This is a genomic window from Modestobacter sp. I12A-02662 (genome assembly GCF_041028325.1).
Lineage (GTDB): Bacteria > Actinomycetota > Actinomycetes > Mycobacteriales > Geodermatophilaceae > Modestobacter.
On sequence record NZ_JABGDE010000002.1, the window covers coordinates 397,422 to 489,139 of the forward strand.

Consider the following 91,718-nt stretch of genomic DNA (forward strand, 5'->3'; position numbering starts at 1 on the left):
TGCCGGAGGTGGGCACGTCGGCCGGGCGGGCCGCGGCCACCTGCGTGCGCCAGCGCTCCGGGCCGGGGAAGTAGTCGCTGGGCTGGTGGAACAGGATGTGCGGGATCATCCCGCTGGCCCACTGCCCGGTCAGCAGCGTGCGCAGCTCGGCCAGGGCACGGGGCACGGAGACGGTAGCGATGCCGAGCGCGACGAAGCCCGCGTCCCAGCTCCACATGTGCGGGTAGAGGGTCGGCGAGGCGACGGTGAACGCCCCGCGGTCGTTGGCCTTGAGCACGTAGCCGGCCCGGCCGGACATCAGCCCGATCTCCACCGCGCTGGGCTGGGACACGGTCATCCGGGTCTGCTCCTCTCGCCGCTGCCTCCGATCCTGCCCCCCGCGGACCGCCGCCGCTGCCAGTTCACCGGGATGTCACGCAGCGGTGGTGGACACCGCTCGGCCGGCCCGCCCCGCCGGCGGCCGCCGCGCCACCACGGCGCCTGCGCCAGCAGGTACAGCACGACGCCCACCACGAGCATCAGCCCGGCGCGCAGCCAGGTGCCGGCCTCCTGCTGCCACAGCAGCAGCAGGACGACGGTGTTCGCCAGGGTGCCCAGGTCACCGGTCAGGGTCAGGCCCATGGCAACGGCCGTGGTCACCACGATCGCCACCCACGGGGTGCGCCGACGGGGGAGCACCCGGCCCGGCCGTCAGGTGGTGCCGCCGGGCCCGCGGTGGGCCTTGACGACGACGAGCACGTCCTCGCTCTCCAGGGTGCCGATCAGCGGGTCGTCGAAACGCAGGGTCCGCCCGCCCCGGGTGACCGACAGGACGACGTCGCGCAGCTGCCGCGGGCTCAACCCCACCTCGGACTGGGTGACCGTGCGCTGCTGCAGGTCCAGCCCGCGGCCGGCGGTCAGCAGGTCCTCGACCGCGGCCACCACCCGCGGCTGGTCGGTCGACAGGCCGAGCAGCCGGCCGGAGGTCGCGGCGGTGGTGATCACCATGTCGGCCCCGGACTGCCGCAGCAGGCTGGCGTTCTCCTCCTCGCGGACGCTGGCCGTGATCGGCACCGTGGGGTTGAGCTGGCGGACGGTCAGGGTGATCAGCACCGAGGCGTCGTCCCGGTGGGCGGCCACGATCACCGCGCGGGCCTTCTCGACCGAGCTGCGGCGCAGCACGTCGGTGCGTCCGGCGTCCCCGACGATCCCGGTCAGCCCCGCCGCGGTCGCCTCGTCCACGGCCCGCTGGTCGGTGTCGACGACGACGATGTGCTCGGCGTCCGTCCCGGTGGTCAGCAGGGCGCGGATGGCGCTGCGCCCCTTGGTGCCGTAACCGCACACGATGACGTGCTGACGCAATCGGGACCTCCACCGTCGGACCCGGAACTCCTCCCGCGAGCGCTCGGTGAGCGCCTCCAGGGTCGTTCCGATGAGCACGATCAGGAACATGATCCGCAGCGGCGTGATCACGAAGATGTTGACGAGCCGGGCGCCGGGGGTCAGCGGCGTGATGTCCCCGTACCCGGTCGTGGAGAGGGTGACGGTCGAGTAGTAGACGGCGTCCAGGAAGGAGATGCCGATCTGGTCGCCGTCCCGGTAACCGTCCCGGTCCAGCCAGACGATGAACACGGTGCACGCCAGCACGACCGCCGCGATCACGACCCGCCGCCCCACCTGCCGGGCCGGCGAGGCCTCGATGTGGGGCAGCCGGACGCCGGTGTGGTCCTCGTTCAGCACGCCCGTCCCCCGCTGGTCACCGGCGCGACGATAGCCACCGCGGAGGGTCCCGGCTCGAATACGGGGCGTCACAGCGATTCCCCGGGGCGCACGACGGGCGTCCCGCCGTCGTCGTCCCGGAGCCCCTGCATGGGGCACACCGTAGGTCGTGCCCGGGAGGTCAGCTCCCGGAGCAGGACGGGGACCTCGGGCGCGGCGGCCCCGGGCACCGTCCCGACCGCGCCCGGTCGCCGGGGAGGGCACCGCCGGCTCCGCTCGGTGACCGACGCGCGCGCCGCCGCCACCTCGCGCAGCCGGATCGGGGCGGGAGCTGTGCGATCGGCGGGCGGGGCGGGCGGCGAGGGTCGCCGTCCGGGTCCGCGGGGGTCCTCGTGCGCACCGTCCTCCGGCTGCCCGCCGCCGCGGCCGTCGCCGTCCTCGTGGTCCTGCTCGCCGTGCTGGTCCCGCCGGCCGGGGGTGCCCCCGACCGGCAGGGGATGGAGCAGCTGCTGGTCATCGGCCACCGCGGCGCATCCGGCCACCGTCCGGAGCACACCCTGGCGTCCTACGAGCTGGCCGCCCGGATGGGCGCGGACTCCATCGAGTGCGACGTGGTCAGCACCTCCGACGGCGTCCTGGTGTGCCGCCACGAGAACGAGATCTCCGGCACCACCGATGTCGCCGACCACCCGGAGTTCGCCGACCGGTACACGACCAGGACCGTGGACGGCGTCGAGCTCTCCGGCTGGTTCACCGAGCACTTCACCCTCGCCGAGCTCCGGACCCTGCGCGCGGTCGAGCGGCTGCCCGGCGTGCGGCAGGAGAACACCCTCTACGACGGGCTCTTCGCCGTCCCCACGCTCGCCGAGTACCTCGAGCTGCGCGAGGAACTCAGCGGGGAGCTGGACCGCGAGGTCGGCGCCTACATCGAGACCAAGCACCCGACGTACTCCGACTCGCTCGGGCTCTCGCTGGAGGAGCCGCTGGTGGCCGACCTGCGCGCGGCGGGCCTGGCCGACGAGGGCGACCCGGTGTTCCTCCAGTCCTTCGAGACCACCAACCTGCGGGAGCTCGACGCCGAGGTCGACGTGCCGCTGGTCCAGCTGCTGTCGGCGACCGGCGCCCCGGCCGACCTGGTCGCGGCCGGTGACCCGCGCACCTACGCCGACCTGTCCACCGCCGCCGGGCTCGCCGGCATCGCGGAGTACGCCGACGGCGTGGGCCCGGCCAAGGAGCAGGTGATCCCGCCGGCCGCGGACGGCACGCCGGCGGAGCCGACGTCCCTCGTCGCCGACGCGCACGCGGCCGGGCTGCTGGTGCACCCCTACACCTTCCGGAACGAGAACTCGTTCCTGCCCGACGAGCTCGATCGCGGCACCGATCCGGCGGCCTACGGCGACGCCCTCGGGGAGCAGCTGCGCTTCTGGGCGGCCGGGGTCGACGGGCTCTTCACCGACCAGCCGGACACCGGTGTGCTGACCCGCGACCTGTTCCTGGAGGACGCTGCGGGCTGACCGCTCGCGCGCGGGGTCAGCGCTCGGCGAGGTGGCGCAGCACGGTCTCGCCGATGTCCCGCATCGCGGCGACCTGCTCGGGGGAGAGCTGGTCGAACAGGTGCGACCGGACGCCCTCGACGTGCACCGGGGCCGCCGCCTCCAGCGCGGCGAACCCCTCGTCGGTGAGGACGGCGAGCTGCCCCCGGCCGTCCTCGGCGCAGACCTGCCGGCGCACCCAGCCGCGTTCCTCGAGGCGCGAGACGGCGTGCGACAGCCGGCTGCGGGAGGACAGGCAGCGCTCGGCGAGCTCGCTCATCCGCAGCTGCCGGTCCGCGGCCTCGGACAGCTGCACGAGGATCTCGTAGTAGGCGTGCGAGATGCCCGTCTCCCGGGTCAGCTCGCGGTCCAGCCGGTCCTCCAGGAGCATCCAGCTGTACATGTACGCGCGCCACGCGCGCTGCTCCTCGGCGTCCAGCCACCGGGTCGATGCCGCCGCGGCCGGGCCGACGGCCGTCGTCCGGGTGGGGGACGACACGTCACTGCTCATGTCATGAGGGTAGTGGCGGAATACTCAAGCGCTCAACTACGCTGTGCTCAGCGAGACAGTCAAACGCTCAACCACTTTGGAGGACATCATGGCCAGCATCACCCAGATCCCGGGCTACGTCGTCGGCACGTGGGACATCGACGCCACCCACTCGACCGTCGGCTTCTCCGTCCGCCACATGATGGTCAGCAAGGTCCGCGGCTACTTCCGTGAGTTCTCCGGCGAGATCGTCACCGCCGAGAACCCGTCGGAGTCCTCGGTGACCGCGACCGTCGACATGGACTCGATCGACACCCGCCAGGAGCAGCGGGACGCGCACATCAAGTCCGCCGACTTCTTCGACACCGGCAACCACACCGTGATGAGCTTCCGGTCCACCGGTGTCCGCAACCACGGCGAGGACTGGGTCGTCGAGGGCGACCTGACCATCAAGGGCATCACCAAGCCGGTCACCCTGGCGCTCGAGCTCAACGGCTTCGGGCCGGACGCCTACGGCGGCACCCGCGCCGGCTTCTCCGGCAAGACGTCGATCTCGCGCAAGGAGTTCGGCGTGGACATCGACATGCCGATGGACGGCGGCGGCGTCGTCGTCGGCGACAAGATCGACGTCGAGCTCGAGATCGAGGCCGTGCTCCGCACCGTCTGAGTCGTGCCGGCCTCTCCGGGGGAGGCGCGTGCAGCAGGGCCCTGGCGCACGGCGCCGGGGCCCTGCTGCGTTCCCGGGCCGCGCGGGCGGAGGGGACACTGGGGGCATGTCGACCTCCACCCTTTCCCGCGTGCGCACCCGGTTCCCCTCCGCCCTCCTCGCCGCCGTCGGCCTGGCCGTCGGGTTCGGCATCGCGCAGGGCACCGGCGTCCGGGCGCTGGGCGGGCTGGTGCTCGCCGTCTGCGGCGCGGGCGCCGGGTGGCTCTGGTACCAGCGGCGCGGCCTGGCCGTCGCGGCCGGCCTGGCGGTCGCCTACCTGGCGCTGTTCGCGCTCGCCCACGTGCTCTCGCTGGGCCTGGGCTGGCCGGCGTGGCTGGCGGTGGGCCTGGTCACCGCGGCCGCTGCGGCGCTGTCCTGGGTCGTCGCGGACCGGCCGGCGTCCTCCGCCTGAGTGCGGGACCGGTCACAGCCGGTCGGAACAGGAGCGCCGGTCGCGTAAAATGGGAAGGTCTCGGCCCGCAGGGTCGTTTCCACCGACGTGCGCTGAAGCGCGCAGACCCCACGCGAACCCCTGAGGTGCCTCTCCGCATGCCCACCCGTAACGACCTGCGCAACGTGGCGATCATCGCCCACGTCGACCACGGCAAGACGACCCTGGTCGATGCGCTCCTCCGTCAGTCCGGCGCGCTGCACCGGGCCAAGGGCGAGGGCACCGACAACGACTCGACGCAGGACCGGGTCATGGACTCGATGGACCTCGAGCGTGAGCGTGGCATCACCATCCTCGCGAAGAACACCGCCATCCGGCTCGCCGACTCCGAGGGCAACCCGGTCGTCGTCAACATCGTCGACACCCCCGGTCACGCCGACTTCGGTGGCGAGGTCGAGCGCGGGCTGTCGATGGTGGACGGCGTCGTGCTGCTCGTCGACGCCTCCGAGGGCCCGCTGCCGCAGACCCGCTTCGTGCTGCGCAAGGCGCTGGGCAAGGGGATGCCGGTCATCCTCGCGGTGAACAAGACCGACCGCTCCGACGCCCGCATCGCCGAGGTCGTCGACGAGACCTACGAGCTGTTCATGGAGCTGCTCGAGGACTCCGGCATGGACGTCGACGCGCTGGAGTTCCCGATCGTCTACGTCCAGGGCAAGACCGGCCAGGCCTCGCTGAACCGGCCCGCCGACGGCACCAGCCCGGACAGCCCCGACCTGCAGCCGCTGGTCCAGACGCTGCTGGACACGATCCCGGCGCCGACCTACGACGCCGAGGAGCCCCTGCGCGCCCAGGTCACCAACCTCGACGCCTCGCCGTTCCTCGGCCGGCTGGCGCTGCTGCGCATCCACTCCGGTGAGATGAAGCGCGGCCAGCAGGTCGCCTGGTGCAAGACCGACGGCACCATCCAGCGGGTCAAGATCACCGAGCTGCTGATGACCGAGGGCCTCGACCGGACGTCCGCCGACAGCGCCGGGCCCGGCGACCTGGTCGCCATCGCCGGCATCGAGGACATCATGATCGGCGACACCCTCGCCGACCCGAACGACCCGCGTCCGCTGCCGCCGCTGACCGTCGACGAGCCGTCCATCTCGATCACCATCGGGATCAACACGTCGCCGATCTCGGGCAGGTCGGGCAAGAAGCTCACCGCCCGGCTGATCAAGAACCGGCTCGACCAGGAGCTGGTCGGCAACGTCTCGGTGCGCATGCTGCCCACCGAGCGCCCCGACACCTGGGAGATGCAGGGCCGCGGCGAGCTGGCGCTGGCCATCCTGGTGGAGCAGCTCCGCCGCGAGGAGTTCGAGCTGACCGTCGGCCGCCCGCAGGTGGTCACCAAGGAGATCGACGGCAAGCTGCACGAGCCGGTCGAGCGGGTCACCATCGACGTCCCCGGCGACTACGTCGGCACGCTGACCCAGGCGCTCGCCACCCGCCGTGGACGGCTGGAGAACCTCGTGCACCACGACACCGGCTGGGCGCGGATGGAGTACATCGTCCCCTCGCGCGGCCTGATCGGGTTCCGCACCGAGTTCCTCACCGAGACCCGGGGCACCGGCATCCTCAACCACAACCTCGAGGGCTACGAGCCGTGGCTGGGCGACATGCGCGCCCGGCCGACCGGGTCGCTGGTCGCCGACCGCTCGGGTGTGGCGACGACGTACTCGATGTTCTCCCTGCAGGAGCGCGGCCAGCTGATGGTGGAGCCGGGCACCGAGGTCTACGAGGGCATGATCGTCGGTGAGAACTCCCGTCCGGACGACATGGACGTGAACATCACCAAGGAGAAGAAGCTCACGAACATGCGCAAGTCCACCTCCGAGGAGCTGGAGCGGCTGATCCCGCCGCGCATCCTCAACCTCGAGCAGGCGCTGGAGTTCTGTGCCGAGGACGAGTGCGTCGAGGTCACCCCGGGCGCCGTCCGGGTGCGCAAGGTCGAGCTCGACCAGACCATCCGCGGGCGGGCGAAGAACCGGAAGCCCAAGCCCTGACGAAGGACCCCCTTCTCCCCACCCTCCGCGAGCTCAGGGCGGTGCCCTGAAGGGGGCCTGACGCCGTCGTCCCCGCGGGGACGGCGGCGTTCGTCGTCTCCCCCTCTCCCGTGCCGATGATCAACGGCGTGGAGCGCCGAAACGGGCGGTGCAGATGTGTCGGCTGTTGTCGTCCGCTCACGGACCGTGGTGACCGGCCGGGACGCCGGAGCAGATGCCGGCCGTTCCCTCGTGCCGCGTCGGGGTGTCGCGACCGTCGTCCTACGTTCCGGTCAGGAGTGGTGTGCGCGGCAGGGGAAGGCCGCGCACTGCCTGGGGGAACGGCACAGGAGGTCGGGCAGGCCATGGCGATGGAGCGGGCGGCGGGTTTCCGCAACGGGATCGACGTGCGGGTGCGGCTGCGCCGGGAGGGGGCCTCGGCGGACGTCGCCTTCGACGGTGCCTGGTGGCCGCGCAGCCGGCTGCTGACCGTCGAGCTGCCCGAGCTCGTGGCGGCGCTGGCGACGCTCGGTGTCCGGGTCGACCGGTTCACCTACGCGGTGGACGCCTGGGACGAGGCGCCGCCCCGCAAGGTGCCCGTCGCCGGGCGGACCGTGCGCACCGGCGGGTTCCGCAGCATGGACGCCCAGCTCGTCTCGCTGACCGTCGACGACGACCGCCGGCTGGACCTGCTCGTGGTGCCGCCGGAGGCCGACGCGCTGACCGGGGTGCGCGCCCTGCGCTTCGCCAGCCTGCGCGAGGTGTCGCCCAGCGCCAGCCCGCAGCGGGCGCTCGCGGTGGCCGGCTCCTCCCCGCGTCCCGAGGTCGCCCCGCTGGCCGGCGTCCGGGCCGGCTGAGCGCCCGTCACGCCGGCGGCCGGCGGGCGGCCTCGGCGAGGGGGCCGGCCACCCACCGGTCGACCGCGCGCCGGTCCGGCAACCGGACGACGACGAGCTCCGGCCGCTCCTCGCGGACCGCGGCCACCCGGGCCGCCGTGAGCGGGTGGTGGCTCCAGGCCCACCGCACGATGTGCTGCGGATCGGTGACGAAGGTCCACAGCGGCGGTTCGACGTTGCCGTTCCACAGGCGCTCCCGCCGCAGCCGCCGGCGCACGGTCCGGCTGGTCACCTGCCACGTCACCCGCGCGCGGCCGAGGTCCAGCCACACCAGCAGGTCCGCGCGCATCGCGAGCAGGTGCCGCACCCGCTCGTACTGCCACTCGGTCACCCAGGCGTCGGCGGCGCAGAACCGGCGGACGTCGTCCACGAACTCCCGGCGGGGGGTCCACCCCGGCCCGTGGAAGAGGGCGTCGATCTCCACGTGCGGGATGCCGAGCCGGTCACCGATCCGTGCGGCCAGCGTGGTCTTGCCCGCTCCGGACGCCCCGGCGACGAGCACCCGGGCCGGCCGGTGCGGGAGCCGGTCGTCGGGTCCGAGCAGCGTCACCCGCTCACCGTAGGCACCGGGGTGCCGCCGGCCGATCGCCCGGAGGGCCCGCCCCGGCCGGCCCGATCGCCGGCCGCACGACCCGCGGTGCCGGCTCGGTCGGTGGAGCAGCCCCCGCCAGGCCACCGACGTCAGCGGCGGCGGGCCCGCAGCACCTCGTCATCGGGGTGGTGGCCGTCCTCGCCCGCCGGACGCGGCCGGGACCCGGCCACGAGGACCTCCCACTCGCCGGGGTCCAGCACCGCGGCCACGTCAGCGGCGGCGACGAACCGGTCGGCGCCCCACCGGGCCGCGGCTTCCTCGTGGTAGCCGTGCCCGACCCACAGCAGCGTGCCACTCGGCGCGACCGCTGCTGCCAGCCGGGGCAGCAGCACCGCGCGCTGCTCCGCCGTCGGGTGCAGGAAGTGCGCGGTGACCAGGTCGTAGGCGGCGACCGGCGGCTGCCAGTCCTCGAAGGACCCGCGCACCCACTCCACCCGGTCGGTCAGCCCGGCGGCCGCCGCGTGCTCCGCGGCCCGGGCCAGGGCCACCTCCGACCAGTCCAGGCCGGTCACCCGCCAGCCGCGTCCGGCCAGCCAGAGCACGTCGGCGCCCTCGCCGCAGCCGACGTCCAGTGCGCGGCCCGGGGTCAGGTCGGCCGCCCCGGCTGCCAGCGGCGGGTTCACCCGACCGCTCCACAGCGCCGTCGCGGAGCCGTAGCGCTCCTCCCAGGACGCGTGGTCGTGGCCGGTCGACGGGTCGTGCTCGTGATCGTGCTGGTGTTGCTGCACCGGTCCTCCTCAGTTCCGCTGGGCCTGGTCGGCCAGCGCCAGCTCCGGCCGGGGCGGGGGAGCGACCGCCGGTCCCGCCGCCACCGCCCGCCGGACGTCCTCGAACAGCAGGTCGGCGTTGATCGCAGCGCCGGCCTGCAAGCCGGCGGCCGCGGCGGTGATCACCTGCGCCATCAGGTCGGTGACGTTCCCGGCCACCCACACGCCCGGGACGGCGGTCGCGCCGGTCGGTCCGGCGGGCACGGCGCTGCCGACCACGTGCCCGTCCGGCGCCGCCACGTCCTCCGCGGCCAGACCCAGCGACGCCAGCACCGCCGACCGCGCGGTGAACCGGGGTGCGATCACCAGGGCGTCGAGCGGGACCACCCGGCCGGACGCGAGCCGGACGCCGGTCAGCCGGTTGCCGTCGGCCTCCACCGCGGCCACCTGCCCGGTCACCACGGCGATGCCGCGGGCGGCCAGCTGAGTCCACTCCTCGGCGCTTGGCTCCGGGCCGGTGTGCAGGAAGAGGGTCACGTCGGCGCTCCACTGGTGCCACAGCAGCGCCTTGAGCACGCCACCCGGGCCGGTCGCCAGGACGCCGATCGACCGGTCCCGAACCTCCCAGCCGTGGCAGTAGGGGCAGTGCAGGACGTCGTGCCCCCACCGCTCGCGCAGCCCTGGCACGTCGGGCAGCTCGTCGACCAGGCCGGTGGTGACGAGCAGCCGGCGTGCCCGGACCGACCGCCCGTCGGCGAGGGTGGCGCGGAAGCCGCCGTCGTCCTCCCGGGTCGCGGACACCACCTCGCCGCGCACGACCTCCCCGCCGTAGCCGGCCACCTCGGCCCGGCCGGTCGCCAGCAGGTCGCCCGGCGCGGTGCCGTCCCGCCCCAGGTAGTTGTGCATCTCCTCGGCCGGGGCGTTGCGCGGTTCCCCGCCGTCCACCACCAGCACCGACCGGCGCGCCCGGGCGAGGGCCAGCGCCCCGCTCAGTCCCGCGGCCCCGCCGCCGACCACCACCACGTCGTACGTCTCGTCCATGTCCGCTCCTCCTCCGCCGGGTCCGGCCCGGCAGGACGACGGTGCACCCAGAGCCAACCGGTTGACAAGTTCCGTTGCTGGAACGGCAAAATGAGCGGATGGACGACGACCTGGACGGCGTGCTCGACGGGGTGGGGCCGCGGTTGCGTGCGCTGCGGCAGGAGCGGAGCGCCACCCTGGCCGACCTGTCGGCCACGACCGGCATCTCGGTGAGCACGCTGTCGCGGCTGGAGTCCGGGCAGCGCAAGCCGACCCTGGAGCTGCTGCTGCCCCTGGCGCGGGCGCACCGGGTGCCGCTGGACGAGCTGGTCGGGGCGCCGGTGCCGGACGACCCGAGGCTGCACCCGAAGCCGATCGAGCGGAACGGCATGACGATGTGGCCGCTGACCCGCCGGCCGGGCGGCCTGCAGGCGTACCGGGCGCTGATCCCGCCGGGTGACCGGGCCGAGCCGGAGCAGAAGTCGCACGAGGGCTACGAGTGGATGTACGTGCTCTCCGGCCGGCTGCGGCTGCTGCTGGGCGACCACGACCTGGTGCTCGCGCCGGGGGAGGTGGTGGAGTTCGACACCCACGTCCCGCACTGGTTCGGCAACACCGGGGACCAGCCGGCGGAGGTGCTCGTCCTGTTCGGCCCGCAGGGGGAGCGGATGCACGTCCGGGCGCGCCCGTCCCGCCGCTGACCCCGCCATTCCAGCTGGAAAGGCGAGGGCCCCGCCCGGCGATCGCCGGACGGAGCCCTCGGCCTCGATCAGTTCCCGGGCGCCTGCGGACGGCCGGCCGTGGGGGCGCCGGACTGCTCACCGACCGGCGCGACGGCGTCCGGGTCGGCCGGCCGCCCGGCCTCGGCGCGGTGCTCGGCCTCGAGGGCGAGCGCGTCGGCCGACTCCTGCGCGCGGTCCTTGCGGTACTGGCGGAAGGAGTGCACCACCGCGGCGGCCCAGATCAGGTAGATCGCGGCGTAGGCGGCGTAGCGCACCGGGTCCGCGGCGTCGATCCAGTCGCTGCGCAGCAGCGTCCGGGTGTTGGTCAGCACGATCATGCCGCCGACGAGCGAGCCGAGCAGTCGCGGCGGGACGTGCCGCACCAGCCAGGCGGCGATCGGCGCGGCCACCAGGCCACCGAGCAGCAGCGCCAGCACCCAGCCGGCGTCGATGCCCTGCGAACCGAGGGCGAGCAGGAACCCCACGCTCGCGGCGATGGCCACCAGGAACTCCGAGGTGTCGATCGAGCCGATCACCTTGCGGGGCTCCATCCGGCCGCTGGCCAGCAGCGCGGGCGTGCCCACCGGACCCCAGCCGCCACCGCCGGTCGCGTCGACGAAGCCGGCGACCAGGCCCAGTGGGCCGAGGAACCGCTTCCGGACCGGCTTGCCGAGGTTGCGCCGGTCGATGCCGCGCAGGGTGAAGCGGACCAGCAGGTAGATGCCGAGGGCGAGCAGGATCAGCGACATGACCGGGGCCGCGACCTCGGTCGAGAGCGTGGAGAGCACGGTGGCGCCGAGGAAGGACCCGACGGCGCCGGGGACGCCGACCTTGGCGACGACCTTCCAGTCGACGTTGCCGAAGCGCCAGTGGGACAGGCCCGAGGCGAGGGTGGTGCCGATCTCGGCGAGGTGCACGGTGGCCGAGGCGGCGGCGGGGTTGGTGCCGATGGCGAGCAGCAGGGTGGTGGAGGTGACGCCGTAGGCCATGCCCAGGCTGCCGTCCACCAGTTGCGCACCCAGGCCGACGAGGGCCAGCAGGACGAGGGTCTTCACAGATCTACTCCGGGATCGAGGGGACCGGCGCGCGGACGGGCGCCGTGGCCCGTGGAGGGGTGGCTGGGCGGTGCAGAGAACTCAGCAGCCGCGACAGGCCGCGGTGCTGACCCGGAGCAGATCGACGTGCAGTCGACCCACCAGCAGCTCACCCGGAAGTGGCGCCCGGGAGGCTGCGGTCGTCGACACGGCGGCATTTCTACCATCTTGGTGGGATTTGTGTACAACTCCCTCCCGTTCACTGGGACGGGGCCGCCAGCGCGTCGTCACGAACGGTCGCGTACGCGATCACGCCGCCCGCGGCCATCAGACCCGCGCAGACCCACATCGCCGCGCGATAGCCGTCGCTGAACGCAGCCGGGTCCGCGTAGTCGTCGCCGGACAGGCCGACCAGGACGGGCAGCCCGGCGACCGCCAGCAGGCCCGCGGCCCGGGCGACGGCGTTGTTCACCCCGCTCGCCACGCCCGCGAGGTGGTCCGGGGCGGCGCCCAGCACGGTGGCGGTCAGCGGTGCCACCAGCAGCGACATCCCCAGCCCGAACACCACCGACCCGGGCAGCACGTCGGTCCAGTACGAGCTGCGCGCCCCGACGACGGACAGCCACAGCAGCCCGGCGGCCGCGACCAGTGGCCCGACGCTCATCGGCCGGCGTGGCCCGATCCGCTGGGCTAGGGCGCCGGCCCGCGCCGACAGCACGGTGAGCAGCACGATCGAGGGCAGCGTCGCCGCGCCGGCCATGGTGGCCCCGTAGCCGAGCACGGTCTGCAGCTGGAGCGCCAGGAAGAAGGAGAAGCCGCCCATCGCCCCGTACACGGCGAGGGTGCTCAGGTTGGCCCCGGTGAACTGCCGGTCGGCGAAGACGGCGGGCGGCAGCATCGGCTCCCGGGCCCGCCGCTCCTGGACGACGAAGGCCACGGCGGCGGCGACCCCGAGCATTCCGGGCACCCAGACCTGCGGCCGGGCGGGCCCGTCCCCGGCCGCTATCAGCGCCTGGGTGACGCCGCCCAGGGCCAGCGCGCCCCACACCGCGCCCGGGACGTCGAAGCGCCCGCGCCGGGTGGGGTCCCGGCTCTCGGGCACGTGCCGGGTGGCGGCCAGGGTGAGGACGGCGAGGGGCACGTTGATCCCGAACACCCAGCGCCAGCTCACCGCGTCGACCAGGAAGCCGCCGACGAACGGGCCGACCAGTCCGGCCACTCCGCTGAGCGCCGACCACAGCCCGATCGCCCGGGCACGGTCCTGCGGCCGGAACGAGGCCTGGATGATCGCCAGGCTGCCCGGGGTGAGCAGTGCCCCGCCGACGCCCTGCAGCACCCGGGCGGCGATGAGCTGGCCGGTGCTCTGGGCCACGCCGCAGACGAGCGAGGCGAGGGCGAACCAGACCACGCCGACCACGAAGACCCGGCGCCGGCCGTACCGGTCGCCGAGCGCGCCGCCGAGCAGGATCAGCGACGCCAGCGCGAGGGTGTAGCCGGTCACCGTCCACTGCAGCCCCGACAGCGAGGCGCCGAGGTCGGTGCCGATCGCGGGCAGGGCGAGGGTGACCGCGGTGGCGTCGAGGAAGGCCATCGCCGAGGCCAGCACGGTCGACAGCAGCACCCAGCGGCCGGGCGCCGTCCCCAGCGCGACCGGCTCGCCGGCCACCGGGCCGGGCGCCGTGCTCGCGGACGGCGGCACGCCGTCCCTCCTAGCCGACGACCGCGTTGGTGGCGAAGAACGCCAGCGCGGCGACCAGGCCGGCGGCGGGCAGGGTGACGACCCAGGCGACGACGATGCTGCCCGCCACTCCCCAGCGGACCGCTGACAGCCGCCGGGTCGCGCCGACGCCCATGATCGAGGTCGTCGTGATGTGCGTGGTGGAGACCGGGACCGCGAACACGGTGGCCGTGGTGACCATGACGCTGGAGGCCACGGTCTGGGCGGCGAAGCCACCGGCCGGGGTGAGCTGGATGATCCGCCGGCCCAGCGTCCGCATGATCCGGAAGCCGCCGGCGTAGGTGCCGGCCGCGATTGCCAGGGCGGCCGCGAGGACCACCCACAGCGGCACCTCGAAGGTGTCGATCTCACCGGAGGTCACCAGCGCGAGGGTGATGATGCCCATCGTCTTCTGGGCGTCCTGCATGCCGTGGCCCAGCGCCATCGTCGCGGAGCTGACGATCTGCGCGTAGCGGAAGCCGCGGTGCGCCCGGTGCGCGTTGGCCCGCCGGAACGACCACAGGATCAGCAGCATGAACAGGTAGCCCAGGCCGAAGCCCACCAGCGGCGACAGGATCATCGGGATGATGACCTTGTCCAGGATCCCCATCCACTGCACCGAGTGCGCGGCGGCCAGGGCGGCGCCGACCAGCCCGCCGATCAGCGCGTGCGACGACGACGACGGCAGCCCGAAGTACCAGGTGATGAGGTTCCAGATGATCGCGCCGATGAGCGCGGCGAAGACCAGTTGCAGGCCCTCGCTGCCGGTGGGCGCGTCGATGATGCCCTCACCCACGGTCTTGGCGACCTCGGTGGACAGCAGGGCGCCCACCAGGTTCATCACCGCGGCCAGTGCGAGGGCCGCCCGGGGCGTGAGCGCCTTGGTGGAGACGGCGACGGCGATCGCGTTGGCCGCGTCGTGGAAGCCGTTGGTGTAGTCGAACGCCAGCGCGACGACGACGATCACGACCAGCGCGAGGAAGAACCCGTCCATCGGCGGGTCAGGACTCCTTGACCGCGATGGTCTCGACCACGTTGGCCACGTGCTCGAACGCGTCGGCCGCCTCCTCGAGCTGGTCGGCGACCTCCTTGAGCTTCAGGATCTCCAGCGCGTCGAACTCGCCGGAGTACAGCCGGGACAGCAGCCGGCGGTAGAGCTTGTCGGCCTCGTTCTCCAGCCGGTTGACCTCGATCCAGTAGTCGGAGAGGTCCTTCATCGACCGCAGCCGGGGCATCGCCTCGGCGGTGGTCTGGGCGCAGCGCTGCAGCAGTGCCACCTGCTGGCCCATCTCCGCCGGCAGGGTGCCCAGCCCGGTGAGCACGACCAGGTCCGCGGCGGCCTCGATGCAGTCCATGACGTCGTCGAGGTCGCTGGCGAGGTTGTAGATGTCCTCGCGGTCGAACGGCGTGACGAAGCTGGAGTTGACCTGCCGGAAGATGGCGTGGGTCGCCTGGTCGCCGGTGTGCTCCAGGTCCCGCAGCCGCCGGCCCAGCTCTTCGCGCTGGGTGTGCTCGTGCACGAACTCGCTGAGGACGTCGGTGGCCACGACCAGGTTCTCCGCCGACGCGGTGAACATGTCGTAGAAGCTCGAGTCCTTGGGGGTCAGGCGGAAGGCCACGTGGTGCTCCGGGGGTGACGGTGACGACGGTGGTCGTCCTCCGTTGCTCCGGGCGACCCTGGGGAGCATAGGGCTCCTGCCGTTCACCTGCTGTCCACCCCCGTGTCGTAGGACACCCCTTCGGGTCGGGCGTCGCGGGAACCGGAGGGGCTCGGTGGACGACCAGTACGTCGTGCAGTACGCCAGCAGCAGCCGTCGGTCCACGCCGGGGACGGCGGACCGGTGAGGCGGCTGTTCCCCGCCGTCCTGCTGCTGGTGGCCTTCCTCGCGACCGGCGTGGTCACCGCGGGCCCGGCGTCGGCGCACGCCACCGTGGTCTCCTCCTCCCCGTCGGACGGGGAGCGGTTGCAGGAGGCGCCGGCCGAGGTCGTCGTCGAGTTCGACGAGCCGGTCTCGCTCGGCGCCGGCTACGCGCGGGTGCTGGGGGCCGACGGCGAGCGGGTGGACGCCGGCGACGCCGACGTCCGCGGTCGCACCGTGCACGTCCCGCTGCGCGACGGGCTGCCCGACGCCGGCTACGTCGTCACCTACCGGGTGGTCTCCGCCGACTCGCACCCGATCTCGGGTGCCTTCTCGTTCGTGGTGGGCGACGGCGAGCTGCTGCCGGCCGGGACGGCGGAGGCCGGGGACGTCACCGACGCGGGGGTGGCCGCCGTGCTGCCCGCCGCCCGCTGGCTGGGCTTCCTCGGTCTGACGCTGGGGCTCGGGATCCCGCTCGTGCTGGCGGTCTGCTGGCCGGCCGGCTGGGCGCTGCCGCGGCTGCGCCGGCTGGTGTCCACCGGACTGGTGGCCGTCGCCGTCGGCGCGGTGCTGTCCTTCCTGCTACAGGGGCCGTACGCGGCGGGCAGCGGGCTCGGCTCGGTCGCCGACCCCCAGCTCCTCGGCGCGACGCTGGACTCGGCCTACGGCTTGACCCTGCTGGCCCGCGTGCCGCTGGCGGCGGCGCTGGTGGTCCTGCTCCGCGCTCCGCGCCGCGGCGGGGCGCCCGGTCCGGCGGTGCTGGGGACGGCGGCCGTGCTCGGGCTGGGCCTCGTCGTGTCCGTCGCCGCGGTCGGGCACCCGGTGGCCGGGCCGCTGCCGGGTCTCGCCGTCCCGGTGACCGCCGTGCACGTGGCCGCGATGAGCGCCTGGCTGGGCGGGCTGGTCGTGCTCGTGGCCGGGGTGCTGCACCGGGCGACACCGACCGGGGAGCTGGTCGCCGCGCTGCCCCGGTGGTCGCGGCTGGCCGGCGGGCTGATCGCCGCGCTCGTGGTCACCGGGGTGCTGCAGTCCGTGCGCGAGGTCGGGTCGGTCTCGGCGCTGGGGCAGACCGAGTACGGCCGGTTGCTGATGGCCAAGGTCGCGGTGGTGCTCGTCGTGCTGGTGGCCGCGCTGGTGAGCCGCGACTGGGTGCAGCAGCGGCTGGGTGAGGGGCGCCGTCCGCGCCGGCGGGTCGTGGCGCAGGCCTTCGCCGAGGGCGCCGACGAGGAGCCTCCTGACTCGGTGGACGTGCTGCGCCGTTCGGTGCTCGTCGAGCTCGCGGGTGCCGCGGTCGTCCTCATGGTGTCCGCCGCGCTGGTCGGCACACCGCCGGCGCGGGCGGCCGTCGCGACACCGGTCGAGGTGACCCTGCCCCTGCAGTCGGCCAGCAGCGAGGAGGGCAACGGCAACGTGCAGGTCTCGCTCGACCCGGCCCGGGTGGGGCCGACCTCCGTGACCCTCCACCTGCACGACGACGCCGGAACGCTCATCCAGCCCGAGCAGATCACGGCCTCGCTGACCGAGCCGGAGCAGGAGATCGGCCCGCTGGAGCTCGACCTGGCCCCCGCCGGCCCCGGCCAGTACGTCGCCTCCCCGTCCCTGCCGACCGCCGGTGACTGGACGCTGACCGTGACCGTCCGGCTGGACGAGTTCACCGCCGTGACCGCCCGCACCACCTTCCCGGTGCGCTGAGCGCACCCCCGAGACCGAGGAGTTCCGTTGTCCCCGACCCCGTTCCGCACCGCGCGCCGCCTCGGCGTCGTGCTGCTCGCCGCAATCACGGCACTGGCCGGCCTGCTCGCCGTCGGCGCGGGCGTCGCCTCCGCGCACGTGACGGTGTCCTCGGCCGACGCGGCGCCCGGGGGGTACGGGAAGCTCACCTTCCGCGTGCCCAACGAGAGCGACGCCGCCAGCACCGTCGGCCTGCGCATCCAGCTGCCCACGGACACGCCGCTGACCTCGGTGCGGGCGCAGCCGGTGCCCGGGTGGACGGTCACGCTGACCCGGGGCCAGCTCCCCGAGCCGGTCGAGATCTCCGGCGAGGAGGTCGACGAGGTCGTCTCGGTGGTCGAGTACCGGGCCGTGGACGGTGGCGGCGTCGCGCCCGGGCAGTTCCAGGAGTTCGCCCTGTCCGGCGGGCCGTTCCCGGACGCCGACAGCCTGACCTTCAACGTGGTGCAGAATTACAGCGACGGTAGCGAGGTGGCGTGGATCGAGCCCACCATCGAGGGCCAGGGCGAGCCCGAGCACCCGGCGGCGGTGCTGTCACTGACCTCGGCGGACGGCGGCACGACCGACGCGCACGGCGGCAGCACGGGCAGCGGCACCGCGGGGACCGGGGCCGCGTCCGACACGGACGACGCCGCTGACGGTGGGGACGGCCTGGCGGTGACCGCGCTGGTGGTCGCCGTCCTCGGGTTGGTGACCGGGCTCACCGGTCTCGTCCTCGGCCTGCGGGCGCGCCGACGTACCGTGTCCTCGTGACCTCCCGACGCGGCCTGCCCGCCCTCGTCGTGGCCGCCGGCCTCCTGCTGACCGGGTGCGGTGGTGGCGACGCCCCGGCCGCGGCCGCCACCGAGGGGCACGACCACTCCGGCGGCGAGGCCCCCGCGACGGTCGAGGACACCGGTGGCCCCTACGAGGGCCTGCACCTGCAGGACCCGTACCAGAAGCCGCAGTTCACCCTCACCGACACCGCGGGTGCCCCGTACGACTTCCGGGCGAGCACGGCGGCGGGGCCCACGCTACTGTTCTTCGGCTACACGAACTGCCCCGACGTCTGCCCGACCACGATGTCCGACGTCGCGGTCGCCCTGCGCAAGGTCGACCCGGCCGTCGCGGCGCAGACCACGGTCGTGTTCGTGACCACCGACCCCGCCCGGGACACCCCCGAGGTGCTGGCGGAGTACCTGGACCGGTTCGACAGCGACCTGCCCACCTCGTTCGTCGGACTCGTCGGCGACCAGGCGCAGATCGACCAGGCGCAACTGGCCGCCGGAGTGCCGCAGGCGGTGGACGGCGGGCAGACCCACTCGACGCTGCTGCTGCTCTACGGCACCGACGGGGAGGCCGACGTCGCCTTCGACGCGGAGAACACCGGCGCGGACATCGCCCACGATCTGGCCCTCGTCGCGTCCCGGTGACCCCTGGGGGCGGGAGTCGTCCCGCGAGGCACAGCTGCAGCGTGACGGACGCCTCACTCCGCGTGTTCTGACGGACACGCCGCGACGCAAATTACAAGTCTGCAACTCGGTGTTCGAATGGCTGCCAGACCGATCCGGGGTCGCGGGGCGCCGGACACGATCCGAGGGGCAGGCGTATGGGCTCGAGGCAGGCCGGGACCACCATCGGGACCCCTGTCTCCAGCACCCTCCACCGCCGCCGTCCGGTCGCCCTGCTCTGCGCGCTGGTCGTCGGCGGGGTGATCGCCCTCCTCGGCAGCCAGGCGCCGGCCACCACGCGCGCGGAGGAGCCCACCCTCGCCGCTGAGCTGGCCGCCCACAACGCCGCGCTGTCCGACGAGGAGCTGGTGACCCCGCAGGCAGCGATCAGCGAGGTCGAGGCCCGCGCCCGCCTCGAGCAGGTGGCCACCGCGCGGGCCGAGCGCCAGGCAGCCGAGGACGCCGCCGCGGCGGCCGCCGCCGCTGCCGCGGAGGCCGCCCGCCCCAAGGTCGTGGCGCCTGTCGACGGCGCCCGGCTGACCTCCTGCTTCTGCATGCGCTGGGGGACCATGCACTGGGGCATCGACCTGGCCGCTCCGATGCTCACCCCCGAGTACGCCGTCGAGGACGGCGTCGTGCTCCGCGCCGGGGCGGCCAGCGGCTACGGCCAGGCCGTCTACATCCTCGGTGTGAGCGGCGACGTCACCGTCTACGGCCACATGGAGGAGATCCAGGTCGACGCCGGCGACGTCGTCGAGGCCGGCGAGCAGATCGCGCTGCTCGGCAGCAGGGGCCAGTCCACCGGCCCGCACCTGCACTTCGAGGTGCACTCCGGCGGCATGAACGGCAAGCGGGTCGACCCGGTGAAGTGGCTGCGCGCCCAGGGCGCCGACATCTAGGACCACCCGGCTGCCATGCTGGGGTCGTGGGCCTGGCGGGCGGCCGGGCGACCGAGGACTCCAACCGGCGGATGCTGCGGGCGCGCGACGCGATGGACCGCCGCTACGCCGAGCCGCTCGACGTCCCGACGCTCGCCCGGGTCGCGCACGTCTCCGAGGCGCACTTCATCCGGACCTTCCGCGCCACCTTCGGCGAGACGCCCAACCGGTACCTGCAGCGCCGCCGGGTGGAGCGGGCGATGTGGCTGCTGCGGAGCACCGACCGCACGGTCACCGACGTCTGCATGAACGTCGGTTTCTCGAGCCTGGGCACGTTCAGCCGGGTGTTCCGCGAGATCGTCGGCGAGTCGCCGAGCGTGTACCGCCGGCGCGGGCCGCTGGCCCCGGTGCCCAGCTGCTTCGGGATGCGGTGGCTGCGGCCGAGCACCGCAGTTTCGGAGAAGCACGGGGACGGCGGCGGCCCCTAGCGTCCTGGCCATGTTGAACTCGATCTCGATCACCTCCCTGTACGTGCTGGACCAGGACGAGGCGCTGGACTTCTACGTCGGCAAGCTCGGCTTCCAGGTGCAGACCGACCAGCAGTTCGGGCCGATGCGCTTCCTCACCGTCGTGCTGCCGAGCGACCCGGGGCACGCGGTGCTGCTGGAGCTGCCCGCCCCGCCGTCGGTGAGCCCGGAGATCGCCGGCCAGGTGCGCGACCTGGTCAGCAAGGGCGCCGGCGGCGGGCACCTGTTCTTCGCCACCGACGACGCGCACAAGACCCACGCCGAGCTCGAGGAGCGGGGCGTGGAGCTGCCCGAGCAGCCGATAGTGCAGCCCTACGGCATCGACTTCGGGTTCCGCGACCCGTTCGGCAACTCCGTCCGGGTCGCCCAGCTCACCCCGCCGCCCTCCGCCGGCTGACCGCCGTCGCCGCATGGCCGCCTCCCTCGCGCTGTGCCGCGAGGGAGGCGGGAGCACGGCGCGGGAGCCCGCGACACCGCACCCGGTGGGGGACCCCCTCACCGGGCGCCGTCCGCCGGGCTGTATCGTTCTCCACGGCCCGGGCACACCAGACGGGCCGGCACCAAGGGGCTGTGGCGCAGCTGGTAGCGCACCACACTGGCAGTGTGGGGGTCAGGGGTTCGAGTCCCCTCAGCTCCACCCCGATGACCAGGCCGTTCTCCTTCTGGAGGGCGGCCTGAGTCGTCTCTGGTTGCAGTTGTGGTTGCAGTTTGCCTGCCCTTACCTGTCAGCAGCAGGGCGCCCATCCGGTCGGCGGCCTCGCGGGCGAGCGCAGGCATGACGTGGCTGTAGGTGTCCATGGTCGTGCGCATCTGGCTGTGGCCGAGCAGCTCCATGACCACGCGCGGGTGAACGTTCTCGCTCAGCAGCAGAGTGGCGGCGGTGTGCCGGCCGTCGTGCAGCCGGACGTGGCGGACGCCGGCCTGCTGCAGCAGCCGCGTCCAGTCGTCGTAGTCGGTCTTCTTGTCGATCGGCCGCCCGTTCGCCTGGGCGAAGACCAGGTCCTCGTCGTGCCATTCGGAGCCGGCCAGCATCCGCTCGCCGAGCTGGGCGGCCTTGTGCCGGTGTAGTTCGGCGACGAGCGGTAGCGGGAGCGCCAGGGTGCGCTGGCTGCGCTTGCTTTTGGGCTCCTCGTAGATCAGGCCGCCGCCGCGGACGCGGTAGATGCTGCGCCGGACCGTGAGGGTGTTGTTGAGCAGGTCGATGTCCTTCCACTGCAGCGCGAGGGCTTCGGACTGGCGCAGGCCCAGGGCCAGCGCGACGGTCCAGCGGGCGGAGTTGCGGACGGTGGCTGCGGCCTCCAGGACGGCCCGGGCCTCGTCGAGATCGAGGGCGGTCGCGAGGTCGCTCTGTCGCTGGGCCGGGGGGTCGACGAGGGCGGCGACGTTGCGTGGGACGTGCCCTCGCTGGACGGCGACGGTGAGCGCCCGGGACAGGATGCGGTGTTGCCGGAGCACGGTGGCGGGGGAGAACCCGTCGTCGAGTAGCGCCGTGTAGAGCTGGTCGAGGTGCTCGGGACGCAGCCGGTCGAGACGGTGCCGGCCGATGCCGGGGATCAGGTGCTTGCGGACGGCCGACTCGTAGCTCTCCAGGGTCCGCTGGCGCACCCGGCGCGGGGCGATGGTGGTCAGCCAATGCTCGAGCCACTCGGCGACGGTCGGGGTCGACGTCTCGCCGACCGTTCCGGACTCGCGCTTCCGCTCGAGCTCACGGACCTTCGCGACCACGACCCCGCGGCTCTTGCTGCTGACGTGCCGGCGGTCGAGTCTGCCGTCGAGCGTGAACCCGACCGAGACGTAGCCGTGCCAGCGCCCATCGGCGCCCTTGTAGATCGTCGACTCGCCGTTCGACGCGCGGCCCGCCATCGGCTACCCCTTGGCACTCACTCGAAGGCTCAGTGTCCCGGAGCGCTTCGCCGACGGGCAGGCGCGCTGTGGATTCACGCGGCGTCGGGCGAAGGCTGTGCAGGAGACGGGAGAGCCTGGAGCCGGCGCACGTAGCGCTCGACCTCTGCCTGGGCGATCCGGCAGCAGCGGCCGATGTGCACGGGACGCAGCTCCCCGCTCTTCATAAGGGCGTACACCGTCGTGCGACCGATGCGGAGGACCTGCGCGGCCTCTTCGGGAGTGAACAGCAGCCGATCGGCGGCCGTGACGTCCCGAAGCGGCTGTGGATCACCCATCTCGACATCTCCCGATCAGGCGCGTGTCGCGGCGTGAAGCTGGCCCTACGACGGTGGTGGAGCGGCCTGCCGAACATCTCCAGTCCGTCTCCAGTCGACGATTGCGGTCGTTGCCGCTGGGGACTGGAGACTCGAGCGGCGGCCCCCTGCCCACCGGAGAAGTCGTGAAGCCTGGGGTCAGCGCACATCGAGTGCGCCGGTCAGGTGAGCGCGTCTCCGGTAGGCCTCCAGTACGGGTTGTAGTGCCCGTGCCAGGGCTGGCAGGTCGCGGTCGTAGACACGCCCTTCGTTCAGTTGGCGGGCGAGCCCGTCGAGCAGTCGGGGCCAGTCGCGGCGGGTGGGCACGAGAGGAACCTGGACCTCGACGCGCCGCTCGATGACCGCTACCGCTGACAGGCCCGAGTCCGCGGCTCTGGACTGCTCCCAGGCGCGGTGCCGGCAGGTTGCCGAGCACCACTTCGGAATCGGTCCGCGGCTTCGCGGCATGATCGGCCCGCCGCACCATGCGCAGGCCGTCGCCGCGGTCCTCCGTTCGGGACCGTGCCCGTCCGCTGGAGCTGGGGCCGGGCGAGCGCTCGGGGTCGTCCGCTGGGCTTGCGGACGCCGTTGCCGCTCGCGCTGCCGCTGTCGGGCTCGGTGTTCGGGAGTGCCGCTGGTTCCCATGCCGTCCAGGTTCCGGACGAAGCTCCAGTAACCCGTCACCACGAATCGGCAGACCCCGGGTGCATGAGGTGTGATGCCTCGTGATCTTGGAGTCTCCAGTGCTGCTCGACCCGGGGCGGTGGCTCCGCGAAGCCCGGTCACGAGCGATCCCTGCTGGAAGCCGGACTTAGGCCTCGGGCTCCTCGCTGTCCCTGAAGGCGGCCTATGGGACACCGGCGCGGTGGCCGCTTGAGTAGGCACCTCCGCCCTAGTCTCCACCGACATGAGCGTCAGCCAGCGAAGCGGGCCCACATGTCGAATCCCAAGCTGATCGCCGCAGGCCTCCTGGTCCCCATCGGCATTGCCCTTACGGTGTGGCAAGTCAACATTCAGCCCGCAGGAGCAAGTGACCGAGGCGAAGCGCTGCTTATGGGGGACCGAATAGTTGCGCGCATTGACGGGAAGACTGTGAGGGAGAATCAGGCAATGTTTGCCCTCGACACCCCCCTGGAGGTCGTGCGAGAAAGGGGTTGCGAGACCCAAGTCACCCTCTCGGACGACCAGTACCCGTTGACTGACAATGTTCTCGCCCTGGAGGTAGACGGCGAAGCCGTCTGCGTGCCAGAACACCAGACCGTGGCCGTCGGAGACCTTCGCATCAAGGCGGAGAGTCTTATCGAACACCGCGAAGCCCAGGGTGAAATCTTGACGTATCCGAACGGTGTCCCGATCGACTTCCGACGGATTAGCTATTGGGTTGAGCCTAGCTGGATCGACAAGCTCCAGATCGCAGTTGGCGGTGTGCTTAGCGGTCTGGGCGCGGGGGTGGTGGGCACCTGGTTTTGGCAGGGTCGACGGCGGCCGACCCCGTAAGCCGACCGCATGCTGACGGCATCACACTGGTCCGGCAGACATGCCGGCCACGATCAGTGATCGGAGAATGGTGGCGTCAGGACATCGAGCGGGCGCCACATCTTCGCTAGTTGTGCGTAGCCGCGGCCATGCAGACCGGTGCGGGAGGGCGGAGACTCTAGCTAGTTGGCCATGCACGCCTTGTCATGCTCTTGGCATTGATGACCCGAACGGAACCCGTGACCCGCATGACCCAGGGGCAGTGGAATGCACAGGCTTCGGACATAGATCTCCGGTTCGGATTGCGAGACGTGGTCTCTCGCTATGGCGGCCTCGTGGAGCATTATCGCACTGGCCTCTATCCCAGCATGCGCCCCGAGAAGTACTCGCGGGCGTATCAAGAACGCGATTCTCTTGATGATGCCCTAGCGGACGAGTGGAGCAGTCAGCCACTCAGCTTGGCCTACGGCACCGCCGAAATGCACATGGGCTCCGCCCAGGATCATCTTGGCGCGGTTGCCATAGCGCTGGGTAGCAACCTACAAGACTCCATCATGACCTTGGCCCGAGGGGTGGTCGAGGGGTGCGCCAGGGCCGCATGGCTGCTGGAAACCAACATCGACGGCCGTGCTCGCATCGCTAGGTGCATAACCGAGCGACTGGATGCGCTGCGGGAGCAAGCCGGGCGGATCGAACGCCTGCAGATGCAAGGCGGGCCGGACACTTTCGAACGCATTGCAGCCATCGAGCGCTCAGCGATCAGGCAAGGCGTGGAGGTCATTCGCGACAAGAAGGGGAACGCTGTCGCTGTCGGTTGGGATCGGTTCCCGCGAGCCACGCAAGCAGTCGAACTGCTCTATGACCGCCTTGGGCCAAACTATGGCCGTGGGATCTACGCCGACCTGTCCGCCGTAGCACACGGCACTCTAGCCGCCTTCGCTTACAAGAAGCTGCCACTGCTTGACCCGAGAGAAGCTCCAATCCAAGCTCCACCCCCCGAGGATCGAATCCCTTTTGAGCGGGGCGTCGTAATGGCGCTGACGGCCTACGATGAAGCCGTTAGGCGGTACTTCACGCTGTTCGGCTGGGCTCTGGGCCCTTGGCACGACTTCCTCACGAGGGCCCATGCTCGACTGCGCGCACTGCTCGGCGTGGAGCCGAGCCGTCTCGATATCGTCCGAATTCGGGGTGACGACTGACGGCAGGGCAGGGCAGGGCAGGGCAGGCGAACATCTACCTCCGGGCTGGCCCGCCATAGTCGCGAACGACATCAGGCCGGTCCACGCTCGGTGTCCCTGAGTGGGCCGCTTAGGGCGACGCGAGACGGCGGCCGTCCCTCCCTTCGGTCGGGGACAACGCGGGACACCTCCGGGGGTGTCCTTTTCTCCCCCCCATCTCCGGGGGGGCGAACCATCGGCTTCCCCGGGTGGCAGTAGGTGCCTGGTTTGGCCTGGCCCGGCCGGTGCTCAGTGCGGGTGCCCCTTAGCAGGCCGCTACGCGACGCGCCCTTCAGTGCAGACGCTTCCGCGGAAGCGTCGGCCGGCAGGGCTGTTCGCTTCCGTTGAAGGGTCTCCCCACGAATCGTGTTCTTGAGTGAGCCACTCAGAGGCAGTTGCTCGACTCCCTTCGAGCCGGTAGCGCGGCGGCTTGCCCATCCGTCACAACGAGTCCCGACACCGTGGATGCAAGACGTGTGTGGCCTCGTGATCTTGCTGATCTCCAGTGTCGAGGGTCGGGTGGCTCTAGCGCGATGAGGCACCGCGAACCGGGCGTGGTGGCGAGTGCGGCGTGGTGTGGGCGAGGTGTCTCTGAAGGCGGCCTATGGGACAGCCATCATCGTGGCTCGCGAGACGCCGGCTAATTCGACACAGGTGACCCGGCGGGAGCGGGCGTGCCCGCGGACGTCGCCTCGTAGCCGGTCTCCTTTGTCTCACGAGCGCGGCGGGTGGTGGCGACGGCAGCGGCGTTGACGAGCACGACAACGGCGATGCCGGCCCACTCGTGTGCTGCCAGGCCCTGACTCAGCAGGACGGTGCCGACCAGCGCAGCGAGCACGGGGTGGGTAGTCATGAACATCCCGAAGAAGCGTGGCGGGACGAACCGCAGGGCGGTCAGGTCGGCGGCGTAAGGGACGACCGACGACAGCACCCCGGCGGCGAGGGCGTAGCCCAGCGGTGCGCCGGCGAGCCGGCCGTCCACGGCGAGCAGCACCAGGACGGGTGCGTAGGCCAGCGCACACAAGGTGGCGGCGACGGCCGGGGCTTGGAGTCCGGGCAGACGGGCGCCGGCGACGCGGTTGAGCAGGATGTAGGCCGCCCAGCAGGCGGCGGCCGCCAGACCCAGTCCGAGCCCGAGGTAGTCGCTGGAGGAACCGGGCAGGACCAGCACGTAGACGCCGGCCGCGGCTGCGCTTGCGAGCAGCAGGTCCCGGCGGGAGCGCGAGCCGGCGAGCGCGACCCCCAGGGGCCCGAGGAACTCCAGAGTGACGGCCAGGCCGAGTCCGATGCGGTCGATCGCCATGTACAGCGACAGGTTCATGCAGCCGAAGACCACGGCCAGCAGCAGCACTGGCCACCACTGGGACCACATCATCCGCCGCAGCGGCGGGCGGGCGACCGGCAGCAGCACCACCGCGGCGACGACCTGCCGCACCGCCACCACACCGGGGACGCCGACGCTGCCGAAGGCGTGGGCGCCGAGGGCGGCCCCGACCTGGTTGCTTAGAGCGCTGCTCAGCATCGTCGCGACGCCGCGGAGCGGCGACGGTCTCGCTTGATGGGTGTCCTCGCGGGGCTGGGCCTGCGCTGTGGTCACCTGTCTGAGTATCAGCACGTATCAGCCATGAGGGAAATGTCATCCGCGTACGCAGGAATACGCTGAGCGTATGGGCTTGGAGGTAAGGCATTTGCGCGCCTTACTGGCGGTCGTCGAGGCAGGCACGTTCACGGGCGCGGCCGAGGCGCTTGGCCTCTCGCAGGCGTCGGTGTCGCGGACGGTGGCCGCGCTTGAACGGGCACTGGGCGCCCGGGTGCTGCAGCGCACGACCCGCGAGGTGTCGCTCACCGCCATCGGGGCGCGTGTCGTCGGGCACGCCCGGCGGGTCCTGGAAGAGGTCGCCGCGATCGAGCGCGCCGCCGACGAGACCCGCGGCGACGTGCGGATCGGCTACACCTGGGCGGCGCTGGGGCGGCACACCACCGCGGTGCAGCGGCGCTGGTCGGAGAGCCATCCCGGTTCGGCGCTGGTCTTCGTCCAGTCCATCACTCCTACCGCGGGTCTGGCCGAGGGCGCCACCGACGTCAGCGTGCTGCGCCGCCCGGTCGACGACGCGCGCCTGCGAAGCGTTCTGCTCGGCGTCGAGCGGCGCTACGCCGCCGTCGCCGCCGACGACCCGCTGGCCCGCCGCCGCAGCGTGAGCCTCAATGACTTCGCCGGCCGCACCGTTGCCCTCGACAGCCTCACCGGCACCACCACCGAGGAGATGTGGACCCCGCCGGTCGCTCCCGCCGCCACGCGGTCCGTCCGCGGTGTCGATGAGTGGCTCACCGTCATCGCCGCCGGCCAGGCCCTCGGCATCACCGCCGAAGCCACCGCTAGCCAGCACCCGCGCCCGGGCGTCGTTTATCGGCCGGTCCGCGACGCACCACCTGTCCCAGTGTGGCTCGCCTGGTGGGCCGACAGCCCGCCACCGAACGTCGAGGCGCTCCTGCAACTCATGTACGGGCAGTACGCCCGCAACACCCGCGACACCCCCAGGGGGCGCTGACCTCGCTCGCCCAGCAAGGGGCGTCGTCCTCGCCCAGCGACCCCCTGATGCAGAACTCGAGCGGGGTGACCTGCTTCGGGTCAGGCCAGCACCATCCGACCGAGGCGCCGGCGCACAGCCGCACTGACAGGTGTCCCAGACTGGGCCGCTCAGAGCGATGCGCGCGGGCTTGGTGGAACGGAGTGGGCCCGATCAGTCTCGGGACGGACCCTCACCATCGGGTGGCGCCGGCAACGAGTCGACGAACCGCTGAAGTGCCGCAGCGAACGGCCCCGCGACGGTTAGCGGTAGGTGCAGCGTCAGCTCGCGGTCCTGGGGGACACCTGCATCAGGGCCTCGACGCTGGGGCGGGTGCGCTGCGGCTTGGCGCCGAAGGACCGGTAGGCCTCCCGCCACGCGGCCAGGTGCGGCAGCTCCTCGGGCTTGAGCCCGTCGAGCCGCTCCCGCGCGTTGGCCTCAGCGGCGACGAGGACTCGCTCGCTCCCCCGTGCCTGTCAGCACAGCGTTCGCCATCGTGGACGCATTCATCACCCAACGACCGTTCTTCTCGGGCAACCCGGCAGGTGTGCTGCTCCTCGACGATTCCCCCAATCCCGGCTGGATACAGGGCGTTGCGAACGAGCTGGCACAAGCCGAGACGGCGTTCCTCGCTCCGGGCGAGGACGGCGAGTTCCGGCTGCGCTGGTTCACCCCGGTGGCCGAGGTTGCACTGTGCGGGCACGCCACCCTGGCCTGCGCCCACTGGCTCTGGGAGTCAGGCGTCCTCAAGGAGGCGGCCGCGCGGGCGGCCAGGTGGTTGCAGTTGTGGTTGTAGTTGGCGGCGTTGGCGCCCGGCCGCCAGTGTCCGCCGTCGTTTGAACACGCACGTCAGGCGGCTTACGGAACGATGGCGAACCGCCAAGAACGCGATCATGACGGCCTGGCAGTTTGGGCATCAGGGGTTCGAGTCCCCTCAGCTCCACCCCGACTCTGGTGCCGCTGTGGCCCTGTGACGCGCTAGGAAGCGGGCGTCAACCTGTGGAGTGGCGGAAGACCGCGCCGGGCAGCAAAGGCTTGGACCTGCTCCGCGCTGAGGCAGCATCCGCGGGGACAGTCGAAGTCGACAAGCCGTCCGTGCACCCAGCCGACAGCCGCCGCCCGTCGACACGTCGGACAGTCTTCCCAGGTGACCCGCTCACTCGGTTCCATCGTGGTGCCTCCCGATCCCGGCGAGCTGGCCGGGGGCGGGAGGGGTCCGGCCACGAGTTCGAGCCTGGGGACCCCTCGGATGAGCACCTAGTGCCCCGATGCGCTGTTCGGAAACGCGTGGCCCGCGAACAAGGGCGTCGGTGCAACCCTTGCGGTCGGGCTAACCCGACCCCAGCGCCGCGTCAGTGGCCCGGCGGATCGCCTCGTAGCAGTCGCAGGCGTATGCCTGTAGGCGTGGCCGGTCGGTGATGGTGATGCGGCCGCGGGAGTAGGTGATGCAGCCGTCCTCGGCCAGGGACTGGGCGACCTCGCTGACCGAGGTCCGGCGCACGGCCAGCATCTGGGCGAGGAAGTGCTGGGTGAGCTCGAAGCTGGGGCCGTCCATCCGGTCGGCGGTCATCAGCAGCCAGCGGGCGGCGCGCCGGCGGATCGTGTGCACCCGGTTGCAGGCGGCGTTGCGCGCCACCTGGGTGAACAGGACCTGCGCCGAGCGGCGGAGCATGGCCGTCAGCGGCCCGTCCACGTCGGTGATGTGCTCGCGGAGGTCCTCGGCGCTCATGCAGAACGCCCGGCCCGGCACCTGCACCAGGGCGCGTTCGGTGGGAGCGGTGGCGCCGAGGTAGACCGAAATGCCGACCACGCCCTCCCGGCCGATGGTCGCGGTCTCCACGATCTGGTCGTCCCCGAGGTCGGCGACGACGGAGACCACACCGAGCAGAGGGAAGTACACCTCGGTGATGTCGCGGCCAGGTTCGTGCAGCACTCGCCCGGCGGGCAGCGGGATGTCCGTCAGGTCGGGCAGCAGGGCGGCCAGGCTGGTCTCGTCCAGACCGCCGAGAACGGTGTTGCGACGAGCGAGGATGGCGTCGGTTGTCACGGGGATGCCTCGGGGGCCCTTCCGAGCGGTGTGCCGGACGCGACGGCGGGATGGTGATCCCTCGTCCGCGGTCGACGCGCTGGGGCGGAGGCTGCCCGCTTGGACAGCGGAGCATCACCATGATGGTGCACTTCCGTGCCGGGCGCCAGGGGACGCGTGCTCCGCACACTGGGCGCACAATGTCGAGTACCGTGCACAACGCTGCCTGAGCGTGCTCGTTCTGAGCAGGGCCGGCCGCGCACGGTAACGCGGAACGATGCAACGTCAGAGCTGAGGGGCAGGCCGCGCGGATTCCGCGGACGCCCGGGACGAGACGAGAGGACCAGGCGCATGACCGGTCCTTCGGACCCTTCGAGCCCCCCGCGGACGCGGGCGGCGCTGGATGACCTCGGCCAGTTGCTGCTGGGCGAGCACACCACCCCGTCGGTGCTGCAGCGGATCGTCGACTTGGTGCAGCGCTCGATGCCGGCCGGCGCGGAGGTGTCCATCACGCTGCTCCGCGACGAGCGCCCGACCACCGCGGCCTTCACCGGCCCGCTGGCCGATGTGCTCGACGAGAGCCAGTACGAGCGGGGCTACGGCCCGTGCTTGGAGGCCGCCCTCGGCGGTCTGCTCACCGAGATCGCCGATGCCCGTGACGAGCACCGCTGGCCGGACTACATCCCCGTCTTCCTCGACAACGACGCGCTGAGCGCACTCGCCGCGCCGGTGCCCGCAGCGCACCCCATTGCTGCATTGAACGTCTACGCGCGGAGCGCGCAGGTCTTCACCGACGACGACCGAGCCGTCCTGCTGGAGTTCGCCGCCTACGCAGGGGCAGCACTCACCAACATGGACGCCCTGCAGGACGCGCGGGACCGGGCGGACAACCTGCAGAAGGCGATGGTGTTCCGCTCGGTCATCGAGCAGGCCAAGGGCATCCTGATGGAGCGGCACAAGCTGACCGCCGATCGGGCCTTTCGGCTGCTGGCCGATGCCTCGATGCACACCAACCGCAAGGTGCGCGATGTCGCTGAGGATCTGGTACTGACCGGGGAGATGGCTGTTGCACCCCCGAGCCGCCCACCATCGCCGGCCCAGGGCGCCTGAACCAAGCCGTCGATGCAGCACCGGCCCGTGGCGAGCAGAGCCACCCGTCGTCGCCTGATCAGCACGACCCTGCAGGAGTGACGCATGAGCGATCCCGTCGCCGAGGGCTCCACACCGGCGCCTGACGAGCACCTGTCCGTGGCACCGCCGGTGGAGCTGGGCGCGGCGCTGAGCCAGATGGCCGGACTGGTGCTGTCCCGGGAGACAGTCGACACCGCGCTCGAGCTGGTCACCAGCCTCGCCGCAACCGCCACCCCCGGCACGCTCGGTGCCGGGGTCACCGTCGTCGACGAACACGGCAAGCGTTCCCGTGCGGCATCCAACTCCGCCACGGAGGAGGCCGACGCCCTGCAGTACGAGTACGACGAAGGACCGTGCCTGACCGCTTGGCGGCGCCGCGAGGTGGTGCGGATCGACGACACGACCACCGACGGCCGCTGGCCGCGGTGGAACGAGGCGGCCAGCGCAATGGGCGTGCGCTCGGTGCTGAGCGCACCCCTGCTGGCGGGCGAGGAGTCCATCGGGGCGATGAAGGTCTACTGCGAGCGGCCGATGAACTACGGCCCGCACGACGAGCACGTCATGCGCCTGCTCGCCGGGCAGGCCGCCATCCTGCTCGCCAACTCACAGAGCCTGCAGGAGGCCCGCCGGCTCAGCCGGCAGCTGACCGAGGCGCTGGCCAGCCGCGACGCGGTCGCCCAGGCAACCGGCGTGCTGCTCGCCCAGGGTGCCGCCGGCGAGCAGGAGGCGTTCGCCGAGCTCGCCGCCGTCGCGCGGCAGACCGACCACCCCGTGCAGGACGTGGCCCGCGCACTCGTGGCCGCGGTCACCGCCCGCAACAGCCGCCCGGCCGGCGGCTGACCAACTCCGACCATGACCAGCGATGAGCGCCACCGGAGCATGGACGCCGCCCGGGTCCACGCGGAGCTGACCGTCCAGGGCCTCTGGCTGCGCTACGTGGCCCTAGGCGGCACCGGCGACGCCTTCGACCTCGACGGCTACCTGCAGGGACTGGTGCCGTTGGAGACCTTCCAGCAGGACGTCCTCGCCCAAGCCCTCAACGAGGCGCTCGAGGACGGCTACCGCGCCCACCGCATCCCGCTGTCCGGTGCCACCGCTGTCGAGGGGGACGACCCGCGTCTCGAAGACCTGGTGCAGCAACTGCTCCGCGACCTCCCGAGCCCTGACTCGGGACCCGGGCCATGAGGGCCCGGGCGCTCCTGAGTCTCGAGCGGGGCGTCCGGCCGGGTGTGCCTCATGCTGTCGGTTGCAGGCGGTCCGGCGGCCACTGGTTCTGACCGTCGGACCTCAGTCTCCATCGTCGCCGGCGCGGTGAAGACCGTGTCGTCCGTCTGCACGTCGTGCGCCCGCCCTCCCGTCGCGGCGCTGTTCCGATGGGTGAAGACTCCGTAGGCAGGGTCGCCGCGCGGGGCATCAACTGACGAGGCGTGGGGACCTAGGCCCCGTTGGTCCAACAGTGGGCCACGGGGCCGCCTCGCGCGGGGCTGTCATCCCGCTCCCTCTAGAGTCTGCCCGGTGCCGTTGATCTTCCACTGGGGCGGGCCGCGTCACGGCCAGGTCGGTGACGTGCGGGACGACATGGTGACGTCGGGCGTGCTCGTCTACGACGGGCCGGAGTGGATCGGCGTTTACGAGCCGCTCGACCCCCCGCAGATCAGGAGCACACCCAAGGGCAGGGCCGAAGTGTGGGTCGTCCGCGAGTAGCTCCGCTGATGGCCGATGCGGCGTCGGTGTCCTGACCGCGAGTGCTGACGGCAGCTGCTGAGCCTGGCCTCAACGCCCTTCGTCTCTCCCGGCTGCAGCGTCGAAACACATTCCGTCCTGCGGTCGGTCCGCATGCCGCACCGTGGTGCCAGCCTGGTGGCCTAGGGCCGCCGTTCACCGCAGGTCGCGGCTGTCCGCGATGGTCCCTCCTCCGACGTGACCTGCGAAATGGCACGTTGCTGGACAACGGCGGACTGCCACCAGCCGCCCTGGCAGTGTGAAAGTTCCCGTGCTTGCTTCGGCGCGACGGACTGCACGGTGCCAAGCCTTACGCCCGTCAGCAGTTGCACGTGCCAATCGCCGTGAACTCATGTGGAACGGTTCTGGCACGCTGCCGCGTAGCCGCCCGTAGCGCGCGAGTCGCGTCGGCACTCCGCCGTGTCGGCGCCGTTCCGGCGGCTGAGAGAATCCTGTTCGACGTCAGCTCGACCCTGCCGAGGCCGAGCCCGCGGCTTGAGCTCGCTGACGAGCACGCCGGCGACGATGAGCGCGGCGCCGACGATGGCGAGACCGGGCAGTTGGTCGCCGGCGAGGCGACCGATGATGCCGCCCCACACCGGCTCGCCGGCGTAGATCACCGTCGCCTTAGTCGGTGACACCGACTGCTGCGCCCAGTTCATGGTGATCTGGATGAGGCAGCTGGCGGCCCCGAGACCGATCGCGGCGGCGAGCCAGAGCCAGGAGAAGGACGGGACTGCCTCGCCGACGACGGGCATCATCGCTACCGACAGGCCGCCGCCGACGAGCAGCTGCACGACCGTGACCCGGCCGAGGTCGACGGTGCCGGCGAACAGGCCGATGAGGACGATCTCCGCAGCGATGGCGACGGTGCTGATTAGCGTCAGGACCTCGCCGGTGCTCAGCGTCAGCCCGGCCGAGTCGGGGTCGGCCAGCAGGAGCAGCCCGGTGAAGGCGAGTGCCACCCCGCCCCAGGCGGCGGGCTTGGGAGCGCGGCGGAACGCCGCCCACTGCAGCAGCGGCACGAGCGGGACGTAGAGCGCGGTGAGGAACGCCGAGGTGCTGCTGGGGATCGTCTGCAGCCCGACGGTCTGCAGCGCGTAGCCGGCGAAGATCGTCACACCAATCGCCGCGCCGGTACCGAGTTCGCGCCGCGTGAGCCCCGTGAGCGTGCGTCGGAAGATGACCGCGCTGATCGCGCCGGCGGCGAGAAAGCGCAGGCCGACGAAGAGCAGCGGCCCGCCGTGCTGGACCGCGAGGTGGACGATGAGGAACGTCGTGCCCCAGACCGCGGTGACGGCGACCAGCGCCAGCTCCTGCCGGCTGAACCTGACACCCCAGCGGGGCCGGCGCCGTGTGTGCAGCATCCCGCTCACCCGCCGGCCGGCCCGGCGCGCCACGGGTCATCGTGGGCGTCGTCCCTGGGGCGGATCAGCACCGGCTACCTCCGTCGGCGCGGGTGAGCAGCCTGCGGTGGAAGGTGGCCTCCGGGCTGAGGGCGAGTAGGCCCTCGGTGAGCCCGTCGGCCGCGGCGAGCGCGTCGTCATCGGTCAGCGGGTCCAGCACGTCGAGGATGAAGACGGCGCTGGTGGTGGCGGTGGTGATGCCGGTGCGGGTGCACTGCCGCCAGTTCCAGCGGCGGCAGGTGACGCCGACGTCGTCGCGCCAGACGACCTCGCCGACCTCGGGGTGTTCGACGACCGCCTCGCCGCGGGCGGTGGTGTCGAAGGGCTCGGTGCCGTCGGCGCGGACGAGTCGCGGCGGGCTGGCGTAGGCGGCGCGGTCCTCCCCGCCGAAGGGCAGCGTGGAGGCGATGGAGACGGCGTTGTAGACGTCGGTGATCCGGTCGATGCGCGGCAGCCCGTCCGGGTCGAGCCGGCGCATCAGCGCCTCCACGCTGGGCCGGGTGCGCTGCGGCTTGGCACCGAAGGCCCGGTAGGCCTCACGCCACGCGGCGAGGTGCGGTAGCTCCTCGGGCCGGCGACCGTCGAGCCGCTCCCGCGCGGTGGCCTCGGCGGCGGCGAGGACCTGCTCGGTGATCTCGTCGCTGGGGCCGCCCCGCAGGCCGTCGGCGGTCAGCAGCAGCACCCGGTAGTCCGGCCGCAGCGCGAACACCGCGTCCTCGACGGTGGCGTCGGCGAGCCACTGCTGGGGGTCGGTCACGGACGGCTCCCGGTGACGTGGGGCTGGAACACGGTGAGGGCGAAGCGGGCGGGGCCGGCGGCGTCGGCGGGGGTGGCGTAGCCGTGCGCGACGTCGCCGGCGAACGCGGCGGAGTCGCCCACCTCGAGTCGCTCGGTGCGGTCGCCGACGCGCAGGTCGACAGCGCCCTCCAGAACGAGCAGCAGTTCCCGGGTGCCGGCGCTGTGCGCCTCGCTGGTGTTCGCATCGCCTGGCTGCAGCGTCCAGTCCCACAGCTCGACGACGTCGGGCGGCTGGGTGCCGGCGACGAGCAACGCCTGCCCGCCGTGGTCGCCGTGCCACAGCACCGGGGCCTGCCCGGCCGCGGTCACGGTGAGAGCGTGCGGGCGTTCGACGTCGACCAGCACCGGCAGCCCGACACCGAGGGCGTCGCTGATCCGCAGCAGGGTGGCGATGCTCGGGTTGCCCTCGCCGTGCTCGATGGTGATGACCATGCGGCGGCTGACCCCGGAGCGGTCGGCCAGCTCGTCCAGCGTCCAGCCGCGGGCGGTCCGGTGCTGCCGCACCCGCTGCCCGATCACCTCGTTGACCGCGACAGCTGTGTTCGTCATCTGCGGCCGCCTCCCTTGCGCCAAGTCGATCTGAAGCGTCTACGCTGCCCCACGTAGTGCAGCATAGTGCATCAAAGAGTAAGGGGATGACCGTGGCAGAGCACCGTTCGGACGACGCGGGCCTACGGATGGAGACGCGACTGGCGGTGGCGGGCCGCCCGTCCGGGCCAGGGCAGCCGCTCAACGTGCCGATCGTCCCGGCGTCGAACTTCCGCGCCGCGGCGGCCGGGGCAGTGGGGCGGGAGTACTCCCGCGACGACGGCACCCCGGGCTGGGAGGCGCTCGAGGGGCTGATCGGTGACCTGGAGGGAGGCGCGGCGGTGTCGTTCTCCTCGGGGATGGCTGCGATCGCCGCCGTCCTGGAGCTGCTGCCGGTCGGCGCCCGCGTGGTCGCGCCCCGGGACAGCTACACCGGACTGCGCGGCCTGCTGGCCGACGGCGCTGCGGCCGGTGACCGCTGGCGGTCGCGGATCGTGGACATGACCGACGCCGGTGACCTGCTGGCTGCGGTCGCCGACGCGGACCTGGTGTGGCTGGAGACCCCGAGCAACCCGCTGCTGGACGTCGTCGGCATCGCCGAGGTCGCGCAGGCGGCTGCGGCGGTCGGCGCGCTGGTGGCGGTGGACAACACCTTCGCCACCCCGCTGCTGCAGAACCCGCTGGGCATGGGCGCGGACTTCGTCGTGCACAGCGCGACCAAGTCCATCGGTGGGCACTCCGACCTGCTGCTGGGCCTGGTGGTGTGCCGCCGCGCCGAGGATCGGGCGCGGCTGAGCCGCCGTCGCGAGGTCGCCGGTGCCACCCCCGGCGCGCTGGAGGCGTTCCTCGCGCTGCGTGGCGCCCGCACCCTGGCCGTGCGGCTGCGGCAGGAGCAGGAGTCGGCCGGCGAGCTCGCCCGCCGGCTGGCGGCGCACCCCGCGGTCGGCCGGGTGCGCTACCCCGGCCTGCCCGACGACCTCAACCACGCCCGCGCCGCCGCCCAGATGCGCGGGTTCGGCACCGTGCTGGGCTTCGAGCTGGCAGACGCCGGCACCGCCGACAAGGTCTGTGCCGCCCTGCGGGTCATCTCCCACGCCACCAGCCTCGGCGGGGTGGAGTCCACCATCGAGCGGCGCGCGAAGCTCCCCGGCCAGGAACACGTGCCGGTCGGCCTGCTGCGCCTGAGCGTGGGTTGCGAGCACGTCGAGGACCTGTGGGCCGACCTGCACACCGCCCTGGAGACCCTCGCCGTGCAAGCGCCCGGCGAGTCCACCGTCCGTTCGACCGTTCCCGCCGGGAGTCACCCGTGATCGACACCGACCTGCCCACCGCCCCCTCGACCAGCCCGCTGGCCCGCGGGTTCGCCGCCTGCCTGGCCTCGGTCATCGAGGTGCCGGTGGCCGACCTGCCGCTGCCCGCCGGTGACCTGCCCCAGGCTCTGGGCGCTTGGCGGTCCTTGCTGGCCGCCCGGGGCTTCGGCTTGGTGTCCATCGCCGACCCCGCCAGCTTCCAATGGGCCGGCTGGTGGATCGCCGTAGTACAGACCGCGGGCGCCGACCCGTCCGGTGCAGCGCAGATGGACCCGCCCGGGGTCGCCACGCTGGCCTTCGGCACCCCGCCGGGCATCGTGCTCAGCCCCCAGAGCCCCGGCCTCCTCGGCCATGCGACGGCGGAGCTGCCGATCACCGCCGCCTACGCCGTCGCCTCCCTCGACCCTGTGCTCCGTGCGGCGACGGCGACGGCGGCGCCCGATCTGCACGGCACCGTCGAGGGTCTGGCGGTCGCCCCAGCGGCCGAGGCCGAGATGCGACTGATCGAGGTGGCTTCCGCCCGCGCCGGCCGCGGCCTCGACGGTGACCGGTACGCCGCCGGCGCCGGCACCTTCAGCCCCCGCGCCGGGCACCGGCCCGGCTACGATTTGACTCTGATGGCCGCCGAGGTCCTCGACGAGCTCGCCACCGCCGGGCACGCGATCGACTTCGCCGCCACCCGCCGCAACGTCCTCACCCGCGGCATCGACGTCAACGCCCTCGTCGCCGTCACCTTCCGCATCGGCGACGTGCTCTGCGCCGGCCGCCGGCTGTGCGAGCCCTGCGTCCACCTGGATCGGCTCAGCGGCCCCGGCCTGCTCCGACCACTCATCCACAAGGGCGGCCTGCGCGTCGACGTCCTCACCGACGGCGAGATCCGCCTCGGAGCACCGATCCAGCCCGCCTGACCCGCCTGGAGCCCTCCCGTGCCCGACAAGACCGCGTTCGCCCTCGTCGACGCGTTCACCACCGAGCACCCGTTCTCGGGCAACCCCGCCGGGGTGCTGCTGCTCGACGAGTTCCCCGATCGGCGCTGGATGCAGGGCGTGGCGAACGAGCTGGCACAAGCCGAGACGGCGTTCCTCGCCCCCGGCGAGGACGGCGCGTTCCGGCTGCGCTGGTTCACCCCGGCGGCCGAGGTCGCGCTGTGCGGGCACGCCACCCTGGCCAGCGCCCACTGGCTCTGGGAGTCCGGCGTCCTGCAGCAGGAGGTTCTCGCCTTCACGACCCGGAGTGGACGGCTCACCGCCGTGCGAGAGCACAACCGGATCGTGCTCGACTTCCCCGCCGCCCCCGCCACGCAGGTGGCGTCCTCCCCGGAACTCCTGGCCGCCCTCGCCGGCCCGGTCCCCGCCTGGACGGGAGTCACCGACCATCCCGAGGCCGGCGAGCGCAACATGCTCGCGGTCCTCGCGTCGGAGGACGCCGTGCGCGACCTCTCGCCCGATCTCCAGGCGGTGGCACGCCTGCCGGTCGGCGGCCTAATCGCCACCGCCAGGCGTCAGGCCGGCGGAGTCGTGTCGCGCTACTTCGCCCCCGCCTACGGGATCCCGGAAGACTCTGTGACCGGGTCAGCCCACTGCACGATCGGCCCCTACTGGCGCGCCGACCTCGGGACCACGCTGTCCGCCGAGCAGGCCTCCCCGCGCGGAGGAGACCTGACCGTCACCACCACAGACACGGGACGGATCCTCCTCGCGGGACAGGCACGCACGGCCGCCACCGGGTTTCTGCACTGACCTGGGTTGGGCTCACTGCTCGGCCGTAGGACCGAGTGAGCGTGCCGGCCTCGCGCTCAGCCGGCGTTGCGCTGTGGTGGCCCTGAGCCGCCACCGGAGACGCAGCGCGGGGCGGCCACGTGGTTGCAGTTGTGGTTGCAGTTGGCGGCGTTCGCGCCCGTCCGCCAGTGTCCACCGTCGTTTAAACACGCACGTCAGGCGGCTTATGGAACGACGGCGAACCGCCGCGAATGCGATCATGACGGCCTGGCAGTGTGGGGGTCAGGGGTTCGAGTCCCCTCAGCTCCACCCATCTGATCAGGCCGTCCTCCTCCCGGAGGGCGGCCTGAGTCCTCTCTGGTGCCAGGTGTGGTCGCAGTTCGCCCACCTTCGACTGGTACCGGCCGGGTGGCGGCGGTTGTGCCGGCCTGAGGAGGACGGGGCTGACCCGCTGCCTCAGGTCCGCCGGAGGGTCGCGACCTGCTCGGGCGTCAGCGGCCGCGTCCGCCGCCCGTGCAGCAGCAGGTGGATGCGAGCGGTCTCCTCGAGCTCCTCGACGGCGTCGGCGGCGGACGCGAGGTCGGTGGCAGACACGATCGGCCCGTGGTTGGCCAGCAACATGGCGTGCGACGTGCGGGCCGTTCCCTCTGCCACCTCCTCGAGCGAGGGGTCGCCCGGGGCGTGGTACGGCAACAGCGGCAGCCGCCCCACCCGCATGACGTAGTAGGCCGTCAGCGGCGGCAGCACGTCGTGCGGGTCCAGGTCGGCCAGGCAGGACACGGCGGCCGCGTGGGTGCTGTGCGTGTGCACCACCGCGGAGTCCTGCGGCCGGGCCCGGTAGACGGCTGCGTGCAGGAACGCCTCCTTGGAGGGCCGTGGGCCGTCGAGGTGGCGGCCCCGCAGGTCGACGAGGCTGAGCTGATCGGTCGACAGCTGCCCGAGGCTCGCCCCGGTCGGGGTCACCAGGAAGCCCCTCGGTACGCGCACGCTCAGGTTCCCGGTACGACCGGCGGTCAGGCCGCGGGCGAACAGCGACGCGCCCAGCGCGACCACCTGCCCGCGCAGCTCCGGATGGTCCGCCACGTCCCCGCCCCGTCGCCCGCTCAGGCCCGCGGGGGCTGTGTGCCGAGCAGCACGGCCAGCTCCTGCACCAGTTCGCGCACCCGTCCGAGCTCCTCGCCGCTGCCCGCGCCGGGCGGGCGGGGGCCGACGTGCGCGTCCACGTCGAACACGGTGTCCGGGCGGTGCCAGGCGGTGAACCACTCCAGCCCGCGCCCGTACTGGTCCCGGGTCACCCCCTGCAGCAGCAGGACCGGCACGCCGACGCGGAGGTCCAGGTGCGCCGCCACGGCCTCGTCCGCGGGCACCGCCTGCAACTGCCGTGGGCCACCCTGGGGCTCGACACCCCGCGCCCGCATCCAGTCGTGCAGGGAGCCGCCGTCGAGGTCCTCGGCCGACAGGTGCGGGAAGAGCTCCCTCGGCAGCCAGGTGCGCATGAAGACCAGCGGCTGCTCCTCCACCCGGCGGATCCGTTCGAGGCGCCAGGTGTCGGTCAGCCCGAGCGCGGTGGCGGCCGTGGACGGCGCCTCGTCGACCGCCAGCCCGACGATCTCGGTGCGGAGGTGGTGACCACTGGCCTCGACCTGCTGGCGGAGGCCGCCGGCCTGGTCCGCGCGCCGCCGGTGCTCGGGGCGTGGTGCCACCACGCTGCCGCGGCCGCGTTGGCGGACGATCAGTCCGAGGTCGGCGAGGTCGCCCAGGGCCTGCCGGACGACGCTCCGCGACACGCCGTACCGCGCCTGCAGTGCCTCCTCGGTCGGCAGCGGCGCCCCGGACGGCAGGGAGTGGCTGTCGATCTGCTGTCGGAGCGCGTCGCGGATCTGCGCGTACAGGGGGACCCCGGCGGCGCGGTCGAATCGCCTCTGCAGGGGGACGTCGTCCGTGGACGCCGACTCGTCGACGGTCATCTCGCGCTCCTCTCCGGGTGACGCCTGGCGACGAGCGGCCCGGCGACTCGTCGACCATCGTGCCCGCTCCAGATCGGGGCTTGACGGCGTGGCGGACGTCACCTTACCGTCATCCGTACAAATCGTACGGACATATTGTCCGGTCCCCACGGAGGTCAGGTTGGCCGAGATCCTGCGGACGAGCCCGTCCAGGTTCTCCATGTTCAGCTTCATGCGCCGCATCCCCGGCGGCCTCATGCTCATCCCGCTGGCGCTCGGCGTGCTGATGAACACCTTCGCGCCGGACGCACTCGGGATCGGCAGCTTCACCACCGCACTGTTCAAGGAGGGCGCCCTCGCGCTGATCGCGCTGCTGGTCCTGGCGACCGGGGCGTCGATCACCGGTACGCACAACGGCAAGGGCGCTGCCGGGACGACGCTGGTCGTCCTGCTGGCCAAGACGCTCATCCCCCTCACGCTGTGCGTGGTCCTCGGTCTCACGGTCGGCGTCGACGGGATCCTCGGTGTCTCGATCCTCGGCCTGCTCGCCATCTTCGGGAACAGCAACGGTGCCATGTGGCTCGCCTTCGCCGGCGAGTACGGGGACGAGCGGGACCGTGGCGCCTACGTCGCCAGCGCCTTCGACGACGGCCCCTTCCTGGTGCTGGTGTTCCTCGGCGCTTCGGGCCTGGCCGACATCCCCCTGCTCGCCCTGGTCGCCGCCCTGGTGCCCTTCGTCATCGGCCTGGGCATCGGTGCGGTCGACCGCAAGTGGACCAAGGCGTTGGACGCCGTGCCGAACATCGTCATCCCCTTCATGTCCTTCGCGGTGGGCACCGGCATCGACCTGCGGACCGTCCTCACCGGAGGCGCCGCCGGTGCCGTCCTGGGTGTCGGCGTCGTCGTCCTCACCGGCGGGCTGACCTACCTCGGCTACCGGTTCCTGCTCCGCCGCGGCAGCGAGAGCGGCATCGGCTTCGCGGCGGGCACCACGGCCGGCAACGCGGTGGCCGTTCCTGCCGCCGTCGCCGCCGCGGACCCCAACTTCGCGCCCTTCGTCGCCTCCGCGTCCGCTCAGGCGGCCACGGCCGTCCTCGTCACGGCCCTGCTGGCCCCCACCGTCGCGGCCTGGGTCATGAAGCGGGCGGGAGCGCTCGAACCCGTTCCCCTGCCCGTGGTCCCGCCGAAACCGCACCACGCGTGACCGCGCCTTCCCGCCCGCACCGACCGGAGGACCTCGACATGCGTGACCCCCGCCGTATCCGCTGCACCTACTACATCGAGGCCGTCGACGTGGCACGGGCTGCGGCCGCCCTCGCCGGCGAACAGTCCAGCGGGACGTTCATCGCCGTCCCCGGAGAGTCCGACCGGATCCGCGAGCGCCATGCGGCCGAGGTGGTGGCGGTCCGCGAGCTCGGCGAGTGCGCGCCCTCCCTGCCGTCGAGGCGCCGGCCGGAGCGGGTGACCGCGGCCGAGGTCGTCGTCGAGTTCCCGATGGAGAACATCGGTACCGACATCGCGACCTTGCTCACCGCGGTCGCCGGCAACCTGTTCGAGCTCGTCGAGCTGTACGCCTGCCGGCTGCAGTCGATCGCACTGCCCGACGAGTTCGTCGCGGCCCACCCCGGCCCCGCCTTCGGCGTGGCGGGCACCCGCAAGCTCATGGGCGTGCCGGACGGCGTGCTGATCGGCACGATCGTCAAGCCGAACGTCGGCCTCGTGGAGGAGGAGTTCCGCGGGGTGGTGCGCGAGCTGGCCCGCGCCTCGATCGACCTCATCAAGGACGACGAGCTGATGACCGACCCGGCGTACCTCCCCCTGGAGACCCGCGTCCGCGTCGCGCTGGAGGAGATCGACGACGCTCAGCAGGCCACAGGGCACCGGACGATGTACGCGTTCAACATCACCGGGGACCTCGCCGGCCTCCAGCGCCGGCACGACCTGGTGGTCGAGGCGGGCGGGAACTGCGTGATGCTCAACGTCCCGGTCATGGGCCTGCCGGCGCTCGCGTGGCTGCGCGGATTCGCCCAGGTGCCCGTCCACGGCCACCGGGCCGGGCTGGCCGCCTCGATGCGCTCCCCCGCCCTGGGGGTGGACTTCACGGTTTGGCAGCAACTGGCTCGCCTGGCCGGCGCCGACCACGTCCACGCCAGCGGGCTGGGCAGCAAGTTCTACGAGCGGGACGAGGAGGTCGCGGCCAACATCCGCAGCCTGCAGGCGCCGCTGGGGACCACGATCGCCCCCCTTCCGACGCTGTCGTCCGGTCAGAACGTGCTGACGCCGGGACCGACGTTCGCGGCGGTGGGGTCCACCGATCTGCTCATGCTGGCCGGCGGTGGCATCGCCGCCCACCCGGACGGCCCGGCCGCCGGTGTCCGCAGCCTGCGCCAGGCGTGGGCTGCGGCGGTGAGTGGGAAGCCGTTGGCGGCCGCGGCCGCGGCGCTGGCGGCTCGTGGCGACCACGGCCTCGCACACGCGCTGCAGACGTTCCCGGCAGGTGCCTGATGGCCGACATCGGGTTCCTCGCCGACGACCTGACGGGCGCCAGCGACGTCCTCGCGCAAGCGCACGCCTACGGGCTCGACGCCATGCTGGTCCTCGACCCCGAACGGTCGACGCCGGAGGACGCCGACGTCGTGGGCATCGCCGGACCGGCCCGCTCGCTGGCCGGCGACGCGCTCGACGAGGCGGTGCGGTCCGGCCTCGCCCCGCTGGCGTCCCTGGACCTGTCCGTGCTGCTCTACAAGGTCTGCTCCACGTTCGACTCCTCGCCCACCGTCGGCAGCATCGGGCGGGGGATCGAGCTCCTGCACGAGCGTTTCCCCGGGCACGGACCGGTGCCCGTCGTCCCGGCGCAGCCCGGCTTCGGTCGCTACACCGCCTTCAGCCAGCACTTCGGCGCCTATGCAGGCGAGGTGTACCGGCTGGACCGGCACCCCGTGATGGCTCGCCACCCGTCCACGCCGATGCACGAGGCCGACCTGCGGCTGGTCCTGACCGAACAGCTCGCGAGCCGGCGCCCCGTCCCGGGCCTGCAGCTGCCGGCCCACGCCGACGGCACCTTCGACGACCGGTGGGCGCAGCTGCGCGCGGCGGCCGACGCCGAGGCCTTCGTCGTGGACGCCGTCGACGAGGCGCAGATGGACACCGTCGCCAAGGCCCTGCTCCTGGACCCGCGTCCCGCCGGACCGGCGCTCGTCGTCGGTTCCGGGGGCATCATGGCCGCGCTGGCCCGCCTCCGCGGCGGCGCCCCCCGCAGGCCGCCGGCTCCCACCGCCTCCCGCGGCCCGACGCTCGTCGTGTCGGCGTCCGCGTCCACCACCACCGCCGGCCAGATCGCCGACGCGGTCGATCACGGGTGGGTCGACGTCCCGATCCCGGCCGGGGCCTTCGCCGGCGACGTCACCGCGACGCCGTGGTCGGCCGCCGTCGAGGCAGCACTCCGGGCCGGCCGGGACGTCGTCGCCCACACCACGCGGGGTCCCGACGACGCCCGGCTGAGCGCCGGCTCCGTCACCGCCGCCGAGGTGGGCGGGACCATCGGCCGGCTCGCCGGCGAATTCGCCCGCCGGGGACTGACCCGGGACGTCGTCGTCTGCGGCGGTGACACCTCCAGCCACGCCCTGCTGGCGATGGACGTCAGCGAGCTACGGGTCAGCGAGCAGTTCGTCACCGCCGGACCCATCTGCACCACCGATGACGCGGCGGCCGTCGCCGGCTGCCGCGTCCTGCTCAAGGGCGGGCAGGTCGGCCCCCCCGACCTGTTCCGCCGCTTCGCCGGCCTCGTCTGAGCCGCGTACCCCACCCCGCACGATCGATCAGGAGGACACCATGAAGGCCGTCGTCAAGCACGCAGCCGAGCGCGGCATCGATGTCCGTGAGGACTGGGCCGAGCCCGTCGCCGGCCCGGGGCAGGTGCTGCTCGAGGTGGCCGCCGCCTCGCTGTGCGGCACCGACCGGGAGCTCTACGAGTGGACGCCCTCGGCGCAGGCGTTCCGCCTCACACCGCCGGTGGTCCTCGGCCACGAGGGCTCCGGGACGGTGCTCGCGGTGGGCGCGGGCGTCGACAACGTCACCCCCGGCGACCAGGTGGCGCTGGAGAGCCACCTCATCTGCGGCCGGTGCTACCCGTGCCGGACCGGTAGCGCGCACACCTGCGAGCGGACCGGCATCCTCGGCATGCACATCGACGGCGTCTTCGCCGAACGCGTCGCCGTCCCGGCGGGCATCTGCGTGCCGCTGCCCGAGTCGGTGTCGCTGGAGACCGGCGCCCTGCTGGAGTCGGCCGGGGTGGCCATGCACGCCGTCCAGCGGTCCGGGTACGCCGTGGCCGGGCAGTACGTCCTGGTCAACGGCTGCGGGCCGGTGGGTCTGGTCACCGCGCAGATCGCCCTCGGACTCGGAGCCGCGGCCGTCGTCGCCGTGGAGCCCAACTCGTTCCGCCGGAAGCAGGCGGAGTCGATCGGCGTCCAGGTGCTCGACCCGTCGGACGACGTCGTCGGCGTCTGCCGCGACCTCGCCGGACGGCGCGGCGGCTTCGACGTCGCCTTCGAGGTCTCCGGTGTGCGCGGAGTGCTGCCGCCGCTGATGGAGGCGCTGCGGCGGGAGGCCACGCTCGTGACGGTGGGACACCCCGAGCGAGCCGGCGCCGATCGACATCGCGGCGTTCGTGAACAAGAAGGGCATCACGCTGCGCGGCATCTTCGGCCGCCGGCTCTGGGACACCTGGGAGCAGTTGCTCCTCCTGCTGCAGTCGGGTCGCATCGACCTCGACTGGCTGATCACCCACCGCCTGCCCCTCGACGAGGCGGACGCCGCGGTCGAACTGCTCACGGGCGATGCGGGGAAGGTCCTGCTCGTCCCGGGTGCGGACCGACGGTGATCCAGCGGGGTCGGGCCGGTACCCCGCCGGCCCGACCCCGTCCGCCTCGCTGTCGCGGCAACTGATCGCCTGCCCCGGCTGCTCGCTCGCACGCGACCAGGCCGTCGTCGTGACGCATCGGCGAGGTGGCGCGTCGCGTCCTCGACCCCACCCCGTGGACGTCCTCCGGCGCCGAGCTGTGCGGCGCTCGCCGGCCGGCGCGAGTCACCGGATCGAGATCGCCCGCGATTCGCCGATGTGCCGCAACCCGGGGATGCTGCCGCCGATGATCACGCAGCGAGGGGGTGACCGTGGATCCGCAGCGTCGTCCGTCGGCCCTGCCCGGTCCGGTGCGCCGACGAGCCGCCTACCGCCGCCGGCCACCTCCGCGCGGGCCGTGCCGCCGCTGCACCAGTCCCGAGCGCTGAGCCGGTCGCCCGTCGGCGGGTGGCCACCTCGACCGCCGATGGACCTCCCGCCCCCCGGTCGGAGACAACCGGGACGTCCACGCATCCTGCACACGAACAGGGGATGAGCCTTGTCCAGGTCTCACCAGGAAGCCGCCGTCCCGCCGGCGTCGAACACGTCCATCGTCAAGGTCGTCGGCGCCAGTCTCGTCGGGACCACCGTGGAGTGGTACGACTTCTTCCTCTACGGATCGGCCGCCGCGCTGGTCTTCAACAAGCTGTTCTTCCCTGACTTCGACCCGCTGGTCGGGACGCTGCTCGCGTTCGCCACCTACGCGGTGGGCTTCGCGGCCCGGCCGATCGGTGGGGTGATCTTCGGCCACTACGGCGACAAGATCGGCCGCAAGCAGATGCTGGTCATCACGCTGATGCTGATGGGTGGCGCGACGTTCCTCATCGGTCTGCTCCCGACCTACGGGGCGATCGGCGTCTGGGCACCGATCCTGCTGATCGTCCTCCGGCTGGTGCAGGGCTTCGCCCTCGGCGGCGAGTGGGGCGGGGCGGTGCTGATGGCCGCCGAGTACGGCACGCCCGAGCGGCGCGGGTACTGGGCGTCCTGGCCGCAGGCCGGCGCGCCGGCGGGCAACCTCCTCGCCGTCGCCGTCCTCGCGGTGGTCTCCGCGACGACGACCGACGAGCAGTTCGAGTCCTGGGGCTGGCGCATCCCGTTCCTGCTGAGCGCGGTGCTGGTGGGCGTGGGTCTCTGGATCCGGGTCTCGATCGAGGAGTCGCCGGTCTTCCGGGCCGCCCGGGAGCACGCCGCAACGGCCGAGGAGGCGCCCAAGCTGCCCGTCGTCCAGGTGCTGCGCGAGTACCCCCGCGAGATCATCCTGGCCATCGGCGCCCGCCTGGCGGAGAACATCGGCTACTACATCTTCACCGCGTTCGCGCTGGCCTACGCCACCGGCGAGGCGGGCATCTCGCGGAGCACGGCGCTGAACGCGGCGCTGATCGCCTCGGCGATCCACTTCGTGGCGATCCCCGCGATGGGTGCGCTGTCCGACAAGTTCGGCCGCCGGCCCGTGTACGTGTTCGGGGCCGTGGGCGTCGGCGTGTGGGGCTTCGTCTTCTTCGCCCTGTACGACTCGGGGTCGTTCCTCCTGCTGGCGCTCGCCGGCACGATCGGCCTGATCTTCCACGGGGCGATGTACGGGCCCCAGGCGTCCTTCTTCTCCGAGCTGTTCTCCACCCAGGTGCGGTACAGCGGTCTGTCGGTGGCCGGTCAGGTGTCCTCCATCGTGGCGGGCAGCCTGGCGCCGATCATCGCCACCGCGCTGCTGCTGGAGTACGGCAACTCCCTCCCGATCTCGCTGTACCTGGCCGGTGCCGCGGTGCTCACCGTGCTCGCCGTCCTGCTCAGCCGGGAGACCGCGCGCAGCGACCTGACGCGGGACCCCGCCGCCGATCGGGCGTCGGTCGGCGCCGGCCGCCCCTGAGCCGGCCGTCCAGTGCAGCGCAACAAGGTCATCTCAGCCGAGGCCGCGGCGCAGATCGTCGTCGACGGCGACACGGTCGCCACGGGCGGCTTCGTCGGCACCGGCTTCGCCGAGGAGCTGGCGCTCGCACTGGAACGGCGGTTCGAGGCCACTGGCTCGCCGCGGGACCTCACGCTGGTCTACGCGGCGGGCCAGGGCGACGGCGGCACGCGGGGGCTGAACCACTTCGGCGCCGACGGCATGGTGCGCCGGGTGATCGGCGGGCACTGGGGGCTCGTGCCGAGCCTCGGCGTGCTCGCCCTCGACAACCGCATCGAGGCGTACTGCTGGCCGCAGGGCGTGATCAGCCACCTGTTCCGGGAGATCGCCGGCGGCCGCCCGGGCGTGGTGACCAAGGTGGGGCTCGGCACGTTCGTCGATCCACGGCACGGGGGCGGCCGGATGAACGACTGCACCACCGAGGAGCTCGTCGAGCTGGTGACGCTGCGCGGGGAGGAGCACCTGTTCTTCCCCGCGCAGCCGGTGCACGTGGCTCTGCTGCGGGGCACCACCGCCGACCCCGAGGGCAACGTCACGATGGAGCGGGAGGCGCTCACCCTCGAGGTCCTGTCGATGGCGCAGGCCGCCAGGAACTCCGGCGGCGTGGTCATCGTCCAGGTGGAGCGGGTCACCGAGCGCCGGACGCTGAGCCCGCGCGAGGTGAAGATCCCCGGCATCCTGGTCGACGCCGTCGTCGTGGCGAAGCCCGAGAACCACGGCCAGACGTTCGTCGAGGCGTACAACCCCGCCTACACGGGCGAGATCACCGCGCCCAGCACCGGGCTGACCCCAATGCCCCTGGACGCGCGCAAGGTGATCGCCCGCCGCGCAGCGATGTTCCTGTCGGCCAACGCGGTGGTGAACCTCGGGATCGGCATCCCCGAGGGCGTCGCGGCCGTGGCTGCCGAGGAGCGGATCCTCGACCTGATCACGTTGACCGTCGAGCCCGGCGGGGTCGGCGGGATCCCGGCCGGCGGGCTGAGCTTCGGCGCCGTCGCCAACCCGCAGGCGATCATCGACCAGCAGTACCAGTTCGACTTCTACGACGGAGGCGGGCTCGACCAGGCGTTCCTCGGCATGGCGGAGGCCGACGCCGAGGGCAACGTCAACGTCAGCCGGTTCGGTCGCCGGGTCGCCGGTGCGGGCGGCTTCATCAACATCAGCCAGAACGCCCGGTCGGTCTTCTTCCTCGGCACGTTCACGGCCCGCTCACGCGTGTCGGTCCGCGACGGTGCGCTGGTCGTCGACGACACCGGCGCGATACCGAAGTTCCGCGACCGGGTCGGGCAGGTGACCTTCAACGGGCGCCTCGCTGCCGAGCGCGGTCAGTGCGTCTACTACGTCACCGAGCGGTGCGTCCTGCGGCTGACCGAGCGGGGCCTCGAGCTGGTCGAGGTCGCCCCGGGCGTCGACGTGGAACGGGACGTGCTGGCCCACATGGACGTCGCTCCGCTCATCGGCGAGGACCTGTGCGCGATGGACGCGGCGATCTTCCGCGACCGGCCGATGGGGCTGCGCGACCGGCGCCCCGTCGACATGGAGGAGCGCTTCCGGTTCGACGCCGTCACCGACACCGTCTACGTCAACTTCGAGGGGCTGCGGCTGGTGACGGCGCAGGACGCCGACGACCTGGCCCAGTGGCTCGACCGCCGGTTCTCCGCGCTCGACCGGCGGGTGCACGTCGTCGTCAACTACGACAACTTCGACCTCGGCCCGGACGCGGCGGATCACTTCTTCGCCATGGTCAGGAGCAACGAGGATCGCTTCTTCCTCTCCTCCACCCGCTACTCGACCAACGCGTTCTTCCGCCGCCAGTTGGGCCGGGAGTTCACCGAGCACGACCTCTACGCCAACTTCAGCGAACGCCCTCGCTGAGCGCGCTGCGGTCGCGTCAGCGGAGTCGGCGCGACCCGGGCGCTACTGGTCCGTTGCGATCCTGGTGCCGGAGCTCTCCACGGGCACGCCGGTGCGCAGCGCCTTCGGGATCGTCGCGTCGGCCTCGACGTCGTCGATCAGGCGCTGCACCGCGCCCCGGTCACTGGCCGAGCTGATCTCGATGGCGTACTGCACGCCGCGAGAACCGTCCTGGTCGAAGTCCCCGTGGGCGGACACGGCGAGGTGGTCGATGGTGATGCCTCGGTTCGGGGTCGCGCAGCAGGTCGTTGAACAAGCAGCCGGCGACTGCCAGGTGGAGGAGGTGGCCGCCGGACAGGAAATCGACATCGATGGCCGCGCGCTCCGTCAGGTGGTGGTCCACCACCCATGCTCCGGTCCCCTCGGCGCCCACGTCGTTCCCGATGGTGCGGATCGTCGCCCGGAACTCGCCCATGCTCGGCTCCTCCCTCGCGACTCACCAGGCACCAGCGGTCGTGGCGAGCAGTCGCTGCCGAGGCCGGTGCCGACCACCCGCGCCTGCGCGCTCACCGTCCTGACCCCGAGTCTCGCGCATGTCGGGCCCTCCGGGTTCGGCACGGGCACGGGACGACGGTCCTCGGGCCGGCCGCGGGGTCGTGCACGCCGCCACGCGCTGTGCACACCGCATCATCGAGAACTCCCCGAGGGCGGCGACCCGGCCGGTGTGGCGCGGCTCGGTCCGTGGTCGGGGAGCTGACCTTCCGCCTCGGGTTCGGCCGACCCGGGGCGGCGCACCGTGTAGGAGAGCCGTTCGAGCAGCACGGCGGCGGCCTCCGGGTTCTCCCGCACGGCACGGCGCAGCTCCGGCGTCCCGGGGTCGGACCTCTTCAGCCTGTGCCGGCGATCGCGCAGGGGTGCCGGCCACAGCACCTGGATGCCCGCGTTCAGGTGCGCCCCAAGGATGATCGCGAAGGCGATGAAGAAGGTGGCGAGCAGGAACGCGATGGGTGCGGCCAGCGCGCCGTAGCTGAAGCCGGTCGCGGTCAGCCAGTCGAGGTAGAGCCGCAGTCCGGATGCGCCGGCGAGGAACACGAGAGCGGCGAGGAGCGACCCGGGCAGTCCGCGGTACCACGGCGGCTTCAGCGGCAGGGCGACCCGGTACAGCGTCGTGAGCGCCACCAGCAGGACGAGCGCTACGACCAGGTGGTACAGGGCATCGAAGGCCGGGCCCACGGCGAGTGCCGAGGAGTCGGGCAGGAGGGCGAGGATCCGCTCCGGTCCGAGGGCGACGAGCGGGAGGGCGATGATCCCGGTGATCAGGCCGACGAGGTACGTGAGCATCGCGAGCACGCGCTGCCAGATGAGGTTGCGCAGCTCGTACTGGTCGTGCGCGCGCGTGATGGCGTCGACGAAGGCGGACACCGCCGACGAGCCCGACCAGAACGAGAGGAGGAACCCGATCGAGACGATCTCTCCACGAGCCGTGCTCAGGATGTCGGCCACGGTGGGGGAGATGATCTCGTCCAGGGCGTTCTGGCTGAAGAACCCGCCGGTGAGCTCGATGATCCACTGCTGGACCGCCGCGACGGTGTCCGGGCCGAACACGCCGCCCACGTAGCCGAGGATCCCGAAGAGCCCGAGCAGCAACGGTGGCAGGGACAGCGTCTGCCAGAACGCCGCTGCCGCCGACTCGCTGAAGATGTCACCGTTCCAGGCGCGGCCCATCGTGCGCCTCAGCAGCCGGTGTGCGGCGTTCCCTCGTACCGGGGCGCGATCCGTCGAGCCAGCCGCTCGGACCGCGTCCGCCGGGTCGGTACCCGTTCGCCCGTTCGGCGCCTCCGCCATCGTCAGAGGATGCGCCCTGCGGGGCCGTTCCGTCCCTGTTCGGGCCGCCGACCGGCCGGCTCCGGGCAGTGGGACGGGACGGCCGAGCACCCCGGGCGGTGGGGACCGGCCGCCGCCCTGTCAGCCGAGCTCGGCGGCGACCATCGGGACCAGGGTGAGGTGCGGCTTGTTGCGCTCGAGCACCTGCAGCGCCCACTTGTTGGTGAACAGGGCCAGCAGCTCGCCGTCGGCGCGCTGCAGCACCTCGACGTCCCGGGCGGTGGCGAGCTCGGGCGCGGACTCCCGGTCGGTGATCCGGGCGATCGTGTAGGGGAGTGGTTCCAGGGAGATCCGGGCGCCGAACTCGTGCTCCATGCGGTGGCTGGCCACCTCGAACTGCATGGGGCCGACGACGGCGAAGACCGGGGCGCCGTCCCCGCGACGCTCGGACACCAGCACCTGGACGACACCCTCGCCGCCCAGGGTCTCGATGCCCTTGCGGAACTGCTTGTACTTCGACGTGTCCGCCGCCCGGGCGACGGCGAAGTGCTCCGGCGCGAAGGTGGTGATGGGGGGATAGACGACCGGGTCGCCGGCGTAGAGGGTGTCGCCGACGCCGAGGGCCGCGGCGTTGACCAGGCCGACGACGTCCCCGGGGTAGGCGGTCTCGAGGGTCTCCCGCTCGCGGCCGAGCACCTGCTGGGCGTACTTGGTGGCGAACGGCCGGCCGGTTCGACCGTTGGTGACGACCATCCCGCGCTCGAAGACGCCCGAGCAGACCCGCAGGTAGGCCAGCCGGTCCCGGTGCCCGGCGTCCATGCCGGCCTGCACCTTGAACACGAAGCCGCTGAACGGCGCGTCGAGCGGGTGCGGCTCGCCGTCCTCGTCGGGCCGGTCGACCGGGGCGGGGGCCAGGCCGACCAGGACGTCGAGCAGCTGGCCTACGCCGAAGTTGGACACCGCGGACGCGAACAGCACCGGCGTGCTGGCGTGGGCCAGGAACAGCTCCTGGTCGTGCACGGCGCCGGTCTCGGTCAGCAGCTCGGACTCCTCGACCGCCTGCGACCAGGTGTCGCCCTCCCGGGCCAGCGCTTCCTCGGCGGAGAGCACCTGCTCCGGGGCGATCGTCGCCCCGCCGGCGGTCCGGGTGAAGTGGCGGTAGCTGCCGTCGCGCCGGTCGAGGACGCCGCGGAAGTCCCCGGCGATCCCGACCGGCCAGGTCAGCGGCGTCGGGGCCAGCCCGGTCCGGTCGGCCACCTCGTCCATCAGGGCGAGTGCGTCCATGCCGGGGCGGTCCCACTTGTTGACCACGGTGATCACCGGGATCCCCCGGTGCCGGCAGACGGCGAACAGCTTCATGGTCTGCGCCTCGAGGCCCTTCGCGGCGTCGATGAGCATGACCGCGGCGTCCACCGCGGTGAGCACCCGGTAGGTGTCCTCCGAGAAGTCGGCGTGGCCGGGGGTGTCGAGGAGGTTGACGACGGTGTCGCGGTAGGAGAACTGCAGCGCCGCGGACGTGATCGAGATCCCGCGGGCGCGCTCCATGTCCATCCAGTCCGACAGGGTGCCCCGCCGGCCGGCCTTGCCGTGCACCGCACCGGCCTGGCCGATGACGCGGGCGTGCAGGGCCAGGGCCTCGGTGAGCGTGGACTTCCCGGCATCGGGGTGGCTGATCACCGCGAAGGTGCGCCGGCGGGCGGCCTCGGTCACCACGTCGGTCGGTGTCCCCTCCGCATCGTCCGTGCGGATCGGGGCGGTCGCGGTCATGAGCAGCTCTCCCTGGTGTGGCGTCGTCGTTCCTCGTGGCGGGCGTCGGCGCACGCCGCAGCGCCCGGCCGGTCCTCGTGCGGGACCGCTGCGCGCCGGCGGGCGAGCGCGCCAGCACACGGCCAGCCGTCCCCCCGGCACGCCGGTGGGGCATCGTGGCGGGCGCCGGACGGTCCACCTCGTGCAGCAGTCGGAGGACCTCCCGCATTTCCTCGGGGCTGAGATCCATGGCCGCACGCCGGTCCGGCCTGCGGCGGCCGACCGCAGACCCCCTCCGGCCATCCTGCCGGGCGGGGCCAGGGCGGACCGGCGCACGTGGTCCGGCGCCACGTCGGAGGTCGCGGGCCCTGTCCCGGGTGCGCTGGGCACCGCTAGGGTCAGCCGCTCGACGAGTGGCCGGACGTCCGGGAGCAGGTCCACGGGGAGACCGCATGAGCGACACGATCACGAGCGCACCCACTGCAGATCACCCGGCGCGGCGCACGCCGCGGCGCATCCTCGTGGTCGTCGCGATGAAGGGCCTCGGCGACGCGGTCGAGTCGCTCCCGGCGTTCGAGCTGATCAAGCGCCACCTGCCCGAGGCGGAGCTCCACGCCGGGTACATGACCACGCGGCGATCGACCTCCAAGGACAAGCAGGAGGGGGTCCTCCGCTCGTCGCCGCACGTCGCCGGGCTCGTCCAGCTGCACGGCGACGCCAAGGACCCGAGGAAGTCGCTGCCGAACCTCCTGCGCAACGCGCACGCACTGCGCCCGTTCGACGTCGCGCTGTTCCTCTACAAGCGCGACCGCATCGCATGGACGTGGCCGCTCACCGCGGCGCTGGCCCGGACGCGGCTGCTCTACCGGCACGGCTACCGCTACCGGGACCCGCGGCGGGACGCGCTGTCGGACTTCCCCCAGCACGTGCTGTTCCAGCTCGCCGCGTCGAACCTCCTGCTGGGCAAGCCGCTGGCGACCGCCGAGCCGCCGAGGATCGCCCCCGGGCCGGCCGAGCTCGCGCACGCGGCGCAGGTCTTCGCGGACAACGGCCTGGGCGCCCGGCCGGTGGCGATCTTCAACCTGCGGGCGCCGAAGTACGCGCACATCGGCCGCTGGGGCACCGACCGCTTCGCGCGCGTCGCCGAGGAGCTCCACGCGCGCGGCGTCGACCTCGTCTTCAACGGCGGGCTCCAGGAGCAGGCCGACGAGCTCGACGGCCTCCCCACGCACGTGCGGGAGGCGATCACGGTGATCGGCGGGCACACCCCGCTCGAGCTCGCCGCGGTCATCCAGCGCTGCGACGTGTTCATCGGCGAGCCGTCGGGGCCGACGTTCCTCGCGCTCGCCGTGGGCACGCCGACGGTCACCCTGCAGGGGCCGGGTGACCACGGCTACCCGGGGCAGAACCGCGGGGGCGCCCTCTGGTGGCCGCACCGGCGTACGCACCGGGTCGTCTCGAAGGTCGAGTGGTGCCAGCTGACGATGGGCGCGTCCTGCACGTGCACGCACCTGACCGCCGCGCCCGCGTCCGCGCGGGCGATGAAGTACCTGGGCGTGTGGAAGGTCTACAAGGGCCTGCGCCAGTCCGTCCTCCCGCCGGCTCCGCGGCCGCCGGTGTCCGCGCGCCGCTTCCCGTGCCTGGAGGCCATCGAGCCGGCCGACGTCGTGGCCGCGGTGACCGACCTGCTCGGGGACCGCCTGCGCCCGCCGGCGGCGGCGCCCGACGACCCCGTCGGGACGCGCTGAGCGGGACGGTCCGCACAGCTCCACCGACGACCGCAGGGCGCCCTGGGGCGTTCCCGGGGTCGTGCCGCATTGCCTCCCGGTGGCCGCAGGCGGAGGATCCCAGCCCTGGCCAGTGGTCCGCCCCGCAGTCCGCCACGGCGAGGACGGGAGAGCGCACATGAGCACCGACCGGTCGCGTTCCATCTGGCGGCGACTCCCCGTCGACCAGATCGAGGAGATCGAGGCCGAGAGCGGGGTGGGTCAGCTCACCAAGAGCCTCGGGCTCTGGCAGCTCACCGCGATCGGCGTCGGCGGCATCATCGGCGTCGGGATCTTCTCCCTCGCCGGCCTGGTCGCCCACGGCGACGCGGACAACCCCGGAGTGGGCCCGGCCGTGCTCCTCGCCTTCCTGATCGCCGGCCTCGCCTCGGCCGCCGCCGCGCTGTCCTACGCCGAGTTCGCCGGCATGATCCCGCGGGCCGGCTCGGCCTACACCTACGGCTACGTCGCGCTCGGCGAGTTCATCGGCTGGTTCATCGGCTGGGACCTGCTGCTGGAGTACATCGCGATCGTCGCCGTCGTCGCGATCGGCATCTCCGGGTACCTCGAGGCGTTCCTCGCCGGCTTCGGCGCCGACCTGCCCCTGGCGATCGCCGCCAGCGCCGAGGACGGCGGCATCGTCAACCTGCCCGCCGTCCTGATCTGCCTGCTCGTCACCTGGATCCTCAGCCGCGGCACGAGGACCTTCGGCCGCTTCGAGCTGATCGCCGTCGGCATCAAGATCCTGCTGATCCTGTTCATCATCGGGCTGGGCGTCTTCTACATCGACGCCGGCAACTACGACCCGTTCATGCCGGCCGGGTTCGGCGCGGTGCTCACCGGCGCGGCCACCGTCTTCTTCGCCGTCTTCGGCTACGACGCCATGAGCACCGCCGCCGAGGAGGCCGAGGACGGCCGGAAGCACATGCCCAAGGCGATCCTGCTGTCCCTGGTCATCGCGATGACCCTCTACGTCGCCGCGACCCTGGTCCTCACCGGCATGCAGAGCTACACCGACATCGACCCCGAGGCCGGGTTCGCCTCCGCGTTCACCAGCGTGGGCCTGCCGGTCATCGCCGGCATCATCTCCGTCTTCGCGGTGCTCTCGATCCTGACCGTGATGCTGACCTTCCTGCTCGGCGTCACCCGGGTCTGGTTCTCGATGAGCCGGGACGGGCTGCTCCCGCCGTGGTTCGCCCAGGTCGACCGGCACGGCACCCCGCAGCGGGTGACCTGGATCGCCGGCATCGCCTCGGCGCTGCTCGCGGGCGTGTTCCCGATCCGTGAGGTCGCCGACCTGACCAACATCGGCATCCTGTCCGCGTTCATCGTGGTCTGCGTGGCGGTGATCCTCTTCCGCTACACGCGCCCGGACGCCCCGCGGTCCTTCCGGCTCCCGTGGATGCCCGTGGTGCCGGCGGTCGGCGTCCTCGCGTCGCTGTTCCTCATCGCGCAACTGCACTGGCAGACCTGGCTGCGCTTCGCCGTCTGGCTGGTGATCGGGCTGGTCATCTACGTCACCTACGGCCGGAGGCACTCGCTGCTGAACCCCGACCGACCGCACCGCGGGGGCGCGATCCGGTCCTGAGCGCGGCGCCTACTGCTCCGCGGCGCGGTGCTCGACGGACAGCAGCAGGTCGCGCAGGTCGTCCTCGAGCCGCCGCACCTGGGCGGCGGGCAGGTCGGCCAGCAGCCGTTGCTGCTCGGCGAGCCCGGCGCCGACCGCCTCGTCGATCAGCGCCCGGCCGCTGTCGGTGAGCCGCACCACCAGCGCCCGCCGATCGGCGGGATCAGGGCTGCGGACCAGGTGCCCGGCTCGCTCCAGCCGGTCCAGCCGGCTGGTCATCCCGCCGCTGCTGAGCATCAGCGCGTCGGTGAGCCGCCCGGGTGACATTCCGTCCGGGGTGCCGGCCCGGCGCAGCGTGGCCAGGACGTCGAAGTCGGCCCGGGTGATGCCGAAGCGGCCGTAGCACCGCTCCTGGACGTCGGCGACCAGGCGCGCGGCCCGGTAGATCCGCCCGAACACCGCCATGGCCGGGGTCTCCAGGTCGGGCCGCTCGACCGCCCACTGCTCGACGATGGCGTCTACGCCGTCCCGCTTCCTCATGGGCCCAGTATCCCGCATCTCTCGGTTGACAGAAGCACGCTCATGAGTATCTTGGCAGCAAGATACCAGCCACCGAGAGACCGAGGCACGACATGGCCGCCCTGACGTTGCCGACACCGCACCCGACGACGACGGCGGCACCGTCGCCCCGGCTCGGACCCGCCACCCTCCTCGCCGCGGTGGCGCCGGTCACCTGGGGGACGACGTACGCCGTCACGACGGAGTGGCTGCCTCCGGACCGGCCGCTGCTGGCCGCCACGGTGCGCGCCCTGCCGGCCGGCCTGCTCCTCGTGGCCGTCGGGCGGCGGCTGCCCCGCGGCTCCTGGTGGGGCAAGGCCGCCGTCCTCGGCGTGCTCAACATCGGTGCCTTTTTCGCGCTGCTCTTCGTCGCCGCCTACCGGCTGCCCGGCGGGGTGGCCGCGGTCCTCGGGGCGGCCCAGCCGCTGCTGGTCGCCGTCCTCGCGGTGCCGCTGCTCGGTCAGCGGCTGCAGCCGCGGACCCTGCTGCTCGGCGCCCTCGGGGTGGGCGGCGTCGCGCTCATCGTGCTGAGCGGCCCGGTGACCCTCGACCCGGTCGGCATCGCGGCCGGCCTCGCGGGCACCGCCTGCATGGGCACCGGCGTCGTGCTCACCAAGCGGTGGGGGAGGCCGGTGCCGGTGCTCGCCTTCACCGGCTGGCAGCTGACCGCCGGCGGCCTGCTCCTGCTGCCGCTCGCCCTGCTCGTCGAGGGGCTGCCCACCGCGCTCACCGGCACCGAGGCCGGCGGGCTGCTGTACCTGATCACCGTCAACACGGCACTGGCCTACGCGCTCTGGCTGCGCGGCATCGGCACGCTGCCCGCCGACCGGATCAGCTTCCTGGGGCTGCTCAGCCCGGTGGTCGCCGCGACGGTGGGATGGCTGCTGCTCGGCGAGGTGCTCACCGCACCGCAGCTGGCCGGCATGGCCGTGGCGCTGAGCTGCGTCGTCCTCGCCCAGCGCGCCGGCCGGCACTGAGCGGGAGTGCTCGGAGGAGCTGACCAGCGGTGAGCCGCCCCCGCGGCTGGTGCCCTGCCGCCCCGGCCGGTTCACGACCGGGTGACGGGATCCCCCCAGCCGATCCGGCCGGCGAGCTCGCGCAGCCGGGCGCCGAGCACCGGGTCGACCGAGGCGGCCCAGGCCACCCGGCCGAGCACGTGGTCGCGGAAGGTGGCCGGGTCCCGGTCGCGGACCTGCGTGGCCCAGCCGTGGACGGCGCAGTTGTGCAGCAGCGCGCGCAGCGCGTCCCGCTCCGGGCGCGGCAGCGTGGGCCGCACGTTCACCACCGTGCCCAGCACTCCCTGGCGGCCGGCCGACGTCCGGGACCGGGTCTTGGCCGCGTTGAGCCGGAAGCCCTCCTCGGTGGCCACCTCCCCGGCCAGCCCGGCGAGGCGGCCGCGGTCGAGGCCCCGGCCGCGGCTGAACGTCAGGTCGTCGACGTACCGGGTGCAGACCGCCCCGAACGACGCGGCGAGACCGGCGAGCTGATGGTCCAGCCGGAAGCAGACCAGTTCGCCAGCGCCGGTGACGTGGGCGCGCCCGCGGGGAGGTGCGGCACGGCGAGCCGCAGGCCCAGGCGGCGGTGCCGGTCGAAGTCGGCGGGCACCGGCGCGTGCTGCCACACCGCCCGCGGCACCACCGTCGTCACCAGGCCGGTCACCGCGTGGGCGACCGGCTCGGGCAGCCCGCCGACGGTCCGCAGCAGCCCGTGCACGCGCTCCGCCCGGATGCTCGCGAAGCACTGCTCCAGGTCCAGCTGGACGACGACGGCCGCCCCGGCGTGCGGGGCGACCGCGGTGCGCACCGACCGGCCGGGCACGCAGCCGTGCGCCGTGTCGTGCAGCGGCAGGGGAGCCAGGACGTGCCGCAGCAGCCGCCGTTGCGCCTCCTTCAGCCGCGGCTTCGGGGCGGCCAGCAGCCGGCCGTCCACCGTCGTCCACCGGTAGTGCCGCAGCGGCTTGAGAGCGGTGCGCTCCAGCCCGCGCACGTCGGCGAACCAGGACAGCTCACCTGCGTCGACGTCCAGCAGCCGGGCGAGCGCGGCCAGGTCGGGCAGCTCGGCCACGCCGGAGGGCCGGCGGACGACGGTGGTGCCCACCGGCTGCCAGCGCACCACCCGGGGCTGCGGGTGCACGGTCCAGCCGCGGCGCCAGCCCTCCGTCGTCCGCAGGAGGCCGGCCAGCTCCCTCGGCCGGTCGGCCGGCGCGTCCGGGTACGCGGCCAGCACCTCGTCGACCAGCCTCCCGACCCAGCGCGGTGCACGGGGCAGCCAGCGGGCCACCGCAGCCCGCCGGACCATCTCCCGGCGCCGCCAGGGCCCACCGAGCAGGGCCAGGGCGAGACCGGACGCGGTGGTCGACTGCCGGCGTCCGCCCGCCGGCGTCACCGGCCGGCGGGGCGTGCGCGACGGGGTGGGCAGCCGTCCCTCGAGGGACTCGCCGGGGCGTGCGCGGAGCGCGCCGTCTGGCGGGTGACGCGGTGCTGAGCCTGCGTGCGGACCCGGGGTTTCCCCCGGGTGACCGGCTGACGCCGATCGTCCTGCCCGCCCCGTCGCGCACGCGGACACGGTGGGGGGTGGTGCCCGGCGACGGGCGGGCCGGCCCGACGCGCCCCGCGCCTCCTCCACGCGCCGCCTCCGCGCCGCGGAAGGCATGGCGCGTCCCGGGCGCCGGGCCTACGGTTCGTCTGGTCGGCGCCCTCGAGGTCGGCCGGCGGTGCACCGGGCCGACGGCACAGGGGGACACGGGGATGCCTCAGCGACTCCGCGACGGGGACGCCGGATGAGCATGCGGCCGTCACGGGGGATCCGGCGCACGCTGCGGGTGACCGTGGCGGCCGGACTCGCGGCGGGCGTCGTCACCGGTCTGCCCGCGGCCGTGGCGGGATCGCTGGGGCAGGACGCCGCGGCCCCCCAGGTCGCCCCGCACCCGGCGGGGAACTTCGCGACGGCGCGCGCCGCCGCCCCGACGCCGTTGCTGCGGCTCGACGTCCCCCTCCCACCGTTCGCGCCGGAGCCGCCGGCCGAGGTGGTCCCGCCGGCTCCTGCCGTCTCCCCGGCTCCCGCGGTGGAACCGGCGCCGGAGCGCCCGCGGGCCAGCGCCGTGGCCGCCTCCTCGCTCACCGGCAGCGGCATCCCGTCGACCGCGCTGGAGGCCTACCGCCGGGCGGCCGAGGGGGCGCACGCCTGCGGGATCGACTGGACGCTGATCGCCGCGATCGGGCGGGTGGAGTCAAACCACGGCCGCTTCGCCGGGGCCGTGCTGCACACCGACGGCCTGTCGTCCCCGCCGGTGATCGGCATCGCGCTCACCGGCGGTGGGGGCACGGCCCGGATCCTCGACACGGACGACGGCCGGCTCGACCGGGACCCGGTGCTCGACCGCGCCGTGGGGCCGATGCAGTTCATCCCCGCCACCTGGGCGCGCTACGCCGCCGACGGGGACGGCGACGGCCGTCGTGACCCGTTCAACGTCTACGACGCGGCTGCCGCGGCGGCGGACTACCTGTGCACCGCGGGCCGGGACCTCTCGGACTCCGCCGGCCGGGCGCGAGCGGTCTTCGCGTACAACCACTCGACCAGCTACGTGACGACGGTGCTGACCGTGGCCGCCGCCTACGCCGGGACGGCGCCGCCCGAGGTCACCACGCCGGAGGGGCCGGCCCCGACCCTGCCGCCCGCCGCACCAGAGGAGCCGCCCACGCCCGAACCGCCGGTGGTGGTCGTCGCCGAGCCGGAACCGGTGGCACCCGTGGAGGAACCGCCTCCGCCGCCGGCCGAGTCGGAGCCTGCTCCCGAGCCGGAGCCCGAGCCGGAGCCGGAGCCCGAGCCGGAGCCTGCTCCCGAGCCGGAGCCTGCTCCTGAGCCGGAGCCGGAGCCTGCTCCTGAGCCGGAGCCGGAGCCGGAGCCGGAGCCGGAGCCTGCTCCTGAGCCGGAGCCGGAGCCGGAGCCGGAGCCTGCTCCTGAGCCGGAGCCCGAGCCGGAGCCGGAGCCGGAGCCGGAGCCGGAGCCTGCTCCTGAGCCCGAGCCTGCCCCGGTGCCGGAGCCCGAACCTGCCCCGGTCCCGGCCCCTGAGCCCGGGCCGATGCCGGAGCCGCCACCGGTGCCCGGCCCAGCGCCGGAGCCCGTGCCCGAGCCGGTCCCCGTGCCCGAGCCGGTCCCCGTGCCCGAGCCGGTCCCCGTGCCCGAGCCGGTCCCCGTGCCCGAGCCGGTCCCCGTGCCCGAGCCGGTCCCCGTGCCCGAGCCGGTCCCCGTGCCCGAGCCGGTCCCCGCGCCCGAGCCGGAGCCCGTGCCGGAGCCCGAGCCGTGTCCCGCCCCGGTGACCGTGGACCTGGTCAACGGCACCGGCGACCAGGCCGTGGCCGACGCGGCCGCGAGCCGGCTGACCGGGGCGGGCCTCACCGTCGCCGGCGTCACCGGCAGCTCGGACGCCTCCGCGTCGGCCATCGAGTTCCCGGCGGGCGCCGAGCGGCAGGCCCGGGCGCTGGCCGAGGCGCTCGGCGTCGCGGACCTGCTCCGCCCGGCCGGGGTCGCGCAGGTCACCGTCGTCCTCGGACCGGCCGACGCACCTCGGCTGGTCGAGGCGCTCGGGCGGTTCACCGGGCTGCCCTGCTCGACGGGCGGCTGATCCCCGGGCGTCCCCGGTGCCCGGGCCCGGTGGGACGAGGAGTTCCCCGACGACGAAGGCCGGCCGTCGAGCGGGCGGGGACCGCTGGCTGGGGCGCTGTCCGCTCGTGACGAGACAGCGAACGGCGCGACAAGAAGATGGCGTGCCACCGAGTGGCGGGCCTCCCGGCCGGGGACCACAGTGACCCCGTGGCGCCCAGTTCCGGCAGCATCCCGCCGCCGTCCGGTCACGGCCGAGGACTCAGCCGTCGCCGCTTCCTGGCCGCAGCCTCGCTCGGGACGCTGGCGCTCACCGGGTGCGGCACCGGCTTCTCCCTCGCCAGGGGTGAGGGGACCGGCAGCGTCGAGGGGCGGCTGAGCTTCAGCCTCTGGGCGGGCGACGCGGAGCTCACCGTGTTCCAGGAGCTGGCCGATGCCTGGACGCGGAGCAGCGGGGTGCCCGTCGCCCTCAACGTCGTCCCGTTCGGCGAGCTCCTGACCGGTGTCGACGCCCAGCTCGCCGGCGACCGCGCGCCCGACCTGTTCCGGGTCACGTACCAGGACATCGGCCTGTACGCGGCCGGCGGGGCCCTGCTCGACGTCACCGACCGGCTGCCTCGTGAGGTCACGCAGGGGTTCACCGACGCGTTCCGGCAGGCGGTGAGCCAGGACGGCCGGCTCTACGGCGTGCCGCACCACACCGACACCTCGCTGGTCCTGTACGACGTCGAGGCGGTCCAGGCGGCCGGGCTGGACCCGCCCACCACCCTCGACGAGGCGTGGACCTGGGAGGAGTTCACCGACGCCGCCCGCCGTCTCCCGACCCGGGCCGACCAGTTCCCGTTCGCCGTCAACTGGCAGCAGGCCGGTGCCTACCGCTGGCTGAACTGGGTGGCCCAGAACGGCGGGCGCCTGCTGGACGACGACCTGACCGGGCCCGCGGTCGACAGCCGGGCCGTCCGGGAGGCGCTCGTCCTCACGCAGGGCTTCTTCACCGAGGGCCTCGTCCCCCCGACGACCTCCACCAAGGGCTCGTACGCCGACGAGCTGTTCACGACCCAGACGATCGGCATGGTGTTCGCCGGTGACTTCCTGCTCCCCACGATCGAGCCCACGCTGGCCGAGCAAGGGCGGCAGTACGGCGCCACCTTCCTGCCCCGCGCGGAGTCGGCCGCGGCGGACCTCGGCGGCAACGCCGTCGTCGCCACCGCCACGTCGGTCAACCCGGAGGCCGCAGCCGACTTCCTCGCCTTCCTCGCCGGCGACGAGGCGCAGGCGCGGTTCTGCGAGCAGGCCGTCGTCCTCCCGACCCGCACCGCGCTGATCGAGCGCGGCCTGGAGTACGCCCTCCGCCCCGATCTCATGGAGCTCTACGTCGAGCAGGCGACCACCATCTCGCAGGACCTCGTGGAGCAGGTGACCGTGCCGCAGTTCAACGCCGTCAACACATCGCTGGTCGAGCGGCTGGAGTCGGCGTTCCTCGGGAACGCCGACGCCGGCGAGGTCCTCGACGGCCTGGCCGACGACATCGAGGGACGGCTGTCGTGACGACGGCTGCCACGGCCGCGGTGACGGTGCGCGCTCCCGGCACCCCGGAGCCGGGCAGGCGACGGCGGCGGGGCGGTGAGGCGCCGGCCGCCTGGGCGCTGCTCGCGCCCAACCTGCTGCTGTTCGGGCTGTTCCTGCTGCTACCCCTGCTGGCGACGTCCTGGCTCTCGCTGTACAGCTCCTCGGGCTTCGGCCCCCGCGAGTACGTGGGCGCGGACAACTACCGCGAGCTGTTCGCTGACGCGACGTTCTGGCGGTCGGCCCTCAACACCGCCGTCTACGCCGGGCTCACCGTGCCCGTCTCGCTGGTCCTCGGGCTCGGCGTCGCCTTGGCGATCAACCGGCCGATGCGCGGGCGGGGCCTGCTCCGGGCCGTCTACTACCTGCCGTACGTGATCAGCGGGGTCGTCGTAGCTGTCGCCGGGCGCTGGCTGTTCAACGAGAACGTCGGGGTGGTCAACCGGGCGCTCCGCGCGATCGGCCTGCCCGGGGTCGCCTGGCAGTCCGAGGCGGTGCCGGCGATGGCCGCCCTGGTGCTCATCAGCGTATGGACGAAGGTCGGCTTCGCCATGGTCGTCTACCTGGCAGCGCTGCAGGGGGTGCCCGCCGAGTACCGGGAGGCGGCCGCCACCGACGGGGCCTCCCGATGGCAGACGCTGCGGCACGTCGTCGTCCCGCTGCTCCGGCCGACCACGGTGTTCCTCGTCGTGCTCGGGGTGATCGAGAGCTTCCAGGTGTTCGACGTCGTCTACGTGCTGACCGGCGGCGGGCCGGGCAACGCCACCGAGATGCTGGTGACGTACGCCTACGCCGAGGGCTTCGACGCCCGGCGGCAGGGCTACGCCGCGGCGATCGGCGTGGTCACCTACCTCGTCGTCCTGGCCCTGACCGCCGTGTGGTGGCGACGGCAGCGGGGCCGGGAGGTGGTGTCGTGAGCAGTGCCGTGCGGACGGCGTCGCCCCGGCGCCGGCACAGGAGCGCCGGCCGGGTCCCCTGGCGGTGGCTCGCGCTGCTGCTCGGGGCGCTGGTGATGCTGTTCCCGCTGTACTGGATGCTCGTCACCGCACTGAGCGACACCGCCGCGGTCACCAGTGGGCCCCTGCGGCTCTGGCCGGAGAGCGCGAGCCTCGCGGCGTTCCGGCGGGCCTTCGAGCTGCTGCCGTTCGGGCAGTTCTTCGTCAACTCCGCCGCCATCGCCGTCGTCGCGATGCTGCTGTCGGTGTCGCTGAACCTCGTGGCCGGGTACGTCCTGGCCAAGTACCGGTTCCGCGGCCGGCAGGTGGTCTTCGTGCTGGTCCTGTCGACCCTGATGATCCCGGTGCAGGTCGTCATGGTGCCGCAGTTCCAGCTCGTCGCCGGGCTCGGCTGGGTCGACTCCTACTGGGCGGTCATCGTGCCGCGGGCGGCGGAGGCGTTCGGCATCTTTCTGTGCCGGCAGTTCATGCTCGGGCTGCCCGACGAGGTGCTCGAGGCGGCGCGGCTGGACGGCGCGGGTCATCTGCGGGTGTTCTGGTCGGTGGTGCTGCCGATGAGCCGGCCGTTGATCGCGGTGCTGGTGATCCTCACGTTCATGTACCGCTGGAACGAGTTCGCCTGGCCGCTGATCGTGCTCAACGACCAGCGGCTGTTCACGGTCCCGATCGGGCTGGCCTTCCTGCAGGGTCAGTACGGGACCGACTACCCCGCCCTGATGGGCATGGCGCTGCTCACCACCCTGCCGGTCGTCGTCGTCTTCGCGCTCTTCCAGCGGCAGTTCGTCGAGGGGGTGGCCCGCAGCGGGCTGCGGTGACGCCGGCCGCTCAGGGGAGGGTCGGGTCGTCCGGCACGACGTCGGGCACACGGTTGGGGCCGGCCTCCGGCGGGCGCGGCCGGTCCTGCGGGTGCAGGCGGACCGCGACCAGCGCGACGTCGTCGTCCGGCTTGCCGTCGACGAGGCGTTCGATCAGCTCGTCGCACAGCTCCTGCAGGGGCCGGTCGGCGAGCTCGGCGAGGTGCTTCCGCAGCCGGTCGAGGCCGGTGTCCAGGTCGGCGTCCCGCCGCTCGATCAGGCCGTCGGTGTAGAGCAGCACGGTGGTGCCGCGGTCGAGGGTGACCACGTTCTCCGTCCGCACGGTGGTGGCGTTCACGCCGAGCAGCAGGTCGGCCTTCCAGTCGGCGAGCACCGCCACGCTGCCGTCCGGGTGCAGGGCGAGTGGCGGCAGGTGGCCGGCGTTGGCCCACACCATGCGGGTCACGCCGCGGGCGCGCTCGTCGTCGGTCTGCTCGAACCGGGCCACGGCGGCGGTGGCCAGCGTGTCGAGCTGCAGCACGGCCATCGCCGAGTCCAGGCCGCGCAGCACCTCCGCCGGCGACGCGTCGCTGTAGGCGGCGATGCCGCGCAGCAGGCTGCGCACCTGCCCCATCGCGGCTGCCGCGGCGGTGTCGTGCCCGACGACGTCGCCGATGACCAGCGTCGTGGCCCCGTTGGGCTGCAGGAACGCGTCGTACCAGTCGCCGCCGACCCGGGCCGCCTCGGCCGCGGGCTGGTAGCGCACGACGATCTCGGCGTGGTCGGGCTCCGGCGGCTCGGTGAGCAGGCTGCGCTGCAGCGTCTCGGCCATCTGCTGCTGCTGGCTGAACAGCCGCGCGTTGTCCCAGGCCAGGCCGGCCCGGTCGGCGACGTCCTGGGCGACCGACACGTCGTCGGGGCTGGGGGTGTGGCCGTCGTCGAAGAAGAGGGTCAGCAGGCCCAGCGTCCGGCCGCGGGCCCGCAGCGGCAGCGCGACCTCCGTCCGCGGGTCCAGGACGGCGAGCAGGTCGTGGGCGGTCCCCGGCGGGAGCAGGTCGAGCACGTCGTGCCCGGCGAAGGTGACCGCGGCGTTGGAGTGCAGCGCGCGGCCCACCGGCGCGGTCATCGGCATGGCGTCCAGGCGCACCTCGGCGTAGCGCTCGAGGATCGACCGCCGTGCCGGGTCGACGTGCCAACTGCCGACGTCGCGGGGGTGCCCGTCGTCGTCGATGACGGTGAGGATGCAGTAGTCGGCGAGCGCCGGGACGACGATCCGGGGCAGCCGGGCGGTCGCCGCCTGGACGTCGAGCGTGCTGGCGAGCTCCGCGCTCACCCGGGCCAGCATCGTCAGCCGCCGGGTGGCCCGCTCGGCCTGCTCGTTGGCGCGCCGGCGATCGGTGACCTCGAGGAAGTAGACCGACAGCCCGTCCGGGGTGGGCCAGGCCCGCAGTTCGAACCAGCCGTTGAGCGGCGCCGGGTAGTGCGCGTCGAACGCGAGCGGCTTGCCCGTCTCGACCGCCTGCCGGTAGCTGTCCTCGAAGACGCTGTTCACCGCGGCGGGGAAGGCCTCCCAGATGACCTTGCCGAGCAGCTCGTCACGGCTGTGCTGCAGCAGGCGCTCGGCCTCCGCGTTCACGTGCGTGAAGCGCCACTCGCGGTCGAGGGAGTAGAAGCCGGCCGGCATGGCCTCGAGCAACCGGGTGACCCGGGCTTCGCCGGCGTGCTCGGCCGTCACGTCGAAGGCCACGCCGATGAACCGGGTCGCCGCCTCGCCGGGCTCGCCGAGCGCCCTGCCGCGGGCGGCAACCCACCGGGTGTCCCCGTTCGGCAGCTGGACCCGGTAGTCGGTCTCGAAGTCCCCGACCGTGGCGATGGCGTGCTGGAGCGCCTCGCCCACCCGGGCGACGTCGTCCGGGTGCAGTCGGGCGTTGAACGCCTCGATGGTCTGCTCGAAGGTGTCGGCCTCGTAGCCGAACATCTCCATCAGGCGGGAGTCCCAGGTGAGCTGCTTGCTCACCAGGTCCCAGTCGAACGTGCCGATGCCGGCCGCGGCGATCGCCAGCTGGGCGCGGACGCGGGCAGCCTCCACGTCCGAGGACGCCGCACCGCCGACGGGCGTCCGCTCCACCACTGCACCACCCACAGACCTCGGCTCACGGCGCGCGCGCCGGAGGAGAACACGGCTCGCTGTCGAGCGCTCAGCCCTGAGTTATGTCACGGCGGACCGGCCGGGGCAAGCGACGGGGACGGACATCACGCGATCCTGGGACGGGAGTGGCGCGCGGGGCGGCAGAGGCCGGGTGAGCGCGACCGGTGGCCGCTGTGCGATAACCGTCGGCATGACAGCGACTGCGGCCGCCGCGTGAGCTCATCGGACGGCGCTGCCCTCGCCCCGCCGCGGGTGGAGGGCACCGCGGTCGACAAGGGCCTCCGACGCGGGGCGCTCGGCCTGGTGTCCTCCGTCGTCCTGGGCGTCTCCTCCACCGCGCCGGCGTACGCGCTCGCCGCCACGCTGGGCTTCGTCGTCATCGCCGTCGGCGTGCAGGCCCCGGCGGTGATGCTGCTGGCGTTCGTCCCGATGTGGCTCATCGCCGTCGCCTACGCGCAGCTGAACCGGCGCGAACCGGACTGCGGGACGACGTTCACCTGGGCCGCCCGGGCGTTCGGCCCACGGGCGGGCTGGATGGGCGGCTGGGGGATCATCGCCGCCGACGTCATCGTGATGGCGAACCTCGCCCAGGTCGCCGGGTCCTACGGTTACCGGCTGGTCGGGCTGGACTCCCTGGCGGAGAGCACGCTGTGGACGACGCTGGCCGGGGTCGGCTGGATCGCGCTGATGACCTGGCTCTGCTACCGGGGCATCGAGCCCACGGCCCGGGTGCAGTGGGTGCTGCTGGTCATCGAGATCGTCGTCCTGGTCGCGTTCGCCGCCTACGCGCTGGTCGCGGTCTACGGCGGGACGGCGCCGGCCGGCTCGCTGATGCCGTCGCTGTCGTGGCTGTGGCCGGCCGGGCTCGAGTGGTCGTCCCTGACCGAGGCGGTGCTGCTGGCGGTCTTCATCTACTGGGGCTGGGACTCCGCGCTGGCGGTCAACGAGGAGACCATCGACCCCGCCCGCTCGCCGGGGCGGGCGGCGATCATCTCCACCGTGCTGCTGGTCGGCATCTACACCGTCGTGTCGATCGCGACGGTCGCCTTCGCCGGCGTCGGCACCGAGGGGATCGGGCTGGGCAACGAGGCCAACGCCGAGGACGTGTTCGCCGCGCTGGGCGCGACGGTGTTCGGCGACGACCTCGCGGGCCGGGTGTTCGAGACCCTGCTGCTGCTCTCGGTGCTCACCTCGGCCGCAGCCTGCACGCAGACGACGATCCTGCCCACCGCCCGGGGGACGCTGTCCATGGCCGCGTACGGGGCGCTGCCGGAGCGCTTCGCCCGGATCCACCCGCGGTACCTCACGCCCACCGTCTCGACGGTCTGGATGGGCGTGGTCTCCGTCGCGTTTTACGTGGGGCTCACGCTGGTCAGCGAGAACGTGCTGCAGGACTCGATCGTGGCGACCGGCATGCTCATCGCCTTCTACTACGGGTTGACCGGGTTCGCCTGCGCCTGGCAGTTCCGCCGCTCGCTGCGCTCGGCCCGCGACGTCCTCATGCGCTTCCTCCTGCCGCTGCTGGGCGGGGTGTTCATGCTGGTGGTGTTCGTGCTCGCCTGCATCGAGTACGCCGACCCGGCGTACGGCTACACCACGGTGCTGGGGGTGGGCGGCGTCTTCGTCGTGGGCGTCGGCTCGCTGCTGCTGGGCGTGCTCCTGATGATCGCCTGGAACCTCGTCGCCCCCGCGTTCTTCCGCGGCGAGACGATGCCGCGGGAGTGAGCCGCGGCCGGCTCCGCGGCCACCGACGAAGCGCCGCCTACCTCTGATCCCCCTCGAAGGGGGCAACCGTGGGTCTTTCGTGTTTCGTGGCTTCAGGTTCGCACGGCCCCTGCCGACCCTCTGGGCAAGCGAGGAGAGGGGCCGGTCATGATGACCTTGGCATGCGATGCGGTCGGGCAGGCGGGGCTGTCCGCGGCGACGGCGTCCTTGGACGAGCAGCAGCCGGGAACGCTGCTGTTCGTCTCCGGATGGCTGACCACCGCGGCCGACCTGACCCGGGAGGCCATGCTGATGCGCGATCTCGCGTCGACCTTCGACGTCCTGCTCTGAGGAAGGGCCGCGGGCTCAGGGCGCCCCCGGGCAGCCGGGACCGCCCGGCACCCAGCTCGGCGTCGTCCGCCGCGCGCCGTCCGGCCGCCCAGCCCGCCGGGTCCACCGCGGGCCCGCTCCGCTGGCGCAAGCGCGGGAAGAGCTCGTCGACCACCCGGTCGACGGCGGCCGCGCGCTCGGCGAGCAGCGGGACCAGCGCGCTGCCGTACGTCACGGAGGCCTCGGCTCGGGCCTGGTCACGGGCGTCGGTGAGCCGTTCCCCGATGCGCTGGGCGAAGGAGTAGTAGAAGCCCCGCCGGTAGGCGGTGGACCGGGCGCGGGCACCGCCGGCTCCGGCCTCGAGGCTGAGGGCGCGACCGGCCTGCACCAGCAGCGAGGTGACCAGCAGCTCCACGAGGTCCAACTCGGCCGCCATCCCCACCAGCGTGGCGATGCCGAACCGGGCATGAGGACGACACGCACGCCGTTCGCCCGGGCGACCGCGTGGACCACCGACGCCTTGGCCTCCGCGTGCGGATCGTCGAGGTGGAAGCGGCGGACCCCGACGGTGGCGCTCCCAGCCGCCCCCTCACCACGTCCGGCGAGGACCGCGGTGTCGATGGCGTACCGGGCCATGAGCTCCTGGGGCCTCGCGGTCAGCGCCTCGGCCTCGGCGGCGAACTCGGTCGACTCCGCCTTGGCCAGCAGTCCGCGGATCCGGCTCAGCGCCCGCTCGTCGGGAGCGCCCGGATCGAGGGGCGGCTGCGTCGCCGACGAGCCCGACGGCGGCGGCGTCAGCCGCTCGATCGGCGGCAGGCTCCGCAGCACGCCGACGACCCGCAACACCTCGCGCCAGGCCACCGCCGGGACGACCCGCTCGGCGCGCCACCAGTCGGTGACGGACCCGGCCGGCACCTCGAGCCGGTCCAGTTGCGCCTGCCAGGCGGGGGAGACGCCGGCCGGCACCCCGGCGATCACCGCGGACACCAGCCGGCCGGCCCGCTGGGTGGCGCGTCGCCGTACGACGTGGACGACGTCGGCGGGCTGCCAGCCGTTCTGCCACAGCCGCAGGAGCAGGTCGGACACCATGCGCTGAACCGAGCCGTCGCTGTCCACGCCGGCGTCGCGGCTGATCAGCCGGACGACGACGCGGTCCAGGTCGGCCGCCTGCACGCCCGGCTCCGCCGCGAGCCGCCCACCGGCCAGCACCAGCCGCAGCACGTCCTCAGCCGTCGTCGATCCCTGCACGGGTGGTCCTTCCGTCTCGTGGCCGGCGCCGCGCCGGGGCCGGCTCCGGCTCAGCCTCGACCACCCGGCCGCTGCGGTCGCGCGAGGGGAGGGGCTGTGGAACGGCACCGTGCCTGGGGACAGGGAGCAGCACACCGGCCCGGGACAGGCTCGAGGAGCGGCCGCTCCGGCGCCGGAAACGGGTTGACCCCGCGGGGACGCTGGCCGTGTGCCAGTCCGCGTCCGGCCGTTCACCGCCGAAGACCTCCCCGAGGTCGTCGCCCTCGCGCTCCGCGCCTGGGCGCGGTGTTCGCCTCGATGGCGGACGCGCTGGGACCAGCGGTGTACGACCACCTCTACCCGGACTGGGAGGCCGCCCAGGCGCGGGCGGTGACGGCCGGCTGCACCCGCGAGGGCACGCGGGTGTGGGTCGCGGCGGACGAGTCCGGTCCGGCCGGTTTCGTGACCGTCGTCGTCCACGACGAGACGTACGACGAGCCGGACAGCGGGGAGATCGAGATGCTCGCGGTCGACCCGGTCCGGCAGGGCCGCGGCGTCGGCGGGCTGCTGACCGCCCACGCGCTCGACGCGATCCGGCAGGCGGGGTGCCGGATCGCGGTCGTCGCCACCGGTGGGGATCCCGGGCACGCACCGGCCCGCCACGTGTACGAGCGGGCAGGTTTCCGGCCTCTGCCGCTGGTCCGGTACTACCAGCCCCTGTGAGGCGCGGGGGCTGAGCAGCCACCCGGTGTGCACCGGCGTCGCTAGGTTGGCCGCCATGGCCGACCTCGCCACGCGCGCCCGCACCCTGATGGAGCTGCACACCGCGCCGGAGATCCTGGTGCTCACCAACGTGTGGGACGTCGGCTCGGCGCGGGTGGTCGCCGCAACCGCCGGTGTCCGGGCGCTGGCCACCGCCAGCCACGGGATCGCCGCCACCTTCGGCTACGAGGACGGCGAGAACATCCCGCTGGACCTGCACCTGGACATGGTCGGCCGGATCGCCGCCGCGGTGGACCTGCCGGTGTCGATGGACATGGAGGCCGGCTACGGCGACCCGGGCGAGACCACCCGGCGGGCGATCGCGGCGGGGGTCGTCGGGGGCAACCTGGAGGACCAGATGCGGCCGCTGCACGACGCCGTGGATGCCGTCGAGGCGGTGCTCCGCGCCGGCCGGGACACCGGGATCGACTTCGTGCTCAACGCGCGCACCGACGCGTTCATCCGGGCCGGCCGCGACGCCGACCGGTCGGCCGTGCTCGCGGAGGCGGTGCGCCGGGGACGCGCCTACCTGGACGCCGGCGCGCCCGTGATCTTCGTGCCGGGAGTGGTCGCCCGGGAGGAGATCGTCGCGCTGGTGGACGGACTCGGGCCGGGGCGGCTCACGCTGATCAGCGTCCCCGGGCAGTCGCTGCCGGCACGGGAGATGCAGGACCTCGGCGTCGCCCGGGTGTCCACCGGCCCGTTCACCCAGCGGGTGGCGCTCACCGCGCTGCAGGACGCCGTCGCCGAGATGGTGGCCGGCGGCACGCTGCCGGCCGGCACGCGCCCGTTGACCTGAGCCATGGGCGGCGCGTCGGCACGGTTGGCCTGGGCCGCGGAGATGGCCGCCCCGCAGCCGGGTGAGCGCGTACTCGAGGTCGGCTGCGGTCACGGCGTCCTGCTCTCCCTGATCGCCGAGCGGCTGGCCGGCGGGTCCGTGCTGGGTCTGGACAGGTCGCCGACGATGACCGCCGCCGCGCTCCGGCGGAACCGCGAGGACGTGGCAGCCGGCCGGGTGGCCGTGCAGACCGCCGAGCTGGCCGCCGCCGACCTGCCGGCCGAGGCGTTCGACCTGGTGGTCGCCGTCCACGTGGGGGCGTTCTGGCGGTCGCCGGCCGAGGACTTCGGCGTCGTCCGCCGGGTGCTCGCCCCAGGCGGACGGTTCGTCCTGGTCGACCAGCCGCTCACGCCGGGCGCGGCGGATGGACGGGCCACCCGGATCGCCGCCCTGGCCGCGCCGTACCGGCTGGCGGTGACCGGCGTCCACACCGGGGACACGCCACCGCGGCCGTCGATCGCGATCGGACTGTGCGTCGCCAGGTGACGGTGGGCCGGACCGGCTCGGACGAGGACGCCGGGTGAGCTGCGCCGTCCCCGGTGGCTGGGGTGCGGACCTGGGCGCAGCATCGGGGGCACGTCGACGACGACGAGAGAGAGGGCATCGCCGCCATGACCGAACAGCTCCTGCCCGCCGACTTCCTCGGGTACCAGTCACTGCTGCCCGACGAGGAGCAGAAGGAGCTGCTGGCCCTCCGCGAGTTCCTGGCGAGCGAGGTCAGGCCGCGGGTCAACGCCGCCTGGGCGGCCGCTGAGTTCCCGATGGACCTGGTCCCGCGGTTCGCCGCGGCGGACATCGTCGGCCGCTCCTACGACTGGGAGGGCCGCCCGCGCGCATCCCGGCTGTTCACCGGGTTCCAGGCGATGGAGCTCGCCCGCGTCGACCCGTCGATGGCCACCTTCATCGGGGTGCACGGCGGCCTGGCGATGGGGTCGATCATGGTCCTCGGGTCCGAGGAGCAGCGGCAGCGCTGGATCCCGTCGATGATGCGGCTGGAGACGATCGGCGCGTTCGCGCTCACCGAGCCCGAGGGCGGGTCCGACGTCGCCCGCGGCATGCGGACCACCGCCCGCCGGGACGGCGACTCATGGGTGCTCAACGGCGCGAAGCGCTGGATCGGCAACGGCACCTTCGCCGACGTCGTCGTGGTGTTCGCCCGCGACGTCGCCGACGACCAGGTGAAGACCTTCGTCGTGGAGAAGGGCACCGCCGGTTTCGCGGCGAGCAAGATCGAGGACAAGATCGCGCTGCGCACCGTGCAGAACGCGGACCTGACGTTCAGCGACTGCCGCATCCCCGCCGCGGACAAGCTCGAGGGCGGCAACTCGTTCCGCGACGTCAACAAGGTGCTGAAGGTGACCCGCGGCGGCGTCGCGTGGAGCGGCGTCGGCTGCCAGCTCGGCGCCTACGAGGCGGCGGTCGCCTACGCCGGGGAACGCGTGCAGTTCGGGAAGCCGATCGGCAGCTTCCAGCTGGTCCAGGACCTGCTGGCGCGGATGCTGGGCAACGTCACCGCCAGCCTCGGCATGACCGTGCGGATCTCCCAGCTGCAGGAGCGGGACGAGCTGCGGGACGAGCAGGCGGCGCTGGCCAAGAGCTACGTCACCGGGCGGGGCCGGGAGACCGTCGCCATGGCCCGCGAGGTCTTCGGCGGCAACGGGATCGTCCTCGACCACGACGTCATCCGGTTCTTCACCGACGCCGAGGCGCTGTACTCCTACGAGGGGACCCGGGAGATGAACACCCTCATCGTCGGGCGGGCGATCACCGGCATCAGCGCCTTCCACTAGTCCTCGATGACGTCCAGTCCCTGCTCCCGCAGCTGCGCCAGGTGGTCCAGCATCCCCTTGAGGACCTCCGGGTCGTGGCCCTCCCAGCTGTCCACCTCGCCGACCACCCGCAGCGGATGGCGGGTGCGGTAGGACTGCGTGGGGTTGCCGGGGAACCTCTTGTCGGTCACGTTCGGGTCGTCCTCGAAGGGACCCAGGGGCTCGACGACGTAGACGTGTCCCCGCTCCCGGCTCCCGGCCAGCGCGGTCGCCAGCTCCGCTCCCCACGCGGCGGTGTCCACGAGCGCGGTGAAGTAGATGTGGTTGGACACCCGGCCCTCCTGGAAGTTGGAGCCGTGGCCGGGGACCAGCTCGTCGCCGGCCACGAGCGCGGACCTCGTCCCGTGGTAGAAGGGCCCGGCGATGTGGTCGCAGCGTTCGTAGGTCACGGGGACGCGGGTGCTGCCGTTCTCGCCCATCACCGTCCTCTCGTCGGACATCACGGTCGGCCGCACGCACGACGGCCCCCGGTGCGGTGCACCGGGGGCCGTCGTACGTACGTGCGGTGGGGTCAGGAGGTGGCGTGCCCCTGCACGGTCTGCTTGGAGTCCTGGGCCTGGCCCTGGACGTCCTGAGCGGCCGACTGGCCCTCCGACTTGACCGTCTGCACGCCCTCCTGCGCCGTCTCCTTGACCGACTGGACGGCGTCCTGGGCGGCCGGCTTCAGGTTGTCGCCGATCTCCTGGGCCACGTTCTTGGCCTGGTCGACCAGCGGCTGGGAGTGCTCCCGGACCGCCGACTCGGCCTGCGAGGCCAGCTGCTTCTCCTTCTCGCTGGTGGGCAGGAGGGAGGAGACCAGCCAGCCGACGCCGAAGGCGATCACGCCCGCGGCGAGCGGGTTGCCCTGCGCCTGGCGCTGGATGGTCTGCGGGGCCGACTGCACGGCGTCCATGGCGGTGCTGGCGGCGTTCGAGACGTTCTCCGAGGCCGTCGACGCCGCGCCCTGGACGCTGCCGGCGACGTTGGAGGTCGTGCCGCTGGCGCGCTGGCCCGTGTCGTGGGCCGCGCCGAAGACGCGGTCCTTGAGCCCGGACACCGTGCTCTTCGCCCGTCCGACGCGGCGGTCGACGACCCGCGTGGGGTTGACCTTCTCGTTCAGGGCGTCGACGTCGTAGCTGAGGTTGCTACGGGTCTCCTCGATCTGGCGCCGGATCACTTCCGGGTCGCTGCTGGTCATGTCTGTCTCCTGTCCGGTCAGTTGGGCTTGAGGGCGCCGGGCACCTGCTGGAGGGTCTCCACGGTGCGCTCGGGCTTGGGGTTGAGCTGCTTCAGGCCGCTGAAGTCGACCTGCTTGAGCTGCTTGCGGCCCATCGAGTAGAGGACCGCGGCGATGATCAGCCAGAGCACGGCCACGATGAGCGCCGACCAGCTGTGGCCCACCAGGTGCGACAGGGCCCACCACAGGGCGATGGAGAGGAACAGCACGCCGAGGTGTCCGGCGTAGCCGGCGCCACCCAGCATCCCGGCGCCCTTGCCCGCCTTCGCACCCTGCGCCTTGACCTCGTCGGTCGCCTTGTTCGCCTCGGCCCGGAGCTCCGCCTTGGCCAGCTCGAGCTCCTGGCGCATCAGCGTCGACATGTCCCGGGTGACCTCACCGATCAGGTCACCGACCGACACGCCCTCGACGTCGGGATGCCCCTCGTCGGTCAGCGGCTGGGCGTCCCCGAGGTGCTGCGTGGTGTTGTGCGTCTGCCCGTACTCCTCGGCGGTGGGCGGTGCGGCGTAGCCCGTCGAGCCGGTCTGCGCGTATCCCGTGCCCGGCTGCCCGTAGGGCTGTCCGCCAGTCGGGGAGCTCACAGCCGGTCCTCCCCGGAAGTCCGCGCCGGGTCGTCCCAGCCGGAGGCGGTGGTCCCCGAGGTGCCCTCGGACGGGACCGTGCCGTACGGCGGCGGCGGGACAGCGCCGGTGGTCCCGGTGGTCGAGTACCCGGGGGTGGTGCCGGTGGTCTCGTACGCCGGCGTGGTGTAGCCGGTGGCCGGGGTGTCGGCGACGTAGTTGGTGCCGGTGGTGTAGCTGCCCTCGGCGTAGACCGGGCCCGGCGCGTCGTAGGCCCGCTGCGGGGTGTACCCGGTGGTCGAGGAGGAGCTGTCCTCCTTGTGCGCGGCCACCACACCGGTGGTCAGCCGGCCGGCGACGACGCCGGCGAGGGCTGCGCCGAGCAGGAACACGCCCGGCTTCCGGCGGGCGAAGGCGCGCACCTCGTTGACCAGGTCACCGGGCTCACGGCTCTGGATCCAGCCGGCGATCTCCTCGACCTTGTCCCCGGCCTGGCGGACCAGGTCGGCGGCGGGGCCGGACGGCGTCTGACCGCCGCCCTCGACCATGGTGCGCAGCTGCTGGGCGATCTCGGACAGGCCCTGGCCGGCCTTCTGCTGGCCGGTGCGTGCCTGGTCCTGGAGCTGCTGGCGGCCCTGCGCCACGAGGTCCTGCGCCTGGCGCCGGGTCTCCTGGGTGACCTGCTTGGCCTGGTCGGCGGCGGTCGAGGCGACCTGGCTGCCGGCCTGCGCCGCGGTCTGGCCCACGTTGCGGGCCTCGTCCTTGGCGACGTCCTTGGTGGACGGGGTACCCGTCACGCCGGTGGCGCCACTGGCCGGCGGCGGCTGCGTCGGGGTGCCGATGGAGTGGGTCATCGTTCCTCCTGTCGTGCGTCGGGTCCGTGACTGTGGTGCTGGTGTCCGGTGTGGGCGTCCGTGCCCGGTGGCGACCCCGCCCGCACGAGGGACACCGCCATGGCCGGCCGGGTGGCCGGGTGGTGGTGCTGGTCGCGGGACGGCGTGTGGGCACCGGGAGGTGCCCAGGTCGGTCGGTGTCGCTCGGCTGGGTCCCACCTGGCCTCGGTGGGACGCCGTCCGTCGGAGCACCTGGTACCCGCAGCGATCTACGGCGTAAACAGGAAGATCGACGCGGCGACCGGTTGCGCAGGCGCACCGCGTAGCCTGCGCCAGGCAAGGGAAGGCTTCCCTTCATGGTCGGAGGAGTGTGGATGAGCAGTCCGGCGCGCGAGCAGCGGCGGCCGCGGGTCGCGCGGGTCGGCGAGGTGGTGCGGACCTCGCGCGTGACCCCGCACATGATCCGGGTGGTCCTCGGTGGCGAGGGGCTGGCCGGCTTCCCGGCCGGGGAGTTCACCGACCACTACGTGAAGCTGTTGTTCCCACCGCCGGGCGCGCCCTACGGCGCCCCGTTCGACGTCGAGCAGGTGCGCGCCGAGTTCACCGCCGAGCTGTGGCCGGTCACCCGCACCTACACCGTGCGCTACTGGGACGCCGAGGCCGGCGAGCTGACGATCGACTTCGTCCACCACGGCGACGAGGGGCTGGCCGGGCCGTGGGCGGCCGCGGCCGCGCCCGGGGACCGCATCCAGCTCCTCGGCCCGGGCGGGGCCTATGCCCCGCACCCGGACGCCGACTGGCACCTGCTGGCCGGCGACGAGAGCGCGCTGCCGGCGATCGGCGCCTCGCTGGGCCGCCTCCCCGACGGCGCCCGCGCCCTGGTGTTCCTGGAGGTCGAGGGGCCGGCGGAGGAGCAGGCCGACCTGGTCGTGGCCGCCCCTTCCGAGCTGGTGTGGCTGCACCGCGGGGACCACGCACCGGGGGCCGTGCTGGTCGACGCAGTCCGGGCCTGCCCGCTGCCGGAGGGGACCGGGCACGTCTTCGTCCACGGCGAGGCCGGCCTCGCCCGCGAGCTCCGCCGTCACCTGCGGGCCGAGCGGGGCCTCGCACCGGAGTTCACCTCGATCTCCGGCTACTGGCGGCTCGGTGACACCGAGGACCGCTGGCAGGCCGGGAAGCGGGACTGGAACGCGCAGATCGAGGCGGAGGAGCAGGCGCTCGCCGCCGGCTGACGCCGGTCAGCCCAGGTCGTCGGTGCCGAACGTGTCGCACGCCGCCGGGTCGCCGGACTCGTAGCCGGTCGTGAACCAGAGCCGGCGCTGCTCGGAGGAGCCGTGGGTGAAGGCGTCCTGGTCGATCGTCCCGCCGCCCAGGTTCTGCTGGATGAAGTCGTCGCCGATCCGCCCGGCCGTGTCCAGGGCCCGGTCGATGTCGTCCTGGGTGATCTCGGCGATCAGAGGTGCGCCCGAGTCGTCGGGCACGGTGGTCGCGTGGTGGGCCCAGGCCCCCGCGTAGCAGTCGGCCTGAAGCTCCAGCCGCACGGTGCCGCTGGCCGGGCCGGTCTCGCCCGGCGTCACCTGCGCGTTCGTGCCGAGCAGGTTCTGCACGTGGTGCCCGTACTCGTGGGCGAGCACGTAGGCGTTGGCGAAGAGCCCGCCCTCGGCGCCGAACTGCGTCCGGAGGTCGTCGAAGAACGTCAGGTCGATGTAGACCAGCCGGTCGGCCGGGCAGTAGAACGGACCTGACCCGCTCGTGGCCCCGCCGCAGCCGGTCTGCACCTGGCCTGAGAAGAACACGGTGTCGGCGGGTTGGTAGCCCGGCAGCGTCCCGGTCCAGAAGTCCTGGATGGACTCGATGTCGGCCACGACCGCGCACTCCACGGACCCGTTCGCGTCCTCGCTGCTCCGGCACGACTGCTCCAGCGCGGCGTTGTCGGCGGTCTGCCCGCTGCCGAGCCCACCGAGCACTCCCGCGAGGTCGGCCGTCCCCCCGCCGCCGCCACCGCCGAGCACCTGCACCAGGACGACGACGATCAGACCCACTAGCCCGAGCCCGCCGCCGCCCACGGCCAGCCCGCGCCCACCACCGGTGCGCCCACCGCCGCCGCGGCGGTCCTGGACGCCGGAGGTGTCGAGGCTCCCGCCCTCCCGGTACCTCATCGCTGGCAGGCCTCCTCGTCGGGTCCGGTCGGTCGCGGGACGGGGGACAGCGGCTCCTGGGCTCCCGGCGGGACGCTCCCGCCGCCGCGGTGCCACTCTGCCGCCGCCGCTGATCGGGCGCATCCGGACCGGAGGCACCGGCGGGTCGGCCATGCCTGCCGGGGTCGCCGTCGCCGGCCGCGAGGTCGGCGGCGCCGCCCTAGGCTCGGGTCATGCCCCTGGAAGGTGAGTACGTCCCGAGTCCGGAGAAGTGGGTGCGGGACCAGGTGGAGGTGTACGAGCGCACGGGCGGCCGGGAGGCGAACACGCTGCCCGGGCGCACCGAGCCGGTGGTCGTCTACACCACCCGTGGCGCGCGGAGCGGGAAGATCCGCAAGTTCCCGTTGATGCGCGTGGAGCACGACGGCAGGTACGGCATGGTCGCCTCCGACGGCGGCGCCCCCAAGCACCCGACCTGGTACCACAACCTCAAGGCGCACCCGGACGAGGTGACCGTGCAGGACGGCGAGCGGGTGGTGGACGGCGTCGCGCGCGAGCTGCAGGGCGAGGAACGGGCGCAGTGGTGGGAGCGGGCGGTCGCCGCCTTCCCCGACTACGCGGACTACCAGGAGCGCACCGACCGGGAGATCCCGGTGTTCGTCGTCGAGCCCAGGAGCTGAGCGGCAGGCGCTCCCGGCGTCCAGCACGAGAGGCGCCTCCGATCACCCCGAGGGCTTCGGTTAGGCTTTCCTAAGTCGTCCGAGGGAGTGGGGCAGTCGTGCGCGGTGTCACGGGCAGGAGCGCGGTCGCGCTCATGGTGGTCGGAGTGCTCTCCCTGACCGCGTGCGGGTCGTCGTCCGGCGCGGCGGAGGAGCCCGCGGCCGCGGCGCAGGAGGAGACCCGCACGGTGACCCACGCGCTGGGCACGACGGAGATCGTGGGCGAGCCCGAGCGGGTCGTCGTCCTGGACACCGGCGAGCTGGACGCGGTGGTCGCGCTGGGCATCACCCCGGTCGGTGCCGTGCGCACGGACGTCAGCGCGGAGCTGCCCGGCTACCTCGAGGACGCCGGCGCGGACCCGGCCGAGATCGCCGAGGTGGGCACCATCAACGAGCCCGACCTGGAGCGGATCGCCGCGCTGGAGCCGGACCTGATCCTGTCCAACGCCGTCCGGCACCGGGAGATCTACGACCAGCTGAGCGCCATCGCCCCCACCGTGCTGGCCGAGGACGTCGGTGACACGTGGAAGGAGAACCTCCTCCTCGACGCCGAAGCGCTCGGGCTGACCGCGGAGGCCGAGCAGCTGCTCAGCGACCTCGAGGCCCGCGCCGTCGAGGTGGGTGCCCAGTTCGGGGACCCGGCCGCGCTGGAGGTCAGCGTCGTGCGCTTCGTCGGGGCCGGCTCGGTGCGGCTCTACGGCGAGGGCTCCTTCATCGGCACCGTGCTGGCCGACGCCGGCTTCTCCCGCCCCGAGGTGCAGCGCACCCCCGAGACGTTCGTCGAGGTGGGGCCGGAGGAGATCAGCCAGGCCGACGGGGACCTGCTGTTCTCCGCCGCCTACGGCGAGGACGGGCAGGCGGACCTGAGCGGACTGACCACCGGCGGCCTGTGGCAGTCGCTCCCGGTGGTGCAGCAGGGCCGCGCGTACCCCGTGGACGACGACCGCTGGTTCCTCGCGATCGGCCCGCTGGGCGCCGGGCTGGTGCTGGACGACCTCGAGGAGATCGCCGGCCGGCAGCCCAGCTGACCGGAACTCACGGCAGCGCGTCGTACACGGCCCGGGCCCGTGCCTCGACCTCCTCGGTCAGCTCGGTGAACGGCTCCAGCTCCAGGGGACGGCCCGTGGAGCGGCCCGCCCGCCAGGTGGCGACGGCCCGCCCGCCGCAGACCACGGTCGCGCGGAACACGCCGTTGCCGCCCGGGACGATCCGGTCGGCGAACTCGGCCGGCACCGTGCACGTCCGGTCGGCGTAGCCGAGCACGAGCTCGTCGAAGCCGGGCAGCAGCAGGACGCCGTCGGCCTCCTCCCGCGCCGCGGCCAGCCGCCCAGGGGTCGCCGGGTCCAGCCAGTGCTCGGTGCCCCCGGCGTCCAGCCGCTCCAGCCGGTCACGGACCTGCGCGAGCCCGGCCCGCGCGTCGCGCACCGGCACCCCGGCCCACCGGGCCAGGTCGGTGACCGTGGCCGGCCCGTGGCCGGTGAAGAAGCGCAGCGCCAGCTCGCCGAGCGCCGCCTCCCGCTCGAGCCGGCGGGGGCGGGGCACCCACTCGTCCAGCAGGACGAACAACTGGTCGCCGCCGTCCGTCGGGCCGAGGCAGAGCGTGCCGGTCTGCGACAGGTACCAGAGCAGGTGGTAGCCGCGCTGCCCGGTCGTCGGGACGCCGCCGTCCGCGAGCAGCGCGAGCACCCTGGGGCGCCGGAGCCGGCCGCCGCCGGCCAGCCCGGCCACCACCAGCTTCCGGGCGCGCTCGACCTCCGCGTCGGTGATCCCGAGACCGGCGCGGCGGGCGGCGGCGCCGGCGAGCGCCCGGGGGCCGAGCAGCTCGAGCATCCAGGGCAGGTCCTCGGCGGCGGTCAGGTGCAGGGTGCCGCGCATCGGCCAGGAGCGGACCACGGTGCCGGCATCGAGCGCGGCGACCACCCCGGCGCGGGTGCCGTCGGCGGTCCGCAGCGCCACGGAGGTGAGCGCACCCGGCAGGTCCTGCGCCTGCACCGCGGTGAGCCGGCGCACCACTCCGGCTGGGTCCAGCTCCCGCGGGCCGACCAGTCCCTGGGCCGCCATCCGCAGCAGGCCGAGTTCCGACGTCATGGCGCGCAGCGTGGCACCCGGTACCGACGGTCAGCGGCGCAGCCGCACGTAGACCATGTCCTCGGCGTCCGGCTCGGTGGTCAGCGGGCGGAACCCGGCGCCCGCGGCGGCCCGCAGGCTGGCGGCGTTGTCCGGCTCGATGCCCAGCACGAACTGCTCGACGTCGGCCAGCTCGGCCGCCTCGGTGAGCGCGCGGAGCGCCGACCGCCCGTGGCCCTGACCCCACCGCGCCGGGTCCACCACGTAGGCCGCGCCCATGGCCCGTCCCTCGTGCACGGCGGTGACCTGCTCGGTTGCCGGGTCCCACACGGTCCAGCGGTCGTAGACGTCCCCACCGATCTGCGCGACCGGCGCGCCCTCGTGGTCGAGGGCCACGTAGGAGTGCGCCCGGAGCACCCGGCGACCGCGGAAGTCGTCGTCCCGGCGGGCCGCGGTGCGCAGCGCGAACTCCCGCTCCGGCCACGTCCGGCCGCCCAGCCGGCGCTGCACCTCGGGGTGGTCGAACCAGGGCAGGACGGCGGCGAGCAGCTCGGGTTCCAGCGGCACCAGCCGGAGTGCGGGGACGACGGCCACCGGCCCACCCTGCAACACCGTTCGCGCGGCGTCATCCGGAGATCCCGGCCGACCCGGCACCGCGGGCGCCGCCGCCCGCGCTACCGTCCCGCCACAGCCGGAGGGGGACCCATGACCGACGAGATCGACGCCTGGTTCGCCACCGCGGGGCCGCGCGAGGGCGACCTGCGGGGGGTGGACGCGCTCGTGCAGGCCGCGGCGCCGGGGATCGACCGGCAACTGGTCCCGGTCGGCAGCGGGCAGATGCTGGGCTACGGGCTCATGCCCTACCGGCCGAAGTCGGCGAAGGAGACCACCATGTGGCCGCTGATCGCCCTCGCCCCGCAGAAGCGGCACCTGTCGCTGTACGTGTCCGCCGTCGTCGACGGCCAGTACCTGGCCGAGTCCCGGGCCGCGGAGCTGGGCCAGGTGTCCTGCGGGAAGAGCTGCATCCGCTTCGCCTCGCTGGACCGGGTCGACACCGTGGCGCTGGACCGGCTCCTGCGGGACGCCGTGGCCACCACCCGGGCCGGCGGGAACGACTACTCCGCCTCCTGACGCGCGGCCCGCAGCAGCGCCACGACCTCCTCGTCCGGCACCTGCCCGAAGTGCGCGTAGTGCGCGCTCACCGCGCCGAAGGGCCGGGGCGTCGCGACGCTCACCACCTCCACGCCCTCGGCGGTCAACCGCCGGACCGCGTCGGTGGCGCACACCGGCGCGGCCAGCACGACCCGGACCGCGCCCAGGGCCCGGACCACCGCGCAGGCGGCCCGCGCGGTGGCGCCGGTGGCCACGCCGTCGTCCACCACGATCGCCGTCCGGCCGGCCAGCGGCAGGCGGGGTGCCACCGCCCGCAGCCGGCGCACCCGCCGGTCCAGCTCGGCACGCTCCCGGGCCTCCACCTCCTCGAGCGCCGCGGGCGCCACCCCGGCCCGGCGGACGACGTCGGGGGAGTGGACCGCCGCGCCGTCCTCCCCGATCGCCCCCATCGCGAGCTCGCGGTGGCCGGGCACGCCGAGCTTGCGGACCACCACCACGTCCAGCGGAGCGGCCAGGGCGGCCGCCACCTGCGCGGCCACCGGCACCCCGCCACGGGGCAGCCCCAGCACGACGGCCTCCTGCGCCCGCAGGTGCTCCAGCCGGGCGGCGAGCTGCCGGCCGGCGTCGGCGCGGTCGCGGAACAGCACGGTGCACCTCCGGTCCGGCTGATCGTCCTCCGTCCCCGGCGTCCGGGCGACACGCCGGACGCGGGACGCGCCGTGATCCGTCCCGCCTGACGGAACGGCCCTGGTGTTCCAGAGGCGGGTGAGACAACCTGGTTCCCGAACCCGCCCCACCCTCGGAGAGGACCCACGTGACCCGCTTCGGGATCCCGTCCCCTTCCCCAGCCGTCGACGACGTCCGTATCGACCTCGCGGTCGACCTCGCGGTCGGCCGCCTCGCCGAGGAGTTCGACGACCGCGCCGAGACGCAGACCGTCGTCGACGTGGTCCGCACCTGCTGGAACGACCTCAGCGGCGTGCCCGCCACCGCCCTGCCCGAGCTGGTCGAGCGACTGGCCCGGCACCGGCTGCTCGCGACCGTCGGCTGAGGAAGGACCCCCTGCCCCCACCGCTCGCAAGCTCGCGGTGGGCCCCTGCAGGGGGGCCGAAAGCGGCTTGCCGGGCCAGGGACGATGACGGCGTGGGCCACGTCGACGTCACCGGGGTGCGGCACACCCTCCCGGACGGGCGGGTGCTGCTCGACGCCGTCTCCTTCCGGATCGGTGACGGCGCCCGCGCCGCGCTGGTCGGCGAGAACGGCGCCGGCAAGACCACGCTGCTGCGGATCATCAGCGGCGACTTGACCCCGGAGGCCGGCAGCATCGCCCGGGCCGGTGGGCTCGGGGTGATGCGGCAGTTCATCGGCTCGGTCCGCGACGACACCACCGTCCAGCGGTTCCTGGTCGACCTCGCGCCCCCGGCGGTCCGGGCGGCGTGGGACGCGGTCGAGGACGCCGAGCTCGCGCTGATGGAGACCGACGACGAGCCGGCCCAGCTGGCCTACGCCGCGGCCCTCGCGCAGTGGGGCGACGTGGGCGGCTACGACGTCGAGGTCACCTGGGACACCGTCACGGTCGCCGCGCTGGGCGTCCCCTACGACCGGTGCAAGTACTGCGAGCTGTCGACCCTCTCCGGTGGTGAGCAGAAGCGGCTCGCGCTGGAGTGGCTGCTGCGGGGCCCCGACCAGGTGCTGCTGCTCGACGAGCCGGACAACTACCTCGACGTGCCCGGCAAGCGGTGGCTGGAGGAGCGGCTGCGGGAGACCCGCAAGACGGTGCTGTTCGTATCGCACGACCGGGAGCTGCTCTCCCGCGTCGCCGACCGGGTGGTCACCGTCGAGGGTGGGACCGTCTGGGTGCACGGCGGCGACTTCGCCGGCTATCCCGCGGCCCGGGCGGCCCGGCACGAGCGCCTGGCCGAGGTCCGCCGGCGCTGGGAGGAGGAGCACCAGCGGCTGGTCGAGCTCGTGCGGACGCTGCAGCAGCAGGCCAAGAACTCACCGGACATGGCCTCCCGCTACTCCGCGGCGCAGACCAGGCTGGCGAGGTTCGAGGCCGCCGGGGCGCCACCGGACCGCCCACCAGAGCAGTCGGTGACGATGCGGCTGCGCGGCGGGCGCACCGGCGTGCGGGTGCTGGTCGCCGAGCAGCTGGAGCTCGACGGGCTGATGCGGCCGTTCGACCTGGAGGTCGACTACGGCGACCGGATCGCCGTCCTGGGGTCCAACGGCGCGGGGAAGTCGCACTTCCTGCGGCTGCTGGCCGGGCAGGAGGTCGCGCACCGGGGGAGCTGGCGGCTCGGGGCGCGCGTCGTCCCCGGCTTCTTCGCCCAGACCCATGCGCACCCGGACTGGCTCGACCGGACGCTGGTGGACCTGCTGTGGCACGGCGAGCCCGGGCGCCCGGGCGTCGACCGGGGCCGGGCGATGGCCACCCTGCGCCGGTACGGGCTGGTGGCGCAGGGCGACCAGCCCTTCGGGTCCCTCTCCGGCGGCCAGCAGGCGCGGTTCCAGGTCCTGCTGCTGGAGCTCTCCGGCGCGACGCTGCTGCTGCTGGACGAGCCCACGGACAACCTCGACGTGCTCTCCGCGGAGTCGCTGGAGCAGGCGCTGGCCGCGTTCGACGGCACGGTGCTCGCCGTGACGCACGACCGCTGGTTCGCCCGCACGTTCGACCGGTTCGTGGTGTTCGGCGCCGACGGGCGGGTGTACGAGTCGCCCGAGCCGGTGTTCGACGAGGCCCGCGTGCAACGAGCCCGCTGAGCCTCCCCGGGCGGCGGCGTCAGCGCAGCATCGACGCCATCGCCCGGTGCCAGGCCGCGACGTCGGCGTCGACCGCGCCCTGCGGGGAGCGGGCCTCCACCGCCGCCGGAGCGGTCGCGGCGAGCTCTGCCGCTATCGCGGCCGCCTCCGCCCGCTCGGCGCGCTCGCTGCGCATGCCGGCCGCAGCGATGCCCGCCCCGGCCAGCGCGAGCGCCGCGCCCACCCAGATCGGCGCGGCGTATCCCAGGCCGAGGCTGAGCGTCGCCGCGCCGAGGGCCGCGCCCAGCGCGTTGGCCAGGTTGAACGCGGCCTGGTTGGCCGCGGACACGAGGCTGCCGCCGCGTACCCGGGCCGCGTCGATCGCCCGGTTCTGCACCGCCGGGCCCAGGGCGAAGGCGACGACGCCGAACAGCACCAGCGTGGCGACCGCGGCGACGGCGGAGGTGACGACCGCCGCGAAGACCGCGAGCACGACCGCCGTGGCGACCAGCCCGCCGGCGATGAAGGAGGACCCGAAGCGGTCACCCAGCCGCCCGCCGAGCAGGGTGCCCGCCGTCGTCCCGATGCCGAAGAGAGCCAGCACGATGGTCACCGCGCCCTCGGGCAGACCGGCGAGCTCGGTCAGGATCGGGCTCACGTAGCTGTACACGGAGAAGAGCGCGGCGAAGCCGACCGTCGTGATGGTGAGCACCAGCCACACCTGCCGTCGGCGGAACGCGGACAGCTCCGACCGCAGATCGGTCGGCTCCCCGGCCCCCCGCGGCAGCCAGGCGAGGAGCCCGGCGATGGTGACCAGCCCGATCGCCGCGACCCCGCCGAAGACCAGCCGCCAGCTCAGCTGCTGGGCGACGAACGTGCCCAGCGGGACGCCGACGACGTTGGCCAGCGTGAGCCCGACCATCATCAGCGAGATGGCCTGGGTGGCCTTGTGCGCGGGAACCAGCCGCCGGGCGGCCACCGCGCCGACGCCGAAGAAGGACCCGTGCGCCAGGGCGGTCAGCACCCGGGCGCCGACGAGCGTCGCGTACCCGGGCGCCAGCGCGGAGAGCGCGTTGCCGACGGTGAAGACGACCATCAGCGCCACCAGCGTCTGCCGCGGGGTGAAGCGGACGCCCAGCGCGGTGAGCGTCGGAGCGCCGATGACGACGCCGAGCGCGTACGCGGAGATGAGCAGGCCGACCGCCGAGACCGAGACGCCGAGGTCGGCCGCGACCTGCGGCAGCATGCCCATGATCACGAACTCGGTCGTGCCGATGCCGAAGGCACCGATGGACAGGGCGAGCAGGGCGCGGGGCACGAGGAGGACTCCGGACGGCAGGGGACGGGCGGTGCGGACGTCGCCGTCCACCTCTCAGCCAACGGCAGCGCCGCCGGCGTCTTCCACCTGAGGGGTCATGAGGTCCATCACGTCCGGCCGCGGGCCGCGCACGCATCGTGCGCGGCCCGCCGGCTCCCGGACGGATCAGGGCGTGAGGAGCACCTTCACCGCGCCGTCCTGCTTCTGCCGGAAGGTCTCGTACGCCTGCGGCGCCTGCTCCAGCGGCACGTGGTGGGTGGCGAAGGTGTCGACGCCGAGCGGGTCCTCGTCGGTCAGCAGCGGCAGGATGTCGGGCACCCAGCGCCACACGTTGGCCTGCCCCATCCGCAACTGGATCTGCTTGTCGAACATCCGCATCAGCGGCAACGGGTCGGTCGCGCCGCCGTAGACCCCGGACAGCGAGATCGTGCCGCCCCGGCGCACGGCCTCGATGGAGGTGTTCAGCGCGGCCAGCCGGTCGACGCCGGCCACCTGCATGACCTTCTCCATCAGGGCGTCGGGGAGGAGCGCGGTCGCCTTCTGGGCGAAGCTGGCGCCGGGGGAGCCGTGCGCCTCCATCCCGACCGCGTCGATGACCGCGTCCGGGCCGCGCCCGTCGGTCTGGTCGCGGATCCAGGCGACGACGTCGGCCTGCTCGGTGCGGTCCAGCACCTCCGCGCCCCGCGCGCGGGCGCGGGCGACCCGCTCGGGGACCGTGTCGCAGGCGAACACCCGGGAGCCCAGGTGGCCGGCGATCCGGGCGGCCATGTCACCGATCGGCCCGAGCCCCAGCACGAGGACGGTGCCGCCGGGCGGGGGAGCGGCGTACTGCACGGCCTGCCAGGCCGTCGGGAGCACGTCGGAGAGGTAGACGAAACGGTCGTCGGCCGGGCCGTGCGGCACCTTGATCGGCAGGGTGTTGCCGAACGGGACGCGCAGGAACTCGGCCTGCCCGCCGGGCACCTGGCCGTAGAGCTTGGTGTAGCCGAACAGCGAGGCGCCCATGCCCTGCTCGCGGTTCTGGGTCGTCTCGCACTGGCTCTGCAGGCCCTGCGAGCACATCCAGCAGGTGCCGCAGGAGATGTTGAACGGCACGACCACGCGGTCGCCGGGGGCCACCGCGGTCACCTCGGCACCGACCTCCCGGACGACGCCCATCGGCTCGTGGCCCATCACGTCGCCGACGGTCATGAACGGGGCCATGACCTCGATGAGGTGGAGGTCCGACCCGCAGATGCCGCTGGAGGTGATCTCCACGATCACGTCGGTGGGGTCCTGGATCGTCGGGTCGGGGACGGTGTCCACCTGGACGTCGTCCCGGCCGTGCCAGGTCACTGCGCGCATGGGGGTGCTCCTCGGTCTCGGGAGCCCCGGACCGGCCGCGACGGGGTCGGCGGACCCGATCGGGGGCGTGACGTTGGTCGCCGTACCCGTCACAGCGTGTCTCGACGCATGACGCGCTCGCAGGACTGACGTCACGGAGGGTGCGCGCTTGGCAGAGTCTGTTGTGACATCAGCCACTTGACCTGGTGTGCATGCCTCTCCGCCAGGATCACGAACGGGTCACGACGTGTTTACATGGCTCGCGACGCGTTTCAGCCGCTGACGAAAGACAGGTGCATGGACCCGCAACATCTCGCCCGGATCGACGACGACGGGTCGATGCGCCGCTGGCGCGGTGGCACGGCCGGTGGGGGCTCCGCCTCCAGGTCCTCGTCGACCGCCCCGGATGTCGCGGTGCTCGCACCGGTCGTCCCCCGCGCGGAGTCGGCCGACCTGCACGTCCGGCGGCACGAGCTCGTCCTCGCCGGCGCACCCGCGACCCCGTCACCGGCCATCCCGGCCCCCCGCGACAGCTCTGGCTCCGGCGCCTGGCCGCTGCCGGCCGAGCTCGAGCTGCTCGACCTCGCCGAGGACTGGCCGCTGGCCCCGGACGCCGGGCTGCTCGGTGCCGGGTCCGTGGACTTCTCCGGCAACACCGTGGCCGACCTCGGCGACGGGCCGGCGTCGTCCGGCCCGGCGGCCGACCCGTTCGCCCCGGAGCAGGTCGTCGCCGCGCTCGCCGCGGCGCGCCGGGGCCGGCACCGCCGGCCGCCGACGCACCACCGCCGCCCCGCCCTCTACGTCGCCGCCGCGCTGATCGGTGCGGCCGGCGTCGCCGGGATCGCGGCGGCCGACATCGGGACCACCCAGACCGAGACCGCCGCCGCCGGGCAGCCGGTCAGCGTCGCCGAGGAGCTCGGCCTCCTGCAGGCCGATCCGCAGACCCTGACCAGCGACCAGGCCGCGGTCCGGCTCCAGGAGATGGTCGCCAGTCGCGCCGAGCGCGAGGACGCCCAGGCCGCGGCCGCCCAGGTGCAGGCCGACGCCGACCGGGCAGCCCAGGAGGCGGCGGCCGAGGCCGCCCGCCACCGCGCGGCCATGCCGGTGCACGGCGCCCGGATCAGCAGCGGCTTCGGCTACCGCTGGGGCACCCTGCACGCCGGCGTCGACTTCGCCGCCCCGTTGGGCACGCCCGAGTACGCCGTTGCCGACGGTGTGGTCGTCAAGGCCGGCGCGGCCAGCGGCTACGGCCTCGTCGTGTACATCCAGCACGAGAACGGCGACGTGACCGTCTACGGGCACATGCAGGAGATCCTCGTCGAGGAGGGGCAGACCGTGAAGGCCGGCGAGGAGATCGCCAAGCTCGGCAATCGCGGCCAGTCCACCGGCCCGCACCTGCACTTCGAGGTGATCGTCGGCGGCATCGACGGCGAGAAGATCGACCCGCTCCCCTGGCTGCGCGAGCGCGGCGTCGAGATGTGACGCACCCACCCGGACCCGGGTGGGATCCTGGCGGAAGCCCCTGACATGCGGCAGAGTGCATGCCAGAACGGGGACCGATCGGGAGGACGGCGATGGGGCACGACCACGGGCACGCCCATGGCACCGTGGCGGCCGGACACCGCGGCCGGCTGACCGTCGTCCTCGCGCTCACCGGCACCGTCTTCGTCGTCGAGGTCGTCGGTGCGCTGCTCTCCGGGTCGCTGGCGCTGCTCGCCGACGCCGGGCACATGGCCACCGACGCCCTGGGCATCGGGATGGCCCTCACCGCCGTCACGCTGGCGCAGCGTCCCGCCCGCGGCCGGCGCACCTTCGGTCTGCAGCGCCTGGAGGTCCTCGCCGCGGTCGCGAACGGACTGCTGCTGCTCGGCGTCGGCGGCTACGTTCTCGTCGAGGCGGTGCGCCGGATCGGGGACCCGCCGGAGATCCACTCGGGCTGGATGCTGTCGGTGGCGCTGCTCGGCCTGGCCGTGAACCTCGGCTCGCTGGCGCTGCTGCGGTCGGGGCAGGGCGACTCGCTGAACCTCCGCGGCGCCTACCTGGAGGTGCTCGGCGACGCGCTGGGCTCGGTCGCCGTCATCGTGGCCGCCGTGGTCATCGCCACGACCGGCTGGACCGCCGCGGACGTGCTCGCCTCGTTCGCGGTCGGGTGCCTGGTGCTGCCGCGCGCCTGGTCCCTGCTGCGGGAGGCGTTCGACGTCCTGCTCGAGGCGGCGCCGCGCGGGGTCGACCTCGCGGAGGTCCGCGCCCACGTGCTCGGCGTCCCCGGCGTGCTCGCCGTCCACGACCTGCACGCCTGGACCATCACCTCCGGGCAGCCGGTGCTGTCCGCGCACGTCGTCGTCACCGACGAGATGCTCGCCGACGGCCACGGCGGCCGGGTGCTCGACGCCCTCGGCGCGTGCCTCGGCGACCACTTCGACCTGGCGCACTGCACCTTCCAGCTGGAGTCGGCGGGGCACCAGGGGCACGAGTCGCCCGTGCACGACTGAAGAAGGACCCCCTTGCCCCCCGCCACTCGCGGGCTCGCGGCGGGACCCTGCACGGGGGCCGTACCGGCTGACACCATGCAGTCGTGCCGATGTCCCTGGTGCTCCTGTCGGACACGCACGTCCCCAAGCGCGCCCGGGACCTCCCTCCGCCGCTGTGGACGGCGATCGACGCCGCCGACGTCGTCGTGCACGCCGGTGACTGGGTCGACGTGGCCCTGCTCGACGAGCTCGAGCGCCGGTCGCGGCGGCTGGTCGGGGTGTGCGGCAACAACGACCACGGGGCGCTGCGCCAGCGGCTGCCCGAGGTGGCCCGGGTCGAGATCGACGGGGTCCGGTTCGCCGTCGTCCACGAGACCGGCGACGCCAAGGGGCGGGAGCGGCGGTGCGCCGAGCGGTTCCCGGACGTCGACGTCCTGGTCTTCGGCCACAGCCACATCCCCTGGGACACGACCGCGCACACCGGCCTCCGCCTGCTGAACCCCGGCTCGCCGACCGACCGCCGGCGCCAGCCGTTCGCCACCTACCTGACCGCCACGGTCGGCGGGGGAGCGCTCGGCGACGTGATCCTGCACCGGCTCCCGCCCCGCCCGGCGGGCCGGTGAGCCTGCCGCCGCTCCCCCCGGCCGCGGTCGCCGCGCTCGCCTGCCCGGTCTGCGGCCGGCCGGTGCACGCCGACCCCGCCGGCCTGCGCTGCCCGGCCGGTCACGCCTTCGACCGGGCGCGCCAGGGGCACGTCACCCTGCTGCCGCCGGATGGCACCCCGCACGCCGGGGACTCGGCGGCGATGGTCGCCGACCGGGCGGAGTTCCTCGCCGCCGGCCACTACGCCGGGGTCACCGCGGCCCTGGCGGACACCGCACTGGCCGGCACCCCGCCGGAGACCGTGCTGGACGTCGGCGGCGGCACCGGCGCGCACCTGGCCGGGGTGCTCGACCGGGCGCCCGGCGCGGTGGGGGTCGTGCTGGACGCCTCCCGCTACGCGGCGCGGCGGGCCGCCCGCGCGCACCCGCGGGCGATGGCCGTGGTCGCCGACTCCTGGGCGCGGTGGCCGGTCCTCGACAGCAGCGTCGACCGGGTGCTGGTGGTGTTCGCGCCGCGCAACGGGGCGGAGACCGCGCGGGTGCTGCGGCCGGAGGGCCGGCTCGTCGTCGTCACCCCGGCGGCCGACCACCTGGCCGAGCTGGTCGGGCCGCTGGGGCTGCTGTCGGTCGACCCGGCGAAGGCCGAGCGGCTGACCGCGTCGCTCGCGCCGCACCTGCGGCCGGTCGCCTCGGCGGCGCACCGGGAGGAGTTGCGGCTCGACCACGCGGCGGTGCGCACGCTGGTGGGGATGGGGCCGCACGCGCGGCACCTGGCGGCCGGCGAGCTCACCGCCCGCATCGCCGCGCTCCCCGAGCCGGTGCGGGTGACGGTGGCGGTCGACGTCGGCACCTGGCAGGAGGACCCTCTCCCACCCGACCGCGCTGAGCTCGCCCCCACGACATGACGAGGGCCCGGCCGGACGGCCGGGCCCTCGGCGAACGAGGCCGCCCGCGCGATCGCGGGCGGGTGGGTCAGCGGGTGACGCGGCGGCGCTTGCCCGTGGCGGCCACGTAGATGAACAGCACCAGGATCGCGCCGAGGATCGACGCCCACCAGCCGCCCAGGTCGAACCGGAAGCCGTCGCCCTTGAGCAGGCTGAACAGCAGGTTGCCCACGACCGACCCGATGAGACCGAGGACCAGCGTGGCGACGATGCCCAGGTCCTGCTTGCCGGGTACGACAGCGCGGGCGATCAGACCGGCGACGAAGCCGATGATGATCGCCAGGATGATGCCTCCGATGTCCACGGATGAGACCTCCTGAGCGTGACGGCACGGCCGTCGGCACTGGTCCGTCCAGCGCAAGATCATCAGTGCCCGGCTACGTCCCGGCGAAACCCCTGGCGGCGCGGCCGGCCGCCGTTCACCCGATCGGGTGACGCGTCCGGCCGCTGACCTGCGCGGACACCCGCCTCCGCGCGACCGGGAGCCGGTCGGTCGGCCACCGGGTGCACCCGGGCCGGGCCGCGCACCAGGCCGGCGGCGCTCCGGTGCCCTCGCCCGCCGCGTCCGCCGGTGCGGCACCGTCTAAGCTCCGAGCGTGACGATCGCACCCGCCCCGATCGTGAGCCGGCCGAGCCCGGTCCACGAGGCCGAGAAGGGGTCGCGGCTCCTCTCGCTGCTGCGCACCACCGACCACAAGACCATCGGCCTGATGTACACGACGACGTCGTTCATCTGGTTCTTCGTCGGTGGCCTGATGGCGCTGCTGATGCGCGGTGAGCTGGCCCGCCCGGAGCTG

The 91,718-nt window shown here is 73.5% G+C and carries 91 protein-coding genes, 1 tRNA gene and 2 pseudogenes (1 of these 94 only partly in view); 54 read left to right on the plus strand and 40 right to left on the minus strand.

Translation table 11 applies throughout. The features are described 5' to 3' along the window. The 3 genes in view from HL189_RS02360 to HL189_RS02370 are tightly spaced (at most 51 nt apart) and all read right to left on the minus strand, a layout consistent with a single transcriptional unit that may run on beyond the window. On the minus strand, positions 1–337 hold the 5' portion of the coding sequence (locus HL189_RS02360) for a glycoside hydrolase 100 family protein (protein WP_369132095.1). The gene continues 1,148 nt to the left of window position 1, outside the view; 337 of the gene's 1,485 nt are visible here — the first part of the coding sequence; its start codon is at positions 335–337; the stop codon falls past the left edge of the window. Next, positions 334–639: a hypothetical protein gene (locus tag HL189_RS02365; protein WP_369132096.1), complete on the minus strand. Its 306-nt coding sequence runs from the start codon at positions 637–639 to the stop codon at positions 334–336. The genes HL189_RS02360 and HL189_RS02365 overlap by 4 nt, the downstream gene beginning before the upstream one ends. Positions 640–690: 51 nt before the next feature. Then, the gene (locus tag HL189_RS02370) at positions 691–1,719 is read right to left on the minus strand and encodes a TrkA family potassium uptake protein (RefSeq protein ID WP_369132097.1); all 1,029 of its coding nucleotides are present in this window, start codon (positions 1,717–1,719) and stop codon (positions 691–693) included. Between the two features lie 371 nt (positions 1,720–2,090). Between HL189_RS02370 and HL189_RS02375 the strand changes: the two genes are divergently transcribed. Continuing rightward, positions 2,091–3,212, plus strand: coding sequence for a glycerophosphodiester phosphodiesterase (locus tag HL189_RS02375; protein ID WP_369132098.1), 1,122 nt, complete (start codon positions 2,091–2,093; stop codon positions 3,210–3,212). A gap of 16 nt (positions 3,213–3,228) precedes the next feature. Here HL189_RS02375 and HL189_RS02380 read toward each other — a convergent pair whose 3' ends face one another. Continuing rightward, positions 3,229–3,741, minus strand: coding sequence for a MarR family winged helix-turn-helix transcriptional regulator (locus HL189_RS02380; RefSeq protein WP_369132099.1), 513 nt, complete (start codon positions 3,739–3,741; stop codon positions 3,229–3,231). A gap of 88 nt (positions 3,742–3,829) precedes the next feature. Between HL189_RS02380 and HL189_RS02385 the strand changes: the two genes are divergently transcribed. The 4 genes from HL189_RS02385 to HL189_RS02400 all read left to right on the plus strand — a co-directional run bounded on the left by HL189_RS02385 (position 3,830) and on the right by HL189_RS02400 (position 7,701). Next, positions 3,830–4,387, plus strand: coding sequence for a YceI family protein (locus HL189_RS02385; protein ID WP_369132100.1), 558 nt, complete (start codon positions 3,830–3,832; stop codon positions 4,385–4,387). Between the two features lie 106 nt (positions 4,388–4,493). Then, entirely contained in the window at positions 4,494–4,838 is a 345-nt protein-coding gene (locus HL189_RS02390) for a hypothetical protein (RefSeq protein ID WP_369132101.1), read from the plus strand. A 137-nt stretch (positions 4,839–4,975) separates the two neighbouring features. Beyond that, complete coding sequence (gene typA / locus HL189_RS02395) at positions 4,976–6,865, plus strand: translational GTPase TypA (RefSeq protein ID WP_369132102.1); 1,890 nt, start codon at positions 4,976–4,978, stop codon at positions 6,863–6,865. A 344-nt stretch (positions 6,866–7,209) separates the two neighbouring features. After that, entirely contained in the window at positions 7,210–7,701 is a 492-nt protein-coding gene (locus HL189_RS02400; RefSeq protein WP_369132103.1) for a DUF5994 family protein, read from the plus strand. A gap of 7 nt (positions 7,702–7,708) precedes the next feature. Here the strand turns inward: HL189_RS02400 and HL189_RS02405 are convergent, their stop codons facing one another. The 3 genes from HL189_RS02405 to HL189_RS02415 form a co-directional block, all read right to left on the minus strand. Next, positions 7,709–8,290, minus strand: a complete 582-nt coding sequence (locus HL189_RS02405; protein ID WP_369132104.1) for a hypothetical protein — start codon at positions 8,288–8,290, stop codon at positions 7,709–7,711. 131 nt (positions 8,291–8,421) lie between these two features. After that, complete coding sequence (locus HL189_RS02410) at positions 8,422–9,060, minus strand: class I SAM-dependent methyltransferase (RefSeq protein ID WP_369132105.1); 639 nt, start codon at positions 9,058–9,060, stop codon at positions 8,422–8,424. A gap of 9 nt (positions 9,061–9,069) precedes the next feature. Beyond that, positions 9,070–10,080: an NAD(P)/FAD-dependent oxidoreductase gene (locus HL189_RS02415; protein WP_369132106.1), complete on the minus strand. Its 1,011-nt coding sequence runs from the start codon at positions 10,078–10,080 to the stop codon at positions 9,070–9,072. Between the two features lie 98 nt (positions 10,081–10,178). Here HL189_RS02415 and HL189_RS02420 point away from each other — a divergent pair, with 98 nt between their 5' ends. Beyond that, positions 10,179–10,760 (plus strand): helix-turn-helix domain-containing protein, encoded by a 582-nt coding sequence (locus HL189_RS02420; protein ID WP_369132107.1) that lies wholly within the window; start codon positions 10,179–10,181, stop codon positions 10,758–10,760. Positions 10,761–10,828: 68 nt separating this feature from the next. Here HL189_RS02420 and HL189_RS02425 read toward each other — a convergent pair whose 3' ends face one another. The 5 genes from HL189_RS02425 to HL189_RS02445 all read right to left on the minus strand — a co-directional run bounded on the left by HL189_RS02425 (position 10,829) and on the right by HL189_RS02445 (position 15,151). After that, a complete protein-coding gene (locus HL189_RS02425) occupies positions 10,829–11,836 on the minus strand; it encodes a sulfite exporter TauE/SafE family protein (protein ID WP_369132108.1) in 1,008 nt (335 codons plus the stop codon). Positions 11,837–11,917: 81 nt separating this feature from the next. Then, a complete protein-coding gene (locus HL189_RS02430; RefSeq protein ID WP_369132109.1) occupies positions 11,918–12,106 on the minus strand; it encodes a putative leader peptide in 189 nt (62 codons plus the stop codon). Then, positions 12,075–13,514 (minus strand): MFS transporter, encoded by a 1,440-nt coding sequence (locus HL189_RS02435; protein WP_369132110.1) that lies wholly within the window; start codon positions 13,512–13,514, stop codon positions 12,075–12,077. Before HL189_RS02435 ends, HL189_RS02430 begins: the two co-directional genes overlap by 32 nt. A 10-nt stretch (positions 13,515–13,524) precedes the next feature. Next, positions 13,525–14,526: an anion permease gene (locus HL189_RS02440; protein WP_369132111.1), complete on the minus strand. Its 1,002-nt coding sequence runs from the start codon at positions 14,524–14,526 to the stop codon at positions 13,525–13,527. 7 nt (positions 14,527–14,533) lie between these two features. Then, on the minus strand, positions 14,534–15,151 hold the full coding sequence (locus HL189_RS02445; protein ID WP_369132112.1) for a DUF47 domain-containing protein: 618 nt from the start codon (positions 15,149–15,151) through the stop codon (positions 14,534–14,536). Between the two features lie 222 nt (positions 15,152–15,373). Here HL189_RS02445 and HL189_RS02450 point away from each other — a divergent pair, with 222 nt between their 5' ends. The 7 genes from HL189_RS02450 to HL189_RS02480 all read left to right on the plus strand — a co-directional run bounded on the left by HL189_RS02450 (position 15,374) and on the right by HL189_RS02480 (position 20,594). Further along, positions 15,374–17,083 carry a FixH family protein gene (locus HL189_RS02450; protein WP_369132113.1) on the plus strand — a complete coding sequence of 570 codons (1,710 nt, stop codon included), beginning with the start codon at positions 15,374–15,376 and terminating at the stop codon, positions 17,081–17,083. 27 nt (positions 17,084–17,110) lie between these two features. Continuing rightward, positions 17,111–17,875, plus strand: a complete 765-nt coding sequence (locus HL189_RS02455) for a YcnI family protein (RefSeq protein ID WP_369132114.1) — start codon at positions 17,111–17,113, stop codon at positions 17,873–17,875. After that, complete coding sequence (locus HL189_RS02460; RefSeq protein ID WP_369132115.1) at positions 17,872–18,534, plus strand: SCO family protein; 663 nt, start codon at positions 17,872–17,874, stop codon at positions 18,532–18,534. Before HL189_RS02455 ends, HL189_RS02460 begins: the two co-directional genes overlap by 4 nt. Before the next feature lie 176 nt (positions 18,535–18,710). Further along, positions 18,711–19,451, plus strand: a complete 741-nt coding sequence (locus HL189_RS02465) for a M23 family metallopeptidase (RefSeq protein WP_369132116.1) — start codon at positions 18,711–18,713, stop codon at positions 19,449–19,451. A 26-nt stretch (positions 19,452–19,477) separates the two neighbouring features. Continuing rightward, the gene (locus tag HL189_RS02470) at positions 19,478–19,918 is read left to right on the plus strand and encodes a helix-turn-helix domain-containing protein (protein ID WP_369132117.1); all 441 of its coding nucleotides are present in this window, start codon (positions 19,478–19,480) and stop codon (positions 19,916–19,918) included. A 10-nt stretch (positions 19,919–19,928) separates the two neighbouring features. After that, a complete protein-coding gene (locus HL189_RS02475; RefSeq protein ID WP_369132118.1) occupies positions 19,929–20,354 on the plus strand; it encodes a VOC family protein in 426 nt (141 codons plus the stop codon). A gap of 167 nt (positions 20,355–20,521) precedes the next feature. Further along, positions 20,522–20,594: transfer RNA gene (locus tag HL189_RS02480), tRNA-Ala, on the plus strand. Positions 20,595–20,791: 197 nt separating this feature from the next. Here HL189_RS02480 and xerC read toward each other — a convergent pair. Together xerC and HL189_RS02490 are read right to left on the minus strand one after the other, a co-directional pair. After that, positions 20,792–21,820, minus strand: a pseudogene (gene xerC / locus HL189_RS02485) (tyrosine recombinase XerC); the annotation flags it as partial. A 74-nt stretch (positions 21,821–21,894) separates the two neighbouring features. Further along, positions 21,895–22,137, minus strand: coding sequence for a helix-turn-helix domain-containing protein (locus tag HL189_RS02490; protein ID WP_369132119.1), 243 nt, complete (start codon positions 22,135–22,137; stop codon positions 21,895–21,897). Positions 22,138–23,265: 1,128 nt separating this feature from the next. Between HL189_RS02490 and HL189_RS02495 the strand changes: the two genes are divergently transcribed. Together HL189_RS02495 and HL189_RS02500 are read left to right on the plus strand one after the other, a co-directional pair. Beyond that, entirely contained in the window at positions 23,266–23,652 is a 387-nt protein-coding gene (locus tag HL189_RS02495) for a hypothetical protein (protein ID WP_369132120.1), read from the plus strand. A 218-nt stretch (positions 23,653–23,870) separates the two neighbouring features. After that, on the plus strand, positions 23,871–24,830 hold the full coding sequence (locus HL189_RS02500) for a hypothetical protein (protein WP_369132121.1): 960 nt from the start codon (positions 23,871–23,873) through the stop codon (positions 24,828–24,830). 658 nt (positions 24,831–25,488) lie between these two features. Here the strand turns inward: HL189_RS02500 and HL189_RS02505 are convergent. Next, positions 25,489–26,370, minus strand: coding sequence for a DMT family transporter (locus HL189_RS02505; protein ID WP_369132122.1), 882 nt, complete (start codon positions 26,368–26,370; stop codon positions 25,489–25,491). A 145-nt stretch (positions 26,371–26,515) separates the two neighbouring features. On the opposite strand from HL189_RS02505, the gene HL189_RS02510 reads away from it, so the two are divergent. Together HL189_RS02510 and HL189_RS02515 are read left to right on the plus strand one after the other, a co-directional pair. After that, entirely contained in the window at positions 26,516–27,397 is an 882-nt protein-coding gene (locus HL189_RS02510) for a LysR family transcriptional regulator (protein ID WP_369132123.1), read from the plus strand. A gap of 514 nt (positions 27,398–27,911) precedes the next feature. Then, positions 27,912–28,211 (plus strand): PhzF family phenazine biosynthesis protein, encoded by a 300-nt coding sequence (locus HL189_RS02515; RefSeq protein ID WP_369132124.1) that lies wholly within the window; start codon positions 27,912–27,914, stop codon positions 28,209–28,211. A 534-nt stretch (positions 28,212–28,745) separates the two neighbouring features. Here the strand turns inward: HL189_RS02515 and HL189_RS02520 are convergent. After that, entirely contained in the window at positions 28,746–29,462 is a 717-nt protein-coding gene (locus HL189_RS02520) for a Crp/Fnr family transcriptional regulator (RefSeq protein WP_369132125.1), read from the minus strand. 396 nt (positions 29,463–29,858) lie between these two features. Between HL189_RS02520 and HL189_RS02525 the strand changes: the two genes are divergently transcribed. The 4 genes from HL189_RS02525 to HL189_RS02540 all read left to right on the plus strand — a co-directional run bounded on the left by HL189_RS02525 (position 29,859) and on the right by HL189_RS02540 (position 32,276). Further along, positions 29,859–30,551 carry an ANTAR domain-containing protein gene (locus HL189_RS02525; RefSeq protein WP_369132126.1) on the plus strand — a complete coding sequence of 231 codons (693 nt, stop codon included), beginning with the start codon at positions 29,859–29,861 and terminating at the stop codon, positions 30,549–30,551. Positions 30,552–30,635: 84 nt separating this feature from the next. Further along, on the plus strand, positions 30,636–31,412 hold the full coding sequence (locus tag HL189_RS02530) for a GAF and ANTAR domain-containing protein (RefSeq protein ID WP_369132127.1): 777 nt from the start codon (positions 30,636–30,638) through the stop codon (positions 31,410–31,412). Between the two features lie 12 nt (positions 31,413–31,424). Then, positions 31,425–31,757: a hypothetical protein gene (locus HL189_RS02535; RefSeq protein ID WP_369132128.1), complete on the plus strand. Its 333-nt coding sequence runs from the start codon at positions 31,425–31,427 to the stop codon at positions 31,755–31,757. Positions 31,758–32,087: 330 nt separating this feature from the next. After that, entirely contained in the window at positions 32,088–32,276 is a 189-nt protein-coding gene (locus HL189_RS02540) for a hypothetical protein (RefSeq protein WP_369132129.1), read from the plus strand. A gap of 368 nt (positions 32,277–32,644) precedes the next feature. Here HL189_RS02540 and HL189_RS02545 read toward each other — a convergent pair whose 3' ends face one another. The 3 genes from HL189_RS02545 to HL189_RS02555 form a co-directional block, all read right to left on the minus strand. Then, the gene (locus HL189_RS02545; RefSeq protein ID WP_369132130.1) at positions 32,645–33,661 is read right to left on the minus strand and encodes a DMT family transporter; all 1,017 of its coding nucleotides are present in this window, start codon (positions 33,659–33,661) and stop codon (positions 32,645–32,647) included. 64 nt (positions 33,662–33,725) lie between these two features. Then, positions 33,726–34,457: a B3/4 domain-containing protein gene (locus HL189_RS02550; RefSeq protein ID WP_369132131.1), complete on the minus strand. Its 732-nt coding sequence runs from the start codon at positions 34,455–34,457 to the stop codon at positions 33,726–33,728. Continuing rightward, positions 34,454–35,047, minus strand: a complete 594-nt coding sequence (locus tag HL189_RS02555; RefSeq protein ID WP_369132132.1) for a helix-turn-helix domain-containing protein — start codon at positions 35,045–35,047, stop codon at positions 34,454–34,456. Before HL189_RS02555 ends, HL189_RS02550 begins: the two co-directional genes overlap by 4 nt. Positions 35,048–35,175: 128 nt before the next feature. Between HL189_RS02555 and HL189_RS02560 the strand changes: the two genes are divergently transcribed. Genes HL189_RS02560 through HL189_RS02570 form a run of 3 tightly spaced genes read left to right on the plus strand, consistent with a single transcriptional unit; the run spans position 35,176 to position 38,075 of the window. Next, positions 35,176–36,336 carry a PLP-dependent aspartate aminotransferase family protein gene (locus HL189_RS02560; protein WP_369132133.1) on the plus strand — a complete coding sequence of 387 codons (1,161 nt, stop codon included), beginning with the start codon at positions 35,176–35,178 and terminating at the stop codon, positions 36,334–36,336. After that, entirely contained in the window at positions 36,333–37,244 is a 912-nt protein-coding gene (locus HL189_RS02565) for an MOSC domain-containing protein (protein ID WP_369132134.1), read from the plus strand. Before HL189_RS02560 ends, HL189_RS02565 begins: the two co-directional genes overlap by 4 nt. Positions 37,245–37,262: 18 nt before the next feature. Continuing rightward, on the plus strand, positions 37,263–38,075 hold the full coding sequence (locus HL189_RS02570) for a PhzF family phenazine biosynthesis protein (RefSeq protein ID WP_369132135.1): 813 nt from the start codon (positions 37,263–37,265) through the stop codon (positions 38,073–38,075). A gap of 435 nt (positions 38,076–38,510) precedes the next feature. Here the strand turns inward: HL189_RS02570 and otnC are convergent, their stop codons facing one another. Continuing rightward, positions 38,511–39,137: a 3-oxo-tetronate 4-phosphate decarboxylase gene (gene otnC, locus HL189_RS02575; RefSeq protein WP_369132136.1), complete on the minus strand. Its 627-nt coding sequence runs from the start codon at positions 39,135–39,137 to the stop codon at positions 38,511–38,513. Positions 39,138–39,157: 20 nt separating this feature from the next. Next, a complete protein-coding gene (locus tag HL189_RS02580; protein ID WP_369132137.1) occupies positions 39,158–40,021 on the minus strand; it encodes a GntR family transcriptional regulator in 864 nt (287 codons plus the stop codon). 199 nt (positions 40,022–40,220) lie between these two features. Here HL189_RS02580 and HL189_RS02585 point away from each other — a divergent pair, with 199 nt between their 5' ends. The 6 genes from HL189_RS02585 (at position 40,221) to HL189_RS02610 (ending at position 48,678) form a co-directional block, all read left to right on the plus strand. After that, positions 40,221–41,204, plus strand: coding sequence for a 2-keto-3-deoxygluconate permease (locus HL189_RS02585; protein WP_369132138.1), 984 nt, complete (start codon positions 40,221–40,223; stop codon positions 41,202–41,204). A 38-nt stretch (positions 41,205–41,242) separates the two neighbouring features. After that, the gene (locus tag HL189_RS02590) at positions 41,243–42,505 is read left to right on the plus strand and encodes a RuBisCO large subunit C-terminal-like domain-containing protein (RefSeq protein WP_369132139.1); all 1,263 of its coding nucleotides are present in this window, start codon (positions 41,243–41,245) and stop codon (positions 42,503–42,505) included. Beyond that, positions 42,505–43,791, plus strand: coding sequence for a four-carbon acid sugar kinase family protein (locus HL189_RS02595; RefSeq protein WP_369132140.1), 1,287 nt, complete (start codon positions 42,505–42,507; stop codon positions 43,789–43,791). Before HL189_RS02590 ends, HL189_RS02595 begins: the two co-directional genes overlap by 1 nt. A gap of 40 nt (positions 43,792–43,831) precedes the next feature. Then, complete coding sequence (locus HL189_RS02600; RefSeq protein ID WP_369132141.1) at positions 43,832–44,947, plus strand: zinc-binding dehydrogenase; 1,116 nt, start codon at positions 43,832–43,834, stop codon at positions 44,945–44,947. Between the two features lie 452 nt (positions 44,948–45,399). Continuing rightward, on the plus strand, positions 45,400–46,764 hold the full coding sequence (locus HL189_RS02605) for an MFS transporter (RefSeq protein WP_369132142.1): 1,365 nt from the start codon (positions 45,400–45,402) through the stop codon (positions 46,762–46,764). A 12-nt stretch (positions 46,765–46,776) separates the two neighbouring features. After that, the gene (locus HL189_RS02610; protein ID WP_369132143.1) at positions 46,777–48,678 is read left to right on the plus strand and encodes an acyl CoA:acetate/3-ketoacid CoA transferase; all 1,902 of its coding nucleotides are present in this window, start codon (positions 46,777–46,779) and stop codon (positions 48,676–48,678) included. Between the two features lie 42 nt (positions 48,679–48,720). Here HL189_RS02610 and HL189_RS02615 read toward each other — a convergent pair whose 3' ends face one another. The 3 genes from HL189_RS02615 to HL189_RS02625 all read right to left on the minus strand — a co-directional run bounded on the left by HL189_RS02615 (position 48,721) and on the right by HL189_RS02625 (position 52,248). After that, positions 48,721–48,915, minus strand: a complete 195-nt coding sequence (locus HL189_RS02615) for a hypothetical protein (protein WP_369132144.1) — start codon at positions 48,913–48,915, stop codon at positions 48,721–48,723. Between the two features lie 429 nt (positions 48,916–49,344). Further along, positions 49,345–50,382, minus strand: coding sequence for a YihY/virulence factor BrkB family protein (locus HL189_RS02620; RefSeq protein WP_369132145.1), 1,038 nt, complete (start codon positions 50,380–50,382; stop codon positions 49,345–49,347). Positions 50,383–50,622: 240 nt separating this feature from the next. Beyond that, a complete protein-coding gene (locus HL189_RS02625) occupies positions 50,623–52,248 on the minus strand; it encodes a peptide chain release factor 3 (RefSeq protein WP_369132146.1) in 1,626 nt (541 codons plus the stop codon). Between the two features lie 431 nt (positions 52,249–52,679). Between HL189_RS02625 and HL189_RS02630 the strand changes: the two genes are divergently transcribed. Beyond that, positions 52,680–53,975 (plus strand): glycosyltransferase family 9 protein, encoded by a 1,296-nt coding sequence (locus HL189_RS02630; protein ID WP_369132147.1) that lies wholly within the window; start codon positions 52,680–52,682, stop codon positions 53,973–53,975. A 157-nt stretch (positions 53,976–54,132) separates the two neighbouring features. Then, positions 54,133–55,581 carry an amino acid permease gene (locus tag HL189_RS02635; RefSeq protein WP_369132148.1) on the plus strand — a complete coding sequence of 483 codons (1,449 nt, stop codon included), beginning with the start codon at positions 54,133–54,135 and terminating at the stop codon, positions 55,579–55,581. Between the two features lie 9 nt (positions 55,582–55,590). Here HL189_RS02635 and HL189_RS02640 read toward each other — a convergent pair whose 3' ends face one another. Continuing rightward, positions 55,591–56,100 carry a MarR family winged helix-turn-helix transcriptional regulator gene (locus HL189_RS02640; RefSeq protein ID WP_369132149.1) on the minus strand — a complete coding sequence of 170 codons (510 nt, stop codon included), beginning with the start codon at positions 56,098–56,100 and terminating at the stop codon, positions 55,591–55,593. A 92-nt stretch (positions 56,101–56,192) separates the two neighbouring features. On the opposite strand from HL189_RS02640, the gene HL189_RS02645 reads away from it, so the two are divergent. Then, a complete protein-coding gene (locus tag HL189_RS02645) occupies positions 56,193–57,095 on the plus strand; it encodes an EamA family transporter (protein ID WP_369132150.1) in 903 nt (300 codons plus the stop codon). A 71-nt stretch (positions 57,096–57,166) separates the two neighbouring features. Here HL189_RS02645 and HL189_RS02650 read toward each other — a convergent pair whose 3' ends face one another. Continuing rightward, positions 57,167–57,487, minus strand: a complete 321-nt coding sequence (locus tag HL189_RS02650) for a hypothetical protein (protein WP_369132151.1) — start codon at positions 57,485–57,487, stop codon at positions 57,167–57,169. 56 nt (positions 57,488–57,543) lie between these two features. Further along, positions 57,544–58,503 carry a hypothetical protein gene (locus HL189_RS02655; RefSeq protein WP_369132152.1) on the minus strand — a complete coding sequence of 320 codons (960 nt, stop codon included), beginning with the start codon at positions 58,501–58,503 and terminating at the stop codon, positions 57,544–57,546. A gap of 394 nt (positions 58,504–58,897) precedes the next feature. Between HL189_RS02655 and HL189_RS02660 the strand changes: the two genes are divergently transcribed. From HL189_RS02660 to HL189_RS02675, 4 genes are all read left to right on the plus strand, one after another. Continuing rightward, complete coding sequence (locus HL189_RS02660) at positions 58,898–60,742, plus strand: lytic murein transglycosylase (protein ID WP_369132153.1); 1,845 nt, start codon at positions 58,898–58,900, stop codon at positions 60,740–60,742. Positions 60,743–60,930: 188 nt separating this feature from the next. Continuing rightward, the gene (locus tag HL189_RS02665) at positions 60,931–62,268 is read left to right on the plus strand and encodes an ABC transporter substrate-binding protein (protein WP_369132154.1); all 1,338 of its coding nucleotides are present in this window, start codon (positions 60,931–60,933) and stop codon (positions 62,266–62,268) included. Next, positions 62,265–63,203: a carbohydrate ABC transporter permease gene (locus HL189_RS02670; protein WP_369132155.1), complete on the plus strand. Its 939-nt coding sequence runs from the start codon at positions 62,265–62,267 to the stop codon at positions 63,201–63,203. The genes HL189_RS02665 and HL189_RS02670 overlap by 4 nt, the downstream gene beginning before the upstream one ends. Further along, the gene (locus HL189_RS02675; protein WP_369132156.1) at positions 63,200–64,057 is read left to right on the plus strand and encodes a carbohydrate ABC transporter permease; all 858 of its coding nucleotides are present in this window, start codon (positions 63,200–63,202) and stop codon (positions 64,055–64,057) included. The genes HL189_RS02670 and HL189_RS02675 overlap by 4 nt, the downstream gene beginning before the upstream one ends. Positions 64,058–64,067: 10 nt before the next feature. Here HL189_RS02675 and HL189_RS02680 read toward each other — a convergent pair whose 3' ends face one another. Next, entirely contained in the window at positions 64,068–66,164 is a 2,097-nt protein-coding gene (locus HL189_RS02680; protein ID WP_369132157.1) for a SpoIIE family protein phosphatase, read from the minus strand. Between the two features lie 234 nt (positions 66,165–66,398). Between HL189_RS02680 and HL189_RS02685 the strand changes: the two genes are divergently transcribed. After that, positions 66,399–67,910, plus strand: a complete 1,512-nt coding sequence (locus HL189_RS02685; RefSeq protein ID WP_369132158.1) for an APC family permease — start codon at positions 66,399–66,401, stop codon at positions 67,908–67,910. A 147-nt stretch (positions 67,911–68,057) separates the two neighbouring features. Beyond that, positions 68,058–68,240 (plus strand): hypothetical protein, encoded by a 183-nt coding sequence (locus tag HL189_RS02690; protein ID WP_369132159.1) that lies wholly within the window; start codon positions 68,058–68,060, stop codon positions 68,238–68,240. A gap of 210 nt (positions 68,241–68,450) precedes the next feature. On the opposite strand, the gene HL189_RS02695 is transcribed toward HL189_RS02690, so the two are convergent. Then, positions 68,451–69,467 (minus strand): DUF2786 domain-containing protein, encoded by a 1,017-nt coding sequence (locus tag HL189_RS02695; RefSeq protein WP_369132160.1) that lies wholly within the window; start codon positions 69,465–69,467, stop codon positions 68,451–68,453. A gap of 285 nt (positions 69,468–69,752) precedes the next feature. Between HL189_RS02695 and HL189_RS02700 the strand changes: the two genes are divergently transcribed. From HL189_RS02700 to HL189_RS02715, 4 genes are all read left to right on the plus strand, one after another. After that, the gene (locus tag HL189_RS02700) at positions 69,753–70,169 is read left to right on the plus strand and encodes a GNAT family N-acetyltransferase (protein WP_369132161.1); all 417 of its coding nucleotides are present in this window, start codon (positions 69,753–69,755) and stop codon (positions 70,167–70,169) included. A 55-nt stretch (positions 70,170–70,224) separates the two neighbouring features. Further along, the gene (locus HL189_RS02705; protein WP_369132162.1) at positions 70,225–71,007 is read left to right on the plus strand and encodes an isocitrate lyase/phosphoenolpyruvate mutase family protein; all 783 of its coding nucleotides are present in this window, start codon (positions 70,225–70,227) and stop codon (positions 71,005–71,007) included. Positions 71,008–71,010: 3 nt separating this feature from the next. Beyond that, positions 71,011–71,532 carry a class I SAM-dependent methyltransferase gene (locus HL189_RS02710; protein WP_369132163.1) on the plus strand — a complete coding sequence of 174 codons (522 nt, stop codon included), beginning with the start codon at positions 71,011–71,013 and terminating at the stop codon, positions 71,530–71,532. A 125-nt stretch (positions 71,533–71,657) separates the two neighbouring features. Continuing rightward, positions 71,658–72,836: an acyl-CoA dehydrogenase family protein gene (locus HL189_RS02715; protein WP_369132164.1), complete on the plus strand. Its 1,179-nt coding sequence runs from the start codon at positions 71,658–71,660 to the stop codon at positions 72,834–72,836. Here HL189_RS02715 and arr read toward each other — a convergent pair. From arr to HL189_RS02735, 4 genes are all read right to left on the minus strand, one after another. Beyond that, positions 72,833–73,294 (minus strand): NAD(+)--rifampin ADP-ribosyltransferase, encoded by a 462-nt coding sequence (gene arr, locus HL189_RS02720; RefSeq protein ID WP_369132189.1) that lies wholly within the window; start codon positions 73,292–73,294, stop codon positions 72,833–72,835. The genes HL189_RS02715 and arr overlap by 4 nt on opposite strands. A 92-nt stretch (positions 73,295–73,386) precedes the next feature. Next, entirely contained in the window at positions 73,387–74,052 is a 666-nt protein-coding gene (locus HL189_RS02725; protein ID WP_369132165.1) for a DUF3618 domain-containing protein, read from the minus strand. 17 nt (positions 74,053–74,069) lie between these two features. Beyond that, a complete protein-coding gene (locus HL189_RS02730) occupies positions 74,070–74,672 on the minus strand; it encodes a phage holin family protein (RefSeq protein ID WP_369132166.1) in 603 nt (200 codons plus the stop codon). Further along, positions 74,669–75,505 (minus strand): hypothetical protein, encoded by an 837-nt coding sequence (locus tag HL189_RS02735; protein ID WP_369132167.1) that lies wholly within the window; start codon positions 75,503–75,505, stop codon positions 74,669–74,671. The genes HL189_RS02730 and HL189_RS02735 overlap by 4 nt, the downstream gene beginning before the upstream one ends. Before the next feature lie 353 nt (positions 75,506–75,858). Here HL189_RS02735 and HL189_RS02740 point away from each other — a divergent pair, with 353 nt between their 5' ends. Further along, positions 75,859–76,716, plus strand: coding sequence for a siderophore-interacting protein (locus HL189_RS02740; protein WP_369132168.1), 858 nt, complete (start codon positions 75,859–75,861; stop codon positions 76,714–76,716). A gap of 6 nt (positions 76,717–76,722) precedes the next feature. Here the strand turns inward: HL189_RS02740 and HL189_RS02745 are convergent, their stop codons facing one another. After that, positions 76,723–77,643 carry a neutral zinc metallopeptidase gene (locus tag HL189_RS02745; RefSeq protein ID WP_369132169.1) on the minus strand — a complete coding sequence of 307 codons (921 nt, stop codon included), beginning with the start codon at positions 77,641–77,643 and terminating at the stop codon, positions 76,723–76,725. A gap of 212 nt (positions 77,644–77,855) precedes the next feature. On the opposite strand from HL189_RS02745, the gene HL189_RS02750 reads away from it, so the two are divergent. Both HL189_RS02750 and HL189_RS02755 read left to right on the plus strand, forming a co-directional pair. After that, positions 77,856–78,302, plus strand: coding sequence for a nitroreductase family deazaflavin-dependent oxidoreductase (locus HL189_RS02750; RefSeq protein WP_369132170.1), 447 nt, complete (start codon positions 77,856–77,858; stop codon positions 78,300–78,302). Positions 78,303–78,448: 146 nt separating this feature from the next. Next, positions 78,449–79,369 (plus strand): ABC transporter substrate-binding protein, encoded by a 921-nt coding sequence (locus HL189_RS02755; protein ID WP_369132171.1) that lies wholly within the window; start codon positions 78,449–78,451, stop codon positions 79,367–79,369. A 7-nt stretch (positions 79,370–79,376) separates the two neighbouring features. On the opposite strand, the gene HL189_RS02760 is transcribed toward HL189_RS02755, so the two are convergent. Next, positions 79,377–80,429, minus strand: coding sequence for a winged helix DNA-binding domain-containing protein (locus HL189_RS02760; protein ID WP_369132172.1), 1,053 nt, complete (start codon positions 80,427–80,429; stop codon positions 79,377–79,379). A gap of 30 nt (positions 80,430–80,459) precedes the next feature. After that, positions 80,460–81,002, minus strand: a complete 543-nt coding sequence (locus HL189_RS02765) for a GNAT family N-acetyltransferase (protein WP_369132173.1) — start codon at positions 81,000–81,002, stop codon at positions 80,460–80,462. Between the two features lie 111 nt (positions 81,003–81,113). On the opposite strand from HL189_RS02765, the gene HL189_RS02770 reads away from it, so the two are divergent. Beyond that, a complete protein-coding gene (locus HL189_RS02770; RefSeq protein WP_369132174.1) occupies positions 81,114–81,539 on the plus strand; it encodes a DUF1801 domain-containing protein in 426 nt (141 codons plus the stop codon). Here HL189_RS02770 and HL189_RS02775 read toward each other — a convergent pair. Continuing rightward, a complete protein-coding gene (locus HL189_RS02775) occupies positions 81,524–82,168 on the minus strand; it encodes a phosphoribosyltransferase (RefSeq protein ID WP_369132175.1) in 645 nt (214 codons plus the stop codon). The genes HL189_RS02770 and HL189_RS02775 overlap by 16 nt on opposite strands. A 167-nt stretch (positions 82,169–82,335) precedes the next feature. Here HL189_RS02775 and HL189_RS02780 point away from each other — a divergent pair, with 167 nt between their 5' ends. Then, complete coding sequence (locus HL189_RS02780) at positions 82,336–82,572, plus strand: three-helix bundle dimerization domain-containing protein (protein WP_369132176.1); 237 nt, start codon at positions 82,336–82,338, stop codon at positions 82,570–82,572. Between the two features lie 92 nt (positions 82,573–82,664). Next, complete coding sequence (locus HL189_RS02785; protein ID WP_369132177.1) at positions 82,665–84,284, plus strand: ABC-F family ATP-binding cassette domain-containing protein; 1,620 nt, start codon at positions 82,665–82,667, stop codon at positions 84,282–84,284. A 19-nt stretch (positions 84,285–84,303) separates the two neighbouring features. Here the strand turns inward: HL189_RS02785 and HL189_RS02790 are convergent, their stop codons facing one another. Together HL189_RS02790 and HL189_RS02795 are read right to left on the minus strand one after the other, a co-directional pair. After that, positions 84,304–85,581, minus strand: coding sequence for an MFS transporter (locus HL189_RS02790; RefSeq protein ID WP_369132178.1), 1,278 nt, complete (start codon positions 85,579–85,581; stop codon positions 84,304–84,306). Between the two features lie 165 nt (positions 85,582–85,746). Beyond that, a complete protein-coding gene (locus HL189_RS02795; protein ID WP_369132179.1) occupies positions 85,747–86,925 on the minus strand; it encodes an alcohol dehydrogenase catalytic domain-containing protein in 1,179 nt (392 codons plus the stop codon). Positions 86,926–87,201: 276 nt separating this feature from the next. Between HL189_RS02795 and HL189_RS02800 the strand changes: the two genes are divergently transcribed. The 4 genes from HL189_RS02800 (at position 87,202) to HL189_RS02815 (ending at position 90,882) form a co-directional block, all read left to right on the plus strand. Next, positions 87,202–88,386 (plus strand): M23 family metallopeptidase, encoded by a 1,185-nt coding sequence (locus HL189_RS02800; protein WP_369132180.1) that lies wholly within the window; start codon positions 87,202–87,204, stop codon positions 88,384–88,386. 92 nt (positions 88,387–88,478) lie between these two features. Continuing rightward, entirely contained in the window at positions 88,479–89,396 is a 918-nt protein-coding gene (locus HL189_RS02805; RefSeq protein ID WP_369132181.1) for a cation diffusion facilitator family transporter, read from the plus strand. An 89-nt stretch (positions 89,397–89,485) separates the two neighbouring features. Next, positions 89,486–89,998, plus strand: coding sequence for a metallophosphoesterase (locus HL189_RS02810; RefSeq protein WP_369132190.1), 513 nt, complete (start codon positions 89,486–89,488; stop codon positions 89,996–89,998). Next, complete coding sequence (locus tag HL189_RS02815) at positions 89,995–90,882, plus strand: putative RNA methyltransferase (RefSeq protein ID WP_369132182.1); 888 nt, start codon at positions 89,995–89,997, stop codon at positions 90,880–90,882. Before HL189_RS02810 ends, HL189_RS02815 begins: the two co-directional genes overlap by 4 nt. A gap of 67 nt (positions 90,883–90,949) precedes the next feature. Here the strand turns inward: HL189_RS02815 and HL189_RS02820 are convergent, their stop codons facing one another. Continuing rightward, positions 90,950–91,225 (minus strand): GlsB/YeaQ/YmgE family stress response membrane protein, encoded by a 276-nt coding sequence (locus tag HL189_RS02820; RefSeq protein WP_369132183.1) that lies wholly within the window; start codon positions 91,223–91,225, stop codon positions 90,950–90,952. 292 nt (positions 91,226–91,517) lie between these two features. Between HL189_RS02820 and HL189_RS02825 the strand changes: the two are divergent. After that, positions 91,518–91,718 (plus strand): annotated as a pseudogene (locus HL189_RS02825) (cytochrome ubiquinol oxidase subunit I); the annotation flags it as partial.

Bases quoted from the DNA above. Each gene is read 5' to 3' on its own strand.
- typA (WP_369132102.1), top strand. From the start codon at position 4,976: ATGCCCACCCGTAACGACCTGCGCAACGTGGCGATCATCGCCCACGTC.
- HL189_RS02620 (WP_369132145.1), bottom strand. From the start codon at position 50,382: ATGGGCCGCGCCTGGAACGGTGACATCTTCAGCGAGTCGGCGGCAGCG.
- HL189_RS02625 (WP_369132146.1), bottom strand. From the start codon at position 52,248: ATGACCGCGACCGCCCCGATCCGCACGGACGATGCGGAGGGGACACCG.
- HL189_RS02400 (WP_369132103.1), top strand. From the start codon at position 7,210: ATGGCGATGGAGCGGGCGGCGGGTTTCCGCAACGGGATCGACGTGCGG.
- HL189_RS02545 (WP_369132130.1), bottom strand. From the start codon at position 33,661: ATGCTGCACACACGGCGCCGGCCCCGCTGGGGTGTCAGGTTCAGCCGG.
- HL189_RS02560 (WP_369132133.1), top strand. From the start codon at position 35,176: ATGGAGACGCGACTGGCGGTGGCGGGCCGCCCGTCCGGGCCAGGGCAG.
- HL189_RS02420 (WP_369132107.1), top strand. From the start codon at position 10,179: ATGGACGACGACCTGGACGGCGTGCTCGACGGGGTGGGGCCGCGGTTG.
- HL189_RS02810 (WP_369132190.1), top strand. From the start codon at position 89,486: ATGTCCCTGGTGCTCCTGTCGGACACGCACGTCCCCAAGCGCGCCCGG.
- HL189_RS02740 (WP_369132168.1), top strand. From the start codon at position 75,859: ATGAGCAGTCCGGCGCGCGAGCAGCGGCGGCCGCGGGTCGCGCGGGTC.
- HL189_RS02535 (WP_369132128.1), top strand. From the start codon at position 31,425: ATGACCAGCGATGAGCGCCACCGGAGCATGGACGCCGCCCGGGTCCAC.
- HL189_RS02770 (WP_369132174.1), top strand. From the start codon at position 81,114: ATGACCGACGAGATCGACGCCTGGTTCGCCACCGCGGGGCCGCGCGAG.
- HL189_RS02745 (WP_369132169.1), bottom strand. From the start codon at position 77,643: ATGAGGTACCGGGAGGGCGGGAGCCTCGACACCTCCGGCGTCCAGGAC.
- HL189_RS02715 (WP_369132164.1), top strand. From the start codon at position 71,658: ATGACCGAACAGCTCCTGCCCGCCGACTTCCTCGGGTACCAGTCACTG.
- HL189_RS02415 (WP_369132106.1), bottom strand. From the start codon at position 10,080: ATGGACGAGACGTACGACGTGGTGGTGGTCGGCGGCGGGGCCGCGGGA.
- HL189_RS02580 (WP_369132137.1), bottom strand. From the start codon at position 40,021: ATGACCGTCGACGAGTCGGCGTCCACGGACGACGTCCCCCTGCAGAGG.
- HL189_RS02490 (WP_369132119.1), bottom strand. From the start codon at position 22,137: ATGGGTGATCCACAGCCGCTTCGGGACGTCACGGCCGCCGATCGGCTG.
- HL189_RS02590 (WP_369132139.1), top strand. From the start codon at position 41,243: ATGCGTGACCCCCGCCGTATCCGCTGCACCTACTACATCGAGGCCGTC.
- HL189_RS02585 (WP_369132138.1), top strand. From the start codon at position 40,221: ATGTTCAGCTTCATGCGCCGCATCCCCGGCGGCCTCATGCTCATCCCG.
- HL189_RS02640 (WP_369132149.1), bottom strand. From the start codon at position 56,100: ATGAGGAAGCGGGACGGCGTAGACGCCATCGTCGAGCAGTGGGCGGTC.
- HL189_RS02705 (WP_369132162.1), top strand. From the start codon at position 70,225: ATGGCCGACCTCGCCACGCGCGCCCGCACCCTGATGGAGCTGCACACC.
- HL189_RS02710 (WP_369132163.1), top strand. From the start codon at position 71,011: ATGGGCGGCGCGTCGGCACGGTTGGCCTGGGCCGCGGAGATGGCCGCC.
- HL189_RS02595 (WP_369132140.1), top strand. From the start codon at position 42,505: ATGGCCGACATCGGGTTCCTCGCCGACGACCTGACGGGCGCCAGCGAC.
- HL189_RS02555 (WP_369132132.1), bottom strand. From the start codon at position 35,047: ATGACGAACACAGCTGTCGCGGTCAACGAGGTGATCGGGCAGCGGGTG.
- HL189_RS02750 (WP_369132170.1), top strand. From the start codon at position 77,856: ATGCCCCTGGAAGGTGAGTACGTCCCGAGTCCGGAGAAGTGGGTGCGG.
- HL189_RS02385 (WP_369132100.1), top strand. From the start codon at position 3,830: ATGGCCAGCATCACCCAGATCCCGGGCTACGTCGTCGGCACGTGGGAC.
- HL189_RS02465 (WP_369132116.1), top strand. From the start codon at position 18,711: ATGGGCTCGAGGCAGGCCGGGACCACCATCGGGACCCCTGTCTCCAGC.
- HL189_RS02510 (WP_369132123.1), top strand. From the start codon at position 26,516: ATGGGCTTGGAGGTAAGGCATTTGCGCGCCTTACTGGCGGTCGTCGAG.
- HL189_RS02440 (WP_369132111.1), bottom strand. From the start codon at position 14,526: ATGGACGGGTTCTTCCTCGCGCTGGTCGTGATCGTCGTCGTCGCGCTG.
- HL189_RS02600 (WP_369132141.1), top strand. From the start codon at position 43,832: ATGAAGGCCGTCGTCAAGCACGCAGCCGAGCGCGGCATCGATGTCCGT.
- HL189_RS02660 (WP_369132153.1), top strand. From the start codon at position 58,898: ATGAGCATGCGGCCGTCACGGGGGATCCGGCGCACGCTGCGGGTGACC.
- HL189_RS02505 (WP_369132122.1), bottom strand. From the start codon at position 26,370: ATGCTGAGCAGCGCTCTAAGCAACCAGGTCGGGGCCGCCCTCGGCGCC.
- HL189_RS02635 (WP_369132148.1), top strand. From the start codon at position 54,133: ATGAGCACCGACCGGTCGCGTTCCATCTGGCGGCGACTCCCCGTCGAC.
- HL189_RS02760 (WP_369132172.1), bottom strand. From the start codon at position 80,429: ATGACGTCGGAACTCGGCCTGCTGCGGATGGCGGCCCAGGGACTGGTC.
- HL189_RS02800 (WP_369132180.1), top strand. From the start codon at position 87,202: ATGGACCCGCAACATCTCGCCCGGATCGACGACGACGGGTCGATGCGC.
- HL189_RS02735 (WP_369132167.1), bottom strand. From the start codon at position 75,505: ATGACCCACTCCATCGGCACCCCGACGCAGCCGCCGCCGGCCAGTGGC.
- arr (WP_369132189.1), bottom strand. From the start codon at position 73,294: ATGGGCGAGAACGGCAGCACCCGCGTCCCCGTGACCTACGAACGCTGC.
- HL189_RS02690 (WP_369132159.1), top strand. From the start codon at position 68,058: ATGATGACCTTGGCATGCGATGCGGTCGGGCAGGCGGGGCTGTCCGCG.
- HL189_RS02725 (WP_369132165.1), bottom strand. From the start codon at position 74,052: ATGACCAGCAGCGACCCGGAAGTGATCCGGCGCCAGATCGAGGAGACC.
- HL189_RS02380 (WP_369132099.1), bottom strand. From the start codon at position 3,741: ATGAGCAGTGACGTGTCGTCCCCCACCCGGACGACGGCCGTCGGCCCG.
- HL189_RS02795 (WP_369132179.1), bottom strand. From the start codon at position 86,925: ATGCGCGCAGTGACCTGGCACGGCCGGGACGACGTCCAGGTGGACACC.
- HL189_RS02645 (WP_369132150.1), top strand. From the start codon at position 56,193: ATGGCCGCCCTGACGTTGCCGACACCGCACCCGACGACGACGGCGGCA.
- HL189_RS02805 (WP_369132181.1), top strand. From the start codon at position 88,479: ATGGGGCACGACCACGGGCACGCCCATGGCACCGTGGCGGCCGGACAC.
- HL189_RS02390 (WP_369132101.1), top strand. From the start codon at position 4,494: ATGTCGACCTCCACCCTTTCCCGCGTGCGCACCCGGTTCCCCTCCGCC.
- HL189_RS02630 (WP_369132147.1), top strand. From the start codon at position 52,680: ATGAGCGACACGATCACGAGCGCACCCACTGCAGATCACCCGGCGCGG.
- HL189_RS02495 (WP_369132120.1), top strand. From the start codon at position 23,266: ATGTTTGCCCTCGACACCCCCCTGGAGGTCGTGCGAGAAAGGGGTTGC.
- HL189_RS02530 (WP_369132127.1), top strand. From the start codon at position 30,636: ATGAGCGATCCCGTCGCCGAGGGCTCCACACCGGCGCCTGACGAGCAC.
- HL189_RS02475 (WP_369132118.1), top strand. From the start codon at position 19,929: ATGTTGAACTCGATCTCGATCACCTCCCTGTACGTGCTGGACCAGGAC.